The organism is Streptomyces aquilus, from assembly GCF_003955715.1.
GTDB classification, from domain to species: Bacteria; Actinomycetota; Actinomycetes; order Streptomycetales; family Streptomycetaceae; genus Streptomyces; species Streptomyces aquilus.
The window spans coordinates 6038123-6149191 of sequence record NZ_CP034463.1 but is presented as its reverse complement, the minus strand read 5'-3'; the positions used below and the strand labels follow the sequence as shown (position 1 = coordinate 6149191).

The 111069-nt window shown below is 70.3% G+C and carries 118 protein-coding genes (2 of these 118 only partly in view); 58 read left to right on the top strand and 60 right to left on the bottom strand.

What is annotated here, in order from left to right; genetic code table 11:
* The 11 genes from EJC51_RS28370 to EJC51_RS28320 all read left to right on the top strand — a co-directional run.
* A protein-coding gene (locus tag EJC51_RS28370; RefSeq protein WP_126273685.1) for a hypothetical protein crosses the window boundary here: on the top strand, positions 1-249 show its final stretch. 657 nt of this gene lie to the left of the window's left edge; 249 of the gene's 906 nt are visible here — the last part of the coding sequence; its start codon lies beyond the left edge, outside the window; its stop codon occupies positions 247-249.
* 46 nt (positions 250-295) lie between these two features.
* Entirely contained in the window at positions 296-1048 is a 753-nt protein-coding gene (locus tag EJC51_RS28365) for a hypothetical protein (protein WP_126273684.1), read from the top strand.
* Positions 1049-1142: 94 nt separating this feature from the next.
* Positions 1143-3239, top strand: a complete 2097-nt coding sequence (locus EJC51_RS28360; protein WP_126273683.1) for a hypothetical protein — start codon at positions 1143-1145, stop codon at positions 3237-3239.
* Entirely contained in the window at positions 3229-4497 is a 1269-nt protein-coding gene (locus EJC51_RS28355) for a hypothetical protein (RefSeq protein ID WP_126273682.1), read from the top strand. Before EJC51_RS28360 ends, EJC51_RS28355 begins: the two co-directional genes overlap by 11 nt.
* A 77-nt stretch (positions 4498-4574) precedes the next feature.
* Positions 4575-5246, top strand: coding sequence for a hypothetical protein (locus EJC51_RS28350; RefSeq protein ID WP_126273681.1), 672 nt, complete (start codon positions 4575-4577; stop codon positions 5244-5246).
* Between the two features lie 207 nt (positions 5247-5453).
* Positions 5454-6125 carry a hypothetical protein gene (locus tag EJC51_RS28345; protein ID WP_126273680.1) on the top strand — a complete coding sequence of 224 codons (672 nt, stop codon included), beginning with the start codon at positions 5454-5456 and terminating at the stop codon, positions 6123-6125.
* A complete protein-coding gene (locus EJC51_RS28340; RefSeq protein WP_425276810.1) occupies positions 6122-7207 on the top strand; it encodes a hypothetical protein in 1086 nt (361 codons plus the stop codon). Before EJC51_RS28345 ends, EJC51_RS28340 begins: the two co-directional genes overlap by 4 nt.
* Before the next feature lie 133 nt (positions 7208-7340).
* A complete protein-coding gene (locus EJC51_RS28335; protein WP_126273678.1) occupies positions 7341-7658 on the top strand; it encodes a hypothetical protein in 318 nt (105 codons plus the stop codon).
* A 131-nt stretch (positions 7659-7789) separates the two neighbouring features.
* Entirely contained in the window at positions 7790-9013 is a 1224-nt protein-coding gene (locus tag EJC51_RS28330) for a putative T7SS-secreted protein (RefSeq protein ID WP_244362888.1), read from the top strand.
* A gap of 135 nt (positions 9014-9148) precedes the next feature.
* Entirely contained in the window at positions 9149-9703 is a 555-nt protein-coding gene (locus EJC51_RS28325; RefSeq protein ID WP_126273676.1) for a hypothetical protein, read from the top strand.
* Between the two features lie 30 nt (positions 9704-9733).
* On the top strand, positions 9734-10402 hold the full coding sequence (locus EJC51_RS28320; protein ID WP_126273675.1) for a hypothetical protein: 669 nt from the start codon (positions 9734-9736) through the stop codon (positions 10400-10402).
* 39 nt (positions 10403-10441) lie between these two features.
* On the opposite strand, the gene EJC51_RS28315 is transcribed toward EJC51_RS28320, so the two are convergent.
* The 5 genes from EJC51_RS28315 to EJC51_RS28295 all read right to left on the bottom strand — a co-directional run bounded on the left by EJC51_RS28315 (position 10442) and on the right by EJC51_RS28295 (position 13953).
* Positions 10442-11035 (bottom strand): hypothetical protein, encoded by a 594-nt coding sequence (locus EJC51_RS28315; protein WP_126273674.1) that lies wholly within the window; start codon positions 11033-11035, stop codon positions 10442-10444.
* Positions 11028-11672 carry a hypothetical protein gene (locus tag EJC51_RS28310; RefSeq protein ID WP_244362886.1) on the bottom strand — a complete coding sequence of 215 codons (645 nt, stop codon included), beginning with the start codon at positions 11670-11672 and terminating at the stop codon, positions 11028-11030. The genes EJC51_RS28315 and EJC51_RS28310 overlap by 8 nt, the downstream gene beginning before the upstream one ends.
* Positions 11673-11765: 93 nt before the next feature.
* On the bottom strand, positions 11766-13283 hold the full coding sequence (locus EJC51_RS28305; protein ID WP_126273673.1) for a putative T7SS-secreted protein: 1518 nt from the start codon (positions 13281-13283) through the stop codon (positions 11766-11768).
* Entirely contained in the window at positions 13280-13603 is a 324-nt protein-coding gene (locus EJC51_RS28300) for a type VII secretion target (protein ID WP_126273672.1), read from the bottom strand. Before EJC51_RS28300 ends, EJC51_RS28305 begins: the two co-directional genes overlap by 4 nt.
* A gap of 83 nt (positions 13604-13686) precedes the next feature.
* Positions 13687-13953 (bottom strand): WXG100 family type VII secretion target, encoded by a 267-nt coding sequence (locus EJC51_RS28295; RefSeq protein WP_059193207.1) that lies wholly within the window; start codon positions 13951-13953, stop codon positions 13687-13689.
* 412 nt (positions 13954-14365) lie between these two features.
* Here EJC51_RS28295 and EJC51_RS28290 point away from each other — a divergent pair, with 412 nt between their 5' ends.
* Complete coding sequence (locus EJC51_RS28290) at positions 14366-18979, top strand: FtsK/SpoIIIE domain-containing protein (RefSeq protein ID WP_126273671.1); 4614 nt, start codon at positions 14366-14368, stop codon at positions 18977-18979.
* Positions 18980-19122: 143 nt separating this feature from the next.
* Here EJC51_RS28290 and EJC51_RS28285 read toward each other — a convergent pair whose 3' ends face one another.
* Together EJC51_RS28285 and EJC51_RS28280 are read right to left on the bottom strand one after the other, a co-directional pair.
* A complete protein-coding gene (locus EJC51_RS28285; protein ID WP_126273670.1) occupies positions 19123-20796 on the bottom strand; it encodes a serine/threonine-protein kinase in 1674 nt (557 codons plus the stop codon).
* A gap of 54 nt (positions 20797-20850) precedes the next feature.
* Positions 20851-21699, bottom strand: a complete 849-nt coding sequence (locus EJC51_RS28280) for a menaquinone biosynthetic enzyme MqnA/MqnD family protein (protein WP_126273669.1) — start codon at positions 21697-21699, stop codon at positions 20851-20853.
* Positions 21700-21985: 286 nt separating this feature from the next.
* Here EJC51_RS28280 and EJC51_RS28275 point away from each other — a divergent pair, with 286 nt between their 5' ends.
* Complete coding sequence (locus EJC51_RS28275; RefSeq protein ID WP_003992177.1) at positions 21986-22189, top strand: cold-shock protein; 204 nt, start codon at positions 21986-21988, stop codon at positions 22187-22189.
* 92 nt (positions 22190-22281) lie between these two features.
* On the opposite strand, the gene EJC51_RS28270 is transcribed toward EJC51_RS28275, so the two are convergent.
* Entirely contained in the window at positions 22282-22839 is a 558-nt protein-coding gene (locus EJC51_RS28270) for a helix-turn-helix domain-containing protein (protein ID WP_126273668.1), read from the bottom strand.
* Positions 22840-22908: 69 nt separating this feature from the next.
* Between EJC51_RS28270 and EJC51_RS28265 the strand changes: the two genes are divergently transcribed.
* Genes EJC51_RS28265 through EJC51_RS28255 form a run of 3 tightly spaced genes read left to right on the top strand, consistent with a single transcriptional unit; the run spans position 22909 to position 24645 of the window.
* Positions 22909-23622, top strand: coding sequence for an AzlC family ABC transporter permease (locus EJC51_RS28265; RefSeq protein WP_126273667.1), 714 nt, complete (start codon positions 22909-22911; stop codon positions 23620-23622).
* Positions 23619-23933 carry an AzlD domain-containing protein gene (locus EJC51_RS28260; protein ID WP_126273666.1) on the top strand — a complete coding sequence of 105 codons (315 nt, stop codon included), beginning with the start codon at positions 23619-23621 and terminating at the stop codon, positions 23931-23933. The genes EJC51_RS28265 and EJC51_RS28260 overlap by 4 nt, the downstream gene beginning before the upstream one ends.
* 49 nt (positions 23934-23982) lie before the next feature.
* On the top strand, positions 23983-24645 hold the full coding sequence (locus tag EJC51_RS28255) for a class I SAM-dependent methyltransferase (protein WP_126273665.1): 663 nt from the start codon (positions 23983-23985) through the stop codon (positions 24643-24645).
* Here EJC51_RS28255 and kstD read toward each other — a convergent pair.
* Both kstD and EJC51_RS28245 read right to left on the bottom strand, forming a co-directional pair.
* On the bottom strand, positions 24642-26399 hold the full coding sequence (kstD, locus tag EJC51_RS28250; protein WP_126273664.1) for a 3-oxosteroid 1-dehydrogenase: 1758 nt from the start codon (positions 26397-26399) through the stop codon (positions 24642-24644). The two genes, EJC51_RS28255 and kstD, sit on opposite strands and share 4 nt — an antisense overlap.
* A gap of 75 nt (positions 26400-26474) precedes the next feature.
* On the bottom strand, positions 26475-27029 hold the full coding sequence (locus EJC51_RS28245; protein ID WP_126273663.1) for a DUF6817 domain-containing protein: 555 nt from the start codon (positions 27027-27029) through the stop codon (positions 26475-26477).
* Positions 27030-27183: 154 nt separating this feature from the next.
* Between EJC51_RS28245 and EJC51_RS28240 the strand changes: the two genes are divergently transcribed.
* The gene (locus tag EJC51_RS28240) at positions 27184-28077 is read left to right on the top strand and encodes a LysR family transcriptional regulator (RefSeq protein ID WP_126273662.1); all 894 of its coding nucleotides are present in this window, start codon (positions 27184-27186) and stop codon (positions 28075-28077) included.
* Here the strand turns inward: EJC51_RS28240 and EJC51_RS28235 are convergent.
* Complete coding sequence (locus EJC51_RS28235; protein WP_126273661.1) at positions 28013-28495, bottom strand: ATP-binding protein; 483 nt, start codon at positions 28493-28495, stop codon at positions 28013-28015. The two genes, EJC51_RS28240 and EJC51_RS28235, sit on opposite strands and share 65 nt — an antisense overlap.
* Before the next feature lie 117 nt (positions 28496-28612).
* Here EJC51_RS28235 and EJC51_RS28230 point away from each other — a divergent pair, with 117 nt between their 5' ends.
* Both EJC51_RS28230 and EJC51_RS28225 read left to right on the top strand, forming a co-directional pair.
* The gene (locus EJC51_RS28230) at positions 28613-29467 is read left to right on the top strand and encodes a helix-turn-helix domain-containing protein (protein ID WP_208870746.1); all 855 of its coding nucleotides are present in this window, start codon (positions 28613-28615) and stop codon (positions 29465-29467) included.
* Positions 29464-29658, top strand: a complete 195-nt coding sequence (locus tag EJC51_RS28225) for a DUF397 domain-containing protein (RefSeq protein ID WP_126273659.1) — start codon at positions 29464-29466, stop codon at positions 29656-29658. Before EJC51_RS28230 ends, EJC51_RS28225 begins: the two co-directional genes overlap by 4 nt.
* On the opposite strand, the gene EJC51_RS28220 is transcribed toward EJC51_RS28225, so the two are convergent.
* On the bottom strand, positions 29629-33138 hold the full coding sequence (locus EJC51_RS28220; RefSeq protein ID WP_126273658.1) for a HEAT repeat domain-containing protein: 3510 nt from the start codon (positions 33136-33138) through the stop codon (positions 29629-29631). The genes EJC51_RS28225 and EJC51_RS28220 overlap by 30 nt on opposite strands.
* Before the next feature lie 101 nt (positions 33139-33239).
* On the opposite strand from EJC51_RS28220, the gene EJC51_RS28215 reads away from it, so the two are divergent.
* Positions 33240-33995, top strand: coding sequence for a PIG-L deacetylase family protein (locus tag EJC51_RS28215; protein ID WP_126273657.1), 756 nt, complete (start codon positions 33240-33242; stop codon positions 33993-33995).
* Positions 33996-34004: 9 nt separating this feature from the next.
* Here the strand turns inward: EJC51_RS28215 and EJC51_RS28210 are convergent, their stop codons facing one another.
* Together EJC51_RS28210 and EJC51_RS28205 are read right to left on the bottom strand one after the other, a co-directional pair.
* The gene (locus EJC51_RS28210; RefSeq protein ID WP_126273656.1) at positions 34005-35924 is read right to left on the bottom strand and encodes an AMP-dependent synthetase/ligase; all 1920 of its coding nucleotides are present in this window, start codon (positions 35922-35924) and stop codon (positions 34005-34007) included.
* 245 nt (positions 35925-36169) lie between these two features.
* Positions 36170-37450 carry an acetyl-CoA C-acetyltransferase gene (locus tag EJC51_RS28205; protein WP_126273655.1) on the bottom strand — a complete coding sequence of 427 codons (1281 nt, stop codon included), beginning with the start codon at positions 37448-37450 and terminating at the stop codon, positions 36170-36172.
* Between the two features lie 88 nt (positions 37451-37538).
* Between EJC51_RS28205 and EJC51_RS28200 the strand changes: the two genes are divergently transcribed.
* Both EJC51_RS28200 and EJC51_RS28195 read left to right on the top strand, forming a co-directional pair.
* Entirely contained in the window at positions 37539-38804 is a 1266-nt protein-coding gene (locus tag EJC51_RS28200; protein WP_126273654.1) for a 3-oxoacyl-ACP reductase, read from the top strand.
* Positions 38801-39679, top strand: a complete 879-nt coding sequence (locus EJC51_RS28195; protein ID WP_126273653.1) for a MaoC family dehydratase — start codon at positions 38801-38803, stop codon at positions 39677-39679. Before EJC51_RS28200 ends, EJC51_RS28195 begins: the two co-directional genes overlap by 4 nt.
* A 9-nt stretch (positions 39680-39688) precedes the next feature.
* On the opposite strand, the gene EJC51_RS28190 is transcribed toward EJC51_RS28195, so the two are convergent.
* Positions 39689-40042: a hypothetical protein gene (locus tag EJC51_RS28190; RefSeq protein ID WP_126273652.1), complete on the bottom strand. Its 354-nt coding sequence runs from the start codon at positions 40040-40042 to the stop codon at positions 39689-39691.
* A 69-nt stretch (positions 40043-40111) separates the two neighbouring features.
* Positions 40112-40756: a TetR/AcrR family transcriptional regulator gene (locus tag EJC51_RS28185; RefSeq protein ID WP_126273651.1), complete on the bottom strand. Its 645-nt coding sequence runs from the start codon at positions 40754-40756 to the stop codon at positions 40112-40114.
* A 193-nt stretch (positions 40757-40949) separates the two neighbouring features.
* Between EJC51_RS28185 and EJC51_RS28180 the strand changes: the two genes are divergently transcribed.
* The 3 genes from EJC51_RS28180 to EJC51_RS28170 all read left to right on the top strand — a co-directional run bounded on the left by EJC51_RS28180 (position 40950) and on the right by EJC51_RS28170 (position 42569).
* Complete coding sequence (locus EJC51_RS28180) at positions 40950-41540, top strand: RNA polymerase sigma factor (RefSeq protein WP_126273650.1); 591 nt, start codon at positions 40950-40952, stop codon at positions 41538-41540.
* Entirely contained in the window at positions 41540-42010 is a 471-nt protein-coding gene (locus tag EJC51_RS28175) for a hypothetical protein (RefSeq protein ID WP_126273649.1), read from the top strand. Before EJC51_RS28180 ends, EJC51_RS28175 begins: the two co-directional genes overlap by 1 nt.
* Before the next feature lie 118 nt (positions 42011-42128).
* On the top strand, positions 42129-42569 hold the full coding sequence (locus tag EJC51_RS28170) for a hypothetical protein (RefSeq protein ID WP_126273648.1): 441 nt from the start codon (positions 42129-42131) through the stop codon (positions 42567-42569).
* Between the two features lie 25 nt (positions 42570-42594).
* Here the strand turns inward: EJC51_RS28170 and EJC51_RS28165 are convergent, their stop codons facing one another.
* The 7 genes from EJC51_RS28165 to EJC51_RS28135 form a co-directional block, all read right to left on the bottom strand.
* Positions 42595-42903, bottom strand: a complete 309-nt coding sequence (locus tag EJC51_RS28165) for a DUF4229 domain-containing protein (RefSeq protein ID WP_126273647.1) — start codon at positions 42901-42903, stop codon at positions 42595-42597.
* A gap of 96 nt (positions 42904-42999) precedes the next feature.
* Positions 43000-43647 (bottom strand): UdgX family uracil-DNA binding protein, encoded by a 648-nt coding sequence (locus EJC51_RS28160; protein WP_126273646.1) that lies wholly within the window; start codon positions 43645-43647, stop codon positions 43000-43002.
* Positions 43648-43717: 70 nt separating this feature from the next.
* Positions 43718-44881 (bottom strand): aminofutalosine synthase MqnE, encoded by a 1164-nt coding sequence (mqnE, locus tag EJC51_RS28155; protein WP_126273645.1) that lies wholly within the window; start codon positions 44879-44881, stop codon positions 43718-43720.
* Positions 44882-44923: 42 nt separating this feature from the next.
* Positions 44924-45379, bottom strand: coding sequence for an Lrp/AsnC family transcriptional regulator (locus EJC51_RS28150; protein WP_079306730.1), 456 nt, complete (start codon positions 45377-45379; stop codon positions 44924-44926).
* Positions 45380-45458: 79 nt separating this feature from the next.
* Positions 45459-46115 (bottom strand): UbiX family flavin prenyltransferase, encoded by a 657-nt coding sequence (locus EJC51_RS28145; RefSeq protein WP_126273644.1) that lies wholly within the window; start codon positions 46113-46115, stop codon positions 45459-45461.
* Between the two features lie 52 nt (positions 46116-46167).
* The gene (gene mqnP, locus EJC51_RS28140; RefSeq protein ID WP_126273643.1) at positions 46168-47070 is read right to left on the bottom strand and encodes a menaquinone biosynthesis prenyltransferase MqnP; all 903 of its coding nucleotides are present in this window, start codon (positions 47068-47070) and stop codon (positions 46168-46170) included.
* Complete coding sequence (locus EJC51_RS28135) at positions 47067-48518, bottom strand: menaquinone biosynthesis decarboxylase (protein ID WP_126273642.1); 1452 nt, start codon at positions 48516-48518, stop codon at positions 47067-47069. The genes mqnP and EJC51_RS28135 overlap by 4 nt, the downstream gene beginning before the upstream one ends.
* A gap of 86 nt (positions 48519-48604) precedes the next feature.
* Here EJC51_RS28135 and EJC51_RS28130 point away from each other — a divergent pair, with 86 nt between their 5' ends.
* Both EJC51_RS28130 and EJC51_RS28125 read left to right on the top strand, forming a co-directional pair.
* Positions 48605-48919 (top strand): PLD nuclease N-terminal domain-containing protein, encoded by a 315-nt coding sequence (locus EJC51_RS28130; protein WP_126273641.1) that lies wholly within the window; start codon positions 48605-48607, stop codon positions 48917-48919.
* Between the two features lies 1 nt (position 48920).
* Complete coding sequence (locus EJC51_RS28125; protein ID WP_126273640.1) at positions 48921-49805, top strand: LysR family transcriptional regulator; 885 nt, start codon at positions 48921-48923, stop codon at positions 49803-49805.
* On the opposite strand, the gene EJC51_RS28120 is transcribed toward EJC51_RS28125, so the two are convergent.
* On the bottom strand, positions 49702-50664 hold the full coding sequence (locus tag EJC51_RS28120) for a DMT family transporter (RefSeq protein WP_126273639.1): 963 nt from the start codon (positions 50662-50664) through the stop codon (positions 49702-49704). The genes EJC51_RS28125 and EJC51_RS28120 overlap by 104 nt on opposite strands.
* Before the next feature lie 194 nt (positions 50665-50858).
* Here EJC51_RS28120 and EJC51_RS28115 point away from each other — a divergent pair, with 194 nt between their 5' ends.
* Positions 50859-52265 carry a purine-cytosine permease family protein gene (locus EJC51_RS28115; protein ID WP_126273638.1) on the top strand — a complete coding sequence of 469 codons (1407 nt, stop codon included), beginning with the start codon at positions 50859-50861 and terminating at the stop codon, positions 52263-52265.
* Here the strand turns inward: EJC51_RS28115 and EJC51_RS28110 are convergent.
* Both EJC51_RS28110 and EJC51_RS28105 read right to left on the bottom strand, forming a co-directional pair.
* Complete coding sequence (locus EJC51_RS28110; RefSeq protein WP_126273637.1) at positions 52247-52855, bottom strand: hypothetical protein; 609 nt, start codon at positions 52853-52855, stop codon at positions 52247-52249. The genes EJC51_RS28115 and EJC51_RS28110 overlap by 19 nt on opposite strands.
* A gap of 37 nt (positions 52856-52892) precedes the next feature.
* On the bottom strand, positions 52893-53210 hold the full coding sequence (locus EJC51_RS28105; RefSeq protein WP_126273636.1) for an ArsR/SmtB family transcription factor: 318 nt from the start codon (positions 53208-53210) through the stop codon (positions 52893-52895).
* Between the two features lie 109 nt (positions 53211-53319).
* On the opposite strand from EJC51_RS28105, the gene EJC51_RS28100 reads away from it, so the two are divergent.
* The 3 genes from EJC51_RS28100 (at position 53320) to EJC51_RS28090 (ending at position 56869) form a co-directional block, all read left to right on the top strand.
* Positions 53320-54291 (top strand): quinone oxidoreductase family protein, encoded by a 972-nt coding sequence (locus EJC51_RS28100; RefSeq protein ID WP_126273635.1) that lies wholly within the window; start codon positions 53320-53322, stop codon positions 54289-54291.
* Positions 54292-54374: 83 nt separating this feature from the next.
* Positions 54375-55829, top strand: a complete 1455-nt coding sequence (gene argG, locus EJC51_RS28095) for an argininosuccinate synthase (RefSeq protein WP_126273634.1) — start codon at positions 54375-54377, stop codon at positions 55827-55829.
* 131 nt (positions 55830-55960) lie between these two features.
* The gene (locus tag EJC51_RS28090; protein ID WP_126273633.1) at positions 55961-56869 is read left to right on the top strand and encodes a transglutaminase-like domain-containing protein; all 909 of its coding nucleotides are present in this window, start codon (positions 55961-55963) and stop codon (positions 56867-56869) included.
* Here the strand turns inward: EJC51_RS28090 and EJC51_RS28085 are convergent.
* Complete coding sequence (locus tag EJC51_RS28085; RefSeq protein WP_126273632.1) at positions 56827-58116, bottom strand: PucR family transcriptional regulator; 1290 nt, start codon at positions 58114-58116, stop codon at positions 56827-56829. The two genes, EJC51_RS28090 and EJC51_RS28085, sit on opposite strands and share 43 nt — an antisense overlap.
* A 118-nt stretch (positions 58117-58234) precedes the next feature.
* On the opposite strand from EJC51_RS28085, the gene EJC51_RS28080 reads away from it, so the two are divergent.
* Entirely contained in the window at positions 58235-58684 is a 450-nt protein-coding gene (locus EJC51_RS28080; RefSeq protein ID WP_126273631.1) for a nucleoside deaminase, read from the top strand.
* Positions 58677-59642 carry an isopenicillin N synthase family dioxygenase gene (locus EJC51_RS28075; protein WP_126273630.1) on the top strand — a complete coding sequence of 322 codons (966 nt, stop codon included), beginning with the start codon at positions 58677-58679 and terminating at the stop codon, positions 59640-59642. Before EJC51_RS28080 ends, EJC51_RS28075 begins: the two co-directional genes overlap by 8 nt.
* Positions 59643-59714: 72 nt before the next feature.
* Here EJC51_RS28075 and ccsB read toward each other — a convergent pair whose 3' ends face one another.
* The 7 genes from ccsB to hemL all read right to left on the bottom strand — a co-directional run bounded on the left by ccsB (position 59715) and on the right by hemL (position 67396).
* Positions 59715-60812: a c-type cytochrome biogenesis protein CcsB gene (gene ccsB, locus EJC51_RS28070; protein ID WP_126273629.1), complete on the bottom strand. Its 1098-nt coding sequence runs from the start codon at positions 60810-60812 to the stop codon at positions 59715-59717.
* Complete coding sequence (gene resB, locus EJC51_RS28065; RefSeq protein ID WP_126273628.1) at positions 60809-62518, bottom strand: cytochrome c biogenesis protein ResB; 1710 nt, start codon at positions 62516-62518, stop codon at positions 60809-60811. Before resB ends, ccsB begins: the two co-directional genes overlap by 4 nt.
* A gap of 3 nt (positions 62519-62521) precedes the next feature.
* Positions 62522-63244 (bottom strand): cytochrome c biogenesis CcdA family protein, encoded by a 723-nt coding sequence (locus tag EJC51_RS28060; protein ID WP_126277162.1) that lies wholly within the window; start codon positions 63242-63244, stop codon positions 62522-62524.
* Positions 63245-63314: 70 nt separating this feature from the next.
* Positions 63315-63947, bottom strand: a complete 633-nt coding sequence (locus tag EJC51_RS28055; protein ID WP_126273627.1) for a TlpA family protein disulfide reductase — start codon at positions 63945-63947, stop codon at positions 63315-63317.
* A 66-nt stretch (positions 63948-64013) separates the two neighbouring features.
* Entirely contained in the window at positions 64014-65285 is a 1272-nt protein-coding gene (locus EJC51_RS28050) for a polysaccharide deacetylase family protein (RefSeq protein ID WP_126273626.1), read from the bottom strand.
* 111 nt (positions 65286-65396) lie between these two features.
* On the bottom strand, positions 65397-66080 hold the full coding sequence (locus EJC51_RS28045; RefSeq protein ID WP_126273625.1) for a histidine phosphatase family protein: 684 nt from the start codon (positions 66078-66080) through the stop codon (positions 65397-65399).
* A complete protein-coding gene (gene hemL, locus EJC51_RS28040; RefSeq protein ID WP_126273624.1) occupies positions 66077-67396 on the bottom strand; it encodes a glutamate-1-semialdehyde 2,1-aminomutase in 1320 nt (439 codons plus the stop codon). The genes EJC51_RS28045 and hemL overlap by 4 nt, the downstream gene beginning before the upstream one ends.
* Positions 67397-67884: 488 nt before the next feature.
* Here hemL and EJC51_RS28035 point away from each other — a divergent pair, with 488 nt between their 5' ends.
* A complete protein-coding gene (locus tag EJC51_RS28035; RefSeq protein WP_003974483.1) occupies positions 67885-68322 on the top strand; it encodes a hypothetical protein in 438 nt (145 codons plus the stop codon).
* Between the two features lie 51 nt (positions 68323-68373).
* Here the strand turns inward: EJC51_RS28035 and EJC51_RS28030 are convergent, their stop codons facing one another.
* On the bottom strand, positions 68374-69738 hold the full coding sequence (locus EJC51_RS28030; protein ID WP_126273623.1) for an NAD(P)-binding domain-containing protein: 1365 nt from the start codon (positions 69736-69738) through the stop codon (positions 68374-68376).
* Positions 69739-69910: 172 nt separating this feature from the next.
* Here EJC51_RS28030 and EJC51_RS28025 point away from each other — a divergent pair, with 172 nt between their 5' ends.
* The gene (locus EJC51_RS28025) at positions 69911-70288 is read left to right on the top strand and encodes an ArsR/SmtB family transcription factor (RefSeq protein ID WP_126273622.1); all 378 of its coding nucleotides are present in this window, start codon (positions 69911-69913) and stop codon (positions 70286-70288) included.
* A 70-nt stretch (positions 70289-70358) separates the two neighbouring features.
* Here EJC51_RS28025 and EJC51_RS28020 read toward each other — a convergent pair whose 3' ends face one another.
* Complete coding sequence (locus EJC51_RS28020; protein ID WP_126273621.1) at positions 70359-71129, bottom strand: aquaporin; 771 nt, start codon at positions 71127-71129, stop codon at positions 70359-70361.
* 39 nt (positions 71130-71168) lie between these two features.
* Positions 71169-71477 carry an ArsR/SmtB family transcription factor gene (locus tag EJC51_RS28015; RefSeq protein ID WP_126273620.1) on the bottom strand — a complete coding sequence of 103 codons (309 nt, stop codon included), beginning with the start codon at positions 71475-71477 and terminating at the stop codon, positions 71169-71171.
* Positions 71478-71568: 91 nt separating this feature from the next.
* Here EJC51_RS28015 and EJC51_RS28010 point away from each other — a divergent pair, with 91 nt between their 5' ends.
* Together EJC51_RS28010 and EJC51_RS47850 are read left to right on the top strand one after the other, a co-directional pair.
* On the top strand, positions 71569-71982 hold the full coding sequence (locus tag EJC51_RS28010; protein ID WP_126273619.1) for an arsenate reductase ArsC: 414 nt from the start codon (positions 71569-71571) through the stop codon (positions 71980-71982).
* On the top strand, positions 71979-72119 hold the full coding sequence (locus EJC51_RS47850) for a hypothetical protein (protein WP_166682912.1): 141 nt from the start codon (positions 71979-71981) through the stop codon (positions 72117-72119). Before EJC51_RS28010 ends, EJC51_RS47850 begins: the two co-directional genes overlap by 4 nt.
* Positions 72120-72222: 103 nt before the next feature.
* Here EJC51_RS47850 and EJC51_RS28005 read toward each other — a convergent pair whose 3' ends face one another.
* Positions 72223-72699, bottom strand: coding sequence for an SRPBCC family protein (locus tag EJC51_RS28005; protein WP_126273618.1), 477 nt, complete (start codon positions 72697-72699; stop codon positions 72223-72225).
* A gap of 108 nt (positions 72700-72807) precedes the next feature.
* Here EJC51_RS28005 and EJC51_RS28000 point away from each other — a divergent pair, with 108 nt between their 5' ends.
* The 6 genes from EJC51_RS28000 (at position 72808) to EJC51_RS27975 (ending at position 77065) form a co-directional block, all read left to right on the top strand.
* The gene (locus EJC51_RS28000) at positions 72808-73161 is read left to right on the top strand and encodes a DUF3040 domain-containing protein (protein WP_244362884.1); all 354 of its coding nucleotides are present in this window, start codon (positions 72808-72810) and stop codon (positions 73159-73161) included.
* A gap of 127 nt (positions 73162-73288) precedes the next feature.
* Positions 73289-74821, top strand: coding sequence for an FAD-dependent oxidoreductase (locus tag EJC51_RS27995; protein ID WP_126273617.1), 1533 nt, complete (start codon positions 73289-73291; stop codon positions 74819-74821).
* An 88-nt stretch (positions 74822-74909) separates the two neighbouring features.
* On the top strand, positions 74910-75095 hold the full coding sequence (locus tag EJC51_RS27990; RefSeq protein WP_126273616.1) for a hypothetical protein: 186 nt from the start codon (positions 74910-74912) through the stop codon (positions 75093-75095).
* A 71-nt stretch (positions 75096-75166) separates the two neighbouring features.
* Entirely contained in the window at positions 75167-75853 is a 687-nt protein-coding gene (locus EJC51_RS27985) for a HemK2/MTQ2 family protein methyltransferase (protein ID WP_126273615.1), read from the top strand.
* The gene (locus EJC51_RS27980) at positions 75837-76070 is read left to right on the top strand and encodes a CDGSH iron-sulfur domain-containing protein (protein ID WP_126273614.1); all 234 of its coding nucleotides are present in this window, start codon (positions 75837-75839) and stop codon (positions 76068-76070) included. The genes EJC51_RS27985 and EJC51_RS27980 overlap by 17 nt, the downstream gene beginning before the upstream one ends.
* Entirely contained in the window at positions 76067-77065 is a 999-nt protein-coding gene (locus EJC51_RS27975; RefSeq protein ID WP_126273613.1) for an iron-containing redox enzyme family protein, read from the top strand. The genes EJC51_RS27980 and EJC51_RS27975 overlap by 4 nt, the downstream gene beginning before the upstream one ends.
* A 15-nt stretch (positions 77066-77080) precedes the next feature.
* Here the strand turns inward: EJC51_RS27975 and EJC51_RS27970 are convergent, their stop codons facing one another.
* The 12 genes from EJC51_RS27970 to EJC51_RS27915 all read right to left on the bottom strand — a co-directional run bounded on the left by EJC51_RS27970 (position 77081) and on the right by EJC51_RS27915 (position 87915).
* A complete protein-coding gene (locus EJC51_RS27970; protein WP_126273612.1) occupies positions 77081-77491 on the bottom strand; it encodes a nuclear transport factor 2 family protein in 411 nt (136 codons plus the stop codon).
* Positions 77492-77493: 2 nt separating this feature from the next.
* Positions 77494-78300: an MBL fold metallo-hydrolase gene (locus tag EJC51_RS27965; RefSeq protein WP_126273611.1), complete on the bottom strand. Its 807-nt coding sequence runs from the start codon at positions 78298-78300 to the stop codon at positions 77494-77496.
* Between the two features lie 169 nt (positions 78301-78469).
* Positions 78470-78964 (bottom strand): MarR family winged helix-turn-helix transcriptional regulator, encoded by a 495-nt coding sequence (locus EJC51_RS27960; RefSeq protein WP_126277160.1) that lies wholly within the window; start codon positions 78962-78964, stop codon positions 78470-78472.
* Between the two features lie 405 nt (positions 78965-79369).
* Positions 79370-80785 (bottom strand): HAMP domain-containing sensor histidine kinase, encoded by a 1416-nt coding sequence (locus tag EJC51_RS27955; protein WP_126273610.1) that lies wholly within the window; start codon positions 80783-80785, stop codon positions 79370-79372.
* Positions 80786-81559, bottom strand: coding sequence for a response regulator transcription factor (locus EJC51_RS27950; protein ID WP_126273609.1), 774 nt, complete (start codon positions 81557-81559; stop codon positions 80786-80788). It abuts the gene before it with no gap.
* A gap of 117 nt (positions 81560-81676) precedes the next feature.
* Complete coding sequence (locus tag EJC51_RS27945; RefSeq protein WP_126273608.1) at positions 81677-82324, bottom strand: CE1759 family FMN reductase; 648 nt, start codon at positions 82322-82324, stop codon at positions 81677-81679.
* Positions 82321-83412 (bottom strand): LLM class flavin-dependent oxidoreductase, encoded by a 1092-nt coding sequence (locus EJC51_RS27940; RefSeq protein ID WP_126273607.1) that lies wholly within the window; start codon positions 83410-83412, stop codon positions 82321-82323. The genes EJC51_RS27945 and EJC51_RS27940 overlap by 4 nt, the downstream gene beginning before the upstream one ends.
* 79 nt (positions 83413-83491) lie before the next feature.
* Entirely contained in the window at positions 83492-84211 is a 720-nt protein-coding gene (locus EJC51_RS27935; RefSeq protein WP_126273606.1) for a cupredoxin domain-containing protein, read from the bottom strand.
* A complete protein-coding gene (locus tag EJC51_RS27930) occupies positions 84199-84711 on the bottom strand; it encodes a hypothetical protein (protein ID WP_126273605.1) in 513 nt (170 codons plus the stop codon). Before EJC51_RS27930 ends, EJC51_RS27935 begins: the two co-directional genes overlap by 13 nt.
* Before the next feature lie 85 nt (positions 84712-84796).
* On the bottom strand, positions 84797-85840 hold the full coding sequence (locus tag EJC51_RS27925; RefSeq protein WP_126273604.1) for a cupredoxin domain-containing protein: 1044 nt from the start codon (positions 85838-85840) through the stop codon (positions 84797-84799).
* Positions 85841-85897: 57 nt separating this feature from the next.
* Entirely contained in the window at positions 85898-87229 is a 1332-nt protein-coding gene (locus EJC51_RS27920) for a copper resistance CopC/CopD family protein (RefSeq protein WP_244362882.1), read from the bottom strand.
* Entirely contained in the window at positions 87226-87915 is a 690-nt protein-coding gene (locus EJC51_RS27915; RefSeq protein WP_208870745.1) for a hypothetical protein, read from the bottom strand. Before EJC51_RS27915 ends, EJC51_RS27920 begins: the two co-directional genes overlap by 4 nt.
* A gap of 322 nt (positions 87916-88237) precedes the next feature.
* Here EJC51_RS27915 and EJC51_RS27910 point away from each other — a divergent pair, with 322 nt between their 5' ends.
* On the top strand, positions 88238-89662 hold the full coding sequence (locus EJC51_RS27910) for an MFS transporter (RefSeq protein ID WP_244362880.1): 1425 nt from the start codon (positions 88238-88240) through the stop codon (positions 89660-89662).
* Positions 89663-89766: 104 nt separating this feature from the next.
* On the opposite strand, the gene EJC51_RS27905 is transcribed toward EJC51_RS27910, so the two are convergent.
* The gene (locus EJC51_RS27905) at positions 89767-90660 is read right to left on the bottom strand and encodes an NADP-dependent oxidoreductase (RefSeq protein WP_126273603.1); all 894 of its coding nucleotides are present in this window, start codon (positions 90658-90660) and stop codon (positions 89767-89769) included.
* Positions 90661-90806: 146 nt separating this feature from the next.
* Here EJC51_RS27905 and EJC51_RS27900 point away from each other — a divergent pair, with 146 nt between their 5' ends.
* Positions 90807-91217, top strand: coding sequence for a winged helix-turn-helix transcriptional regulator (locus EJC51_RS27900; protein ID WP_126273602.1), 411 nt, complete (start codon positions 90807-90809; stop codon positions 91215-91217).
* Between the two features lie 7 nt (positions 91218-91224).
* Here EJC51_RS27900 and EJC51_RS27895 read toward each other — a convergent pair whose 3' ends face one another.
* Both EJC51_RS27895 and EJC51_RS27890 read right to left on the bottom strand, forming a co-directional pair.
* On the bottom strand, positions 91225-91710 hold the full coding sequence (locus EJC51_RS27895; protein WP_126273601.1) for a MarR family winged helix-turn-helix transcriptional regulator: 486 nt from the start codon (positions 91708-91710) through the stop codon (positions 91225-91227).
* 103 nt (positions 91711-91813) lie between these two features.
* Positions 91814-92320, bottom strand: a complete 507-nt coding sequence (locus EJC51_RS27890; RefSeq protein ID WP_126273600.1) for a hypothetical protein — start codon at positions 92318-92320, stop codon at positions 91814-91816.
* A 109-nt stretch (positions 92321-92429) separates the two neighbouring features.
* Between EJC51_RS27890 and EJC51_RS27885 the strand changes: the two genes are divergently transcribed.
* Positions 92430-92765 (top strand): YnfA family protein, encoded by a 336-nt coding sequence (locus EJC51_RS27885; RefSeq protein WP_059193106.1) that lies wholly within the window; start codon positions 92430-92432, stop codon positions 92763-92765.
* A gap of 13 nt (positions 92766-92778) precedes the next feature.
* On the opposite strand, the gene EJC51_RS27880 is transcribed toward EJC51_RS27885, so the two are convergent.
* Positions 92779-93213: an ester cyclase gene (locus tag EJC51_RS27880; RefSeq protein ID WP_126273599.1), complete on the bottom strand. Its 435-nt coding sequence runs from the start codon at positions 93211-93213 to the stop codon at positions 92779-92781.
* Between the two features lie 231 nt (positions 93214-93444).
* Between EJC51_RS27880 and EJC51_RS27875 the strand changes: the two genes are divergently transcribed.
* From EJC51_RS27875 to EJC51_RS27870, 3 genes are read left to right on the top strand one after another with little or no spacing between them, the layout of a single operon-like run.
* A complete protein-coding gene (locus tag EJC51_RS27875) occupies positions 93445-94209 on the top strand; it encodes an SDR family NAD(P)-dependent oxidoreductase (RefSeq protein ID WP_126273598.1) in 765 nt (254 codons plus the stop codon).
* Positions 94209-94358 carry a hypothetical protein gene (locus EJC51_RS47845; RefSeq protein ID WP_166682911.1) on the top strand — a complete coding sequence of 50 codons (150 nt, stop codon included), beginning with the start codon at positions 94209-94211 and terminating at the stop codon, positions 94356-94358. Before EJC51_RS27875 ends, EJC51_RS47845 begins: the two co-directional genes overlap by 1 nt.
* Positions 94359-94369: 11 nt before the next feature.
* Positions 94370-95626, top strand: a complete 1257-nt coding sequence (locus EJC51_RS27870) for a GNAT family N-acetyltransferase (protein WP_126273597.1) — start codon at positions 94370-94372, stop codon at positions 95624-95626.
* 49 nt (positions 95627-95675) lie between these two features.
* Here the strand turns inward: EJC51_RS27870 and EJC51_RS27865 are convergent, their stop codons facing one another.
* Positions 95676-96869: an RtcB family protein gene (locus EJC51_RS27865; protein WP_126273596.1), complete on the bottom strand. Its 1194-nt coding sequence runs from the start codon at positions 96867-96869 to the stop codon at positions 95676-95678.
* Between the two features lie 217 nt (positions 96870-97086).
* Between EJC51_RS27865 and EJC51_RS27860 the strand changes: the two genes are divergently transcribed.
* The 3 genes from EJC51_RS27860 (at position 97087) to EJC51_RS27850 (ending at position 100397) form a co-directional block, all read left to right on the top strand.
* Positions 97087-97920 carry a DUF3558 domain-containing protein gene (locus EJC51_RS27860; RefSeq protein WP_126273595.1) on the top strand — a complete coding sequence of 278 codons (834 nt, stop codon included), beginning with the start codon at positions 97087-97089 and terminating at the stop codon, positions 97918-97920.
* Positions 97921-98044: 124 nt separating this feature from the next.
* A complete protein-coding gene (locus EJC51_RS27855) occupies positions 98045-98926 on the top strand; it encodes a DUF3558 domain-containing protein (protein WP_166682910.1) in 882 nt (293 codons plus the stop codon).
* A gap of 130 nt (positions 98927-99056) precedes the next feature.
* Complete coding sequence (locus EJC51_RS27850; protein WP_126273593.1) at positions 99057-100397, top strand: DUF2637 domain-containing protein; 1341 nt, start codon at positions 99057-99059, stop codon at positions 100395-100397.
* A gap of 60 nt (positions 100398-100457) precedes the next feature.
* On the opposite strand, the gene lysS is transcribed toward EJC51_RS27850, so the two are convergent.
* A complete protein-coding gene (lysS, locus tag EJC51_RS27845) occupies positions 100458-102191 on the bottom strand; it encodes a lysine--tRNA ligase (RefSeq protein WP_126273592.1) in 1734 nt (577 codons plus the stop codon).
* A gap of 149 nt (positions 102192-102340) precedes the next feature.
* On the opposite strand from lysS, the gene EJC51_RS27840 reads away from it, so the two are divergent.
* Both EJC51_RS27840 and argS read left to right on the top strand, forming a co-directional pair.
* Entirely contained in the window at positions 102341-104674 is a 2334-nt protein-coding gene (locus EJC51_RS27840) for a PA14 domain-containing protein (RefSeq protein ID WP_126273591.1), read from the top strand.
* Between the two features lie 116 nt (positions 104675-104790).
* Positions 104791-106548 carry an arginine--tRNA ligase gene (gene argS / locus EJC51_RS27835; RefSeq protein ID WP_126273590.1) on the top strand — a complete coding sequence of 586 codons (1758 nt, stop codon included), beginning with the start codon at positions 104791-104793 and terminating at the stop codon, positions 106546-106548.
* Positions 106549-106639: 91 nt separating this feature from the next.
* On the opposite strand, the gene EJC51_RS27830 is transcribed toward argS, so the two are convergent.
* From EJC51_RS27830 to EJC51_RS27820, 3 genes are read right to left on the bottom strand one after another with little or no spacing between them, the layout of a single operon-like run.
* The gene (locus EJC51_RS27830) at positions 106640-106957 is read right to left on the bottom strand and encodes a type II toxin-antitoxin system PemK/MazF family toxin (RefSeq protein WP_126273589.1); all 318 of its coding nucleotides are present in this window, start codon (positions 106955-106957) and stop codon (positions 106640-106642) included.
* Positions 106945-107160 carry a hypothetical protein gene (locus tag EJC51_RS27825; protein WP_126273588.1) on the bottom strand — a complete coding sequence of 72 codons (216 nt, stop codon included), beginning with the start codon at positions 107158-107160 and terminating at the stop codon, positions 106945-106947. The genes EJC51_RS27830 and EJC51_RS27825 overlap by 13 nt, the downstream gene beginning before the upstream one ends.
* Before the next feature lie 20 nt (positions 107161-107180).
* Positions 107181-107597: an ATP-binding protein gene (locus EJC51_RS27820; protein ID WP_126273587.1), complete on the bottom strand. Its 417-nt coding sequence runs from the start codon at positions 107595-107597 to the stop codon at positions 107181-107183.
* A 113-nt stretch (positions 107598-107710) separates the two neighbouring features.
* Between EJC51_RS27820 and EJC51_RS27815 the strand changes: the two genes are divergently transcribed.
* From EJC51_RS27815 to EJC51_RS27805, 3 genes are read left to right on the top strand one after another with little or no spacing between them, the layout of a single operon-like run.
* Entirely contained in the window at positions 107711-108538 is an 828-nt protein-coding gene (locus EJC51_RS27815) for a helix-turn-helix domain-containing protein (RefSeq protein ID WP_126273586.1), read from the top strand.
* Entirely contained in the window at positions 108535-108717 is a 183-nt protein-coding gene (locus EJC51_RS27810; protein WP_126273585.1) for a DUF397 domain-containing protein, read from the top strand. Before EJC51_RS27815 ends, EJC51_RS27810 begins: the two co-directional genes overlap by 4 nt.
* The gene (locus tag EJC51_RS27805) at positions 108717-109466 is read left to right on the top strand and encodes a DUF4253 domain-containing protein (RefSeq protein ID WP_126273584.1); all 750 of its coding nucleotides are present in this window, start codon (positions 108717-108719) and stop codon (positions 109464-109466) included. Before EJC51_RS27810 ends, EJC51_RS27805 begins: the two co-directional genes overlap by 1 nt.
* 10 nt (positions 109467-109476) lie before the next feature.
* On the opposite strand, the gene EJC51_RS27800 is transcribed toward EJC51_RS27805, so the two are convergent.
* Positions 109477-110688: an aminotransferase-like domain-containing protein gene (locus EJC51_RS27800; protein ID WP_126273583.1), complete on the bottom strand. Its 1212-nt coding sequence runs from the start codon at positions 110686-110688 to the stop codon at positions 109477-109479.
* A gap of 214 nt (positions 110689-110902) precedes the next feature.
* Here EJC51_RS27800 and EJC51_RS27795 point away from each other — a divergent pair, with 214 nt between their 5' ends.
* Positions 110903-111069, top strand: partial view of a hypothetical protein gene (locus EJC51_RS27795; RefSeq protein WP_126273582.1) — the 5' portion only. It continues 79 nt past the right edge of the window; the window shows 167 of its 246 coding nt (coding positions 1-167); its start codon is at positions 110903-110905; its stop codon lies off the right edge, out of view.

Below are 111069 nucleotides of genomic sequence, written 5' to 3'. Positions count from 1 at the left end.
GCGGGCGCCATCGGCGCAGGGTGGGCCTGGTCGGAGACCGAGCCGATCGGCTACGGCGCCCTGGCCCTGATCCCGCTGGCGATCATCGTCTGGCTGGCCGGCAGCAGGCAGGGCGGCGAGAAGGCCCAGCTCCGGGCGGAGGCGACGGAGTACGTCAGGGCCATCGCGGCGGCGCAGGCGGCGGGGGCGCAGGTGCCCGAACTGTCGCCGCAGCTGAAGAAGTTGCTGCACGGAACGTACGCCCCTTAAGCACTCGTACGGACGTGATCACGTCGGAACCACCAAGGAGCCCCCCATGAAGCGAGCCACGCTCGCCCTTACCCTCCTGTCCGCCCTCTCCCTCACCACGCTGACGGCGTGCGGCGGAGATGACGGCTCGGACGCGACGACCGCCGGGAAGCCGAAGGCCACCACCTCGCAGGCGAAGGAGGCGAAGGAGGCAAAGGAGGCGAAGGAGGTGAGTCCGGCGGAGCGGTTGGCGAAGCTGATGGTCACGAAGGCCGAGGTCACGGGGTACAACGTGGAGAAGCCCGACCCCGAGTACGCCTTCGCCACGTCCCCGGACCAGGTCACCATCGACAAAACGGCCTGCGTACCGCTGGCGCTCGCGATGAACCAGCTCCCCCTCGGCGACGCGACAGCCGACCTCACACGCAACCTGACGAAGAACCTCAGCGAAGGGTCCACCTCGATCACGCTCGCCACCTACGCCACCGAAGGCAAGGCCGAAGCGGCCCTGACCGGCCTGGAGAAGGCCCTGGACGCGTGCGGCAAGGGCTTCACGGCCAAGGCGGGCAAGAACTCCAGCACCTACGACTCGGTCACCGCCGAGAAGCCCCGGACGGCAGGGGCACCAGGCTCGGTGGCCTTCGCCTCGACGATGACGTACAAGGGCGTCACCCACACCATGCACACGGAGGCCGTCCGCAACGGCGACACCCTCGCGGTCTACTTCGCCGTCAACGGCATGGCCATCTACCAGCACCAGCAGAGCGACACGAAGCTCCAGGCGGCGGTACTGACAGCGCAGAACGCCAAGTTGGGTTGACCAGGGGTACCAGTCCTTCGCTTTCGCACTAGCGAAGCACCACAGTAGAGTGCCGCCGCACACAACAGGCAGCGGTCACACGGGGGATGCGGTCTTGAAGACAACGGGGACGGTAACGGGGAAAGCAACAACACCGTACGCAGCAAACCGGCCGAGGCCGCGCCTCGGCCACCTGCTCCTCCTCTGCGCCCTGCTCCTCACCGCGTTCGCAACCGCCACCCCGGCACAAGCAGCGGACACCGCAGACACTGCAGACACTGCAGACACTGCGGACACTGCGGACACTGCGGACACTGCGGACACCCAGGCGGCCTATCTCGCGAAGCAACTCCGCACCAACCCGGTCTACGTCACCGACCAACTCCCCCGCGAGATCCCGAAGTCCACCACACCCGCCTTCACCAAACTCGCGAAGCGCACCGGCGTCCCGACCTACGTCCTCGTCCTCCCCATGGAGGCCGCCGACGGCGAGGCCCTCCTCGGCGCGGTCCACGACCGCCTCGGCGAGGACGGCCTGTACGTCCTGATCGACGACTCGTCGGTCACGGACGCCTCGGCGTACGGCGTGACCGCCCCCGCCGACGACGCGGTCACCACGGCCCAGTACGAACTCCCCTTCGACGCGGGCCCGTTGCGCAGCTTCGAGCGCTTCGTCGACGTCATCGCGGAGGGCGGCGAGAAGGCCGCCGCCCGCGCGGAGGCGGCGCGCGAGAAGTACGACTCCGACGGCGAACCGGCCGACCTGTACATCGGCCCGAGCGACCGCGACAACCAGTCGTTCCTCACGGGCATGGCGATCACGGGCGTGCCGCTGGCGATGCTGCTCCTGATTCCGTATGTACGACGCTGGTGGCGCCGCAGGCCGGGCGCGCCGGTCACGTTGAAGAAGCCCCAGCAGAGCAGACGTTGGACCCGCTGGATCCTCCCCGTCGCCGCCCTCGCCACCGCCGCCGCGATCACCGCGTCCGCCCCCCATGTCTTCGACCAGACGACGTCGAGCGCGTCCCCGCGCCCCCGGGCGATCGACCTCAACGCCCGTCTGGACCGGGTCGCCGAGGGCCTCGACCAGGACCCGATCTACCAGGACCCGGAGAGCCCGCGCGCGCTGGACAGGACCCAGCTAGCCCAACTCCACGCCCGTATCGAGAAGTTCCAGTCCTCGAAGGGCGGTGGCCCGGTCTTCATGGCTCTCGTCCCGCAGTTGTACGAGGACGAGTCCGAAAGCGACGAGGAGTACTTCGCGTACGCCGTCCACGACAAGCTGGGCAAGGACGGCCTGTACATCGTCGCCGACCCGCTCGACGGCTACATCAACGTCTTCAACTACGGCCTGGGCCTGGACTCCTACGGCCCCCTCAACGACCTCCCGGAGTCCGTCACCTACGGCGACGAGAAGTCGGACGCCGCCGACGACCACCTCCTCGGCGAGCGTCTCACCTCCGTGATGACCGCCCTCGACAAGACGGAGCGCACGGACGAGCCGACGACGCCGGGCGAGCCGTACCCGCTCACGGACCCGATCACCGAGGACGAGCTCCAGCCGCTCTTCTACGGCGACTTCTGGCCGGGCCTGTTCATCGGCGCCCTCATGGCGGGCGCGGTGCTCGGGCTGGTGGCGGCGGTGCTGGGCATCGTCCGCAAGTCGCTCCTGCGCCGCAACCCGGACCCGTTGCAGACCTCGACCCTGCCCACCGCGTCACCGGCCATGCCGACGCAGGCCTACCTGCGCGACACGGCACGCACCGAACTCCGGGCGATGGCCCGCGAGTTCGACACCGGCGAGACGGCCGACACCCGCGCCCGGAACCGCTACGACGCGACGATGCTCCTGGCGCCGGACGGCGACGCCGTGGACGACCTGCCCCCGGCCACCCTCACCGCGGTGATCATCCTGGCCCGAGCCACCCGCGCCGCCCTCGCCGGCGACGACAGCACCCTGTGCTGTGGCGTGAACCCCTTGCACGGCCCGGCTAAGACCAGCCGTCACGTCCGGACGTCCAGCGTGGAGACCCGCAGGCGGATGCTCCCGTTGTGCGAGGTCTGCCTCGACGACCCGCACAAGATCCCGGCCCGCCTGCTGAAGCTGCCACCCAACGGACGGCCGTACTACGAGGACGAGTTGCTGTCGGAGGCCCCCAAGGGCTTCACCAAGCTGGGCCGAAAGGTAAGGGAGGCGGCACATGTCCAGTAGGAGCGTGAGGCGTGCCTTGGCAGCCACCTTGCTCGTGGCGCTGCTCCCGGCCACCCCCGCCGCGGCAGCCGAGTCCCCCGGCGAACACATCGCGAACGCCCTGCGCAAGTCGCCCGTCTACGTGGCCGATGCGTACGAGGACGCCGTACCGCCTTCCAGACAGCGGCAGTTGAGCAGGCAGATCGCGGCAACCGGCCTCCCCATCAAGGTGGTCCTCACCCCCCTCACCAAGGGCGACGACTTCGACGGCGAAGCGAAGACCCTGGCCTCGGTCGTCCACGACCGCCTGGGCCTCCGCGAGTTCATCCTCATCACCACGGACGGCGACTTCACCGACTCCCTCAACGGCTACGAATGGCCGTCCGACACCCACCAGACGAGGGACGCCGTGGCAGCGGCCGGCTTCCTGGACGAGACGCGGGACGCGGGCTTGGCGGACCTGACGTCGAAGGCGGTGGAGCTGGTGGCGGAGGGGGACGGGACGCAGGTGTACGAGGAGGCGGTGCAGGACTTGGGAGGCTCGGCCGCCTCGCCCACCCCCGAACCAAGCCGGGAGGAGGGGACTCGGGCGACCTGGCCACTACCGGCAATCGTCGCGCTGACGCTGCTGACGCTGGGCGCCCTGCTCCTCGTACGAAGGCGTCGTAGGCCCCCCGGCCCCTCGCCCTCCCCCTTCGCGTACCCCCAGGCGGTCTTCGCGGCGGCCAGGGCAGCAGACGAGAGCGCCCTCCGCCGCCGGGCGGAGGCGGAGGTCATCGCACTCGGCGAATCGGCCCAGGCGGCGGCGCCCGCCGAAACACCGGCCCTGCAACAGGCGTTGGACGCCTACTCCGCCGCCGCCAAGGTCCTGGACTCCGCGCGCGGCCTGCCTGACCTGGCAGGAGTGCTGGCGCTGGTGGCGGAGGGCCGCGACGCCCTGAGCGCCACCGCTGCCCCACTCCCCCTCTGCTTCTTCAACCCCCTGCACGGCCGCGCGACCCGCCGCAGCACCTGGCGCCCCCTGGGCCGCCAAGACCGCGCCCAAGTGGCCACCTGCGCCGCCTGCACCGGGGCCCTGCGCCACCGCCGCGCCCCCGAAGTCCTCACCGACACCACGGCGGACGGCCGCGAGGTCCCGTACTTCGAGGTGCCGGCCGAGTCGAGCGTGTGGGCGGCGACGGGGTACGGATCGCTGGTACGGGACGGGGATTCGCTGTCGGGGAGGGTGACACGGGGCGACTTCACGCGGGTTCAAGGTGACCGCTTGGACCCGCGTTGATCTCGCCTGCCGTGACCCGAAGCCACTGGCCCCCCGACTGCCCTCCTCAGATTTCATGTCTCACAGAAGGTGCGTCCTTGAAGCCCCACCGTTTGCCCTTTGCCGCTGCGCTCGCCGTCACAGCGACCCTGCTCCTCACCGCCTGCGGCAACGGGGACAGCGGTTCCTCCACCCCCGCCCAGGCAGCGGAGACACCGAGGAAGTCGGCAACGCGGGCTGTTGATCCCTCTGAGCCCTCCAAGCCCTCTCAAGACAAGCCGGACGGCGTGGACATCACCCTCCCCGAGGACATCAACCTGGTCTTCGACTGGACCAAGCCGAAGGACAAGAACGAGGCGGCGGCGATGGACGGTGCCGCGAACTTCATCCGTTCCATCTTTCGGGGCGTCGACAAGGGCACTACTGGGGACGCGGCTGTCACCACATACGCCACCAGCGGCGGCCTGAAGTACGCGACCACGCAGATCAACGCCTATATCGACGGTGGCTGGACCGTCACCGGCACCCGGCGCCATTACGACGCCACCACACGCTCCACCTCGAACGGCGAGTCGGTGGAGGTGGCGTTCTGCTCGGACTCGACCAAGTTCTACGGCAAGGAGACCAAGACGGGGAAGGTCCTCAAGACCGAGCCCAGTATCAAGGACTTCAGCCACTTCGACGTCATCATGGTCAAGTACCCCACGGGTAGGGATCTCTGGCAGGCGGCCAAGGTGCATGTCGAGACGGAATCGGCGAGGTGCCGGTGACCGGAGACCGAAGGTCCGGACGCAGCTCACCGGCCGGTCCAGGGCTGTCGCCCGTTCGGGCACGATCAGGACACAGCTCACACCTACAGACGCCCCATATCGCCGGGATTGACCCCGTTCGCAGGGAACTTCGCTCTGGCGAAAGCGGGAACCTCACCGATAGCGTCAGACCTCTTGACTGCACTGATTTCTCACGGGGAGTTCACTGTGAAGCGCCGCACTTTGCCCGTTGCCGCCGCGCTGGTGGCGACGGCTTCACTGCTGTTGACGGCCTGCGGCAGCGGGGACGACGGCTCGAAGGGCAACAACAAGATCGCAGGCGCGGACCAGGGGTCAGAGACACCGAGCGCGTCGGCGTCGGCGTCCGGAGCGCCGGCGGAGGACAAGCCTGACGGCGTGGATGTGTCTCTGCCGAAGGACATGAACCTCGTCTTCGACTGGACCAAGCCGAAGAACAAGAACGAAGCGGCGGCGATGGCGGATGCGGCGAACTTCATGCGCGCCATCTACCACGGCGTCGACAAGCGCACGACCAAGGACGCCGCCTTGGTCACCTACTCCACAGGCAATGGACTGAAGTACGGGCAGACCCAGATCAAGGTCAGGCTCGACGGCGGCTGGACGGCAACGGGTACCCGGCGTCACTACCAAGCCACCACCCGATCCGCGTCGAACGGAAGCACCGTAGAGGTCGCGTTCTGCGTGGACTCGACCAAGTTCTACTCCAAAGAGGTCAAGACCGGGAAAGTCCTGAAGGGCGCGCCCAGCATCTCGGACTTCGACTACTTCAAGATCATCATGGTCAAGCTCCCCACCGGCGACGACCTGTGGCAGGCATCCCACGTGTACGTCGAGCCGAAGGCGGCGAAGTGCCAGTGAACAGGCCACGCCGTACGACCCTCAGCACCGGCGCGACAACCCTGACGTTGGCCTTGAGCCTCGTCGCCCTCGCGGCACCGGCCTACGCGGGAGAGACACCAGGCAACACCCAGGGCTCCGACACAGAGCAGTCGGCCGGCAGCGACAGCACCGGCATCCATGCCGCTGCAAAGATCCAGTACTCCGGCTCCGTCACCAAGGACGGCAGCACCGGCAATGTGACGTCCTCTGACGTCAACTGGACGCCCCCGCCGTGCTGGTACGCCCCCTACCTCGGCGCCAAAGCCTTCAAGGAGAAGATGTCCAAGTCGATCGAGGACGCCAAGAACACCCCGGGCATGGGCGGCACTTCTGGCACAGCGATCGGCGAGTTGCAGCGCCACTACGAGGACGAGTACGGCTGGACCGACACCCCCGGCTACAAGGACTACAACGTCGACAAGGACGGCAAGGGGATGTTCTGGGCCGGTGTCGAGAACCCCAACGAACCTGACCCACTCAAGCGAGGCTCCTGCAGCGACATCCCCTTCTGGGTCGACAACGGCGAGGCCCCGCCGCCTCAGTACGAAGAGGCGATCAAGCCGGAGATCCTCGCGGCCCTGGCGTACCAGCACATGACGCTCCCGGACACCAAGGTCACCCTCGCCCCCGCGGCCACCACCAAGGTGAACCTCCCGACCTGGGCCTGGCTCGACAAGGCCGTCTTCGACGAGGTCCAGGCGACGGCGGCCATCAACGTCCCCGGCTTCAACATCCAGGCGACGACAACGGCCAAGCCGGTGGCCCTGAAGCTGGAGCCGGGCACGGACGACGCCCAGACCTACCCGGCGTCCGGCGAGTGCACGATCAATGCCGACGGTTCGATCGGCGAGCCCTATGCAAAGGGCAAGTCGGACGAGACCCCGCCCTGCGGCCTCAAATACCTGCGCTCTTCGGGCGACGGAACGTACAAACTCCGCGCCACGATCACCTGGGACATCTCCTGGACCGGCACGGGCGGCGCCGGCGGCGACCTGCCCGACGGAACTTTCGGCAACGAACAGGCCGTGACCGTCCAGGAAATCCAGGCCGTCAACCGCTGAAACCCGACGAAAATCACGTCAACCTCGGGGCGCGCGGCAGCCCGGGGTCAGGCACCCCGACGGGATCAGAGGTCGAATAGATAGAGTCTCCACCTCACACAGGTGACTTTAACCAGGAAGAGAGCACCGACACATGGCTGAGCGGCTCGCTGTAGACGGTAGCGAACTCGCGCATTTCATGAAGCTCTTGAAAAAGTCAAGTGAATCCATGAAAGGTCTACGCAAAGCCTTGAGTGACGCAACTGTCACCGGTCTGGGCACCGATGATCTGGACTCGGCCTGTGAAGACTTCCAGGAGGACTGGAAGTACGGCACCGAGGAGATCGGCTCCCAGACCGAAGATCTCGCGAAGATCATCGGCCAGAACAAGAAGAGCTACGAAGAAGTCGACACTGCGTTGGAAAAGGCCTTGGAGAAGGCTAAGAGCGGCAAATCGGGGGCCACGAAATGACGGTAACTCCGGGCCTGGATCAGCCGGCTCTGGACCAGTCCCCCTATGCCAACTCGCCTGCCCGCCGGAACGGCGACCTCCCCCAAGGGCTCAAGTCCTCCCCGTCCATTCCAAATCCCGACTATCCTCACTTGGGCTTCAATCCCACACCGGGCGACACGGACACTGTCCGAAATTTGTACAAAAAGCTTTCCAGTTGCGCCAAGACGCTCGAAGACACTCACGAGATCGTCACCAAGCTCATGGACGGCAGCTACTGGAAGGGCGATGCCGCCGTCGCCTTCCGTGAACAGCTTGAGGACGGTCCTCTTCAACTCAATCTGAAGAACGCCGCGCACTCCATCCGTAAAGCCGCCCGGCAGCTGAACGGCTGGGAGACCGAACTTGACGACTTCCAACGCCGGGCCAAGAAGCTCGAACAGGAAGCCAAGGACGCGCAGGAGGCCGTAGACACGGCAAAGGGGCATGCGGAGAAGGCAAAGAACGACCCCGATCTAGACGGCAAAGGCAATCGTCACGATGAGGCCAAGAAGAGCCTCTCCAGTGCGAACACCGCCGTCGAGGAGGCCCAGGCCGAGCTCGACAAAATCATCGGAAAGGCGAAGGCTCTCGCCGGAGAGCATGAGGAGAAGGCCCGAAGCCGCGCAGGCAAGATCCGAGATGCTACGGAGAAGCTCGCGCCGCACGAACCCGGTTGGCTTGACGAACTGGGCGAGTGGTTCAGCGAGAATCTGCCTGACATCCTGAGTTTCACCGCCGGCGTCATCGGTCTGGTGGCTCTGTTCGTGGCCACGGGTGGTGTGGCCGCAGCCGTCCTGCTGCTCGCGGCGGCCGCGCTGAGCGCCTCCGCGCTCGCCATGCGCCTGTCCGACCCCGAGGTGCTGTCCTCCCTCAAGGACGGCTTCCTCCACGGTGAGCTTGACTCCGACTTCTGGGGCAACCTGGTCAGCGTCGGTGGAGACGTTCTGGGAGTCATCCCGGGCGTGGCTGCTGTGGGGTCGGGTGTCCGAGGAGCGATGAGCGCACTGCGCGCCAGCGAGGAGGCTGTCACCCTCGGGAAGGTTCTGACGACCCTGGGAAGCAAGACGATGAGCCAAGCCAAAGCCATCACCGGCCTCGGCAATCCAGCCTTGGACCTTGTGGTGCGGGGCGCTCGTGACTCTGCCAAAGCCGGAGAAATCGTCGAGATCACATCCGCTTCGCTCGGCGTCGTGACAGCCGGATACGGTCTTGTCTCCAGCGCGGTGGACTCACTGGACAACGACGGCGCTAAGGACGGCAGCACCGGCGTCGACGGTGTGCGGAGCATCCTGGACGGCGGCGCTCTGATCGACCTCGCGCAGCACGTGTTCTGACCCAGCGGACAAGAGAGAGCTCATATGAACCCCGCAGATCATTCCGTTGCATGGGAGCACCCGCCGACCCAGCGTGCCTGGTCCAAGCAACTGGCGGCCAACGTGTTCGCTCTCCTCGGTTGGATCACTCTGTGGGTGGCACTGCTGGCGATTCTGGTGGTGTTCCTGTCACCCGGATACACCCTTCTTTTCGTGCCATTCCTGATCTACAGCTTCTATCGGGCCTTCATCCAGCTCTTCGTCTTCCCTGTTCTCCTCCGCATCCAGCGCGTGCTGCGGGAGTACCCGTGGCGCCTGTACCGGGAGGCCAAGCACGGGCTCGCCGACCGTACCGACGTCGCCGGCAGGCAGTACGGATGGTTCGAATTTCCGAACCCTGCCCGCCCGGACGAAGAACTGCCGATGGTGTTCCCCCGGCACTGGGGAGTGGGCTGGTGGCACCGGCGCATGGCCCCGCGCGCGACAGCGGAGCTGAAGGCCCAGATCGGCGTTGTGTGGCTCTCAGGGGACCCCCGCTTCATCGGCGTGATCGCCGCCCCCACCGCTGACGGTTCGGCGCCACGCCGCTTCCGGTTCCTCAGCCAGCAGATCGACGCCGACGGAGGCCGTCGGTCCCTCGCCGGCTGGGGAGCAACGGCCGAGGACATCGAGCGCGGGCGCCGTGCGGGCGTCCGCCCGGCGGGCTCCTGATTCCCGACTCACTTCGCTTCCGGAAAGCCAATGGACACAACACCCCGCGTCATCGTCGACGACTCCGTCAATGCCCCCGACACCGGCATCTGGTTCGCAGTGCCGGGCGGTTTCACCGAGTTGCCGATCGACGTTCTGCTCGCTCCCCCCGTCTCCGCTGAAGCAGATCGGCTACGGGAAACACTCGGTCCGCTGGTGGCAGCCATTCCGGACGACCTCACCCGGCAGCAGTTCATGGCCCAGTTGGCGTCGGGCCAGCAACTCCTGCGCGCCCTGCGCGAGGTGGGAACGGTCCATTGCTCATTGGGGGTCCATCGCGACGATGTCGAGGGGGGAAACGGTGCCACTCTTCATTCCCTGTTCACCGTGTCCTGGCGAGACATCGCTTGGGCTCCACGGTCCGTGAGCGCGGCACGGGCGGTAGCGACAAGCGACGAGCACTCCCATATCGAGTATCTGGACCTGCCCAGCGGCCCCTCCTCGATGGGGGAGACGGTACGCGTACCGAGGACCGAGTCCGGTCTCCCGCCGACCCCTCTGCTCCAGATCTTCGCTTACCTCCCCCACCCGGACTGCAGGCGCATGGCAGTCCTGATGTTGAGTACGACAGCGGTGGAACGACGCGAGCAGTACCGAGAGATCCTGCGCCAGATCGCCGAACTCACGAGCTTCGAGTCGCCGTTGGCCGCCGACGCCTAGGACTCGTACCTGATCACGTCGTCCCACCCCAACTGGTCGTCAGAAATCCACTGTCAGCGTCCGAACGATACTGTCCGCGGCTTCCTCCAACTCCTCGGCGAGGCCAGGAACGGTCCACGACATGAGAAGCATGACGGCGCTCTCCGCGCCAGCGGGCAGGATTCCGTACGTGACGGTTTCCATCAGGATTCCCGCACCTCCGGCCGGTGGATCGTCGGCGGCGAAATTCTGCCGCAGCCGCACAGCCGGACCGATCGGCAGTTCTGTGTGCGAGATCTGAGGTGGACCGAAGTCGTGCGCGCTGAAGGTCTCGGCCAGCCAGTCGAGGGTGATCTTCGGCACCGTTTGGTCCGGGTGAATCAGGTCGACTTCCAGGATCGCGAGAGCGGTATCGAATCCATCGGGGTAGAAAGCGAAAGCATAAAAGGGCTCGCGGCTACGACTGTCTTCGGCCTTGGCCCGCAGGTCCTTGCGGAGCGTTCGTTTGTCCAGCTCGTAGCCCGCCGCTTTGCCGCGTTCACGCAACTCGTCCGCAGTGCTCTTGGCCCAGCCCTTCACGTCGTCCGCAGGCTCGAGCGGGAGAGGCACCCAGTCAGTGGGGCAGACGATGCCGCAGGCGGTGATGTCACTCATGAGCGCTACCACCTTCCGTCCACCTCAGCGAAGCGGCCACCGCATCGAAGAGCTCGACCATCGCGTCCGCGATCTGTACCAACGGGGTGGAGAAGGTCAGCAGCAGGTGCGCGCCCGTCGCCGGCACGGGCAGTTGGTAATCCAGTGTGACGGACGGGAGTGCTTCGTCGGGGGTTCCTGGAACACCGGGCGGAGCAGATCGATCCGGCTGCCCCATCATCCTTCGGGTTCGAACCGCCGTGCCTGCGGACAGCTCGACGACCGAGACGGCAACGTCACTGTCCGCGGAGAGGCGAGCCGCGATGCTCTCTGCGGTCAGCGCCTTGCCGCCGCTCGTGGGCGGCAGCAGTGTGATCAGGAGGGAGGCCGGGATGGTGAGCGGCCCCGCCTGCTGCAGGCTGAGGTACAGCTCCAGGCCTCCAGCATTGAACGCCGCGGTTGCCTGAGCCAAAAGCTCCTCGCGCAGCTGCCGCTTGATGTGCGGGGCGTTGTCCGTGCCCTCGAACTGGCGGTTGACCAGGGCACTGACCGAAGCCTCACGCTGCTCCGGGTCGATGTTTACGCGAAACCACCCCTCGGGCAGGAGGAGTCGGTAATCAGCGGGCGGTGCGATGCCGCTGTTTGTGGGCAAGGTCACAGTGGCTCCGTTGTCGTCGGCTCGATTCACATCTTGCCCCATGCATTCTCGAACGATCCGCCGCAGGACAAGCGACTGGTCAGCGCCACCTGCTCACCCGTCACTCGTCGTCGTGGCGTCCTTGATCCCGGTAGCCGACCAGACGCCGTCATCCAGCCCCTGAATCCCGACGCGGTCACCGACCCAGCCCGTGATCTCCCCCTTGTCGAGCGCATCCGTGGTCGACGCAATGGCAGTCGAGCCGGCCCAGATCCGAGTCTGAGTCTGGAACACATCGGTCGCTCCCTTGACCGTGCTGTCAGCCCGCAGCGCATCGGACATCCGATCGAGGCCCTTACCTGCGGCGGCAAGGTCGGGGTCAGTCAGTGGTTTGGCCCCTGCCCATGTATCGGCTTGGCCGAGTTTCCGGACATTGCTCCAGGTCAGATCCTTTGCGCCTTTGAGCCCATCTACTGAGTCCTTGAAAATCATCTTCGGATTAAAGGCGTCCGCTACTCGCTGAGCACCTGGGAACCAGCCCTTCGGCGCCTTGGCGATTGCTTCGGCGGCTGCCTTGCCGCGGTAGGCGCCACCGCTGAGCTCGTTGGCTTTCCTGGCTGCCCTGTTGACCGCTCTGTTGTACGCCGCTGTACCGGGTTTCGCCTTGACTCCCTGCATCAGAGCCTTCTTGGCTGCCGAACGGCCAAGGGCCTGAGCAGCTCCCGACGATGCCTTGGCTCCCGCAAGGGCGCCTCGGCCAATGCCGAGCGTGGCGATACCGACGATGTCGAGAGCGACATCGAACCAGCTTCCTTCACCAGCCAGCGCCATAAGGGTGTGGCCAACCAGAGACACCAGGGTCGCGATGAGTGCGATGGTGCCGAGAATTCCTGCTAGCGCCTGCCCGATGACTGGAATCCAGCCCACCAGTAGAGCCAGAGTGCCGCAAACGGTAGCGACCCAACCTGAAATGTCGAGGACAGTCTGTATCCAACCGGCGTTGTCGTGGACCCAGTCCTTGAACTTGTCCCACGTGCCGTCTTTCAAACCATCGTGGTCGATGGCGAACCGGATGGAGTCACGCGCCCTTTGGGCTGCGGCATCTCGCACATCCTTCGCCGCTTCCAGATCCTTCTTGGCGCGCTCCAGCGCCGTAGTCGCCGCCTCCTGACGCTTCTCCAGCCTCTTCCGCTGAGGATCGTCGTCTGCCGTGTCCTTTGGCAGCTTTTCGATGGCACTTCCGCTCGACTGATGCTCGTCGTGGGCTGCCTGTGCATCACGAAGCGCCTTGTCGGCCATTGTCTGAGCGCGATGGAGTTCCGAGGCGTACTCGACGAAGCAGCCGCCGTCGACCACCTTCTCACCGAGGGCGTCCGCGGCGGCGTCATAGCGCTTGAGCGCCTTCCGCAGCTTGCCCTCGGCTTCCTCTGCCTCATCGCGGAACGCGTCTGCCGTCTTGCCCTTCCAGGAATCGACAGACGAGAGGGCCTTGATCTCGTCCGCCTGCTTCCTGATGGTCTCAGCGGTCTTCCGTAACGCTCGGCCGAGGCTGGCGATCTCTTCCGGATCACCCGGAACAGGGTCCGACGACTCGCCGATAACCGCCCATTCGTCTGCCCGAGGCCGTGTCACTGGCCCCCTCCCTTGGCAGCCGACTTCTTGGCATCCGTGCCACGGAGAGCCTCGGCAAGAGCGTGATCGATGTCCTCGTAGGCCTTGGCCGCGGTCGTCAGAAGCTTCGCCAGCTTCTCCAACTCGTCCATCAGGCGCTCTCGGTGAATCTTCCAGTTGTCACCGAAGTCGTCGAAGACGTCGACGAGGCCCTGGTCTCCCAGCGTGGGCACGCCCAGCCCTTCTGCCGGGTTCGCGTTGCCCTTGAACTCCCGGTGAATTTTCGAGATGGACGTCGCGCTGTCCTTGATACGCGCGAGATCGGCTGTCTGATCCGACACGAACCCCCCTGCGAAGTCACACGACCAACGGTGACGCGATGCCCGTAGGGGACGTCGCGCCACCGCGTCACTGTCGAAGCAGCCTACTTACGAGCCGACTTGGCCAGCTCCTCATCGATCTGCTCGAACTTGTCCGCCGCGGTCGTCAGGTAGTCCCCCATACCGTCCAGACCATCCAGCGTGTCCTTCGTCCCGCGGACGAACTCGTCGAAGTTCTCGTCGAAGGCCTTGGACGAGCTCTTCGTCACGTAGCCGGACTGGACGAGGTTGTTGATGTACTTCTTGAGCCCGTCGAGCTTCTCCTGGAGCTTTTCCTTCTCCTTCACGACATGCTTCGCAGCGTCGCGCATGTCCTGATAAGTGACATCAAGGTCCTTGGCCATGTGGCCGCTCCCATCAAAACGCCGCAGGGCCAACCCCCGTGGCTCCCTGTTTGCAGAGCGATCGGCAGCCAGGCCGCCCGGAGAGACCCGTAGGCAGCCGGTGTGATCGTCCGCTCTTGGTGCAGCAGCTTACGGGTGGGGCCCGAGGTGACACATCCCCGGATGTGAACAAGACGTCGTGAAGACGTCACGAACTCGTGCACACCGCCGTTGCCATCGGGAAGTTGCGGGAAGTTGTCGGAGGTTATCCACAGCACCGCACGCACCCTCGCCTCCCCGCTCCCCACTTGTCACACCCACCCGATATCGTCGATCCCTGCCGTGGCCTGCGTTGCAGAAGCAGCCATGGGGGCCACAGTGGCCGTGGGGAGGACATAGCGTGCGCCTGACTCTGACCGTCGTCGACCCGTTCGGCGGCGGCACCGCCGATGTCGTGCTCGATGCCGATCCCGAGTCCGCCGTGGGGGACATCGCGGCTGAGCTGGCCAAACAGGTCGGGGTCCACGGAGGCGCTCAGGTCATTCCGCTCGGGCTTCAGCAGCACCACATCCCCGCCAACAACGCCCCCCTCCTCTACGTCGACGGCTACGGCGTCGATCCCTCCGCCACCGTCGTCAACTCCCCTCTCCGTGACGGCGCGGTCGTCTCCCTCCAGGACCCTGCCGGGTGCCTGCCCGGCGAACCCACCGGTCTCGTCGAGCTCCGTGTCGTCGGCGGACCCGTCGCCGGGTTCGTGCACCGGCTCGGGGTCGGGCGGTACGACATCGGCAGCGGGCCGGCCTCGTACATCCGTATCGACGACCCCGAACTCGACGCCCGCGCCCTCACCTTGTCCGTCACCACCGACGGCACCTGCCAAGTCGCCGTCCACACCAAGGCCGAGAGCGACGACGGGACCGACCGGAAGCCCGCACCCGTCACCCTTGACGGCGAACCCATCGAGGAAGAAGACGGCGGCAAGACCGACTGGCCCCTCGGCGGGCAGATCGCCGTCGGCAACACCCTGCTGGAGCTGGCCCGTTACTCGCCGCCCAACGCCGCCCTCAAGTGGTCCGACGACGGCATCGGTCTCGACTACAACCGGCCCCCGAGGCTCCGGCCACCGGACCGGCAGACCAAGTTCCGGCTGCCGTCGCCTCCCCGCGAGTACGAAGCCCGGCCGCTTCCCTGGCTGATGGCGCTCACGCCCCTCGTCGGCGCCATCGTCTCCGTGCTGATCTTCCAGCGCTGGTACTACCTGATCATGGCGGCCCTCAGCCCCCTCCTCCTCTTCGCCAACTACTTCAACGACAAGAAGCACGGCCGCAAGTCCCACGCCAAGCAGGTCAAGGAATACGAAGAACAAAAACAAAAAGTCGAGAAGGACGCCCAGGACGCCCTCGTCGCCGAGCGGACCGACCGGCGGCACGCCATTCCCGACCCCGCCACCGTCCTCTCCCTCGGCACCGGGCCCCGCACCCGCCTCTGGGAGCGGCGGCGGACGGACCGTGATCATCTCCTCATTCGCGTCGGCACCGGGCAGATGGACTCCGAGGTCGTCCTCGACGATCCCGAGCAGCTCGACCACAAGCGGCAGGTCACCTGGAAGATCGAGGACGCTCCCGTCGCGCTCTCCCTCCGGTCGCTCGGGGTCATCGGCATGGCCGGTCCGGGCGACTCCGCGCGTGCCATGGGGCGTTGGGCCGTCGCGCAGACCGCTGCCCTGCACAGCCCGATGGACGTGCAGTTCTACATCCTCAGTGAGAACACCGCGCAGGACAGCTGGGACTGGACCCGCTGGCTGCCGCACGCCAAGCCCGGCTCCGGGCAGGACGTCAACGTCCTGATCGGCACCGACGCCGAGACCGTCGGCGCCCGTATCGGCGAGCTGACCCAGATCCTCGACGCCCGCAAGAAGGCCGCCGAGCAGAACAAGGGGCAGGGCGTCGGGTTCAGCGACCCGGACATCGTCGTCGTATGGGACGGGTCGCGGCGGCTGCGCTCCCTTCCCGGTGTCGTCCGGATTCTGCGCGAAGGGCCCGCCGTCTCCCTCTACGCCCTCTGCCTCGACGCCGAGGAGCGGTTCCTGCCGGGTGAGTGCCAGGCGTACGTCGTCGCCGAGCCGCCCGCGCAGGAGTACGACTACCTTCAGCAGGCCCAGGCGCAGCAGCAGGTCGCCGGCGGCGGCCTCCCCGCCTTCCCCTCCTTCCAGGCCTGGCATCAGAACACCACCGAGGACCCCGGACAGAACGCCGCCCCCGACAAGCTGCGGCTGCGCGTCGAGGAGGCCGGGGCCGAGCGGATCAAGGACGTGCGGCCCGACTTCGTGTCGCCGGCGTGGTGTCTGCGGCTCGCCCGCGCGCTGTCGCCGTTGCGGGACATCAGCGGGGAGACCGAGGACTCCGCCCTTCCCTCCGCCTCGCGGCTCCTCGACGTGCTCCAACTGGAACCGCCGACCAGCGATGCCATCGTGGCCCGTTGGCGGATGGGCGGGCAGTCGACGATGGCCGTGATCGGTGAGTCGTACGACGGGCCCTTCGGCATCGACATCCGCAGGGACGGTCCGCACGGTCTGATCGCCGGTACCACCGGTTCCGGTAAGTCCGAGCTGCTCCAGACCATCGTGGCCGCGCTCGCCGTCGCGAACACGCCCGAGAACATGACGTTCGTCCTTGTCGACTACAAGGGTGGCGCGGCGTTCAAGGACTGTGTCCATCTGCCGCACACCGTCGGCATGGTGACCGACCTCGACGCCCATCTCGTCGAGCGGGCCCTGGAGTCCCTCGGCGCGGAGCTGCACCGGCGCGAGCACATCCTCGCCGCCGCCGACGCCAAGGACATCGAGGACTATCAGGATCTGGTCCGGCGCGATCCGTCCCACGCGCCCGTGCCCCGACTCCTCATCGTCATCGACGAGTTCGCGTCCATGGTCCGTGACCTGCCCGACTTCGTCACGGGACTGGTGAACATCGCCCAGCGAGGGCGTTCCCTCGGTATTCACCTCCTCCTCGCCACGCAGCGGCCCTCCGGTGTCGTGTCCCCCGAGATCCGCGCCAACACCAACCTCCGTATCGCGCTGCGCGTGACCGACGGCGGTGAGTCGTCGGACGTCATCGACTCCCCCGAGGCCGGGCACATCAGCAAGAGCACGCCGGGTCGGGCGTACGTCCGGCTCGGGCATGCCTCGCTGGTGCCGTTCCAGTCGGGGCGGGTGGGTGGCCGGCGGCCGGGTGCCGCCGATCCCGCCGTGCTCATGCCGTGGGTGGGGCCGCTGGCCTGGGAGGACCTGGGGCGGGCCGCGCTGGTCAAGCCCAAGGCCGAGTCGCGTGAGGACGAGGAGATCACCGACCTCAAGGTCCTCGTCGACACCATCCGGGACGCCAACCGCTCGCTCGGCATCCCGCCGCAGCACAGTCCGTGGCTGCCGGCGCTCGACGAGCAGCTGCTGCTCGACGACATCCAGGTGCCCGCGTTCGCCGGCGGGCCGGGCAAGCTGGCGCCCGCACCGTACGGCGTCGAGGACCTGCCCGCGCAGCAGGCCCGCCGCCCGGTCGTGGTCGACTTCGCCTCCTTCGGGCATCTGATGATCGGCGGTGCGCCGCGCAGCGGTCGTTCGCAGGTGCTGCGCACGCTCGCGGGCTCGATCGCGCGGACGCACTCCGTGGCCGACGTGCACATGTACGGCATCGACTGCGGCAACGGCGCGCTCAACGCGCTGACCCGGCTGCCGCACGTCGGCGCGGTCGTCGGCCGTAACCAGACCGAGCGGGTCGTGCGGCTCGTCAACCGGCTCAAGGCGGAGATGGACCGCCGCCAGAACCTCCTGGCCGACAAGGGGTTCGCGGACATCGGCGAGCAGCGGGCCTCGGTCGCCGGGGACGAGCGGCTGCCGCACATCGTGGTGCTCCTGGACCGGTGGGAGGGCTGGGTGCCCACGCTCGGCGAGGTCGACCACGGCTCGCTGACGGACGAGTTGCAGACGATGATGCGCGAGGGTGCCTCGGTCGGCATCCACCTCGTCCTCACCGGTGACCGCACGCTGCTGGTCGGCCGGATCGCGACGCTCACCGAGGACAAGTACGGCCTGCGGCTCGCCGACCGCAGCGACTTCTCGGCGCTCGGCATCCCGGCCCGCAAGGTGCCGGAGGAGATTCCGCCGGGCCGTGGTTTCCGCAACGAGTTCGGTACGGAGACGCAGTTCGCGCTGCTCTCCGAGGACACCACCGGTCAGGGCCAGGCGGCGGCACTGGCGGCGATCGGCGAGGCGGCCGCCGCGCGTGACGCGGCCGTCCCCCGCACGCACCGCCCCTTCCGCGTCGACAGCCTGCCGAGCCGGGTCTCCTTCCCGGAGGCCTGGGAGATGCGCGACCCGGACGCGTCCCGCGCCCGGCTGTGGGGTCTGGTGGGCATCGGCGGCGACGAGATCGTGGGCTTCGGCCCGGACCTGTCGCAGGGTGTGCCGACGTTCGTGGTCGCGGGCCCGGCCAAGTCCGGTCGCTCGACGGTCCTGATGAACTTCGCGCAGTCGTACCTGACGCAGGGCGTACGCCTGGTCATCGCGGCCCCGCGCCAGTCCCCGCTCCGTCAACTGGACGGCACGGACGGTGTGTTGAAGGTCTTCACCGGTGACGACATCGACGAGGACGAGTTCGAGGAGCTCTTGGACGAGGCGAGCCCGGAGGAGCCGATCGTCGTCCTCGTCGACGACGGCGAGATCCTCGAGGACTGCGACGCCGCGAGCCAGTTCAAGAAGCTCGTCTCACGCGGCGCCGAGCGCGGTCTCGCCATGGTCATCGCCGGTGACGAGGAGGACGTCTGCTCGGGCTTCTCCGGCTGGCAGGTCGACGCCAAGAAGGCCCGCCGCGGCATCCTCCTCTCCCCCCAGGAGACCTCCTCCGGCGACCTCATCGGCGTCCGCCTCAACCGCGGCCTGGTCGGCGGCCAGATCACCCCGGGCAAGGGCATGCTGCATCTCGGCGACGGGGAGCTGCGGACGGTGGTGGTTCCCGGCTGAGCGGAGGCTCCGCGAGGCCGAAGCGACGGAAGGCGGCGGGGCGGCACTGCCGGTAGGACACGACGCCGGCACGCCGTTGGTGACGTACGGCATCAAGGGCTCGGCGAGCCCCGTGAAGTCACCCGGCTCCGCCGCGCCCGCCGCTACTTGACCTTCGACAACCGCGCCTCCGGATTCCCCTCCGCCTCGCTCTCCGAGGCGAACTTCAGGTCGTCGCCGACCGGGGTCAACCGGACCGTGTGGGCGGCGGGGTTGCAGCCCTCGTGGTTGGTCCGTGCGCCGACGGACGTCGCGATGAGCTGCGTCTTCGTGACCTGCTTCAGGGTCAGTACGTCGTTGCAGACGCCGCCGAGGATGTCGGTCTGCTTGAGCTTGCCCAGTTGCCCGCCCACGGCCACCTCCTTGACGGTCAGCCGGAAGGTGCCCATCGGGATGCCGGAGCCGGTGGCCTGGCCTTCCCAGGTGCCGAGGTAGCGATCGGGGACCACCCCGGGGGCCGCGTCGTCCGCTCCGGTGCTGTCGGTCGGCGCCGAACTCGCCGTCGGCTGCGGCGAGTACGCGTCGGAACTCCCCGCGCTGGTGTCCTTGTCGTCCTTGGGCAGCAGGTCGAACAGGAACACCGACCCCACCGTCACCGCCGCCAACGCCCCGGCGACCGCGAGCGCCACGGTGCAGCTGAGCCGTCGGCCGCGCCCGTCCGCGCCCGGGGCGCTGGTGGCCGCCACGGAAACGGACAGCTTCCCGGGAGGAGTGTCAGCGATGCCGGGCGGCGCCGGGACGGCGTCACGCGGCTCGGGCACCGAAACGGCGGGCGCCGCCACCGGCATCACCGGCGGCGGCCCGAACTCCCCCACCGCCAGTGGCACCGCGGGCCCTCCGACCGAGGGACTGCTGAACCCCACAACCCCCGAAGCCTCCCCCGCCGCCTCCAGATTCAGCAGCTGTACGGCACTCCGGCTCACCCTCTCGACCAGCGCCCCCGGCAGCCACCCGCCCGCGACCAGCCGCGCCGCTCCCTCGGGGGCGAGCCGCCGGGACACCTCAGCCGGAGTCGGCCGTTCCCCGGGCGACTTGGCCAGACAAGCCGCCACCAGTCCCCGCAACTCTCCGTCGAGCGAACCGAGTTCGGGCTCCTCGTGGACGACCTTGTAGAGCAGGGCGGCCGAGGAGTCCCCGGGGAACGGTGACGCCCCGTTCGCCGCGTACGCCAGCACCGCCCCGAGCGAGAAGACGTCCGACGCCCCCGAGACGCCCTTGCCGAGGATCTGCTCGGGGGCCATGTATCCGGGCGAGCCGATGGAGACGCCGGTCGAGGTCAGCGAGGCCGTGCCGTCCGTGGCGCGCGCGATGCCGAAGTCGATGAGCAGCGGGCCGTCCAGGGTCAGGAGCACGTTGGACGGCTTGACGTCCCGGTGGACCAGGCCCAGTTCGTGTACGGCCGCCAGCGCCTCGGCGAGCCCCGCCCCCAGCACCCGTACCGAAGGCGCGGGCAGCGGACCGTCGTCGGTCACCGCCGCTGTCAGTGACGGGCCCGCAGCGTAGGCCGTGGCCACCCATGGCACGGCCGCGTCCGGGTCGGCGTCCAGTACGGGCGCCGTCCAGGCGCCGCCCACCCGCCGCGCCGCCTCGACCTCGCGCCGGAAGCGGGCGCGGAACTCCTCGTCGAGCGCGAAGTGCGGGTGCACGATCTTGACGGCGACCGTCCGGCCCCCGGCGCTGCGCCCCAGATAGACCCGGCCCATGCCGCCGGAGCCGAGCCGGCCGAGCAGCCGGTAGGGCCCGACGGCGGTCGGCTCGTCGACTCCGAGTGGCTGCATCACGCCCACCCTCCCCCGTGAGGCCGTCGCGACCCCGTAAGACTCAGATGCAGATTACGGCTGAAGCAGTTCCACCTTCACGTCCGCCGGGAATCCCGTCGTCGGCCCCACCCGGCGGGCGAACTCCGCGACCGCCTCCAGCTGCGGGCCGCCGAAGCGGAAGTCGAGGGTGGTGAAGTACCGCTCCAGGACCCGCTCGTCGAAGGCCTCCCAGCGGGCGGCCTGTTCGGCGACCTTGCCGACCTCGTCGAGGGAGAGGTTCCGGGAGGCGAGGAAGGCCTCGTGGACCCGGCGGGTGATGACGGGCTCGCGCTCCAGGTAGTCCCGGCGGGCGGCCCACACGGCGAAGACGAACGGCAGTCCCGTCCACTCCTTCCACAGCGAGCCGAGGTCGTGGACCTCCAGGCCGTACTTCGGTCCGTCGAGCAGGTTGGCCCGCAGCGCCGCGTCGCCGATGAGCACGGCGGCCTCCGCCTCCTGCATCATCAGGCTGAGGTCGGGCGGGCACGTGTAGTAGTCGGGCTGGACGCCGTACCGCTCGGACAGCAGGAGCTGGGCGAGGCGGACGGACGTGCGGGAGGTCGAGCCGAGGGCCACGCGGGCGCCGTCGAGCTCGTCCAGCGGGACCTGCGAGACGATCACGCAGGACATCACCGGGCCGTCGCACCCGACAGCGATGTCGGGGAAGGCGACCAGGTCGTCGGCGTTGCGCAGGAACTCGACGAGGGTGATGGGACCGATGTCGAGATCACCCTGCACCAGCTTCTCGCTGAGCTTCTCCGGGGTGTCCTTCGTGAGCTCGAAGTCGAGGAGCGTGCCTGTTCTCGCCAGCCCCCAGTACAGGGGCAGACAGTTCAGGAACTGGATGTGGCCGACGCGCGGCCGGGTGCGGTAATTGTCCACATCGTGAGGCTAGACCCTGGGGCCTGACGTACGATGGCCACCCCCGCCGTCAACCCGACACGAGCGAGATCAAACATCCGGGTGACGTGATCTTGGCCTCTATTGCTTTCGGCTGCCCACATGCTAGGCTCGCCGCAAGTTGCAGTTTGGTTTCCCTTGCAGTACAGAGCCTGCGGAGCATGTAACCGCGGGCTCTAGTCGTTTTCAGAAGTATGCAGTTGTGCAGCACTGTTTTCACAATCGCAGGTTCTGGAGCAGGGCAACCCTTTGGGCCCAAGGAGGGCTTATGGCTACCGGAACCGTGAAGTGGTTCAACGCCGAAAAGGGCTTTGGCTTCATTGCCCAGGAGGGCGGCGGCCCGGACGTCTTCGTCCACTACTCCGCCATCAACGCGAGCGGCTTCCGTTCGCTGGAGGAGAACCAGCAGGTCTCCTTCGACGTGACCCAGGGCCCGAAGGGCCCGCAGGCGGAGAACGTCACCCCCGTCTGAGACTTTTCGAGTCTCTGATCCGGACCTGAGAGCAGTACCCAAGGAGCCCCGCGCCGCAAGGCGACGGGGCTCCTGCCTTTCCCCCTACGCGGTCACATGTGCTGCATGACCAGCACGAACGTCGTCCCGGGAGCGAGCGCCTCGTACGAGTGCGGCACATCCCCGCGATACGTCATGTAGTCCCCGGCCGCCAGCTCCACCGTCTCCGCCGCCGGGCCGGCCTTGAGCCTGCCCGTGCTCACGATCAGATGCTCCACGCTCCCCGGAATGTGCGGCTCCGACTCCCGTACGGCCCCCGGTTCGGCCCGCAGGTGGTAGATGTCCCGCCGCGCCCCGGGCGGGCTGGCGGACAGCAGCGTGGCCGCGTACTCGGCCTTCTCGGACGCCACCGTCGGGCCCTGCCCGGCCCTGATGACCTGCACGGAGGGCACCGGCGGCTCCACCAGCGCGCTGAACGGCACGCCCAGCGCCACCCCCAGCGCCCACAGTGTCTCGACGCTCGGGTTCCCGCCGCCGGCCTCCAGCTGGGACAGCGTGGACTTCGCGATCCCGGCCCGCTTGGCCAGCTCCGAGAGCGACAGCCCGGTGCGCGCACGCTCGCGCCGCAGCGAAGCGGCGATCCACTCCAGCGGAAGACGGCTCTCGCTCATGTTCGTTCGCTCCATCGGTACGACTGTTCGCCTTGACGAACACAACACTTCTTGTTCATTGTAGAGAACATGCGTACGGCAGAGCGAACACCCAGGACACCCAGGACACCCAGGACACCCAGGACACCCCGTCTGGAGTTGGTACGGGACGCCTCCCTGGTCTGGCTGGCCAGCGGGGTCGTCGGCGTCTCCTTCGGCGCGATCGCCGTCGCCGGAGGCCTGCCGGTCTGGGTCCCGGTGGTGATGTCCCTGGTCGTCTACGCGGGCTCCGCGCAGTTCAGCGCGGTCGGCGTCCTGCTGGCCGGCGGCGGGCCACTCGCCGCCGCGGCCACCGGCCTGCTCCTGAACACCCGAACGGCCGCCTACAGCCTGGCCGTCGCGGAGACCCTCGGCCGAGGCCGCTGGGCCCGGCTCCTGGGAGCCCACCTCGTCACCGACGAGACGGTCGCCTTCGCCCTGGCCCAGCCCGATCCGGTACGACGCCGTACGGCGTTCTGGGTCTCCGGGCTCGGCCTGTTCGCCGTCTGGAACACCGGCGTCCTGATCGGCGCCCTCGCCGGAGACGCCATCGGCGACACGGCCCGCTACGGCCTGGACGCGGCCTTCCCGGCGGTTCTGGTGGCGCTGGTCCTTCCGGCGCTACGACAGGACGCTCCCGTACGACGATCGGCCCTGCTCGGCGCGTGCCTGGCCCTCGCCCTCACGCCGGTCGCCCCGGCGGGCGTGCCGGTGCTGCTGGCGCTGGCCGGTCTCCTGGCCTTCGGAAAGGGGCGCACGGCATGAGCCCGACGGTGGCCATGATCCTGGCGCTGGCCGTGGGAACGTACGCCTTCCGGCTGGTCGGTCCCGCGCTGCACGGCCGTGTCGAACTCCCCGCCCGTGTCCAGGAGTTGCTGTCGGCGGGCGCGATCGTCCTGCTGACCGCGCTGCTCGCGACCGGGGCGCTGACGGAGGGCGGCGGCTTCGCGGGGTGGGCGCGGCCGACCGGGGTGCTGGTCGGGGCGGTGCTGGCGTGGCGCAGGGCGCCGTTCGTGGTCGTGGTGCTCGGGGCGGCGGGGACGGCGGCGGTGCTGCGGGCGCTGGGGGTGGCGTAGGTCCCGGAACGGAGGGCAGTGTCAGTGGAGGCTTGTAGGGTCGCGCGCCATGACCGACGCCGATTTTCTGAACCCTGACTTCGTGACCAGTACCCGGGTGTTCTACGACGCCATTGCCGAGGACTACGACGAGCGCTTCCGTGACGCGTTGGCGGAGATGCCGCTGGAGCGGGCGATGATCGGGGTGTTCGCCGAACTCGTGGGGCGCGGCGGCGCGGTGGCCGATCTCGGCTGCGGGCCAGGACGGGTCACCGGCCTCCTGGCCTCCCTCGGGCTCGATGTGTTCGGGCTCGACCTCTCGTCGTCGATGCTTCGGATCGCGCGGCGGGAGAACCCGGATCTGCTCTTCGTGCAGGGGTCCATGCTGAAGCTGGACATGGCGGACGAATCGCTCGCGGGCGCGGTCTCCTGGTACTCCTCCATCCACACCCCTGTGGACGAACTCCCCTCGCTCTTCCGTGAGTTCCTGCGGGTCCTGACCCCGGGCGGGCATCTGCTCATGGGCTTCCAGGTCGGCGACGAACCCAAGCGCCACGAACGGCCGTGGGGCCACGATGTCACCCTCGACTTCCAGCGCCGGCAGCCCGACCGGATCGCCGGACTGCTGACGGCCGCCGGATTCGAGATCGTGTCGCAGACGGTGCGGGCGGCACAGAGCGAGGACCAGGTGCCGCAGGCGTTCCTGATCGCACGGAAACCGAGCACCGACTAGAGAGTCCCGGCGATGTCCTTGGCGGCGATGTATCCGAACGTCATCGCCGGTCCGATCGTCGAGCCCGCGCCCGCGTAACTGTGGCCCATGACGGCGGCGCTGGCGTTCCCGGCGGCGTACAGGCCGGGGATCGCCGTGCCGTCGTCGCGCAGGACGCGGGCGCGGGCGTCGGTGACGAGGCCGCCCTTGGTGCCGAGGTCGCCGGGGACGATGCGCAGGGCGTAGTACGGGGGGAGCCAGAGGGGGGCGAGGCAGGAGTTGGGGAGGACCGAGGGGTCCGTGTAGTAGTGGTCGTAGGCGCTGTCGCCGCGGTGGAAGTCGGGGTCCTTGCCTTGCAGGGCAAGGGAGTTGAAGCGGGAGACCGTGGAGCGGAGGGCTGCGGGCGCGACGCCGATCGCGGTGGCGAGGGCGTCGACGGTCCAGGCCTTGTGGGCGGCCCCCGAGCTGTACCAGTCGTCGGGGAGGACGAACGTCGGGCTGACGTCCTTGAAGAGGTACCGGTTGCGGTAGTTCTGGTCGAAGATCAGCCAGGCCGGGATGTCGGGGTCGGTCGGATTGCGGTCGTACATGACGTGCACGACGTCGCTGTAGGGGGCGGCCTCGTTCACGAACCGTCCGCCGGCCGCGTTGACCATCAGCCCGCCCGGGAGCGTGCGTTCGGCGAGGCAGAAGTAGGGCTGGTCGGGGAGCGGGATCGCGGGCCCCCACCAGGCGTCGTCCATCAGGGCGAGGGCGCCGCCGACGCGCTGCCCCGCCCGGATTCCGTCCCCGGTGTTCTCCTTCGCGCCCACGGTCCAGTCGGTCCCGATGGGCTGCCGCTGGTACTGCGTGCGCATGGCGAGGTTGTGCTCGAAGCCGCCGGAGCCGACGACGACGGCACGCCGGGCGCGGTAGAGACCGGCGGGGGTGACGGCACCGCTGACGGTCCCGCTCTCGACGAGGAGGTCGGTGAGAGGGGTGTTGAGCCGGACGGGCACCCCGGCGTCCATCAGCCCTTTCCTCAGCCCGCCCGCGAGGGACTGCCCCATGGTCAGCGGCGCCTGCCCGAGGGTGAGGGCCTTGGTCCCCCGCGCCAGACACTCGGTGGCGACGGCGAGGCCCTTGACGCTGACGGCGGCGAGGGTGAGCCACTTGTAGTCGGCGGAGAACACCACCATGCCGGTCGGGACCGCCATGTACGACGGGTTCAGATGGGCGAGTTCGGCGCCGAGGATGTGGCCGTCGAGGTAGTCGGGCTCGATGGAACGCCCGTTGGGGAGGCCGCCCGGCAGCTCGGGGTAGTAGTCGCTGTACCCCTCCATCCACCGGAAGCGCAACGGGCTGTTGGCCATGACGAAGGAGATCATGGCGGGGCCGTGGGCGAGGAAGGCCTGTTGCCGGGCGACGGGGACGTCGGGGCCGACGACGGCGGCGAGATAGGCGGCGGCCTTCGCCGGGGTGTCCGGGACTCCGGCGGCAAGCAACACCGGGTTGTTGGGAATCCAGATCCCGGCACCGGAACGGGCGGCGGACCCGCCGAAGGTGGGCGCCTTCTCCAGCACGACGACACTCAGCCCCTGCTTGGCGGCGGTGAGCGCGGCGGTCATCCCGGCCGCGCCGGAGCCGATGACGACCACGTCGTAGGTGCCGAGGAGGGGGAGGTCGGCGGCCCGGGCGGTCTGCGGGGCGACGGTGGCGACGGCGAGCCCGGCGGCCACGGAGGTGCCGAGTACCTGTCTGCGCGTCGGTCTTGCGGCGTCCGGGCTGCCTGTCATGGGTCCGTCCCCCTGTCTGATACTCCGTCAGATTCCGTGCCGGAAAGGGGAATGTGGCGCGGGGATGTTGTGAAGTCAAGGGCCGGGGAGGAGGGCCGTGCAGTCCTCCCATGCCGGTCGGCTCAGCAGCGGGCGGAAGCGGGTGAAGAGCGCGAGGAGGGCGGGGCCGTGGCGGTCGCGGAAGCCCGGGTCCTCGGCGGCGAGGTCGAGTTCGTTGGCGGCGGTGAGCTCGGCGAAGTCCCGGCGCAGGGCCGGGGCGGGGGTGTGGGTGCGGCCGGAGAAGCGGTCGCGGAACGGGGCGGTGGGGGTGGTGAGGGTCGGGTAGGTCGCAGCGCGGTCGCAGCTCGCGTAGAGGTGGACGATCGCCTCCGCCTCTACGCCGATCGCTTCCCCGAGTTCGGGGCGCCGGTCGAGCGGGAGCAGGGGGTGGGGGAAGCCGTCGGTGCCGTAGAAGGCGTGGCAGAGGCCGGCGAGCTGGAGGGCGGGGCGGGCGTTCCAGGTGACGAGGCGGGCGCGTACCCGGTGGAGGTGGGTGAGGAGGGTGCCGCCCGGGTGGGGTGCGCGCTCGGCACCCAACTCCCTTAGGAGAGCGTCTGCTTGGGCGAAGGGATCGAACGGGTCGAACGCCATGAGGGCTCCCTTCATGTGGGGTGGGTCGGCACCCGCTCCGTCCCGGGTGGAGCGGGTTGCCGCCCGTTGGGCCCTGAGGAGATCGCCGTACGGGCGGAGAGTGCAGTCAATCCTTGGGATTTATGGGAGGAACCCAAGTGCTAGCTTGGGGCGCATGACCCTCGATGACCTGCGGGTGTTCGTGGCGGTGTGCCGGGCCGGGAGCCTGAGCGCGGTGGCGCGAGAGCTCGGGTGCACGCAGTCCGCGGTGAGCCAGCATGTGAAGCGGCTGGAACGGGAGACCGGCGTCGCGCTGGTGGAACGGCAGCCCCGGGGCGTCGTGCCGACGCAGGCGGGCCGGGTGCTGGAGGCGGCGGCGTCCGAGGGGATCTCCGGACTCGATCTCGCCGTACGACAGTTGCGGGATCTGGTCGACGGGGCGAGCGGGTACGTGCGGGTGGCGACCGGCGCGACGACGGTACGGCACTTCATGGGGGACGCGGTGGTGGAGTTCCGGCGCCGCCATCCACGCGTGAACCTGGAGTTCCGGACGGTGAGTTCGGGCCGCGGCAGCTTCGACGCGCTCGCGGACGGTTCACTCGACCTGGCGTGGATCACGCTCGGCCGACCGGTACGGGGGATCGAGCAGCGGGCGGTGGCGGAGCTGCCGTGGGTGCTGGCGGTACGGGCCGACGATCCGCTGGCGGAGCGGGAGCGGTTGGGGATCGCCGAGCTGGCGGACGTACGGCTGATCCGACTGCCGCCCAACTCGGCGTCGGCCGCGCAACTGGAGGCCGCGGCCGCCGAGTTGGGCCTGCCCCTCACCTACGACACCAACGTGGCCGACTGGGACACCGCCTTGCTGCTCGCCGAGTTGGGGGTGGGTCGGGCGGTCGTACCGGAGCTGTCCGGGCTGGCGGCGACGGGCGACGATCTTCGGCTGATCCCGGTGCCGGAGCTGCGGCCGTTGCCGGTGGGGTGGGCGGTACGGCGGTGGGAGGCGCTCAGTCCGCCGGCGCGGGCGTTCGCGGACACGGTGGAGAGGTTCCGGCGGACGCCCGGGCGTTAGCGGGCGGTGGCGCCGACTGCGGTTCCTTGAGGGGGATTTCGGCCCATACCGTCTTGCCGACGGACCGCTCCGTGACGCCCCACGCCTGTGCGAGCAGCGATACGAGGATGAGGCCGCGGCCGTTGTCGGCGTCCGGGTCGGTGACGTAACGGAGTCGGCGGTCATGGCGGGCGTCGCTCACCTCGACACGGACCGTGTCCTCGGGCGTGAGTCTCAGCCGGAGTTCGAAGTCGCGGCCGGGGACTCTGCCGTGGGTGACGGCGTTGGCGGCGAGCTCGGCGACGACCTGCTGGGCGGTGTGGCTGACCTCGCTGTCGTAGGGGTGGCCCCAGGTGTCCAGCTGGTGCGCGGTGAGACGCCGGGCGAGGCGGGCACCGCGGGGCGTCGCGCTGAGGCGGGTGGAGATTTCGGTGTTCACGTGACTGAGCGTGGTGGGTTGTCTTTACGCTGGCCAGGTGCGACTCGGCGACGGTGGGTAGTTGTACGGGTGCGGTGGGTTGGGTGTACGAGTTGTCGGGTGGGAGGGGTGGGGTTGGTGAGTGAGCGGCGGCCTGAGACGCCTGCGGAGGCGGACGGGACGACTGGGTTGTTCGCCGCGCTGGGCAAGCTGTTGAAGTTCCTGCGCGAGCGGAAAGGGCTGACGCAGAAGGAGTTCGGGGAGCTGGTGGGGTACGGGCCGGACGCGATCTCGGCGATGGAGCGCGGGGTGCGGACGCTGCGGCCCGAGGTGCTCATCAAAGCGGATGAAGTGCTCGATGCCGGTGGGTTGTTGCTGGAGGTGATTCCGGAGGTCGAGTCGGCAATGACGAAGGCTCGGACTCGGCATCCGGAGTGGTATCGGAACTATGCCGGGTTGGAGGCGGAGGCGGTTGAGCTGCACTTCTACGCGAACCACGGTGTGCCGGGCCTCTTGCAGACCGACGACTACGCCCGGGCGGTGTTCACGAGGCGGCGGCCGTTCCTGGACGAGGAGACGATCGAGAGGCGGGTCGCGGACCGGCTCTCAAGGCAGCAGGTCTTCGAGCGGCGGCCGGCGCCGATCGTGAGTTACGTCCTCGAAGAGATCGTGCTGGACCGGCCGATCGGTGGGCGGCGCGTGCACGCGGATCAGCTGCGGCGCCTGCTGAGCGTGGGGCAGATGCAGAACCTCGAAATCCAGGTGATGCCGACCCAGGTGGAGGAACACCCCAACATGGACGGCGCGTTCAACCTACTGACACCCCGGGGGCACGGGCAGGTGGCGTACACGGAGGTCCAGGGGTATCCCCGGTTGATCACTGACTCGGAAGAAGTCCGCAGGATCGTGGACCGCTATGGGATCATGCGGGCCATGGCACTCTCCCCCTCGGAGTCCCGGAAGTTGATCGAGCAGAAGCTGGAGGAGCTATGAACAACGAGCAGCTCACCTGGTTCAAGTCCAGCTACAGCGGCGGCGAGGGCGGCGAATGCCTGGAGGTCGCCGTCAGCCCCGGCACCGTCCACCTCCGCGACTCCAAGCACCCCACCGGCCCTCGCCTCACCCTCTCCCCCACCACCTGGTCGGCGTTCCTCTCAGGGGAGTTGATCGGCGAGCGGCGCTAGCGCCCCCGCCGCCGCCAGCATGCGCGCGGCCTCCGTGCGTACGTCTTCGTCCTCGTCCGCCTCGGCCCGCTCCCGCAGCAGCGGAACCGTGGCCGGGTGGGCGGGCCAGCCGAAGGCCAGGGACTGGAGGGCGGCGATGCGCGGCCAGGGATGAGGGTCGGCGAGGGCCCGGTCCCGTAGGAGCGCGGCGCCGTTCTCCTGCGTCTCGTGCACCGCCCACCATTGCAGGACGTCGGCTCGGATCCTGGGTTCGGGATCGTCCACGGCCCGCGCCCGGAGGATCTCGCGGGTCGTGTCGTCGTCTCCCACGGTCGTGACCAACAGCGCCAGGGCCACTCCCCGCACCGAGGGGTGGGGGTCTTCAGTCACGCGGTCGCGGATCAGGGCGCGGATGTCGACGTCGCCTCGGTAGTACCTCGTCGCCCGCAGCGCGTCCGCCCGGATTCCCTCTTCCGGATCGTTCATCAGCCGCTCGAAGGTCAGCTCCCAGGTGGCTGCCTCGTAGCTCCAATGTCCGCACAGTTCGGTCAGCGCGGATTCCCGCACTTCCGGCTCGGGGTCGTCGAGAAGATGCCCGCGGACGAGCTGCCAGGTCTCCTCTCTGTCCCGCCCCAGCTCCACGAGCCCGCTGAGCGCCGAGTCCCGAACCTCACTCCCGGCATCCTCGGCAAGGCGCTCGCGCAGGAACTCCCAGGTACCGGGGTGGGAGCCCGTCGTCTGCGCCATCACCGTGCATGCCGCCGACCGGACCTGTGGGTGCGGGTCATCGAGCGCCCTCTGACGAAGGAAATCCCAGGTGTCGGCGTCGTCGCGGCCGAGCGTGCGCAAGCCGTACAGGGCGTTCATCCGGACGAACCAGTCGTCGTCCTGGACGGCGGCTCCGCGAGCGAACTCCCAGTCGCCCCGTTCCTCGACCAGCAGCCTCACGGCGGCGTTTCGGACCATGTCGCTCGAATCGTCGGTCGCCCGGCCGCGTACCAGCGTCTCGATGTCCTCGTCGTCGAGCAGGCTCTCCAGACCGTCGACCGCACGCCACCGGACCACGTCCTCGGAATCCACGACCGCCAGCCGGCACAGCAGCGCTCTGACCGCGAGGTCCTGAATCCGGTACTCGGCGAGCAGACCCACCGCCTCAGCGCGCATCTCCGCGTCGCCCTCGGAGCCGGCGAACTCAAGGACGGACTCCCACAGGGCCTCGGCGTCGTCCCTCATCGACAGTGCGAAGGCACGCACGACCAGTGAAGGATCCTCGGTGGACCGGTTCCTGACGAGGTCGCCGACCTCGACACCGTCAAGCCCGGACAGAAGCTTCAGCGCAGCTCTGCGCACGTACTCGTTGGGTTCGGCCACCGCCCCCTCCTGGAGCAGGCCGCGGACACCCCGCTCCGCACCCCAGCGCGCCGCCAACATCTCCAGCAAGGCCCTGCGGGCTGATGTCACATCGGCAAGCACCGCCATCACCTGCGGCACCTGCGGTGCCTGGTAGAGGGCGGCCGCGATCCTCCCTGGCTGTGGCATGTCCCTGAACTGGCCGCGCAGATGGAACCAGCGCAGGAGTCTGGGCCTGCCGCTCCAGTGCGGCGGGAACGTCCTGAGCGCGGAGGCGATGTCCTCGTCCCCGGTGAGCAGGCCGTATCGCGAATCAGCCCCTTCCAAGCCCCCAATGATCGCGTCCACCACGGCCCTGCTCTGCGCCGCCAACGCCCCGATCCTGCGCACCTCGGCCAGGGCTCGCACCGCCAGGGCCAGCAGCTCACCCCTCCAGAGCGCACCGACCCGCCGCCGATGCAACTCCAGCAACCGATCGACCGCCGCCCCCGCCTCCCGCTCCCCCAACTGTCCGACCACCAGCAGCAACACCTCATGCCACGCCGGATCCTCCGCGTGCCCCGCGAAGATCTCCTCGATGAACTGCTCCGGCGTCCACTCCCGCTCCCGCGTGTAGCGGTGGTCGATGTCCACGGCCGCCAGGTACTCCAGGAAGGCCCGGTGGACGAAGCCGTACACCCCGCCCCCGTAGTGGCTGAGGATGAAGTTCCGGTCCCTGAACTGCCGCACCATCACCCGCGCCGCCGACACCGCCTGCGCCAGCGGGAGTTCGTACTGTTCCCTCAAGTAGTCCCGGAACGTCTCCAGCAGGACGTCCTGGTGGATGTGGTTGCCCGCGATGCCGCCCTCGCCCTCCTGCATCCGCCGCGCGACCAGGCGCAGCAACTCGTGCCGGTCCTCGTCGCCCAGGTAGGACAGGGCTTCGACGTCGTCCGGTGCGCGCAGGTGCTTGGCGTGCTGGTCCCAGTGGGCCACCAGGACGGCGACGGCGTGCCGGTAGACGCCCAGGCGGTCCCGAGGCAGTTCGCGGCGTCGGCCGACGATGGCGAGGATCGTCAACAGGAGGGGGTTACCGGCGAGTTCGGCGACCGGACGTGAGTGGCCCACGGCATCAGTCAGCCGTCGGCACAGGCGGGCGGCGCGCTCCTCGTCGTGGGGGTAGGAGCTGGCGTACCACTGGCGGGCGAAGCACTCGATCTGCCGGGTGCTCAGGTCCTGGACCATGTGGTGGGAGAACCCGGCGTGTTCCAGCACGCCTCGCCGGTAGCCGATGACGCGCGAGGTCACGATCACGCGGACGCCGCCGGTACCGCCGTAGCGGCCCGCGAAGTCCGCGATGCGGTGGCTGACCTGTTCCCGGGCGGCGGGGTCGAAGAGTTCGTCGAGGCCGTCGAAGACGACCACGGCTCGCCCCTCCGTCAGGAGCCGGTCCACGACCGCCGGGGGCGGGGCCATGCCCTTCGTGCCGTGCAGGTAGGTGAGGAAGTCCTCGAAGGTCCGCTCCCGCCACTCGCCCACCGCGTACTCGCGGAGTTCCATGACGAGGGGTATCCGGCCGGTGAGCGGTGCCAGCGAATCCCCCGTCGCGGGCGCCTCCCGCGTGAGGGTGAGCGCGAGGTGCCGGGCGAGCGTCGACTTGCCCGCGCCGGGGTCGCCGAGCAGGACGAGACGGCTCTCGGCGGGGTCGGCGAGCACGTCCAGGGCGTCGCGCGCGGGCCGTTCCGCGTACGCCTGCCGGGCGCGGTCCAGGGTGTCCCGCTCCAGGGCGGCGGGCAGGTGGGACGGCCACTCCCCCGCGTCCATCAACCGCTGCCGGATGTCCCGCGGCAGCTCCACCGGCGGCGGATCGGCGCGCAGGGTGGGCGCCACGAACACCTCGTCCAGCCCGACGGGCGGATGCTCCCCCTCCTCGGTGGGGATCAGCACCTCCAGGTCGAGCCGCCCGTAGGTCTCGCGGACGCGGCCCGCGTAGCGCCGTAGCGCCTCGTCGATCTCCGTGTCCGTGAGGTCCGCCGGCCCCGGTGCCTGCTGCACGTACTGCTTCTCGACGATCGTCAGGCTGTTGCCGTCACCGCTCACCGCGGCGGTGACGTCACCGCCGACCCCGATCGACCGCGCCCCACCCGCCGTGACCTGCTCCCCGTCGCGCATGGCAGGACGGTAGCGGGCGGACGGCTGGGAGAAAGGCCTCAACGGTCAAAAGGCGAACAAATCTCGACGACCGCAGGAAGTCGTCGCTACCCTCCACTCCCATGTCCCTCCCCAGCCTTCTCGGCGTCTTCGCCCACCCCGACGACGAATCCCTGTCGGCCGGTGGCGTCCTCGCCCAGCACGCCGCCTCCGGCGCACGGACCGCCGTGGTCACCGCGACGTGGGCCGAAGGCACGCCTCGGGACGGGGAGTTGGCGGAGGCCCTCCGCGTCCTCGGCGCCGGGAAACCACGCCTGCTGGGATACGCCGACGCGCACGTACCGCATTCCGCGCCCGACCAGCCTCGCCTCTGCGACGCGCCCCTCGACGACGTCGTACGCGAACTCGTCGGGCACATACGGGAGTTCCGGCCCGACGTCGTCATCACGCACGACGCCCACGGCGGGCTCACCGGGCACCCCGACCACGTCCACACCCACCGTGTGACCGTCCTCGCGGTCCAGGCGGCCAACTGGCGGCACCTCTACCCCGAGGCGGGCGACCCCTGGCAACCCCGGGATCTCTACCTCGCCACCCACCCCGACTCCGCCGCCCGTGAGCTGGGCGGGCAGCTCATGCGGCCGGGGCTGGCCTCCTACAGCGTCCCCGACGAGTGGATCGGTGCCGCCGTCGACGTAAGCCCCTGGCTCGGCACGAAGCTGCGCGCCATCGCCGCCCACCACACCGAGGTCGCACGCGGCGCCCTGCCCGGGCGGCTCGCCGCTTATCCGTTCGCCGAGCGGGCCCGGCTGCTGTCCACCGAGTGGTTCATCCGCCACGGCGACCCGAGCCCGGCGTCGCCCCGATCGTCGTTGTGAGCCCCGCCCTCAGCGCTCGTACAGCCCCTCGATCTCCCGCGCGAACTCCTGCATCACCGTCTCCCGGCGCAGCTTCATCGACGGCGTCAGGTGCCCTTCCGCCTCCGTGAAGTCCCGTGGCAGGACCTCGAAGCGGCGGATGGATTCCGGACGCGAGACGAGCTTGTTCGCCTCGTCCACCGCGCGTTGGATGATCGCGTGCAACTCGGCGTCGCCCGCGAGGAGTTCGGCGGGGACCGGATGCTTGCCGTTCATCTGGCGCCAGTGGGTGATGCCGTCCATGTCGAGGGTGATCAACGCGGCCACGTACGGGCGGCGGTCGCCCACCACCATGCACTGGGAGATCAGCGGGTGCTGGCGCAGCCAGTTCTCCAGGGGGGCGGGGGCCACCGTCTTGCCGCCCGCCGTGATCAGGAGTTCCTTCTTCCTGCCGGTGATCGTCAGGTACCCCTCGTCGTCCAGGCTGCCGATGTCGCCCGTCGCGAACCAGCCGTCCACCGACGCCGGGGTCACTCCGCCCGCGTTGGGGTCCCAGTAGCCGCGGAACACCGGGCCGCCGGCCAGCAGGATCTCGCCGTCCGCCGCGATGCGGACCTTCATGCCGGGCAGTGGCCAACCCACCGTGCCCAGACGCGGCTTCAGCGGTGGGGTCACCGTCGCCGCGCCCGTCGTCTCCGTCAGGCCGTACCCCTCGTAGATCTCCATGCCCGCCCCGGCGAAGAACGCCGCGATGTTGCGGCCGAGCGGTGAGCCGCCGGAGATGATGTGGCGGACGCGGCCGCCCATGGCGTTGCGGATGCGGCGGTAGACCAGGGGGTCGTAGAAGGTACGGGCCGCCTTCAGCGCCGTACTCGGGCCGGTGCCCGTGCCCGCCGCCCTCTCCTCGATCGCCTCGCCGTAGCGGATCGCCACGTTCGCCGCGCGGTCGAAGGCCGAGGCCCGGCCGCCGGCCTCCGCCTTGGCGCGCGCGTTGTTGAAGACCTTCTCCAGCATGTAGGGGATGGCGAGGAGGAAGGTCGGGCGGAAACTCGACAGGTCCGCCAGCAGGTCGTCGGACTTCAGGCTCGGTGCGTGGCCCAGGCGGACCCTTGCGCGGACGCACGCCACCGCCACCATGCGGCCGAAGACATGGGACATGGGCAGGAAGAGGAGCGTCGCCAGTTCCTCGTCCGAGCGGGACTTGAAGACCGGGTGGAGGATCTCGATCGCGTTGTCGACCTCGGAGAGGAAGTTGCCGTGCGAGATCGCGCAGCCCTTGGGGCGGCCGGTGGTACCGGAGGTGTAGACGACCGTCGCGAGGGTGTCGGGGACCAGCATGCCGCGTCGTACGTCGACTTCGGCGTCGGGGACGTGCGTGCCGAGCTCGGCCAGACGGTCGACGTGGCCCTTCTCGATGACCCACAGGTGGCGCAGGTCCGGCAGGCGGTTCAACTCCGGGCCGAGGGCGGAGGCTTGGGCGACGGTCTCGGTCACCAGGGCCACCGCGCCCGAGTCCTGGAGGATCCAGCGGGTCTGGAAGACCGAGGAGGTGGGGTAGATGGGGACCGTGACCAGACCGGCCGCCCACGCGGCGAAGTCGAGGAGGGTCCACTCGTAGATCGTGCGGGCCATGACGGCGATCCGGTCGCCGGGGACGAGACCCTCCGAGATGAGGCCCTTCGCCAGCGCGAGCACCTGCGCGGCGAAGTCGGCCGACGTCACGTCCGCCCAGCCCCCGTCCGGCGTACGGCGGCTGAGGACCCGGTCGGCCGGGCCCGCCTCCGCGTTCTCGAACGGCAGGTCGGCGAGGGAGCCGTGGGTCACCGGCGGCACGACCGGCGGGACGGACACCTCGCGGACCTCGCCGTCCAGCCGACGTATCTCCGGTGCCACGAGCACGGGCGCGCCGTCGTAGTCGGTGGCAGCGGCGTAGGGCAGGGACGACGACATGGGCAGCTCCTGGGGCACGCAGCTCAAAACCGCTCTGCTGCATAGGTACGCACCGGGCGTACCCGGACGTTCACCGGCGAGTGCGACTTGTGGGGTTACCGGCAGTCAGGTCTGGGGGACCCGGCGATCTTAGGAGGCCTACGTGGCGGGCTTGTGAGGGTTCGGGGAGGCTCCCGGGCCGGGTCTGTGCAACATCTGGCGCAAAGTGAGCCTTTGTCAGTTGTGTGTGAACCAATGTCAGGCGGCTACGGCCGCTCCAGCACCGCCGTCACCCCCTGCCCGCCCGCCGCACACACCGAGATCAGCCCGCGCCCCGAACCCCCTTGCTCCGCAAGGAGTTTGGCCAGCGTCGCCACGATCCGGGCGCCGGTCGCCGCGAAGGGATGCCCGGTGGCGAGGGACGAGCCGGTCACGTTCAGGCGGGCGCGGTCCACGGGGGCCAGCCCCGCCTTCTCCCACGCCGACAGCGTCGCCAGCACCTGGGACGCGAACGCCTCGTGCACCTCGACCAGGTCGAAGTCGGCCATCCCGAGCCCGGCCCGCTCCAGCATGCGCGGCACGGCCCGCGCCGGGGCCATCAGCAGACCGTCCTCGGCGGGGTCCCCGGCGACGAAGTCCACGGCCGCCGTCTCGTACGCCGTCAGATACGCCAGCGGTTCCAGTCCGCGCTGTGCCGCCCACTCCTCCGAGGCGAGCAGGACGACCGCGGCACCGTCGGTGAGCGGGGTCGAATTCCCGGCCGTCATCGTCGGGTTGGCGGCGTCCAGGCCGAACACCGGCTTCAGGGACGCCAGTTTCTCCACCGTCGACCCCGGCCGCAGGTTCTGGTCCCGGTCCAGGCCGCGGAACGGCACCACCAGGTCCGCGAAGAAGCCTCGCTCGTACGCCGCCGCCAGCCGTTGGTGGCTCGTCGCCGCCAGCTCGTCCTGGGCCTCGCGCGTCACGCCCCACGCGCGGGCGGTGACCGCCGCGTGCTCGCCCATCGACAGGCCCGTGCGGGGCTCGGCGTTGCGCGGGATGTCGGGGACGAGGTGGCCGGGGCGGACCCCGGCGAGGGCCTTGAGCCGGCCGCCGAGGGACTTCGCCCTGCGGGCCGCCAGCAGGAGGCGCCGCAGCTCGTCGTTGACGCCGAGCGGCGCGTCGCTCGCGGTGTCCGCGCCGCCCGCGATCGCGGACTCGGTCTGGCCGAGGGCGATCTTGTTGGCGGCGGCGATGACGGCCTGGAGACCGGTGCCGCAGGCCTGCTGGATGTCGTACGCCGGGGTCGTCGGCGCCAGCTTCGAGCCGAGGACCGTCTCGCGGGCCAGGTTGAAGTCACGGGCGTGCTTGAGGACGGCACCGGCGACGAACTCGCCGACCGCGCCCGGCCGTTCCAGCCCGAACCGGCCCACCAGGCCGTCCACGACCGCCGTCAGCATCTCCTGGTTGGAGGCGGTGGCGTAGGGGCCGTCGGAGCGGGCGAAGGGGACGCGGCTGCCGCCGATGATCGCGACCCGGCGTGTCTCGGGTGCCCGAAGAAGGCTCATCTCGACCTGCTCCTCCTGCGTGACATAGGATTACCTCCGGTAACCTTACTCCAGAGTCAGCAAGAGAGCACCGAGTGGGGAGACGGCCATGGCCGACCGCTATCTGCGCTTCACCGGCACCGCGCCGGGCCGTTTCCTGACCCGCGGACTGGGCCTGCCGCAACCGGCGGAACTCCACCGCTGGTCACCCGAGCACCCGGCCCTCAAGGGCGAGGTCCTCCACCTCACCGCCGGCAAACCGGCCCCCGAGCCCGCCGCGCCCCCGGCCGCCGTCGTCCTCGACGCCACCCACGTCCGGGACGTCGAAGGCCTCGCCGACGTCCACGCAGCCCTGCACCCCGTCGTCCGGTCGGTCGCGACCAGCGGCCGGATCGTCGTCCTCGGCGCACCCCTCGACCCCGCCGACCACCACCAGGCCGCCGCCCAGCAGGCCCTGGAGGGCTTCACGCGCTCGCTCGGCAAGGAGATCGGCCGGGGCAGGACGGTCAATCTCGTACGGCTCACCGACCGCGCCGCCGCCGAGTCCACCCTGCGCTTCCTGCTCTCCCCCAAGTCCGCCTATGTCAGCGGCCAGGTGATCGAGGTGGCCGAGGGAACCGGGCCCGCCGACCTCGACTGGGAGCGGCCCCTGGCCGGGCGCACCGCCCTGGTGACGGGCGCCGCACGCGGGATCGGCGCGGCCGTCGCCGAGACGCTCGCCAGGGACGGCGCCCGGGTCGTCGTCCTCGACGTCCCCCCGGCCGAGGCGGACGCCCGGCGGCTCGCCGAACGCCTCGGCGGCGAGGCCCTCGCCCTCGACATCACGGCCGCCGACGCGGGCGAACGCATCGCGGCGGCGCTGCCCGACGGCCTCGACGTCCTGGTCCACAACGCGGGCATCACCCGTGACCGCCGACTGGTCAACATGCCCGCGGAGCGCTGGAGTCCGGTGCTGGAGGTGAACCTGGCGAGCGTGCTGCGCACGACCGACGCGCTGCTGGCGACGGGGACGCTCGGGGAAGGCGGCCGGATCGTCGCCACGGCCTCCATCGCGGGGCTCGCCGGGAACGCGGGGCAGACCAACTACGGCGCCAGCAAGGCGGGCGTGGTCGGACTGGTGCGCTCCCTGGCGCCGCGCGCGCTCGCCGAGCACGGGGTGACGGTCAACGCCGTGGCCCCCGGCTTCATCGAGACGAAGATGACGGCCGCGGTGCCGCTCCTCATCCGGGAGGCGGGGCGCCGGATGAACTCCCTCGCGCAGGGCGGCCTTCCGGTCGACGTGGCCGAGACGACGGCATGGCTCGCGCACCCGGCCTCGGGTGCGGTGAACGGGCAGGTCGTACGGGTCTGCGGCCAGAGCCTGCTGGGGGCATGATGACGGACGTCGTCCTGCGCCGCTCCCCCGCCCTCGCGCCCTTCCTGGCCCGGGGCGCGCTGCTGTCCCCCTTCAAGCGGCCCCGCCCGGACGCCGGCTTCCCCCGCACCCGGCTCGTGCTGCCCGGCCTGCGCGTCGACCTGGCGCGGCTCGCGGCCTACGAGCGGGTGTGCGGGTTCGCCACCGGCGACGACGCGCTGCCGGTGACGTATCCGCATGTGCTCGGCTTCCCGCTGGCGATGCGGCTGATGAGCGCCCGGGACTTCCCGCTGCCGCTGCTCGGTCTCGTCCACACGTCGATCGGGATCACCCAGCACCGGCCGCTGCCCGCCACCGGGGTGTACGAACTGAGCGTGTACGTCGCCGAGTTGGCCCCGCACCGGCGCGGCACGGAGGCGAGGGTCGTCACCGAGGTGCGGGTCGGCTCGGACGTCGTACCGGACGTCGTATCGGGCGTCGTATCCGACGTCCTATGGGAGTCGAGCAGCACGTACCTGGCACGGCACCGCACGTCATCCGGGCCGGCGGCCGAGCGCGCCGAGCAGACCCCCCTCCCGCCGCTCGCCGAGTGGCGGCTGGCCGGGGACATCGGCCGCCGGTACGCCACCGCGTCCGGCGACCGCAACCCCATCCACCTCCACCCGCTCACCGCCCGCCTCTTCGGCTTCCCGCGGGCCATCGCGCACGGCATGTGGACGGTGGCCCGCTGCCTCGCCGCGCACGGCACCCCGCAAGTGGGCGTGGTGCGGGCGGAGTTCAGGGCGCCGGTGCTGCTGCCGGGGACGGTGACGTACGGGTCGGAGGGCGACCGCTTCGAACTGCGGGGCGGGGATCGCCTGCACGTGGCCGGCACGGTGAACGGCTCCCCGGCCTGAACGCCCGTCTCAGCGGCGGACGTTGACCCCACCGATGAGCCCCCAGGCATCGATCCGCACGGTCGGCCCACCGGGGGCGCCGGGGCCCTCGTCCCGCACCCCGCCCAGCCGGATTCCCCTGACCTCCACCCGCACATCCGGCCCCACCCGAAGGCTCACGCCCCCGATCAGGCTCAGCTTGGTGATGCGCAGTTCGGCGCCGTCCGGGATGTCGACGTCCGTGAGGTCGATGTCGGCGCCGCCAATGAGGGAGGCGGTGAGGGTGCGCTCGTGGAGGGTGGCACCGTCGAGGCGGTGACCGCCGATGAGGCTCACCTTGATGTCGGTCCTGCTCGGCCGCTGTTCCCCGCTCGTCTTCGTCATGGGACGACCGTACGGCCGGAGGATCTCCCTCCCCCAGTGTCCGCCGTCCGCCTTACCGCATGACAGGTGTCATGCCGCCGGCGGAGCCCACGGCCGCCCCTCCATCAGGTTTCCCAGCCCGGCCCAGGCGAAGTTCATGAGCGTGGCCGCGGCCTGCCGTGCCGTGACACCGGGCGTGGCGTTGGCCCACGCGGCGAGCGACTCGGCGGCCCCCACCAGCGCCTCGGCGAGCCCGGCGACCTCCCGCTCGGCCAGATCGGGGTCCCGGTGCGCCTCCCGCGCCGCGACGACGATCAGCTGCGTCACGAACGCGACGATCTCCTCCCGCATCGCCGCGACCTCACCGGCGAACGCCTCACCATGGATACGGGCCTGGAGATGCAGCACGGACCAGCCGTCGGGGTTCTGGGCGGTGTGCGTGAAGAACGCCAGCAGCCCGTCCCAGAGTTGCCGGTCGGCGGGCTGGTCGGTGCGGACGCCCACCCTGATGGCCGCGGTGAGCGCCGCGGCCTCGCGGCGGATGCAGGCGGTGAAGAGGTCTTCCTTCGAGTTCAGGTACAGGTACACCAACGGCTTGGAGACACCGGCCAGTTCAGCGATCTCGTCCATCGACGCGGCCATGTACCCACGCTGCCCGAAGGTCCGCACGGCGGCGTCCAGCATTTGCTGCTCACGCACCGCCCGCGGCATCCGCTTGCTCTTCACGGCACCCATGGGGCAAGCCTACGGGCGGATTTCACAGAAACTTCCCGCCGCGGCGGCGGACTCCCGCATCGGCGTCGTATAACCCAGTGAGCACACTGTGCGCCCGGACTTCCGTCCGGTGGACCGGGTCAGCCGGTCCTACTGCCAGGACCCCGATCGAAGGGGTAGGCATGCTCCAGGTCTGCTCTCTTCCCAGCAAGTTATGTACCCCAACGAGCAGTTCGGTTCTGCTGAAGATCGGAGAGGTCCGGTGAGTCCGGACGACACCGAGCGGACTTTCACCGAGTTCGTCAGGTCGTACAGCACCAGGCTGTACGCGATCGCCTACCGCCGCTGCGGCAACAGGCAACTCGCGGACGACATACTTCAGACCGCCTTCGTCAGAGTGTGGAAGGCGTGGCCGAACTTGATGCACCTGATGGATCAGGAAGCGGTTCCTCTCGGATACGTGCACACCGCGATCCGCAACCTTGTGGTGGATCACCACCGTGCGGCCGAACGCCGCCCGGAGTCACCATGGGAGGACGAGAGGGACGGCCAGTCACCGGCTGCGTGCGATGTCGCGGAAGAAGCCGTCTTCCGCGCCATGGGAAACGAGCTGTGGGCTGCCGTGGCGACGCTGGACGAGACCCAGCAGGGCCTGATCGATCTCATCTACGTCGGACAGTCGTCGACCGCCGCCGCGGGCCGTGCACTCGGGCTCACGGAGACGACCGCCCGCAGATATCACGAAGCCGCGTTGTCCCGCCTCCGCGAGATGATCGGCTGTGACACCGAGGAGGACCAGGTTTGATGGACGCCGAGAAGCGTCTGCGCCTGGCCGCCGAATCCCTGAACAGGGAAGCCCTGGGGTTCGATGCCGAAGCCTTCACGCACCGCGTGCTGCGAAGGCTCGGCATCAAACCCTCCGACGAGGGCTGCGCTGGGGATTCCGCGCTCCGGACCGGTCACACACCAGTGGCCGGCCCGGAGAAGGGCGGAAGGCGCAGAAAGAGTGACGCGGACGAGTCGCGTCACACGGAGTTCTTCGAACTGGAGCTGGAAGAACTCCGGAGCAACACCACTCTGCACACGGACCCGCGAGTGCTTCGCCGCATTGCCGAGCTGACCGAGCTCCTTCTCGGGGGAGGAGAAGCTCGGCCCTGGTGGAACCAGGCCGCGCAAGCGGGAGATCGACTCGCGGTTCTCACCGTCGAAGAGTGGACGAGGGATCAGGCGGAGGGAAGGCAGACCCGCCGCCAGTTGGATCACGGCTCCTCCTGAGAGGAAGTCGTACACCGGCACACGCTGTGCGTGAGCCATGAGGGGCGCGGTCCCGGTCCGGGGGTAGCGGGACCGCGCCCATCGTTCACCCACCCATGCCGAAGGGAGTGAAACCTCTGTGTTCGTGGGCCTGTTGAGCGCCGCCGTCGCCATCACCCTCACCGCCGTCGGCTGGGAACTGACCCGCCGGCTGCGCCGCCGCGACCAGGAACGCGCCGATCTCACCGAGGTCGACCGCCTGCTACGCCGCCTCGGCGTACGGATCCGGCTCCTCGACGACCAGGACGATGTCCTCACCACCATCTCCGAGGACTGCCAGACCCTGCGCTCCTTGAAGTACGAACTGAGCGGCGTCGACCTGCCGGCGCTGCCGGAGGTGGGCACGGTCCTCGCGACCGTCGTGGACCGTCTGGACGCCTTCCTCGGTACGGCTCTGCGGCCCCACCCCGCCGGCACCGGCACCCTCACGCAGGCGAGGCAGCAAGGGCGGGCAGCTCAGGAAGTCCTGTCGGCCGTCCGCGACGCCCAGGACGTAGTGGGTCGACTCCGCGTCCGCTGAAGAGAACCGTGAGCGCCGAAGAGACTCAGGAGGCCTGCGCCTGGCCGCCCTGCGCCCGTGCCGCGTCGTCCGCGATGTCCTCCTGGTTGCGGTTGGCCTCCAGGTTGGACTTCATGCGGTCGACGCGCTCGGCGACCTGGATGGAGGCGCGGTCGCGCTCCTTGCGCAGGACGACGAAGCTGATCGGGGCCGAGATCACCAGGGAGAGCAGGACGACCCACATGCCGTTGGAGTCACCGAGGCCGCGCGGGGCGACGCCGGAGTAGACGAGGCCCCAGACGACCACGAGGCAGCCCACGAAGATCCCGAGGCGCATCAGTGTGTAGCGGAGCATCTCAATCCACTCTTCCGTTCCGACTGAAAGTCCCCCTGAACGTTCTCAAAGGGCACCTTCCAGTGAAGCACGCCCGCTCCCCGATCTTGCAGGGGGTCAGCCCAGGGCCTGGGCCGCCACCTTCAGATCGGAGACGAGGCCCTGGTACGCGGCCTCCCGGTCGTCCGACCTCAGTACGGCGGACGGATGCACCGTCGGCACCAGCCGCTCGGCCCGGCCGTGGATCTCCGCCTCCAGCACGGTCCCCCGCACCCGCGTCACCCGGAACGAGGACCCGAGCAACGCCTTCCCGGCGGTGGCCCCGAGCACCACGATCAACTCCGGCTCCACGACGGCCAGTTCCGCCGCCAGCCACGGCCCGCAGGCCGTCATCTCGCGCAGACTCGGCGCCTTGTGAATACGCCGCTTACGAGGCTCGGCCCGGGTGAACTTGAAGTGCTTCACGGCGTTGGTGACGTAGGCGTCCGCCGGATCGATCCCGGCTTCGGCGAGCGCCCGGTCGAGAAGCTTCCCGGCGGGGCCGACGAAGGGTTTCCGCTGCCGGTCCTCCTGGTCACCCGGCTGCTCGCCGACGAGCATGACGCGGGCCCCGGCCTTCCCGTCCCCGAACACGGTCTGAGTGGCGTCCCGGTGCAGCGGGCAACCGCGACAGCCGGCAGCGGCGCGACGGAGCGCGGCCAGACCACCCCGGTCAGGCACGAAGGGCTCTGCGGTGTAGGAATCCTCGGGCGCCTTTGTGATCATGCGCCCCGAGTACCCACCCAAGGGGCGCGGGGAACTGCGCGACAAGCCCCCACGCACCCGCGGCCGAAAGTCACACCCTCATCGGCTGAGGCGACTCCCGACGCCCCGCGTCCGGCCCCTCGTACTCCCGGATCACCTCGTACCGCGTGTTCCGCTCCACCGGCCGGAACCCGGCATCCCGGATCAGATCCAGCAGATCGTCCCGCGTCAGCTTGTTCGGCGTGCCGAAATTGTCCGCGTCGTGGGTGATCTTGTACTCGACGACCGACCCGTCCATGTCATCCGCACCGTGCAGCAACGCCAGCTGCGCGGTCTGCACACCGTGCATGACCCAGAAGACCTTGACGTGCGGGACGTTGTCGAAGAGCAGACGGGAGACGGCGAAGGTCTTCAGGGCCTCCGCACCGGTCGCCATCTGCGTCCGCGCCTGGAGGCGGTTCCTGACCTTGCCGTCCTTCACGTCCACGAAGTCGTGCTGGTAGCGCAGCGGGATGAAGACCTGGAAGCCGCCGGTCTCGTCCTGGAGTTCGCGCAGGCGCAGGACGTGGTCGACGCGGTGCCGCGGCTCCTCGATGTGGCCGTACAGCATGGTGCACGGGGTCTTCAGCCCCTTCTCGTGCGCCAGCCGGTGGATGCGGGACCAGTCCTCCCAGTGGGTCTTGTGGTCCACGATGTGCCGGCGGACCTCCCAGTCGAAGATCTCCGCGCCACCGCCGGTGAGGGACTCCAGACCCGCGTCGATCAGCTCGTCCAGGATCTCGCTCGCGCTCAGCCCGCTGATCGTCTCGAAGTGGTGGATCTCCGTGGCCGTGAAGGCCTTCAGGGACACGTCCGGCAGCGCGGCCTTCAGCTCGCGCAGCGACCGCGGGTAGTAGCGCCACGGCAGGTTCGGGTGCAGTCCGTTGACGATGTGCAGCTCGGTGAGGTTCTCGCCCTCCATCGCCTTCGCGAGCTTCACCGCCTCCTCGATGCGCATCGTGTACGCGTCCTTCTCCCCCGGCTTGCGCTGGAAGGAGCAGTAGGCGCAGGAGGCGGTGCACACGTTGGTCATGTTGAGGTGCCGGTTGACGTTGAAGTGGACCACGTCACCGTTCTTGCGCGTGCGCACCTCGTGCGCGAGACCGCCGAGCCAGGCCAGGTCGTCCGACTCGTAGAGCGCGATGCCGTCCTCGCGGGTCAGGCGCACACCCGCCCGTACCTTCTCCTCCAGCTCGCGCTTGAGCCCGACGTCCATGCGTACACCTCTCTCAGACCGACTGGGGATAAAACCGTACGCCTACGCCTCTTCCGGCAGCTCTCCGACCCGGTTCTCCCACTTCGTGGAGAGCACGATGGTGGTACGGGTCCGGGAGACGCCCTTGGTCCCGCTGAGCCGCCGGATGATCTTCTCCAGGCCGTCGACGTCGCTGGCCCGCACCTTGAGCATGAACGAGTCGTCGCCGGCGATGAACCAGCAGTCCTCGATCTCCGGGAGGTCCTTCATCCGGCGGGCCACGTCCTCGTGGTCGGCGGCGTCGGAGAGGGAGATGCCGATGAGGGCGGTGACACCGAGGCCGAGGGAGGCGGCGTCGACGGTGGCGCGGTAACCGGTGATGACACCGGCCGCCTCCAGCCGGTTGATGCGGTCGGTGACGCTGGGTCCCGACAGACCGACGAGGCGGCCCAGCTCCGCGTAGGAGGCCCGGCCGTTCTCCCTCAGGGCCTGGATGAGCTGCCTGTCCACCGCGTCCATGCGATCGAAGCCTTCCGCTGAAGAGGATCCCGAAAGTTCCCGAAGTGATGAGAGGTACTGCGACTTGCTCAGATGGCGCCTACGTCGTGGGGGTTCCGGACCCGCCGCCGAGTTCGCCCTTCCACCGCCGGTACAGCCGGTGCTCGACCCCCGCCGCGTCGAGGACCCGTCCGGCGACGAAGTCGACGAGGTCCTGGATGTGGGTGGCGCCGGCGTAGAAGGCGGGTGAGGCGGGCACGACGGTGGCGCCGAGGTCGTCGAGGGTGACGAGGTGCCGCAGCGTCTGGCCGTTCAAGGGGGTCTCCCGTACGGCGACGACGAGCTTGCGGCGTTCCTTGAGGGTCACGCTCGCGGCGCGCTGGAGCAGGTCCTTGGAGAGCCCGAGGGCGACTCCGGCGACGCAGGCGGTGGAGGCGGGCACGATCAGCATGCCCTTGACGGGATACGACCCCGAGGACGGCCCCGCGGCGAGGTCACCGGCGTTCCAGTACCGCACGCGCGCGATGTCGGCGTCGAAGCTCCCCGGCTTGCCGTCGGCCCCCCTGGCCAGCCATTCCCGCAGGTCGTCCTGCCAGTGCGCGTCCCGGAAGGCGATCTGCGTCTCGTCGAGCAGCGTCAGCCGCGAGGCCCTGCTGACGACCAGGTCGACGCTCTCCCCCGCCTCCAGCAGCGCCCGCAGCACCGCCGCCGCGTACGGCGTCCCGGAAGCTCCGGACACCCCCACGATCCAAGGCACGCGCTGCGTTTCTCCTGCGTTCACATCTTGAGCGTACCGGTGGACCGGATCCTCAGACGGTCAGGCCCCGCACCAGCAGGTCCAGCAGCGCGCACACGAACAGGGCGATCCCGATGAACCCGTTGACGCTGAAGAACGCCCTGTTCAGGCGGGACAGGTCGTGCGGGCGGACGATGTTGTGCTCGTAGACGAAGGCCGCCGCGACGATCATCAGGCCCACCCAGAAGAACCCGCCCGCGTCCGTCGCCACCGCGTACCAGACCAGCAACCCCATGGTCAGGGCGTGGCACACCCGCGCCCCCCAGATGGCCGCGGGGATGCCGAAGCGGGCCGGGACCGACATGACGCCGATCTCGCGGTCGGTCTCGACGTCCTGGCAGGCGTAGATCAGGTCGAAGCCGCCGATCCAGATGCCGACGGCGAGGCCGAGGAGCACCGCGTCCCAGGACCACTCGCCGGTGATGGCGAGCCAGCCGCCGACCGGGCCCATGGCCTGGGCGAGACCGAGGATGGCCTGCGGGAAGTTCGTGAACCGCTTGCCGTAGGGGTAGACCACCATCGGGATGACGGCGACCGGGGCGAGGGCCAGGCACAGGGGGTTCAGGAGTGCCGCCGAGCCCAGGAAGATCACGACCGCGACGAGCGCGCCCGTCCACGCGTGCTTGACCGACATCGCGCCGGTCACCAGCTCGCGGTGGGCCGTGCGGGGATTACGGGCATCGATCTCGCGGTCGATGATCCGGTTGACGGCCATGGCGAAGGTGCGCAGGCCGACCATGCAGATGGTGACGAGCAGCAGCCTGCCCCAGTGGATGTTCTTGTCCCACTCGAACATCGCGGTGAGCGCCGCGATGTAGGCGAAGGGCAGCGCGAACACCGAGTGCTCGATCATGACCAGGCGCAGGAACGCCTTCGTCCGTCCCGGCTGGGGGATCGCGGCAGACGCGGAACTCACAGGCCGTACTCCTTCCAGCGGCGGTCGACCTTCGCCGCCGTCTCAGGGTCGGACACCACCATGTCCGGCCAGCCGCCGTCGCGGGTGTAGCCCTCCTCGGGCCACTTCCGCGTCGCGTCGATCCCCGCCTTGCCGCCCCAGAACTGCTGGTAGGAGGCGTGGTCGAGGTGGTCGACCGGTCCTTCGACGATCGACAGGTCGCGCGCGTAGTCGGTGTTGCCGAGGGCCCGCCACGCGACCTCGTGGAGGTCGTGGACGTCGCAGTCCGAGTCGACGACCACGATCAGCTTCGTCAGGGACATCATGTGGGCGCCCCACACAGCGTGCATCACCTTTTGGGCGTGCTTGGGGTACTTCTTGTCGATCGAGATGATCGCGCAGTTGTGGAATCCGCCCGCTTCGGGCAGGTGGTAGTCCACGATGTCCGGCACGATGATCTTCAGCAGGGGGAGGAAGAAGCGCTCGGTCGCACGACCCAGCGGACCGTCCTCCGTCGGGGGGCGGCCTACGACGATCGACTGAAGCAGCGGCCGCTTCCGCATGGTCACGCAGTCGATCTTCAGCGCCGGGAACGGCTCCTGCGGGGTGTAGAACCCGGTGTGGTCGCCGAAGGGGCCCTCGGGCAGCATCTCGCCCGGCTCCAGCCAGCCCTCGATGACGACCTCGGCCTGCGCCGGCACCTGGAGCGGCACGGTCTTGCAGTCGACCATCTCGATCCGCTTGCCGGCGATGAACCCGGCGAACAGGTACTCGTCGATGTCACCGGGGAGCGGCGCGGTGGACGCGTAGGTCACGGCCGGCGGGCAGCCGAAGGCGATCGCGACCGGGAGGCGTTCACCCCGGCGGGCCGCCACCTGGTAGTGGTTCCGGCTGTCCTTGTGGATCTGCCAGTGCATGCCGATCGTGCGCTTGTCGTGGCGCTGGAGGCGGTACAGACCGAGGTTGCGGATGCCGGATTCCGGGTCCTTGGTGTGGGTCAGGCCCAGGTTGAAGAAGGAGCCGCCGTCCTGCGGCCAGGTGAACAGCGCCGGGAGCTGGTCGAGGTCGACGTCGTCGCCGGTGAGGACGACCTCCTGGACCGGCGCCTCTTTCACCTTCTTCGGCGGTACGTGCGCCATCGCGCCGAGCTTGCCGAAGGCCTCCCGCACGCCCACGAAGCCGTGCGGCAGTTCGGGGCGCAGCAGCCCGCCGATCTTGTCGGAGATGTCCTCGTACGACTTCAGGCCCAGCGACTTCAGCAGCCGCCGGTCGGTTCCGAAGACGTTCATCGCGAGGGGCATCGAGGAGCCCTTCACGTTCTCGAAGAGGAGCGCGGGGCCGCCTGCCTTGTTGACCCGGTCGACGATCTCCCCGACCTCCAGATACGGGTCGACCTCGGCCTTGACGCGCTTGAGGTCGCCCTCGCGTTCCAGGGCCCTGAGCAGCGAGCGAAGATCGTCGTAAGCCATGCGTCCCAGTATCCGGTACGGGCTACCCTGGCCCTGTACCTGGGGGCTGTGATCGCGGCCCCGACGACCGTCCCGTGGGAGGGCCCATGCTCCGGGTGCTGATGTTCCTCGTGCCGCTGGCGCTGAGCATCTACGCGTTCATCGACTGCATCAGCACGCAGGACGAGGACATCCGCCACATGCCCAAGCCGCTGTGGGCGATCCTCGTGCTGCTGTTCCCGATGGTCGGCTCGATCTCCTGGATGATCGCGGGCAAGAAGCGGAGCCTGGCCGCCGAGGGCTGGGCCGGTGCCCGGGCCGGGCAGTCGCAGCGCTGGGTCGCGCCCGACGACAACCCCGAGTTCCTGAAGTCCCTCGACGAGGACGACGACCGCGACCGGAAGAAGCGGGACGAGCCCTGACGTGGAGCTGCGGCTGCTGGTCACCTTCGAGAAGGTCGCCGGGGTGCTCAGCTTCACCCGGGCGGCGGCCGAGCTGAACTACGCCCAGTCCAGCGTCACCAGCCAGATCCGCGCCCTGGAGGACTCGCTCGGCGTGGAGTTGTTCGACCGGCTCGGCAGCCGCATCCGGCTCACGGAGGCCGGGGAGCGGCTGCTGCCGTACGCCCGCCAGATCATCGAGCTGAGCGAGGAGGCGCGGGCGGCCGTCATCGACGCCGAGGAGCCCTCCGGCACGCTCGCCGTCGGCACCATGGAGTCGCTGACCTCGTACCGGCTGCCGCCGCTCCTCGAACTGTTCCACCACCGCTATCCGAAGGTACGGCTGTCGCTGCGCACGACCCTGGGTGACGAGACCCGGCAGGCGCTGCGGCAGGGCACCTACGACGTGGGCTTCCTGATGGAGGCGGAGACCGCGCACCCCGGGCTGGAGAGCGAGGTGCTGGCGGTGGAGCCGCTGGCGCTGGTGGCGGCGCCGGAACACGCGCTCAAGGGACGGGAGTTGGCGACCGCCGACCTCCTGGGCCAGCCGCTGCTGGCCACCGAACCGGGCTGCGCCTACCGGGACTTGTTCGAGCGGGAGCTCAACTCCGTCGGCGGGCCGGTCGTCTTCATGGAGTTCGGCACGATCGAGGCCACCAAACGCGCGGCGGCGGCCGGTCTCGGCATCGCGCTGCTGCCGGAGATCACGGTCGCCGCCGAACTCGCGGAGGGCTCTCTCGTACGACTGGACTGGGAGCCGCCGTTCACGCTCCGGACGCAGCTCGCGTGGCGGTCCGGGAAGCGGCTTCCGGCGCATGTGCGGCTGTTCGCGGAGCAGGCGCGGAAGCTGGTGTCCGAGCAAGGGTGACCTTGAGGCTCGCCAGCACGATCAGCGGGACGCCCAGCGCCTGGACGAGGCCGATGTGGTGGCCGTACACCGCCCAGTCCATGCCCATCGCGACGGCCGGGTAGACGAAGGCCAGGACGGCGATCTTCGACAGCGGGAGCTGGGCGTAGGCGGCGTACATCAGGACGTACATCAGGCCGGTGTGGATGAAGCCGAGCCCGGCCAGCCAGCCCCAGTCGCCCGCGCTCGTGCCGCTCATCGCGCCGAAGTCGGCGAAGGGCAGCAGCAGCGGGATGCCGACGACGACCTGGACGAGGGCGATGAGGTGCGGGCGGACGCCGGTGATGCGCTTGGTGACGAGGGTGGACAGGCCGTACAGGAGCGCCGCGAGAAGGGCCTGGCCGACGCCCGTCAGGTAGCTGCCGCCGCCGGTGAAGTCGGCCGGGGTCACGCCCGAGACGAGGATCAGGCCCGCGAAGGCCAGGGCGATCCAGCCGGCCTTGGCGGCGGTGAGGCGCTCGCGGAAGAGGAGGGCGCCGAGCAGGACCACGTAGAACGGCTGGGTGTGGTAGACGACCGTGGCGACCGAGATCGAGGTGTTCTCGTACGACTCGAAGAGGAACACCCAGTTGAAGACGATGAACACGCCGCCCAGGACGGCGAGTCCGAGGGTGCGCGGGGTGAAGCCGTGGTCGCGGAGCCAGCCGCGGGCCACCACGTACGCGCCGAGCGCGAGGGCGCCGAAGACCACGCGGAAGAAGACCACGTTGAAGGGGGAGGCGCCCGACTCGACGACGAAGACGCCGAGGGTGCCGGAGAGGATCATGGCGGTCGTGAGTTGGGCGATGCCCTTGCTGTCGCCCTTGCTGTCGGAGGTCATGTCCCTGACGGTAGGAGCGGGCATCGGTGCAGGTCCACGCGCCAGCGAGGGGTCCTGCCGATGGCCCCATCGGCTCCGCCGATGCATGCAGGTCGTACACCGGCCGATGCGTGCAGGTTGTACGCCGGTGAGGGTTCCGAAGCGGACAATGCGCCCCTGTCGGGCGGGCCGCCGGAGCCGGACACTTACCTCGCATGACGACTGCTCCCGCCGACTCCTCCGGCACCCTCACCCCCGCATACGGTGACAAGGTCATCGCCGTCGAGACGGCGGGCTCCGAGCCCATCCCGGACGCCGAGCGCCATGGCTCGCCGCTCCAACTGCTGTGGACCTGGGCCTCCCCGAACATCGAGTTCGCGACCGTCTTCATCGGTGTGATCTCGGTGCTGTTCTTCGGCCTGAGCTTCTGGGAGGCGACCGCGGCCATCGTCCTCGGCACCGCCGTCGGCGCGATCACCCAGGGCTTCCTCTCCCTGGACGGTCCGCGCTTCGGCGTCCCGCAGATGGTGATCGGCCGGTTCTCCTTCGGCTACTTCGGCAACATCCTGCCGTCCGCGGCCAACGGCCTGATCGCGGGCGTGGGCTGGTTCGCGGTGAACAGCGTGAGCGCGGCCTTCGCCCTGAACACGCTGACCGGGCTGCGTCCGCTGCCTTCCCTGCTGCTCGTGGTCGTGGCCGAGATCGTGATCGGCTTCATCGGCCACAACTTCGTCCACACCTTCGAGAAGTACGCGTTCCCCGCACTCGCCGTGATCTTCCTTCTCGCCGGTGTGTGGACCTTCAAGGACGCGGACCTCGGCGGCGGCGGCACGGGCGGCGGCATCGGCGGGTTCCTGCTCGCGTTCAGCGCGGCCTGGGGCTACGCGGCCGGCTGGAACCCGTACGCGTCGGACTACTCGCGCTACCTGCCGCGCTCCGCGGACAAGCTGAAGACGATCGTCTACCCGGCGGTCGGCCTGTTCGTGTCCGTCGCCCTCGTGGCGGTCATCGGCGCGGCCTCGGCGACCATCGTGGCACCGAAGGACGCCACCCCGACGGCGGCCTTCACCGGTCATCTCCCGGGCTGGCTGGGTGACTTGGTGCTCATCGCCATCATCCTCGGCGCCATCTCGGCGAACGCCCTCAACATCTACTCGGGCGCGATCTCCATCGCCTCCTTCGGCCTGAAGCTCCCGACGTGGCTGAGCCGTAGCGTGCTGGTCGTGGTGTCCGGTGTGGCCGGTACGGCGGCGGCGTGGGCCTCGCTCGACGACGCGGGGTCGGCGTACGAGGCGTTCCTGCTGGTGATCGCGTACTGGGTGGCACCGTGGCTGGGTGTCGTCCTGGTGGAGCGGTGGCTCCAGTCCCGTACGGCCACGGACGAGGAGCTGACGGCCCGCCTGAGCGACCGTTCTCTCACCAACTGGCCGGGACTGGCGGCCCTGTTGATCGGCGTCGCGGTGTCCGTGCCGCTCTTCTCCAACCAGGAGAAGTACGTGGGATGGGTGCCGGAGAAGTGGCCGTCGTTCGGGGACATCACCTGCCTGGTCGGGTTCGTGGTGAGCGCGGGGCTGTACGCGGTGCTGCGGCGCGCGAAGGCGCCTCAGCGCTCGGCCGCGTAGGCCTGGTCGACGTACTCCACCTCGATGTACCGGGGGCCGAACTCCTTCTCGACGAGGGGTTCGGCCTTCTTCGGGTCGTCGACGCCGACCCGCACGAACCCGCGCTCGTCGACCCCGACTTCACGCAGCTGGAACGTGCCGTCCCAGCGGGTCATGTCCTCGCTGATCCGTTCGGCGAGGGCGTCGAGGGTCCGGCGATCGACGTCGGCGGGGTGCAGCCGCAGCTTCACGCCCTCCTCGGCGGCGTCGCAGGCGGCCGTGTCGAAGTCGTAGGAGGGGATGCGCCAGACGTCGGCGGCGTCCGCGTCCTCGTCGACGCCCATGCCGGTGTAGACGTCGGCGTATCTGCCGGCGGCGAGCTTGTCGATGCGGGCGAGGGTGCGGTTGAGGGGGCTGTCGTCGGGGGCGTCGCCGTCCGCGGGGCTCGTCCGGGTGCCGACGCACCAGTCCTCGGCCGGGGGCGACGGGGAGATGCTCGCGGCGACGTCCACGTCCGCGTGCCCGGTCTCCGACGCGTCCACGTACAGGGCCGCCCCCACCACCACACCGGCGGTGGCCACGGCCGCCATGATCCAGCTGCGGTTCCTCATGTGACTGTGACGCGGGAGCGGGCGCGGAGGTTCGCCCTCAGTCGCCCCGCAGCACCAGGTCCAGCAGCCCCGGGAACCGGGCGTCGAACTCCTCCCGCCGCAGCCGGTTGACCCGCCGGGGTCCCTCGTCGCGCTGCTCCACGAGCCCGGCCGCGCGCAGCACCGTGAAGTGATGGCTCTTGGCCGCCTTGCCCACGGGCACGTCGAAGGTGCCGCAGCTGCGCGACCAGTCCTCGGAGGCGGCCAACTCCCGCACCAGCTGGGCCCGTACGGGATCGGCGAGGGCGGCGAGCGCGGTGAGCACCGGGACGTCGTCGGGGTGGGTGTGCTCGGGGGCGGCACGGTGACTCGCCATGGTGTCCTCCCGTTCGTGACCACTTGCCGAGTGTTCGATGAAAACCATACAGTGGCGAGTGTTCGCTTCTCATTGAACAGTCTGAGCGGTCCAGAACGGGGTGTGCGGCATGCGCGCGATCGAGTTCCAGGAGTACGGCGGTCCCGAGGTCCTCAAGGTCGTCGAGGCGGAGGCGCCCGAGCCCGGCCCCGGGCAGGTGAGCGTCGACGTGGCGTACGCCGGGATCAACTTCGCCGACCTCAAGGCACGGGAGACGGGGTACCGGGTGCCGCGGCTGCCGTTCGTGCCCGGCCTGGAGGTCTCCGGGCGGGTCCGGGCGCTGGGCGAGGGGGTCACCGGCCTGACCGTCGGCCAGGAGGTCACCGCGCTGACCGAGGGCGGCGCCTACGCGGACGTGGCCGTGGCGGACGCGACGACCGTCTTCCCGGTCCCGGCCGGCGTCGGCCTGCGCACGGCCGCGACCTTGCCGACGGTGCTGCCGACGGCGTACGCGCTGGTCCACTCCGTGGGCCGGCTCCAGCCCGGCGAGACCGTGCTGGTACAGGGCGCGGCGGGCGGTGTCGGCACGGTGCTCGGGCAGCTGGCGAAGGCCGCGGGCGGCACGGTGTACGGCGTGGTGTCGAGCGCCGCGAAGGCCGACTACGCGCGGGAGTACGGGTACGACGAGGTCTTCGTCGGCGACTTCGAGAAGCCGGTGCGGGCGGCGACGGACGGCCGCGGGGTCGACCTCGTCCTGGACCCGGTCGGCGGCGACACCCTGCGCGCCGGCCTCGCCTCGCTCGCCGTCTTCGGGCGCCTGGTCTCCTTCGGCAACGCGAGCGGGGCGAAGGCGTGGAGCGTGGGGCAGCCCGAGCTGTATCCGCACGGCGTCACGGTCGGCGGCTTCTCCATCCTCACCCTGGCCCAGACCGCCCCGGCCGAACTCCGGGCACTGGCCGAGCGGGCGTTCGCGAAGGTCGTCGACGGGACGGTCAGCCTGCCGGTCACGGCCGAGTTCGGCCTGGCGGAGGCGGCGGAGGCCCACCGGCTGATGGGGACGCGGACGAGCACGGGGAAGCTGCTGCTGAGGGTCGGCGGCTGAGCGGGCGGGGCGACGGGGAGGGTGACGGGGACCACTCCAGCACGGGGTTTGCATGACCATGCATCGCCATGCATAATCTTCCTATGTCCAAGGTCCTCACCTCCCTCCCCGTCGGCGAGCGCGTCGGCATCGCCTTCTCGGGCGGCCTCGACACCTCCGTCGCGGTCGCGTGGATGCGCGACAAGGGCAGCGTCCCCTGCACCTACACCGCCGACATCGGCCAGTACGACGAGCCCGACATCGCCTCGGTGCCCGGCCGTGCCAAGACCTACGGCGCCGAGATCGCGCGCCTGGTCGACTGCCGTGCGGCGCTGGTCGAGGAGGGCCTGGCGGCGCTGACGTGCGGCGCGTTCCACATCCGTTCCGGTGGGCGCGCGTACTTCAACACCACGCCGCTGGGCCGTGCCGTCACCGGCACGCTGCTGGTGCGGGCGATGCTGGAGGACGACGTCCAGATCTGGGGCGACGGCTCGACCTTCAAGGGCAACGACATCGAGCGGTTCTACCGCTACGGCCTGCTCGCCAACCCGCACCTGCGCATCTACAAGCCCTGGCTGGACGCGGACTTCGTCACCGAGCTCGGTGGCCGCAAGGAGATGTCGGAGTGGCTGGTCGCCCACGGCCTGCCCTACCGGGACTCGACCGAGAAGGCGTACTCCACCGACGCCAACATCTGGGGCGCCACGCACGAGGCGAAGACCCTGGAGCACCTGAACACCGGTCTTGAGACGGTCGACCCGATCATGGGCGTCAAGTTCTGGGACCCGTCGGTCGAGATCGCCACCGAGGACGTGACGATCGGCTTCGAGCAGGGCCGGCCGGTCACGATCAACGGCAAGGAGTTCGCCACGGCGGTCGACCTCGTCATGGAGGCCAACGCCATCGGCGGCCGCCACGGCCTGGGCATGTCCGACCAGATCGAGAACCGGATCATCGAGGCCAAGAGCCGCGGCATCTACGAGGCCCCGGGCATGGCCCTCCTGCACGCCGCGTACGAGCGTCTCGTCAACGCCGTCCACAACGAGGACACCCTCGCCCAGTACCACATCGAGGGCCGTCGGCTCGGCCGCCTGATGTACGAGGGCCGCTGGCTGGACCCGCAGGCGCTGATGATCCGCGAGTCGCTCCAGCGCTGGGTCGGCGCCGCGATCACCGGCGAGGTCACCCTCCGGCTGCGGCGCGGCGAGGACTACTCGATCCTCGACACCACCGGCCCGGCGTTCTCGTACCACCCGGACAAGCTCTCCATGGAGCGCACCGAGGACTCGGCCTTCGGCCCCGTCGACCGCATCGGCCAGCTGACCATGCGCAACCTCGACATCGCCGACTCCCGCGCCAAGCTGGAGCAGTACGTCGGCCTCGGCCTGATCGGCACCGGCAGCCCCACCATCGGCGCCTCCCAGGCCGCCGCGACCGGCCTCATCGGCACCATGCCGGAGCTCCCCGAGGGCGGCGCCGAGGCCATCGCCTCCCGCGGCGAGGTCTCCGAGGACGAGGCCCTGCTGGACCGCGCGGCGATGGAGTCCGGCACGGACTGACGCACAGCGCTCGAAGGCCTTGAAGGCCTCGAAGGCCTTGAAGGCGTGAAGGCGTGAAGGCCGGTCTCCGAAAGGGGGCCGGCCTTCACGGCGTCTGGACATTTTGTGCCGAATTTTGGCACTGTCCGGTCATGCCTGAGACCCAGGAGGCGCTCGCCTTCTACGCCACCCAGAGCACGTTCTCCGACCCGGGCGAACTGAGCGCCCTGTACACGGACTTACCGGCCGACCCGGCCCGACTCTCCCGCATCTCCCGCGACCTGCTGATCCACCGCGGCGAGGACGCCATGTTCGGCCACCGCCACCCGACCGACCGGCTCCACAACGACGCCGAGACCCGCTACGTCGACGACATCCTGCGGATTCTCGCCGACCGCGACCCGGCCCCGCTCGCCGAACGCCGCGCCCCCGCCGACCGTTTCGTGGGCACCTGCCGGGACTTCGCCCTCCTCCACACCTCCTTCCTGCGCCACCACGGCATCCCGGCCCGCACCCGCTCAGGGTTCGCCGACTACTTCCGCAGCGACGGCTTCCACGTCGACCACGTCGTCACCGAGTACTGGGACGAGGACCGCGGCGCCTGGCTCCTCGCCGATCCCCAACTCGCCGACCCCGCCCACCACCCCGTCGACTTCGACCCGACGGACATCCCGCGCGACCGCTTCCTCGTCGCCGGCGAGGCCTGGCGGCGGATCCGTGAACAGGGCGCCGACGAGCGGCGGTTCGGCCTCCACCCGCCCGCGGAGGGACCCTTCCACGGCGAGCGCTTCGTCGCCGGCAACATCCGTCTGGACCTCGCCGCGCTCAACAAGGTCGAGACCCTGCTGTGGGACGTGTGGGGCGAGGACGAGGGCGAGCCCGGCACCCCGCTGCCGCAGGAGTCGCGGGTGTTCTACGACCGTGTCGCCCCCGTCGTCAGCGGTACCGTCTCGTTCGCCGCCGCCCGTGCGCTGTTCGCCGCGGACGACGTCCTGCGCACCCCGCCGACGGTGACCTGCTACGCCCCCTTCAACGGCCCGAGCGCCGTCACCCTGCGCTGAACCACGGCCACCGGCCGCTCCCCCGCCCGCCCCCGGACCACCCGGTGCGCACACGCCGCCGCCAGCAACTCGCCCAGCAGATCCGGGTCGCCGACCTCCAGCCCCAGCAACGACTCGATCCGCTCCAGACGTTGGTAGAGGGACTGCCGGCCGATGTGCAGCAGGGCCGCGGTGCGGGTCGGGGAGCAGCCGTTGCGGAGGTGGACCTCCAACGTCCGTACCAGGTCGCTGGCATGGACCGCCTCCCACTCCAGGAGCGGGCCCAGGGCGGCCTGGACCATCCCCGCGAGGCGTTCCCGGTTGGCGTCCACACCGCCCCGGGTCAGCTCCCGCTCCAGGGCCAGGGCCCTCGACGATGTGACCGAGGGGCCGTCGGGGGCGGATGGTTCGGCGGGCGGCACGGTCAGGGCCAGCTCCAGCGTCGTACGGGCCGCCCGCAGCGTGTCGCTCCAGCGCAGCCAGCCGCCGCCCGCGGCGACCGCGTGCCCCACGGCGACCGTGGACCCGGGTTCGGCGACGGCCCGGAAGGCGTCCTGGACGGCCCGCACCGGGTCGCCGGACCGGGTGCCGGGCAGCGCGAGCAGCGCCAGGACGTCCGCCGGGAACACCGCGCGCAACACCCCGGCCCCGCCGAGCTGCCGTACCGCCCGGTCCACCACCGCCGTCTCCCGGGCCCCGTGCACCGACACCCCGAGCAGCCGGGCGCCGGGGCCGGGGTGGAAGCCCGCGAGGGCCGCCCGTGCCTCGACCTCGGGCTGGTTCAGCGCCGCCCGGTCGGCGAGGTCGGCGAGCAGGGCGGCCGTGTGGTCGTCGCCCCAGGGCCGGACGACCGTGCGCCCCGACAGTCCACGGGCCACGATGGCCCGGTTGGCGGCCTCCGTGATCCGGACGAAGGGCACCACCCGGCGCAGGGCGAGCAGCGGCAGGCCCAGGCGGCGGGCCTCGTCGGTGACCTCGGCGGGCATGGCGGGCAGCGACCGTCCGACCTCCACCGCGAGCCCGGCCGCGCCCCGCGCCGCGACCTCCCGGACGTACCGGCGGCGCACCTCCTCGTCGGCGTCCATGAGCCCGAAGCCGTTGGTGAGCAGCAGCTCGCCGCCGTCGAGGAAGTTGGCGCCCTCGTAGACCTCGCTGGAGTGCACCCAGCGCACCGGCCGGTCGAGCCCCCCGGCGCCCGCGAGCAGCTCGGGTTCGGTGGCGCGGACGGGGTCGAGGGCGAGGATCTCGCGGAGCGTGAGTGCGGGCATGCGCGCCTCCCGACAGTGGTCCGGCTGTGGGCCGCCCGACAGTTCGTCCGGCCGCGGGCTGCCCGGAGAGTACTTTCCGCACGTTGCCCTCGTGTTTCGGCCACAGCAGAGTGGACGTATGGATCAGGTTCAGGCACATACCTGGCTGGCGACCGCCGTCGCCGAGGCCCGCGCCGGTCTCGCCGAGGGCGGCATCCCGATCGGCGCCGCGCTCTACGGCGCCGACGGCACCCTCCTCGGCCGGGGCCACAACCGGCGCGTCCAGGACGACGACCCGTCGACGCACGCGGAGACGGCGGCGTTCCGCGCGGCGGGCAGACAGCGCACCTACCGGGGCACGACGATGGTCACGACCCTCTCTCCCTGCTGGTACTGCTCCGGCCTGGTCCGGCAGTTCGGCATCTCGCGGGTGGTGGTCGGCGAGGCGGCCACCTTCCACGGCGGACACGACTGGCTGGCCGAGCACGGCGTGGAGATCGTGCTCCTGGACGACCCCGAGTGCATCGCGATGATGCGCGACTTCATCGACAAGAACCCGGCTCTCTGGAACGAGGACATCGGTGTCTGACCCCCGTATCCCCACGATCGACCTCGGGCCCTGGCTCGACGGTGACCCCGAGACCCGCGCCGGAATCGCCCGCACGGTGGACGAGGCCCTCCAGACGGCCGGCTTCCTGCTGGTCACCGGCCATGGCGTCGACCCGGCCCTGCGGGCGGCCATCCGCGAGGCCGCGCGTACCTTCTTCCGGCTGCCCGCCGACGTCAAGCAGGCGTACGAGGCGAAGGTCGGCGGCCGCGGCTGGCTCGGCCCCGGAGCGGAGGCCAACGGTTACTCCGAGGGCACCGAGACCCCGCCGGACCTCAAGGAGTCCCTCACCTTCGCGACCCACGAGCCCTTCGAGGACCCGGTCGTCAACGCGGAGTGGTACGCGCCGAACGTCTGGCCCGAGGAGGTGCCCGAGCTGCGGACGCTGTGCGAGGAGTACCTGGGGAAGATGGCCGACCTGGAGAAGGCGCTGCTCGAACTGCTCGGCGAGGCCCTCGGCCTGGAACCGGACTTCTTCTCCCGGCACATGGACCACCCGACCTACGGCTTCAACATCAACTGGTACCCGGGGACCGAGGTCGTCGGCGAGCCGGAACCCGGCCAGTTCCGCATCGGCCCGCACACCGACTTCGGCACGGTGACGATCCTCGACCGGCAGGCGGGGAAGGGCGGGTTGCAGGTCTGGACGGACGCCGGGGGCTGGGAGGACGCGCCCTTCGACCCGGCCGCCTTCACCATCAACATCGGTGACCTGATGGCCCGCTGGACGGGCGACCGCTGGCGCTCCGGCCGGCACCGCGTCCTCCCGCCGCCCGCGGACGCGCCCGCCGAGGAGCTCATGTCCCTGGTCTACTTCGGCGAGTGCACCCCGGGCACCCGGGTGGAGTCGGTCCCGGCACCGATCGGACGGGTGGCGTACGAGCCGGTGGACTCGCATGTGTATCTGCGGGCCCAGCTGGACTCGATCACGGTCGACTGAGCACCCGGTCCCCGCACCGAGGGCCGGTCCCTATGACCTGAGTCACGGGAACCGGCCCTCGGCTCAAGCGCGTTACACGCCCGCGTACGAGTGCTTGCCGGAGACGAAGATGTTCACCCCGTAGTAGTTGAACAGCCAGCAGCCGAAGGCGAGCAGGGCCAGGTAGGCGGCCTTGCGGCCCTTCCAGCCGGCCGTGGCGCGGGCGTGCAGGTAACAGGCGTAGGCGACCCAGGTGATGAAGGCCCAGGTCTCCTTGGGGTCCCAGCCCCAGTAGCGGCCCCACGCGTCACCGGCCCAGATGGCGCCCGCGATGATCGTGAACGTCCACAGCGGGAAGACCGCCGCGTTGACGCGGTAGGAGAACTTGTCGAGCGAGGACGAGGCGGGCAGGCGCTCCAGGAACGACGTGGCGAACTTGCCGGGCTTGCCACCGGCCGCGAGCTTGCTCTCGTAGGAGTCCTTGAACAGGTACAGGATCGTGGTGACCGCGCCCACGTAGAAGACCGCGCCGCACAGGATCGCCGTGGAGACGTGGATGTACAGCCAGTACGAGTGCAGAGCGGGAACCAACTGGTCGCTGGCGGTGTACAAGACGGTGACGGCGATACCGAGATCGAGGAGGACCGAGGTGATGAGGAACAGGCCCATCCAGCGCACGTTCTTCTTCAGCGCCAGCAGCGAGAGGTACACGCCGACGGCCACCGTGGAGAAGGTGATGTTGAACTCGTACATGTTGCCCCAGGGCGCCCGCTCCACCGAGGCCGCGCGGGCGATGACCCCGCCGAGCTCGATGAGGAACGCGAGCACCGTGAGGGACACGGCGATACGCCCGTAGAGGTCACCCTGCTCGTCCCCACCGTGCGCCCCGGGCCCGTCCGGCACGTCCCGCTGCCCGGCGGCCGCCCGGACGACGACCTTCGGCCGCTCCAGTACGGCGGTGGAGCCGCCCTTCTTCACCGTGACCGCCGGTGCCGTGCGCTCCGCCGGGTCGGCCGTCAGCGCGGCGGCCGTGCGACCGATCTTGCTGCGGCTGCCGAAGATCCATTCGGTGATGTAGGCGAAGAAGGCCAGCGTGTAGACGGCCATCGCGGAGTAGATCAGCGTGTTGCTGAGGTTCGCGAGATGTTCGTTGGTGGCGGCGGCCAGATCCGTCGCGGCGGCGAGAGTCACTTCTCGAGCCTTTCGGCAGGTACGACTTGGGGGTCGGGGGTGTCGGTGGAGTCTTCGTCCGGTTCGGGGGCCCCGGGGGCCTGGTCGTAGAGGGTTTCGGCGAGTGCCCCGAGTTCCTCGGGCACCTTCGCGGACTCGCTGCGGCCGAGGCCGGCCATCTCCACGACCGTGATGCCGTCGTCGCCCTTGACCGCCCGCACCCACACGCGGCGGCGCTGGATGAACAGGGAGCCGGCGAGGCCGAAGATCGCGGCGATGGAACCGGCCAGTGCCCAGCCGCTGCCGGGCTGGCGGGTGACCTGGAAGTTGGCCCACTCCTCGGTGGACTCGTAGGTGATCGAGCCGGCACCGTTCGGGAGCTTCATGGTCTGGCCTGGCCGCAGGTTCTCCCGCTGCTGGCCCTTGCCGTCCTTGAACGCCTTCAGGTGCGTCTTGTCGAGCTGGTAGACGCTCTGCGGGACACCGGAGTCGACGCCGAGGTCGCCGTAGTACCCGGCCAGGTTCAGCACCGGGTTGCCCAGTGCGGGGAAGGTGGAGGACACCTCGTTGCCCGGGGTGTAGGTGGGCAGGAAGAAGGCCTCGAAGCCCAGCTGCTGCCGCGCGCCCTTGGGGTCGCGGTAGCCGTCCATGACCTTGACGACACCGGAGGAGGTGATGTTGGCGTCCAGCGGCAGCAGCGGCACGGCGTCGTGGTAGACGACGTTGCCCTTGCCGTCGCGGACCGTGATGACGGGCGCGTAGCCGTGGGCGGTCAGATAGACCTTCGAGTCACCGATCTCCAGCGGCTCGTTGACCTTGATGATCGTCTTCTTGCTCTTGCCGTACGCGCCCACGCTGTAGGTGACGTCGGCCTGGAAGGTGCGCGCGGTGCCGCGGTTGGGGCCGGACTTCTCGTAGGTGCCCTGGAAGTCCTTCAGGTTGAAGCTGAACGGGTCCAGGTCGTCCGCGGTGAAGAGGCTGCCGGACTTGAAGTCGTCGTACTGGGTGAGGGTGTTGGAGAACCCGCCGCCCTCGACGATCAGCTTGTTGCCCTCCATCTTGAACAGCTGACCCCAGGCGAAGGCGATCAGCATCACGATGAGGGCGATGTGGAAGGCGAGGTTGCCGACCTCACGCAGATAGCCCTTCTCGGCGGCGACGGCGTCACCGGCGAGGTGGGCGCGGAAGCGGCGCTTCTTGAGGAGGGCGAGGGCGGCCTCGCGGACCTGCTCGGGCTCGGTCTCGGTGCGCCAGGTGGTGTAGGCGGGCAGCCGGGTCAGGCGCTTGGGCGCGCCCGGCGGGCGGCCGCGGAGCTGGCCGACGAACTGCCAGGTGCGCGGGATGATGCAGCCGATGAGGGAGACGAACAGCAGGATGTAGATCGCGGAGAACCACACCGAGCTGTAGACGTGGAAGAGGCCGAGCTTGTCGTAGAGGTCGCCGAGCGTCGGGTTGGCCTTGCGGAAGTCGGCGACCTTCGTCTCGTCGGTCCCGGACTGCGGGATCAGCGAGCCGGGGATCGCGCCGAGCGACAGCAGCAGGAGCAGCAGCAGCGCGACCCGCATGGAGGTCAGCTGCCGCCAGAACCAGCGGGCCCAGCCGAGGACGCCCAGGGAGGGCATGTTCAGGGTGTCCTCGGGGGCGGTGGACAGCTGGGAGCCGGCGGCGCCGAGGTCCTCGTCACCGGCGGGCGGGGTCCGGGTCGCGTCGGGTGTCGTCTTGCTCATCGATCAGATCCCCACAGTGAAGCCGTTGGACCAGGCCTGCATCTCCTGCACGATGCTGTCCCACGCGCCGGTCAGCAGCAGGACACCGGTCAGGATCATCATCGTGCCGCCGATGCGCATCACCCAGACGTAGTGCTGCTTGACCCAGGCGAAGGCGCCGAGCGCCTTGCGGAAGGCTACGGCAGCGAGCACGAAGGGAACACCGAGGCCGAGGCAGTAGGCGACGGTCAGTATGGCGCCGCGCAGGGCGCTGCCGTCCTGCATGGCGAGCGTCTGCACCGAGGACAGGGTCGGTCCGATGCAGGGCGTCCAGCCGATGCCGAACAGGGCGCCGAGGAGGGGGGCGCCGGCGAGTCCGGTGGCGGGCCTGGTGTGGAAGCGGAACTCGCGCTGGGTGAGCCAGGGCATCATGCCCATGAAGAACACACCCATGAGGATCATGAGGACGCCCAGCACCTTGGACAGGACGTCCCGCTCCTCCTGGAGGGTCTGTCCGAAGTAGCCGAACAGCGCCCCGCCGGAGACGAACACGACGGTGAAGCCGAGGACGAACAGGGAGGCACCGGCGGCCATCCGTCCGCGCCGGGCCTCGGCGAGATCGGTGCCGCTGACGCCGGTGACGTAGGACAGGTAGCCGGGGACCAGCGGCAGGACGCAGGGGGAGAAGAAGGAGACGAGCCCGCCGAGCAGGGCGATCGGCAGGGCGAGCAGCAGGGCGCCGCTCATCACGGTGTCGTTCTGCCCCACCCCGGCGGCGAGCGTGGTCACTCCGGTGACGGTGACGGCTGCGCTCACGTCACTTCTCCGCGAGGACGGGCTTGATCATGCCGAGCAGGGTGTCCTCGCTCAGCGCCTGGAGCGCGCGGGCGGCGATCTTGCCGTCGCGGTCGATGACGAGCGTGGAGGGGATCAGCTGCGGGTTGAGCGTGCCCTTCTTGAACCGGAGCATCTGCTTGCCGGTCGGGTCGAAGAGGCTCGGGTAGGTGATCCCGAACTCCTTCTCGAAGGACTTCGCGAGGGTGGTGCTGGCGTCGCGGGTGTTGAGGCCGACGAACTCGACGCCCTGGCCCTTGACCTTCTCGTAGACGCTCTGGAGGTTCTTGGCCTCGGCCCGGCAGGGCGAGCACCAGGAGCCCCAGACGTTGACGACGAGGATCTTGCCCTTGTAGTCGGCGGTGGACAGCTGCTTGCCGTCGATGGTCTCGCCGGACAGCACGGGCGCCGCGCTCCGCTTGCCCTCGGCGACGGTGTCGACGCCGTTGTTGCCGGTCACGAAGTTGGTGTCGCCGCCACCCCCCGACACTCCGCCGGAGCTGCACGCGGTGAGGGTCAGCGCGGCGGCCGCGGCTGTCGCGGTCAGCAGGACGGCGCGACGGCGGGTGCGCTCGGTGCGGTTCGGGCGCTGGAAAGCGCTGCTGGCGGCACTCATGTGAAAAGTTTCGCATGCCCGTTCTGGGGATCTTGCGCACCCCCCTTGCGGGCGGAAACCCGCATATCAGGCGGCGTTTACAGAGCTCTTCTCCATGTCCTTCAGGTACGAAGCCCAGCCCCCGGCGGGCGCCTGCCCCACATCCAGCCCGCGCAGCTTCTCCAGCACCTCGGGCTTCTGCACGTCCATCCAGTCGACGAACTGCCGGAAGGAGACGAGGCGTACGTCCTCGCCCTTCTCCTTCTCCGCGGCGATGTGCTTCAGCGCCTGCTCGACGGCGTCCATGTAGATGCCGCCGTTCCAGTGCTCGAAGTGGTTGCCGATGAAGAACGGGGCGCGGTTCGTCTCGTATGCCCGCTTGAAGCCGGATATGTACGCCTCGGCGGACTGCTTGCGCCAGGCCGGGTAGTGGTAGCTGGGCGCGTTGGTGGAGTTGATCGACTGGTTGGCGAGCATGTTGTAGTCCATCGAGAGGACCTCGAAGCTGCGCCCGGGGAACGGGATCTGCTGGAGCGGCAGATCCCACAGCCCGCCCTTCTTCTGCGGCCACACCTGCCGTCCGCCGGGCGAGGAGGCGTCGTAGCGCCAGCCGAGTTCCTTCGCGGTGGGCAGCAGGTTGTCCTGCCCGAGGAGGCACGGCGTACGGCCCCCGACGAGTTCCTTGTCGTAGTCGAAGGGAAGCGCCGGCAGATCGGTCCACCCGGTGTTGGTGCGCCACTCCTTCACGAAGGCCTTCGCCTGGTCGATCTCGCTGCGCCACTGCTTCGGCGTCCAGTTGCCGACGCTGCCGTAGCCGCCGCAGAAGTGGCCGTTGAAGTGGGTGCCGATCTCGTGCCCTTCGAGCCAGGCGCGGCGGACGTTGGTGAGGGTGGCCTTGACGTGCTCGTCGGTGAGGTAGCCGATGTCGGAGGCGCCGACGGGGTTGTTGGGCGGGTCGTAGAGCCGCTTCTTCGACTCGGGCAGCAGATACAGCCCCGAGAGGAAGAAGGTCATGTGCGCGCCGTGTTCCTTGGCGAGGTCGAGGAAGCGCGGGAAGAGGCCGTTGCCGACCTCCCCCGCCCCGTCCCAGGAGAAGACGACGAACTGCGGCGGGGTCTGCCCCGGCTCCAGCGGCTCGGGCTTGGCGGGCTGGCCGGGCTGCTTGCCGGTGTACGAGGTGGAGCCGTCGCCGATGGGACGCGCCTGGTGGGCCGGCTTGCTCGGTTTGCCGCCGGGGGTGGAACCCGATGCCGGACTCGGCCCGTCAGACGACGTGAGAGTGCCGCACCCCGCAAGCCCGACAGCGGCGGCACCCCCGACGCCGAGTCCGATGGCTCCCCTGCGGGTGAGAGTGCGCATGGCATCTCCGTTCGTCACGTTCTCTGGTGGTCACCCATTCAGAGGACGGGACGAACGGAGACGTTCCGTCTGTTATTTCGCGATTGCGTAACAGACGCCCCCAGGTGGAACTCAGGCCCCGAAGGCCTTGTCCTTGCCCTTGACCGGCTTGGCGCCCGCTCGCAGATGCGCGGGGACCAGGTCGATCGCGGGCTCGCTGTACCCCACGGACACGATCTTGTCGCCCTGGTACGTGAAGGTCGTCAGGGACGCGAGCGTGCACTGCCGCTTGCGCGGGTCGTGCCACAGCCGGCGCCGCTCGACGTACGACCGCACGATCCAGATCGGCAGCTGATGGCTGACCAGCACCGCCTCGTGCCCGCGCGCCGCGTCCTTGGCGGCGTCCAGCGCCCCCATCATCCGGACGACCTGGTCGACGTACGGCTCGCCCCACGACGGCTTGAAGGGGTTGACGAGGTGCTTCCAGTTGTCGGGGTTCTTCAGCGCGCCGTCGCCGACGCCGAAGGTCTTGCCCTGGAAGACGTTGTCGGCCTCGATGAGCCGCGCGTCGGTCGCGAGGTCGAGGCCGTGCGCCTTGGCGATCGGCGTCGCGGTCTCCTGCGCCCGCTCCAGCGGGGACGCGCAGACGTACGTCACGTCCCGCGAGGACAGGTGCTCGGCGACCCGGTCGGCCATCTGCCGGCCCAGCTCGGAGAGGTGGTAGCCGGCGAGGCGGCCGTAGAGGACGCCGTCCGGGTTGGCGACCTCGCCGTGCCGCATGACGTGGACGACGGTGATGTCGGTGTTGCTCGTCATGCTGCCGTGGCCTCCGCTGCCGCACGGGCCGCCGCCGGAAGGGCGTCGGCGATCTTCTGAACCGCCTGCTCGTCGTGGGCGGTCGACACGAACCACGACTCGAAGGAGGAGGGCGGAAGGTAGACGCCCTGCGCCAGCATCGAGTGGAAGAACGCGGTGAAGCGGAACGACTCCTGCTTCTTGGCGTCCTCGTAGTCGCGCACCTCACGGTCGGTGAAGAAGACGGAGAACATGTTGGAGGCGGTCTGCAACCGGTGCGCGACGCCCTCCTTGGCGAGCGCCTCGGTGACGAGCGACTGGATCTGCGTGGACACGGCGTTGACCTTGTCGTACGCCGCCTCGTCGAGCAGTCGCAGCTGGGCGAGACCGGCGGCGGTGGCGACCGGGTTCCCGGAGAGGGTGCCGGCCTGGTAGACGGGCCCGGCGGGGGCGAGGTGGGCCATGACGTCGGCGCGGCCTCCGAAGGCGGCGGCGGGGAAGCCACCGCCCATGACCTTGCCGAAGGTCATGAGGTCGGGCCGGACACCGTCGATGCCGAACCAGCCGGCGCGGCTCGTCCGGAAGCCGGTCATGACCTCGTCGGAGATGAAGAGGGCGCCGTTCTTGGCGCAGGCGTCCTTGAGTCCCTGGTTGAAGCCGGGCCGCGGCGGGACGACGCCCATGTTGCCGGGCGAGGCCTCGGTGATGACGCAGGCGATCTCGCCGGGGTGCCGGTGGAAGGCCTCCTGGACGGCTTCGAGGTCGTTGTACGGCAGCACGATGGTGTCACCGGCCTGGGCACCGGTGACGCCGGGGGTGTCGGGCAGCGCGAACGTGGCCACCCCGCTGCCGGCGGCGGCGAGGAGCGAGTCCACGTGACCGTGGTAGCACCCGGCGAACTTGATGACCTTGGTGCGCCGGGTGAACCCGCGGGCGAGGCGGATGGCGGACATGGTCGCCTCGGTCCCACTCGACACGAGCCGCACCTGCTCAAGCGGCTCGATGCGGTCGACCATCTCCTCGGCGAGCGCGACCTCGCCCTCACCGGGCGTGCCGAACGACGTACCGCGCGAGACGGCGTCCTGCACGGCGGCGATCACGTCGGGGTGGGAGTGCCCGAGGATCATCGGCCCCCAGGAGCAGACGAGGTCGACGTACTCGCGTCCGTCGGCGTCGGTCAGCCAGGCACCCTTGCCGGACACCATGAACCGGGGCGTGCCGCCGACGGCGCGGAAGGCGCGCACCGGGGAGTTCACGCCGCCTGGCGTGACGGCGGCCGCACGGTCGAACAGGGCCTGTGAGGCAGGCGCATCGTATGAATAGGGCGTTTCGCTCATGACCTGCGACTTCTCCGACCTCTCGGACTCCGGTTTGCCGACGTTCCTCATCAGGGTAGGCCAGCTCACCCGGCCGACCGTGGGCTGAGGTGTGGTGGTATCTGCGAAACTGGGACCTGATACACACAGCTCGTACGGCCCGTGGTGTTCGACGGACCGCGAAGATCCTTGTGAGGATCCTGCGGACAGGTGTTTCAACGCACGTTTCGGCGGGCGGCCGTGGGGGAGGTCACTGACACGATGATCGGGTTGCGCGGCGGGGGCCACGCGTCCTAGAAAAGCAGTCGGGTGGAGATATGCATCGCGGTGGCGGACTGGGCGAGGGGACTGATGACCTGGGTCCTCGACGTGCCCGGCGGGGAAGGCACCGACGCGACGCGGAGGAAGCCGCGGAAGCGGCACGCGTACCGAGTGAGACAGAGCAGGACGAGCGACGTATCGAACGTCGGATCGACCGGCTGAGGGCGGGGAGCAGGAATGGTGGTCGGGTGGGGGTGACGTACAAGTACTTCGGTGCGCCCGACGGCGCGACCGCGGCCCGCGTCCCGATCTCGATGCGCCCCGAGGAACTCGGCGGCGACGAGCTCGGCATGAACGGCATGTTCACCAAGATCAAGCCGGAGACGATGGCCGCCATGGTCCTCACCGGCATAGAAGGCGTCCCGCTGCACAAGGTGCCCCCGCTGGAACTGGTCGTCCTGCACCCCGACTACGCCGTGGTCAAGCTCCCCATGACGGTCGTCGACCCGCTGCGCGGCATCGGCGAGGAAGCGGTGGGCGCGGCGGCGTTCATCTGGTCGACGGTGCCGGACCGGGGCGGCCCGCGGGACGCGTTCAACGTGTACCAGCTGCTGCACGAGTGGCAGGACTTCAGCCACCGCCTGCACGAGGCGGGGCATCAGCCTTACTGCTTGGTGTGGCCCTGAGCTGGGGTTCCATCAGTAGCGGGCGGGGTCTTCGGGCCTCGCCCTTTTTGGTCAGCAGCCACCGGACGCGCTTGGGGCGCCGATGCCGATCTGCAGGGTGGCCGGGGCCGCGCAGCAGCCTCCGCCTCCGCCGCTCTGGGCGGCGTCGGGGTCGTCGTACAGGCCGGCTCCGCCGCACACCCCGGTCTCGGGCAGGGTCAGTTCGACGCGCTCGGCCGCCTCACGGTCGCCTGCGAGGGCGGCCGCGAGGGAGCGGACCTGCTCGTAGCCGGTCATGGCGAGGAACGTGGGGGCGCGGCCGTAGGACTTCATGCCGACCAGGTAGACGCCCTTCTCCGGGTGGGAGAGCTCGTTGACCCCGTGCGGGTAGACCGTGCCGCAGGAGTGGACGTTCGGGTCGATGAGCGGGGCCAGCGCGGTCGGAGCCTGAAGGCGCTCGTCGAGGCCCAGGCGGACCTCGGAGAGGAAGGACAGGTCGGGGCGGAAGCCGGTGAGCACGATGATCTCGTCGACGGCGTCAAGGCGGCGACCGCCCTCCGCGACGAGGACGAGCCGGTCGCCGCCGGGTTCCACGGCCTGCGTCCGGAAGCCGGTGACCGCGTCGGCATGGCCGGCCTCGACGGCGGCCTTGGCGCGCAGGCCCAGGGCTCCGCGGGCGGGGAGCTGGTCGGCTTCGCCGCCGCCGAAGGTGCTCGCGCCGATGCCGCGACGCAGGATCCAGGTCGCGTGCGTGCCCGGCTCGTCCTCGGCCAGGTCGGCGAGGTAGGCCAGGGCGGTGAAGGCGGAGGCGCCGGAGCCGATGACGGCGGTGCGCTTGCCCGCGTACCGGGCGCGGACCGCCGGGTCCTTCAGGTCGGGGACGCGGTAGGAGACGTGTTCGGCGACCGTCTTCTCGCCGAGGGCGGGCAGGCCGTCGGCGCCCATGGGGCTGGGGATGGTCCAGGTGCCGGAGGCGTCGATGACGGCGCGGGCGGTGATCCGCTCCTCGTGGCCGTCGGCCGTCTGGACGTGCACGGTGAAGGGCTGTTCGTCGCGGTCGGCGTCGACGATGCGGTCGCGGCCGGCGCGGGCGACGCCGGTCACCGTGGCGCCGTAGCGGACCTTGTCGCCCAGGACGTCGGCGAGCGGCTGAAGGTAGTGCGCGGCCCAGTCGCCGCCGGTCGGGTAGGCGGCGCCGTCGGGGCGGACCCAGCCGGTGGGGGCGAGGAGCTTCTCGGCGGCGGGGTCGGTGACCTCGGCCCACGTCGAGAACAGCCGGACGTGCGCCCAGTCGCGTACGGCGGTGCCCGCGGAGGGGCCGGCCTCCAGGACCAGCGGTGCGAGGCCGCGTTCGACGAGGTGGGCGGCGGCGGCCAGGCCGATGGGGCCGGCTCCGATGACCACGACGGGCAGTTGGTCGGTGGTGGGCTCGTTCACGAGGTTCCCCTTTTGTTTCGACGTCTGTCGATGTCCGGCGCGCTCCAGAATGGCACCTGTATCGACAAGCGTCAACATAGACATTCGCCGAATCAGGGAGGGGCGGAGCGTGATGTCCGGTGCCGGTGCCAGCCCCCGGCCCGACTGGTTCGACGTATGTCAACATAGATGCATGTCGAATACGAAGGTGCTGCCGCTGCTTGAGCCCGAGGCATCCGGGGCCGTGGCGCCGTGCTGCCCGCCGCTGACCGAGCGCCCGTTCACCGCGGACGAGGCGGAAACCGCCGCGCGGATGTTCAAGGCGCTGGGCGATCCGGTTCGGCTGCGGCTGTTCTCAGCGGTGGCCTCGCACGAGGGCGGCGAGGCATGCGTGTGCGACATCTCCGATGTCGGGGTCTCCCAGCCGACCGTCTCCCACCACCTGAAGAAGCTCAAGGAGGCCGGCCTGCTCACCTCCGAGCGGCGCGGCACATGGGTCTACTACCGGGTCGAGCCGTCCGTGCTGGCGGCCATGGGGAAGCTGCTCACCATGACGCCGGCCGCCGCCTGACCACCCGTACGGTTCACGTCGGACAGGTCGGGCCGGCCGCCGCCGATCACCGCCACCTGGGACGTCCGCGTCACTCGGCGGTGTCCCGCCCGGGCAGGAAGACGAGCGCCACCAGTGCCAGGCCGACCACGCCGCCGATCAGCTGCATGCCGATGAAGCCCACGAGCGAGCCGGGCGCGATACCCGCGAACGTGTCGCTGAAGGTACGGCCGATGGTCACCGCCGGGTTCGCGAACGACGTCGACGACGTGAACCAGTACGCGGCACCGATGTAGGAGGCGACGGCCACCGGGGCGTAGCGCAGCTGATCGGTGCGGGCCAGGCCGAAGATCAGCAGGACCAGGCCGGCGGTGGCGACGACCTCGCCCAGCAGCAGGTGCCCGGCGGACCGGTCGTGCGTGGACCACTCCACCAAGGGCTCGCCGAACATCGCGTCCGCCAGGACCGCGCCCGCGATGGCCCCCGCGATCTGCGCGGGGACGTAGACGGCCGCCTCGCGGATCGTCACCCCGGGGCCGCCGCGCCTGCCGGTCCACCATTCGGCCAGGGTGACCACGGGGTTGAAGTGCGCGCCGGAGACCGGGCCGAGCAGGAGGATCAGGACCCCGAGACCGAAGACGGTGGCCAGGGAGTTGGCCAGCAACTGCACCCCGACATCCTTGGTCAGCTCGGTGGCCTGGATGCCGGAGCCGATGACCACCGCCACGAGGGCCGCGGTGCCGACGAGTTCGGCGGCGGCCCGGGCCGCCAGCGGCCTGCGGGGAGGGGTGGCGCCCGGCGCGGGCTGCGGCTCGGCGGCGGGTATGTCCGACGCGGCGGCCGACTCGTGCGTGGCGGTCAACAGGACTCCTTGGTGCGGTCGCCGGACGGCGGCGAGGGATCAGGGGCAGGACCGCTTGTTGTCGGCGGCGCCACGAGCGGACTCCGCCAGGTCGGCGAACTGGCTCGCGAGGGAGGCGACGACGTCCGCGCGCAGCTTGTAGTAGGTGAACCGGCCGCACGGCTCCGTCTCCACGACCCCGGCCTCGCGCAGCACTCTCAGGTGGTTGGAGAGGTTGGTCTGCTTGGCACCGGTCTCCTCCACGAGGTGGGTGGTGCACAGCGTCTCCTTGGCGAGGAGGGTCACGATCCGGAGCCTCAGCGGGTCGGCCAGGACCCGGATCAGATCAGTGTCGACTGACGTCAGCATGCGCTGATACTGTCACATCAGTGGTGACTGACACCACCGGGTGCTGATGTCATGCGCGCCTGATGTCGTCATGAGACAAGAGAGACCTCTGATGTCCGACAAGCCCTCCGTGCTCTTCGTCTGTGTCCACAACGCCGGCCGTTCCCAGATGGCCGCCGCGTGGCTGACCCACCTGGCCGGGGACCGCGTCAAGGTCCGCTCCGCCGGCTCCGCCCCGGGCACAGGCGTCAACCCGGCCGCCGTCGAGGCGATGGCCGAGGTCGGCATCGACATCTCCGCCGAGGTCCCGAAGATGCTGACCGTCGACGCGGTCAAGGAGTCCGACGTCTGCATCACCATGGGCTGCGGCGACACCTGCCCCGTCTTCCCCGGCAAGCGGTACCTGGACTGGCAGCTGGCGGACCCGGCGGGGCAGGGCGTCGAGGCCGTCCGCCCGATCCGGGACGAGATCAAGGTGCTCGTCGAGGGTCTGATCAAGGAGATCGCGCCGGAGCCCCGGGCATGAGCGCGAGTGCAGCCGGCACGACGACCGAGGTGGAGGACTTCCCCGGCTTCCGCCACGGCGTCACCCCCGGCGGCACCGCCACCGACATGATCGACGAGTGCGCGATCGTCCCCGTCGACGGCGGCGCCGGCGCATGACGAGGGGCGGCCCTGACTCCGGGCCGCCCCCTCACCGGCACACATCTGAACGGCGGCAGTACTGCGATCACCGCCGCTGCGTGCGGGTCGATTCAGCGCCTGATCACAGCGGCGACATGCCCGGGTCCTCGGGGCGGATCCGGCCGCGCCAGCCGCCGCTCTCGGCGCCGCTCTCGACGTAGTCCTTGAAGCGGCGCAGGTCTCCGGAGACCCGGCGGTCGATCAGGCCGAGCGCGTCCGCGCCCCGTTCGGCCATGCCGGTGGGCTCGACGTCCATGGTCAGCTCCACCTTGGTGTGCATGTCGTCCACCCGCTCGAAGCGGACCGAGCCGCGCTGCGAGGTGTCGCCGCCGACGGTGCGCCAGGTGATCCGGTCGTCGGGCAGCTGGTCGACGATCTCCGTGTCGAACTCGCGCCGGACGCCGCCGATGCTGGTGGTCCAGTGGTTGTGCCGGTCGTCGAGCTGAGTGACCTCGTCGACGCCCTCCATGAACTTCGGGAACTCCTCGAACTGGGTCCACTGGTTGTACGCCCGGTGCAGCGGCACCTCCACCTCGACCGCCTTCTTGACCGTGCTCATGAGTTCCTCCCTGTTCCTCGGGTTCCGTACGTGCACGGCGTCGAGTACCCGGGAGGCGTCGCCTCACCCCGAAGGGGAACCCGGCCGACGACGAAAGAGGTGCCGATCGTGAACGACCGCAGTGACCCCGACGACATCGTGCTCTCCCCGCACGAACGCCTCGCCCTGCGCCGCATGGAGGCGGAACTGAGCGCCGACCGACGCCTCACCCGCCGTATGCGTCACCACATGAACCGCCGGCTGCGCCGCCCCGTCTCCCGCCGCTGGCTGCCGCTGTCGACGGCCGCACTGTTCAGCGCCTCGGTGTTCCTCGTCGTCATGGGCGTCCGCACCTCGGACCCCGCCGTCCTGTGGTGCTTCACCGTGCTGTGGCCCCTCACCCTGCTCCAGGGATTCCGGCTGCTGTGCCGCGCCGGCGGGGAAGGGCCCCGCCGAGCGGAGCGCGGCACACCGTGGCGGTGAACTCGGCGTCAGGACCGGGCGGTTCGCGGCGTACGGCACGACCGCGCACCGGCGACGTTCCACGGCCCCGGCATCTCCGGCTGCCGCGGCACCGCGATCAGCGACAACCACGAGACAGGAGGCGGCCATGAACGCCGACGCAGGACTCCGGGGGTCGTACTGGCTCGAGACCGCCCCGCCCGGCACCCCCGCGCCCCCGCCCACCGGCGACATCACCGTCGACGTCGCCGTGATCGGCGGTGGCATGGCCGGGCTGAGCACGGCCTGGGAGCTGGTCCGGGAGGGCCGCGAGGTGGCCGTGCTGGAGGCCGGCCGGCTCGCCGCCGGGGTGACCGGCCGCACCACGGCCAAGCTGAGCGCCCTGCACACCCTCGTCTACGACCGGCTGCGCCGCACGCGCGGAGCGGAGGGGGCGCGGCTGTACGCCCGTTCGCAGACGGAGGCGATCCGGCACGCCGCGGAGATCGTGGCGGAGCTGGGCGTCGACTGCGACTGGGAGGAGGCGGCCGCGTTCACGTACGCCGAGGACGCGGACGGCGTCGCGGAACTGCGGGCCGAGGCGGAAGCGGCGCGCGAGGCGGGCCTGGCGGCCTCCTTCGTCACCGACACCGAGCTGCCGTTCCCGGTGGCGGGCGCGGTCAAGGTGGTACGGCAGGCCCAGTTCCACCCCCGCAAGTACCTGCTGGCGCTCGCCGACGACCTGCGCAGGCGCGGCGGCACGGTGTACGAGGACACACGGGTCGTCGCCCTGACCGAGGGCGAGCCGTGCGTCCTGACGACCGACGCCGGGGTGAAGGTGCGGGCCAACGACGTGGTCGTCGCCACCCACTACCCCGTCTTCGACCGGGCCCTGCTCTTCACCCGGCTCTCCCCCCGCCGTGAGCTGGTCGTGGCCGGGACCGTCGACGCGAGCCGCGCCCCGCGCGACATGTACATCACGCCGGAGCGGAACACCCGCTCGGTGCGCAGCGCGCCCTACGGCGACGACGACGGCGTACGGCTGCTGATCGTCACCGGCGAGCACTTCACCCCCGGCACCGCGGACGTCGACAAGCGCTTCGCGCGGCTCGCGGAGTGGGCCGGCGACCGCTTCCGCGGGCTGACCCTCACCCACCGCTGGGCGACCCAGGACAACGACTCCACCGACTCCGTGCCCCTCGTCGGGCCGCTCCACCCCGGCAGCGGGCACACCTATGTGGCCACCGGCTTCGGCGGCTGGGGACTGAGCGGCGGCATCATGGCGGGCCGCCTGATCACCGACCTGATGGCCGGCCGCGAGGTCGCGTGGGCCGGCCTGTACGACCCGCGCCGCCTCGGCTCCGTCGTCCGCGAGGGGGTGTCCTTCCTCAAGCACCAGACGCAGGTCGCCCGGCACTTCGTCGGCGACCGGCTGCCGCCCCTGTCGGGCCCGGCGCCGGAGGACCTCGCGCCGGGCGACGGCGCGGTGATGCGGGTGGGCGGCCACCGGTGTGCCGTGCACCGCGACGAGAGCGGACGGCTCCAGGCGGTCTCGGCGAACTGCACCCACCTCGGCTGCGTCGTGGCCTTCAACCGCGCCGAGCAGGCCTGGGAATGCCCGTGCCACGGCTCCCGGTTCGCCCCCGACGGCAGCATCCTCCAGGGGCCCGCGGTACGCCCGCTGGAGCGGCGCGACCTCTGAGGACGGCTCTGAGGACAACCGTTTCCCCACGGCCCGACAGGGAACTCGGCCGACTGCTCATCGAGACGCAGAGAGAAGTTGAACCGCCGTGACCACGCCCACCGTCCAGAACGACCCGACCACCGTCCTCCGTGTGGCGAGGACGGGCTGGCGAAAGGCTCGCACCGTACGCGACAAGGGCGTACGCACCTGCCTCTCCCCCGTCGACGACGGCACCCCTCCGTCCGCCACGGGCACCGGCGGCGAGGACAACATCGTCCGCGGCGACGACTGACCGGAGACCGACCGAGGCCTCCGACCCCACACCCCCCCATCAGCCGCATCTCACCCCCCACCAGGACCCTCATGCCCCTCACCACCGTCGGCTGCCCCACCCCCGCCGACCCGCGCCGCTGCTGGGTCCCCCCGGGCGTGTACGCGCCGCAGGCCGACACCCGGCTCCTGGGGCGGGCCCTGCACCGGGAACCGATCACGGACCGGACGCACGTGCTGGACCTCGGCACCGGCAGCGGGGCGCTCGCGGTCGAGGCGGCCCGGCTCGGCGGCCGGGTCACCGCGGTCGACATCTCCTGGCGGGCGGTCGCGACCACGTGGCTCAACGCCCTGCTGAACGGCCAGAGTCTGCGCGTCCGCCACGGCGACCTCGCCTCCGCGGTCCCCGGCCGCCGCTTCGACCTGGTGCTCGCCAACCCGCCCTATGTCCCCGCCCCCGGCGCGGCCCCGCCCCGCGGCCCCGCCCGCGCCTGGGACGCCGGCCCGGACGGCCGCCTGCTGATCGACAGGGTCTGCGACTCCGCACCGGAGGTTCTGCACCCCACCGGCGCCCTGCTCCTCGTCCACTCCCATCTCTGCGGCGTCGACGCCACCCTGGCCCGCCTCACCGAGGCCGGTCTGCGCGCGGAGGTCGTCGACCGCACCCGGCTGCCGTTCGGCCCGGTGCTGCGCTCCCGGCTCGACTGGCTGCGCGACCGGGGCCTGGCGAACGGCGACACGACGGAGGAACTGGTGGTGATCCGTGGCCGCCCCCGCTGACCGCCCGCGCCGCGTCCGCGTCCAGCGCGACGGGCCCCTGCTGATCGAGGGACCGGTCGAAGTGGTCGACGAACACGGCGAGGTGACGGTCTCCGACCGTTTCGAGGTCGCGGTCTGCACCTGCCGCCGCAGCCGCCTGTACCCGTGGTGCGACACCAGCCACCGCCGCCGCGAGCGCCCCACCGGCACGGCGGCCGACGAAGGCCACCGCACATGACCAGCGCCTCCCGGCACCGGCCCGCACCGCTCCCCACGCCCCGCGGCCCGCTCTCCGCCGCGGTACGCGCCGCCCTCCTGGGCGCGCCCGCCCCGCGGAACGTCCCGGAGGACTCCCCCGCCTACGGCGACGACCTCCAGCTCGCCCTCTACACCCTCTACGAACTGCACTACCGCGGCTTCCGCGACGTCCCCGACACCCTGGAGTGGGACAGCGCCCTGCTCGCCTGCCGCGCCACCCTCGAAGACCGCTTCCTGACGGCCCTGCGCGAGGACGTGCCGACCACCGGCACGACCGCCGGCGCCGCCCTCGACGAGCTCCAGGTCGAACCGACCGCCGACCCCGACGGCACGAGCGTGTCGTTCTTCCTGCGCGACGAGGGCACCTTCGACCAGCTGCGCGAGTACGCGGCCCTGCGCTCGCTCTACCACCTCAAGGAGGCCGACCCGCACGCCTGGGTCATCCCCCGGCTGCACGGGCGGGCCAAGGCGGGGATGGTCGCGGTGGAGTTCGACGAGTTCGGCGCGGGCCGCCCGGACGAGATCCACGCGGAGCTGTTCGCCGACCTGATGACGGACCTGAAGCTGGAGACGGCGTACGGCCACTACCTCGACGCGGCCCCGGCCGAGGCGCTCGCCACCGTCAACCTGATGAGCCTGTTCGGCCTGCACCGGGCGCTGCGCGGCGCGCTGGTCGGCCACTTCGCGTCCGTGGAGGTGACCTCGTCCCCCGGCTCCCGCCGCCTCGCCGAGGCGCTGCGCCGGGTGGGGGCGGGCCCGGCGGCCGTACGGTTCTACGCCGAGCACGTCGAGGCCGACGCCGTGCACGAGCAGGTCGTACGACGGGACGTCGTCGCCGGTCTCCTGGAGAGCGAGCCGGAGCTGGAGGCCGACGTGGTGTTCGGCGTCCGCGCGACGACGTACCTGGAGGAACGCCTGGCCGCCAGGCTGCTGGGAGCCTGGCGGCAGGGGGCGACGGCACTGCGCGGCCCCTGACGGACCGCTGCCGGATCAGTCGGTCATCGCGTCCCGGACGAGCGCCGTGTCGACGAACTGCTCGAAGCGGACGATGAGTCCGCCGCGGACGACGAAGGCGTGGGCGACACGGACGTCGATCGGCTTGCCGGTGGCCTTGTTGACGGCGCTGTAGCGGGCGAGGACGACGACGTTCTCGCCGTCGACGACGTAGGTGTCGTCGTGGGCGGTCCAGCCGTCCCAGTCCTGGCCGAGCTTCTCCATCACGTTGGCGGTGACGCCCTCGGGGGTGCGGTAGGTGCCGGCCAGCGGGAAGCCGGCCATCTCGGTCCACTCCACGTCGGGGGCGAGGGTGGCGCGCAGCGCTTCGAGGTCACCGGCGGCGGAGGCCAGGTACTGGCGGCGGACCACGTCGGCCGGCGCGGTGGAGGTGGCGACATCACTCATGGTCAGCCCCACTTCATCTCGCCCTTGGCGACCTTCGCGCCGATCTGCGCGGCGATCAGCATGCCGTGGTCGGGGTAGCGGGCGACGAGGGCCTCGGTGAGGGCGGCGCCGTCGGCGGCCTTGCCGAGCTCCTCCTCGAAGGCGACCAGGTAGTCACGCGTCGCGGCGATGGCGGAGGCGTCGGCGGCGGTGCCGGGCAGCCGGTGGCCGGGGACGACGAGCTCGGGCTCCAGGGCGGCCATGTCGTCGAGGAGCTTGATCCAGGCGGCGCGGGACTCGGGGGTGGCGGTGTCGGCGACCCAGACGTGCTCCTGCTGGAAGAGCAGGACGCCGCCGAGCAGGGCGCGGTGCTCGGCCTGCCACAGGTAGTGGCGGTCGGACAGCTCGGGCACACCGCCCCTGAGCTCGAACCGGTGGCCTTCCAGGGTGAGGTCGCCGGTCAGCGGCTCCAGGTCGACCAGACGGGTGGGGAGGTTGGGGCCGAGCGCGGCCCAGGCCTTGAGCTTGCCCTCGTAGGAGTGCTGGATGTGCTCGATGACGATCGGCGTGGCGACGAACCTCGCCTCGGGGAAGGCGTCGGCGACGACCTCGGCGCCGAAGTAGAAGTCGGGGTCGCCGTGGGAGACGAACACGGTGGTGAGCGTCTTGCCGGAGTCGAGGATCTCGGCGACGAGGCGATGACCGTCGGCGCGGGTGAAGGCGGCGTCCACCAGCAGCGCCTCGTTCTCACCGGTGACGAGAGTGGCGGTCTTGTTCCTGCTGCCGGCCGGGAAGTCGAGGTCGAGGACCTCGAAGGAGAGCGTGCTCATCGGGAGCTCCTTGCGGGGAGGGGGCAGTGGAGGCGGACGGACGCGAGCAGTTCATCTGACAGAACAGTAACTGACCCGTCAGATATTTCTCGGAAAGGACACCCGGCAATGTGACAGCCGTCACACCCAACCCTCGACAAGTCAGTGCCCCAGCGCCACCCGCAGCCCGTCAGGGCAGCCGCGGCAGCACGTCCCGCGCCGAGTGGCTCAGGATGCGCAGGTCCTCGGCGAACCGGTCGCGGTCCTCGGGCGGCAGCGGCGCCAGGAAGTAGCGCCGGATGTTCTCCACGTGCGCCCGGGAGGCCCGTACCGCCGTCTGCTCCCCCAGCTCGGTCAGCCGGACCAGCCGCCCCCGCCGGTCACCGGGGTCCTCGGCGCGCTCGACGAGCCCGGCCGCCTCCATCCGGTCGACCAGCCGGGTGGCACCCCCGGTCGTCAGTACCTGCTCCTGGGCGACGGCCCGCATGGACAGCCCGGCCCCCTCGGCCCGCCCGAGGATGAGCAGCACCTCGAACATCAGGTGGCTGATCCCGCACTCCTCCTCCAGGGCCCGGCCCAGGATGTACTCCAGCCGGTTGGCCGCCCCCTGGAGCCGCCCGAAGGCCAGCACCAGCGGATTGTCGGCGGCCTCCTTGGCCGAAGAGATCTCCGCCCGCTCGTCCACGTCCCCGCCGCCCTTTCCGTCCGCCGTGCGCAGTCCCCCGATCATGCCGTGCAGGCCGACCGGCCCGCCCACCGGGACCGCGCCCCCTACGCGGGGCCGACGTCCCCCTCCTCCCAGGCGGGGCCGTAGGCACACGGAAAGCCGCCCGGACGGCGAGGCGCACCCCCGCGGACGGCCAGCCGCGTACGGCGGGAAGGGGACGTGTCGGGGGGTGTCCGCCCGCAGCGGTTGGCGCGTCAACACGGGCGCCCTGTCATAGCTGCCCGATTCCGCGCCGTTCCGAGGACGGACACCCCCCGGCGCGGCCCCGACCCACAACGAACCACCCGCGCAAAGGCGAACCCCCACCCAGCGGCACCGGCCCACACCGCACCCCACCGCACCCCACCCCACCCCACCCGCAGCTCAGACCCCGCCCCCCACGCTGAACCCCATGACCATCCCGCCCCCCTCCCGCCGAACGGCGAACGGCGCACCCCCATGCGCCAGCGCAACCTCCCGCACGATCGACAGCCCCAGCCCAGACCCCGGCAACGACCGAGCATCCGCGGCCCGATAGAACCGGTCGAACACCCGCACAAGATCCTCGTCCCCGATCCCGGGCCCCCGATCGAGCACCTCCACCCGCACCACCCCCGCCCGCGCGGGCCCAGCCACCCGAATCTCGACCGGCCCCCGCCCCTCCCGGTCGAACTTCACCGCGTTCTCCACGAGGTTGGACACCGCACGGGTCAACATCCCCGGCCGCCCATCGGTGGACGTGACCCCGCTCGCCCGCACGAGGATCTCCCGCCCGGTACGCCGCCGGGCCACCCCCGCCACGTCCTCCGCGATGTCGGCGAGATCCACCCGCTGCGGCGGCTCGGTGTCGGACTGCCCGGCGGCCAGCTCGACCAACTCGTTGACCAGGTCGGTGAGTTCCCGCGCCTCCTGACCGAGGTCGGCGACCAGCTCCTCCCGAGTCTCCGGAGGGAACTCGTCGATCCGCCGCAGCAGCGAGATATTGGTCCGCAACGAGGTCAACGGCGTCCGCAGCTCATGCCCCGCGTCCTGCACCAGCCGCCGCTGGTCCTCCTCCGACTGCGCGAGCCGCCCGAGCATCCGGTCGAAGGCCCGCCCGAGCCGCCCCACCTCGTCATAGCCGGTGACGGGCACCTGCACACCGAGCCGCCGCGTACGGGCGACGTCCTCCGCGGCGGCGGTGAGGACAACGAGCCGCCGAGTGATCCGCCGAGCCAGCCACCACCCGAACAGCCCGGCCCCGACGACGACGGCCGCCATGAGGATGAGCGTCCGCTGCTGAAGAGCCTGCAACAGATCCTCGGTGTCACTGAACTCCTGGGCGACCTGCACCGCCCCGCGCCCACCGCCGAGCGCCACGGTCGCCACGCGGTACACGTCGCTGCCGACGTCGACGTCCTTGTGCTCGGTCAGCTCCCCGGCCGCCGAGGCCCGCGCGACGATCCGGTCCGCCTGCCGCACGGGCAGCCCAGGGCTACCGGGGTCGACAACGGACCCGTCCGCCCCCAGCACCTGTACGTCCGTACGGGCCGGCCGCACCAGATCGTGCCCCGGCGCCGACGAGGAGAAGTCCTCCGGCGACATCCGGTGCTGCCGCACCTCGTCGCGCAGATCCTGCACGACCTCGTCGAAGACGGACTGCTGGTCGACCCGCACCAGCCGGGCGGCCGCGCTGTAGGAGAGGATGCCGACGACGACGGTGACGGCGGCGGTGACCGCCGCGAAGGAGACGGCGAACGTGGTCCCGAGGGACACCAGCCCGGGCCGCCGCCGACGCAGCAGCCGCGCGAGGCGTCCCACTCAGTCCTCCCGCAGCACGTACCCCACGCCGCGCACGGTGTGGATCAGCTGCGGCGCCCCCGGCTCATCCAGCTTGCGCCGCAGGTAGCCGACGTAGACGGCGAGGTTCTTCGAGCCGGGCCCGAAGTCGTAGCCCCAGATCCGGTCGTAGATCGTCGAGTGGTCGAGCACGATCCCGGCGTTGCGGACGAGCAGCTCCAGCAGCTCGAACTCGGTACGGGTCAGCTCCAGCTCCCGCCCGTCCCGCCAGGCCCGCCGCGCCTGCGGGTCCATGCGCAGCCCGGCGGCTTCCAGATACCGCTCGGCCACGACCTTCTGCGCGAGGTCACCGCTCCCGGAAACCCCACCGTCGGCCGCACCCGAACCGGCACCCGTGCCGACGCCCCCGCCGGCACCCCCGGCTCCGCCTCCGGTCCGCCGCAACAGCGCCCGCAACCGGGCGAAGACCTCTTCGACGTCGAACGGCTTCAGTACGTAGTCGTCGGCGCCCGCGTCCAGCCCGGCGATCCGGTCCTGGGTCTCCACGAGCGCCGTCAGCATCAGGATCGGCGTCCGGTCGCCCTCGGCACGCAGCACCCGGCACACCTGGAGCCCGTCGATGCCGGGCATCATCACGTCGAGGACGAGCACGTCAGGCGGGGTGCGGTGGGCCTGCGCGAGTGCCTCGACCCCGTCGGCGACCGCGGTGACCCGGTAGCCCTCCAGGGTCAGGGCACGCTCCAGCGCATGACGGATGGCGCGGTCGTCTTCGGCGAGCAGCACGGTCTGAGGCACGCCTCCATAGTGCCAAGGCATCCGCCGGTTCAGCCGGGTGAGCGACCCGACGATCAGCCTTTTTACCCGCCTCTCACCGTCACAGAGACAACCGCACCCCGTACCCCTACCGTCCTCTCACCGCTTGGGCGCCAGCGCGGCCAGCTGCTCGGCGAAGGGCACGACCTCGAACCCACCGTCACCCCCGCCCCGCGCGGCCGGCAGATCCACCGCCGCACCCGACGCACCCACCGCGCTCACCACCGGCCTCCCCGACAAACCCGCCATCAGCGCACCCAGCTCCCCCGCGGCCCGCTCGATCCGCCCCTCAAGCCCCTCCGCACCCCAGTCCTCGGAGGCGGCGTAGACCGCGGTCGGCACGACCACGGCCCGCAGGTAGGCGAACAGCGGCCGCAGCGCGTGCTCCAGCACGAGCGAGTGCCGCGCGCTGCCCCCGGTCGCGGCGACGAGCACCGGCTTCCCGACCAGCGCGTCCTTGTCGAGGACGTCGAAGAACGACTTGAACAGCCCGCTGTACGAGGCGGAGAACACCGGCGTGACGGCGATCAGCCCGTCGGCCCCGGCCACCGCCTCCTGCGCGGCGGCCAGTGCCTTGCCGGGGAACCCGTTGGTGAAGAAGTGCGCGATCTCCACGGCGAGCTCACGCAACTCGACGACCTGGACATCCACCGCGGCCGTTCGCCCCACGGCGGCGGCCAGCCGGTCGGCGAGCAACCGCGTGGAGGAGGGCACGCTCAGCCCCGCCGAGACGACGACAAGCTTCATGACGACACAGTCTCCTTCTTCGCAGCGGCCAGCAGCGACGCGTGGGTGGGCGCCTCCGGCACATCATCCGGGCGGCCCTTGGCGAATTCCTCGCGCAGCACCGGAACGACCTCCTCGCCGAGGATGTCGAGCTGTTCGAGGACGGTCTTCAGCGGCAGCCCGGCGTGGTCCAGCAGGAACAGCTGGCGCTGGTAGTCGCCGGCGTACTCGCGGAAGGTCAGCGTCTTCTCGATGACCTCCTGCGGCGAGCCCACGGTCAGCGGCGTCTGGTCGGTGAAGTCCTCCAGGGACGGCCCGTGCCCGTACACCGGCGCGTTGTCGAAGTACGGCCGGAACTCCCGCACCGCGTCCTGCGACCTGGCCCGCATGAACACCTGCCCGCCGAGGCCGACGACGGCCTGCTCGGGGGTGCCGTGGCCGTAGTGCGCGTACCGCGTCCGGTACAGCTCGATCATCCGCTTGGTGTGGTCGGCCGGCCAGAAGATGTTGTTGTGGAAGAAGCCGTCGCCGTAGAAGGCGGCCTGCTCGGCGATCTCGGGCGAGCGGATGGACCCGTGCCAGACGAACGGCGGTACGTCGTCCAGCGGCCGCGGGGTCGAGGTGAACCCCTGGAGCGGCGTACGGAACTTCCCCTCCCAGTCGACGACGTCCTCGCGCCACAGCCGGCGCAGCAGGGCGTAGTTCTCGATGGCGAGGTTGATGCCCTGCCGGATGTCCTGCCCGAACCAGGGGTAGACCGGCCCGGTGTTCCCGCGCCCCATCATCAGGTCGACGCGCCCGTCGGCCAGGTGCTGGAGCATCGCGAAGTCCTCGGCGATCTTCACGGGGTCGTTGGTGGTGATGAGGGTCGTGGAGGTGGACAGCACGAGCCGCTCGGTCTGGGCGGCGATGTAGCCGAGCATGGTGGTCGGCGAGGACGGCACGAACGGCGGGTTGTGGTGCTCGCCGGTCGCGAAGACGTCGAGTCCGACCTCCTCGGCCTTCAGCGCGATGGCGACCATGGCCTTGATGCGCTCGCGCTCGGTCGGCGTCCGGCCCGTGGTGGGGTCCGGAGTGACGTCACCGACGCTGAAGATCCCGAACTGCATGGCCGATCATCCTCCAAGTTGTTGACCGTTCAACCATACCCCTGAACGACCACCACGCCCCGGCTATTCCTCCTCTTCCTCAGCCGCGCTCCCCCTCTCCCTCTCCCCGGGTGGCCGCGCGCGAGCCGACCAGCAGCAGACACAGGACCGCGACACCCGCGACCGCACCGGTCAGGAGCAGCAGCGGGTCCAGGGGCCGGCCCGTGGAGGCCGCCGTGGCCTGCGCATCGATCGAGGCCGGTGACGTGGCCGCGGAGGCGCTGGGGGACGCGGCGGACGGGGCGTTGACCTCGGCCGAGGAGGACTTCTCTGCGTGGCCGTGCTCGGCGTGGCTCTTGTGCGGGGACGGCTCCGCCGAGCCGGCCGGCCGACTGGTGCGGGCCTGCGCCGGGGCGGAGGTCGTCGGGTGCTGGTGCTCGTGCTGGTGCTGGGTCGGCGCGGGCGCCGCGGCCGGCTTCACCACCAGCTGGGCGGTCATGTCCGGGTGGACCGTGCAGACGTAGCCGTAGGTCCCCGCGGTGGTGAAGGTGTGGCTCCAGCTGCCGCCCTTGTTCAGCATCGGGGAGTGGACCGAGGCGGGCCCGGAGGTGGTCTTCACGTCGTGCGGGGCCTGGTCCTGGTTGGTCCAGGTGACGGTGTCCCCGGCCGTGACGGTCAGCGAGCGGGGGCTGAACGCGTAGCCGGACATGAGGACCTGGTGGGTGGTGGCGGCGTGGGCCGGGGCGGCGGGCAGCACGGTGCCGGACGCGGCCACGAGGAAGGCGGCGAGCAGGGTGCGCGGGACGGTCAGGCGGGGCATGTGAACTCCGCGGCGACGAGCAGCCGGATGCGGTCTGCGGGGCGGATGCGGGGCAGGGTGAGGCCGGTCCTGCGGCGCGGCGGCCGGTACGGCAGCCGCAGCGTACCGAGGACCAGCAGCCGGTCGGCGGTGCGCTCGACGACCCGGAAGCCGAACACCACCTCCGCCGGTCCGGTCAGGGCGAGTTCGCCGGGGACGTGCAGCCGGGTGGCCTCGTCGGTGGGCGTGAGGCTGGTACTGACGAAGGTGAGCGTCCTGCCGCCGAGCAGCCGGCCGGCCAGCTCCAGGCTCAGCACGCAGTCGTCGGAGTCGGGCGCCACGGTCAGGGTCGCGTCCAGGGCGGTGAGCCGGCGGCGCAGGGTCGTCAACGGGCCCAGTCGCGCGGTCAGTTCGACGATGCAGCGGTCCGGTGCGGCCCCGTAGGTACCGGGGTCGGGCAGCCAGTCGGGCCCCGGCCGGGGCGGCGGCAGCGTGGCTGTGGGCAGAGTCTCGGTGGTCATCTCGGCACCTCGTGGGAAGAATCAGGAGAGCGGCGGGCCGGCCGACTGCGACTCGGCCGGCCCGTCGCGTCCTGCCGTGGGGACGTCAGCAGGAGTTGGTGACGTAGTCCTCGGTCGGCGCGAGCAGATGCTCGGCCCAGACGGTGTGCATCTTGACGTAGGAGTCCACGTTGAGCAGGTCCGCGACCTGCTGCCCCAGCGACTCCTCCAGGTGCGCCGAGTTGATGTGCTGCAACAGCACGCTCAGGGTGTCGTCCGAGACACTGCCGACGCCGTTCACCGCGGGCGTGAGGATCGACTCCAGCCAGACGGTGTGCATCTTGATGTAGCTGTCCAGTTCGAGCGCGTCCTTCACCTGCTGCCCCGGGGACTCCTCCAGGTGCGCCGAGTTGATGTGCCGCAGGATCGGCAGCAGCACCTGCTGGACGCTGACGCACTGCTCGTCGCCACCGTCACCCCCGCCGCTGCCCCCGCTGCTCGAACCCCCGGTGGAACCACCGGTGGAACCGCCGGTCGACCCCCCGGTGGAGCCACCCGTGCCGCCACCCGTCGACCCGCCGGTCGAACCCCCCGAGCTGCCGCCCGTCGAACCGCCCGTGCTGCCGCCCGTCGCCCCGCCGGTCGACCCGCCGGAGGAGCCCGAGTCGTCGTCGGCGACCACGGTGATCGAGGCCGTCATGTCCGGGTGGACCGCGCAGTAGTAGTCGTAGGTACCGGCCTTGGTGAAGGTGTACGACCAGCTGTCGCCCTTCTGCAGGTTCCCGGAGTCGAACTTGGCCGGGCCACTGGTGGTGGTGACCGTGTGCGGAGCGGTGTCCTCGTTGACCCACTTCACGGTGTCGCCGACCTTCACGGTCAGCTTCGGCTGGGCGTACTTGTAGTCCTTGATCTCGATGGTGTGGTCGGCCGCGGCGGCCTCGCCGGCCGAGTGGTCCATGTCCGCCATCGGTTCGGCCGCCGCGGCGGGTGCCGCCTGCTGCGGGGCCGCGGCCCCGGCGGACGCCTGCAACAGGCCGAGCCCGGCGACGGCCGCGAGGCCCGCGCCCAGACCGGTGGCCAGCAGCACGCGGTTGCCCACCCGGGACCGCCGCTGGTGCGACGCGGGTGCGGTGGTTTCCTCTGTGTGCATGGTGGTGCGTCTCCCTTGTGAGATCCCCGATGCGGGGAGGGGTGGGACAGGTGCCGGTCAGCGGCCGGGAGCGGACGTGACCAGCAGACTCGTCGCGGCGAGGACGACGAGGACGAGCCCCGTCTCGGCCGCGACCGAGTGGACGAAGGGCCGTACGGTGGCGCGGTCGCCGCGCAGCAGTACGGCGATGTCGAGCCGCGTCCGCACCCAGCCGCGGCTGAGCTGCGCGAACGACGACACCAGGAGCAGTACGGCCGTCTTGACCAGCAGCAGCCGCCCGTACCCGGTGTCGACCAGGGCGTCGAACGACCCGACGACCTGCCAGGTGAGCACCACCCCGGCCGCCACGATCGCCGCGACCGAGAGCCCGGCCAGGGTGGAGTAGCCCGGGACCACGGCCGACAGTTCCTCGGGCCGGCGCCGGGGCAGCACCCCGAGCAGCAGCAGGGTCAGCCCGCCGAGCCAGATCGAGACACCGAGCAGATGGACCAGGTCGGCCACCGCGCCCCAACCGGGGTGGTCCCCCTCGGCGTTGTGGCCGGTCATGCCGGTCGTACGGAGCAGTCCGAGCGCCACCGCCAGGGCGCCGACCCGCCAGCCGGGCGAGCGGGCGGCCCGGGCGCCGCCCTGGAGGACGGCGGCCAGCACGACGGCCGCGAGCACCCACATCAGCACCCGGCAGGCGGCGACGACACCGACCTCGGTGGCCGACAGGTCCGCGTAGGTGGAGCGTCGGAACACATCGGCGAACGTGCCCATCGCCCCGTACGCGCTCTGCAACCCCGGCGTGAGCAGGCTCGCCGCGAGACCCGCGGCCCAGGCGAGGGTGAGGATGCGGCGGGTACGCCGGTCGGTGGCGCCCTGCGGCCACAGCAGCGCGAGGAAGGCCAGGCCGCCGACGTAGAGGGCGAGGGCGAGGTAGCCGACCCAGCGGGCGGTGATCCAGGCCGTGTGCACGGTCCCGTTCGGCTGCGGTACCGCCGGCGCGGCGGTGTCGGCCGGGGCGGTGTCGGCCGGGGCCTTCGCGGTGAGCGGGAAGGAGAGCGTGCCGGAGGTGGAGTGCCCGTCCTCCATGTCAAGTACCTGCCAAACCAAAGTGAGTCGGTCCTGGCCGGTGCTCTTGGGGACGGTGACCCGGACGGCATCGCCGCCACTCCCGCCCCGGGACACCGCGAGCCGCTTGCCCGCCACCTCGATGCGGACGTCGCCCGGTTCGACGGGCTCACTGAAGACCAGCTCCACGGTGGCCGGAGTGCGGGTGAGCCGGGCGCCGTCCTTCGGGGTGGACGACTCCAGCTCCGTATGGGCCGAGGCGGCCGGCGCGGCGAGGAGCAGCATCGCGAGGGCGGCCAGGAGACCGCCGAGGAGGGACGCGGTGCGGCGGCTCACGGGAGCAGCTCCGGCAGCAGCGAGGGCGAGGCCGCGACACCGACGCAGGGCGCGTCCGCCGCCGAGGAGGACGAGAGCGAGGAGGACGAGAGCGAGGAGGACGAGAGCGATGAAGCCGAGGGCGAGAGCGAGGGTGAAGGGGAGGGCGACGGGCTTGCCGAAGCCGGGGCGAGCAGACCGTTGAGCAGGCCGGTCACCGGGGTCACCACGCCGTTCAACAGCGGCTGCACGAGCCGGACTTCACCCTCCTCGCAGCCGCCGGAGGTGCTGGGTGACGGGGTCGGCGCGGGAGAGGGCGATCCGGGCCCACCGGTCCCCGTACCCGTACCCGTGCCAGTACCGGTGCCACCCGTGCCGTGATCGTGCCCCCCGCCCCCACCGCCACCCGCGTCCGACGGGACACCGGCCACGGGAATCCCGCCGCTTTCCCCGGCCCAGTAACCGCCCGCCGAACCGGCGCCGGCATTTCCGGCGGAAGCGTCGGACGGGCCGGTCTCGGAGCGGGAAGTGGGCTCGCGGGCGGGGGCTTCCGAGGCCGGCGGCGCCGCGGTGTCGACGGTCGGCGGTGTGGACACGCCGATACCCGAGGCGTATCCGAGTATGACGACGACGGCCGCGACAAGCGTGCCCGCGACTATTTCGTCCCGATGGTCTCCTGGCCAGGATGCCCTGGCGAAGAAGGACATGGTCCCTCCTGACGCTGTGCGTGAACAACGGAGACCAGGAGTGCACTGCCGGGACGATTCCCTTCCGCTACACGTCAGTTAATCGGTCGTTTCGTTGCCTCATTTCCCCCTGGGGGTGGTCTGTGAGAACGGACCTTGCCGCCCCAATGCGCGCATTGCATTTCGTGAAGGAAAAGAAGGGCCCGTGAATTCGAACGGGCGCGGCATTTCATTCTTCACCGAATATCCGTCAACGCATATGCCCGACCCCCCACGCCTCCCCAGCACCCCGTCGAGCGGATCCCGGTTGACACCGACCGGACCGCCCCCCATATTTAGCTGCGTGACACAGACACTGCACAACGCAAACACCAAGCGGGACGACCTCCCCGCCCGCACCCGCTGGGCGATCCTGGCCGTGATCCTCGCGGCCGACATCCTCGACCTCCTCGACGCGACCATCACCAACATCGCCGCCCCGACCATCACCGCCGACCTCGGCGGCGGCCCGGCCCTGGTCCAGTGGCTGGGCGCCGCCTACGCACTCGCCCTCGGCGTGCTACTCGTCCCCGGCGGACGCCTGGGCGACAGGTACGGCCGCCGCAAGCTGTTCCTGATCGGCCTCGCCGGTTTCATCGCCGCCTCCCTGGCCTGCGGCCTCGCCCCCACGCCGGCCACCCTGGTGGCCGCCCGCCTGCTCCAGGGCGCCTTCGGGGCCCTCGTCATCCCGCAGGGCTTCGGCATCCTCGGCGCCACCTGGCCCCGCGACCAGATCGGCAGGGCCTTCGCCCTGTTCGGCCCCGCGATGGGACTCTCCGCCGTCGGCGGCCCGGTCCTGGCCGGCTTCCTCATCGACGCCGACATCGCGGGCCTCGGCTGGCGCCCCATGTTCCTGATCAACCTGCTCCTGGGCGGCGCCGCCCTGCTCGCCGCCGCCCGCCTGCTCCCCCGGGACACCGGCGACAGCGCCGTCTCCGTCGACGTCCCCGGCTCCGCCCTCCTCGCCGGCGCGATGCTCGGCGTCCTGGGCGGCCTGATCGACGGCTCGGGTGGGGGTACCTCCTCCGGGGGAGCCTGGACCGCCCGCCCCCTGACCCTTCTGCTCCTCGGCCTCGTCGCGTTCGCCGCCTTCTGCCACCGCCAGCGCACCGCGGCCCACCCGCTCATCGAGCCGTCTCTCCTGCGCAACCGCGGCTTCGCGGCGGGCCTCGCCCTCGGCGTCGCCGCCTTCGCCGCGACGTCGGGCCTCCTCTACGTCATCTCCCTCTTCCTCCAGCGGGACCTCGGCCGCACCCCCGCCGACACCGCGCTGGGCCTGATCCCGCTGACCCTCGGCATAGTGATCGCCTCGATCGCCTGCCACGGCCTGCTCCACACCTACGGCCGCCGCCTCGCCGTAACCGGCCTGCTGATCCTCCTGGCAGGCTGCGTCTGGCTGACCCTCGTCATCCACAACTCGGGGACCCACACCACCAGTTGGTCCCTGACCCCACCCCTCGTGATCCTCGGCGTGGGCATGGGCACCTGCTTCGGCACGATCTACGACCTCACGATCGGCGACATCGCCCCGTCCGAGGCGGGAAGCGCGAGCGGTTCCCTGAACGCGGTCCAACAACTGGCGAACGCGCTGGGGGCGGCGGCGGTGACGACGGTGTACTTCCACAGCGACGGCACGATGAGCTTGTTGGTGGTGGCAGCGGGGTTGGCGACATGCCTGCCTCTGGCAGCCCTATTGCCGAGCAAGCCCCAGGAAGAAGGGCTCCACTGACGCCCCTGAGGGGCGCGGGGCTGTGTCGATGTGCGGCTCCGCCGCGCGGGCGCGACCAGCCACAATCCACCCGCACCCGCCACACAACCAACCACCCCGAGCTCCTAGGCACCCGGCACCAGCACGACCCGCCCCCGAACCCCACCCCTCGCCAGCACCGCATGCCCCTTCGGCGCGTCCTCCAGCGAGAAGGTCTCGGCAACCCGCAGGCTCAGCACCCCGGAATCCACCAGCCCGGCCAGTTCCGCAAGCCGCCCTCCATCGGCCTGAACCTCGACAGCCGTAGCCCGAACCCCCCGAACCCCCTCAGGAGCGGCCTGCGGAATCACCCCCACATACGCCCCACCATCCCGCACCCACTCAAGCGCCGGCGCCCCGAGAACGGCCGCATCCAGCACCGCATCAAACGCCCCCGCCCGCCCCTCCACCACAAATTCGGCCGCCCCCAGCGACCGCACCAGCTCCTCGTCCCCGGCCCGGGCCAGCCCGGTCACCACAACCCCCCGCTGAGCAGCGAGCTGCACGGCGAACCCCCCAACCGCCCCCGCAGCGCCGGTCACCAGCAACGAAGACCCCTCCGAGAGCGCCAGCAGATCCAGCGCCTGCGCGGCCGTCAGCCCGTTCAACGGCAAGGTCGCCGCCTCCACCACGTCCACCGTCCGAGGCGCGAGCGCCACCGCGTCCGTGGGCACGACGACGTACTCCGCATGGGTCCCGAGCGGCTTCACCATCCCGTAGTCGAGGGCGACCACCTCGTCCCCCACACTCCAGGCACTGGCCACCCCCACCGCGTCCACGGTCCCGGCGACATCCCAGCCCAGCCCGATCCGCTTCCCCGCACCCCCGAAGACGCCCTGCCGTACGCCGGCGTCGACGGGGTTCACCGTGGCCGCCGCCACCTTGATCCGCACCTCGCGGGCGCCCGGCTCGGGCACCTCCGCCTCCACGACCTCGACGACCTCGGGCCCACCGAAAGTGTTCACGACCGCAGCACGCATGACTGCCAACTCCCTTGAGTAAACCGGCTGTTGACGGCCCCCGAAGACCTCGGCGACCGCGTTCCCGCTACCGGCAACCCTAGGAAGAGCTACTATCTCCTGGTAAGTAGTTACCTGAGAGTGCGTATGTCCCCCAGAGGTGAGCCATGGCGACCATGACGGCGGCCCAGCGACGCGAGCAGGCCCGCATCGAGTACGACGCGTTCATCAAGGGCTGCCCCACCAACCAGCTCCTGGACCGCCTCAGCGACAAGTGGGTCAGCCTGGTCGTCTCCGCCCTCGCCGGCGGCACCATGCGCTACAGCGACCTCGGCCGCAAGCTCGCCGGAGTGAGCCCCAAGATGCTCACGCAGACCCTGCGTTCACTGGAACGCGACGGCATCCTGGCCCGCACGGTCACCCCGTCCGTCCCGGTCCGCGTCGACTACGAACTCACCCCGCTCGGCCACAGCCTGGCCCTGCTCCTGACGGCCGTGAAGGACTGGGCGGAGACCCACATCGACGAGGTCCACGAGGCCCGCGAGCGCTACGACACCCAGGACGAGCAGGTCGCCTAGGACCGGCCTAGAAGTCCCCGGCCCGAAGCCGGGCGACCTGCGCCGCACTGAACTCCGTCGTCCGCTTCATGTGGTCGACGATCAGCGCGAGTTCCCCGGCATCGAGGTCGTCGAAGAGCGCGACCCAACCGCCCCCCAGCCGGTCCCACACCCGCCCGAACTCGACGATCTTCTCCGGCACGGTGGTCACCAGCACCCGCCGCCGGTCGACCACGTCCCGCTCCCGCACCACGTACCCGGCCCGCTCCAGCCGGTCCACGAGCCGCGTCGCGGACCCGGTGGTCAGCCCCGTCAGCTCGGCGATCCGTCCCGTCGTCACCGGACCGCCCTCCAGGGTGAGCAGGTTCAGACACTGCAAGTCGGTGGGGTGCAGGCCGAGATGGTCGGCGACGGCCTGGTTGAAGAGGGCGTACGAGGCCATGTACCGACGGGAGACGGCCGACAACTCGTCGAGCACCCGCTCCCGCTCCGGCTCCCGAGCCGCTTCGCCCATACCGCCCGCACCTCCATCATCTGCGCCGTGCAGCAATCGTACGACGCACAGAACCGGCGCCCGGCGTCCCGCGCGCGGGGCGGCCGTCGCCGGGCGCCCGGTGTCAGAAGTAGTACGAGTCGCCGGTGTCCAGCACCAGCACCCGCTGCCGGTCGTTCGCCCGGTTCCGGTCCACCACCCCGCCGCTCCACACCGTGTCCATCTCCAGCAGCACCTCCGACGGCTCCCCCCGCAACCGCACCCGCAGGTCGACCTGCTCCCCCAGCCCGTCCGCGTCCAGCGCCCCCACCCGGCACAGCACCACCCGCGCGCCCGACCGCGCACACCCGTCCGGCAGCGCCTGCCGGTTGACGAGCGGCTCCGACCAGCGCAGCCGTACCGTCGCGTCCGGGACCGCCGAGGGCCCGTGGTTGCGCGGTGTGAACCGTACGTCGACCCAGCCGGCCGCCATGCTCGCGGCCCCGTGATAGGCGAGATCGGCCTCGGGGGCGTGAACGCCCCACCTGCCGTAAGGCCCGTCCGCGGGCTCCGCGGCCTCCGCGACCGGAGCCACCCCGCAGACCGCCGCCGCCCCGACCGCCACGCACGCACCCAGCACCCGAACCCGCATACCGCCCACTCCTCAGAGGAGACTCCACCGTGGTCGTACGGATGTATCCCACGCGGAGCGGCGGACAGGCGCCGTCCATCAGGTGAAGCCGGTGTGCCACCCTTCCGGCATGCACGTCCTGCGCTCCGCCGTCCTCTTCGTCGTCGCCGCCCTGTTCGAGATCGGCGGCGCCTGGCTGGTGTGGCAGGGCGTGCGCGAGCACCGCGGCTGGCTCTGGATCGGCGGCGGCGTCCTCGCCCTCGGCGCCTACGGCTTCGTCGCCACGCTCCAGCCGGACGCCCACTTCGGCCGGATCCTCGCCGCGTACGGCGGTGTCTTCGTCGCCGGTTCGATCCTGTGGGGCATGGCCGCGGACGGCTACCGTCCCGACCGCTGGGACGTCACGGGCGCGCTGATCTGCCTCGCGGGCATGGCGGTCATCATGTACGCGCCCCGAGGGCAGTGAGCCTTCCCGGTCGTCAGGGCGTGTCGTCGGGCAGCAGCCCCAGCTGTCCCAGGAACTCCATCTCGTCGAAGTAGAGCCGGTACTCCGTGATCCGGCCGTCCTTCACGGTGGCGAGGTCCACCCCGCGGATGCCGACCTCCTTGCCCGTGGCGGGCAGGGTGCCGCCGTCCGGCAGATGCAGCGGGCCGGTGTTGTGCCCGCGGTAGACGCCCTCGTCGATGGCGGTGTCGCCGATCTCGTAGGAATGCAGCGTCTCGAACCTGCCGTCGGGGACCGACTCCGTCATCTGCCGCCAGTACTCCACGATGTTGTCGCGCCCGTGGATCTCCCCCTCGTCGGGGGTGTAGGCGACGGCGTCCTCCGCATACAGCTCGGCGAGGACCTTCAGGTCCGGGTGCGTGGTCACCGCGTCGGTGAACCGGTCCATGACCTCACGCGCTTCTCCCATGATCCACCTCCGTCTTCCAGCGGACTCCAGGGGATCACCCCCCTCATCGTCTCACCAGGCCCGCGATACGGACCGCCCGGAGGAGATCGCGGGCCCCCGCCTATCCTGAGGAAGACCACAGGAAGACCACCGAAGACCACCGAAGACCACCGAAAGCCGCCGCGGGCCATCCCAAAGCCCCCGAAGGCCCCCTGATCGTCCCTTGATCGCCGACCCGAGGAGCTCCCGCCCATGCCCAGCGCAGCGTCCCGCATCGCCGTCGTCACCGGTGCGAGCAGCGGAATCGGCGCCGCCACGGCCCGCGGGCTGGCCGCCGCCGGCTACCGCGTCGTCCTCACCGCCCGCCGCAAGGACCGTATCGAGGCGCTCGCGGAGGAGATCAACGCGGCGGGCCACCAGGCCACGGCGTACCAGCTGGACGTCACCGACCGGGCCGCGGTCGACGAGTTCGCCACCGCCTTCAAGACGATCGGCGTCCTGGTCAACAACGCGGGCGGCGCGCTCGGCGCCGACCCGGTCGCGACCGGCGACCCGGCCGACTGGCGCACGATGTACGAGACGAACGTCATCGGCACCCTCAACCTCACCCAGGCCCTGCTCCCCAAGCTGGTCGCGAGCGGCGACGGCACGGTGGTCGTCGTCTCCTCCACCGCGGGCCACGGGACGTACGAGGGCGGCGGTGGTTACGTGGCCGCCAAGCACGGCGCCCACGTCCTCGCCGAGACCCTCCGCCTGGAGATCGTCGGCCAGCCGGTCCGGGTGATCGAGATCGCGCCCGGCATGGTGAAGACGGACGAGTTCGCGCTCACCCGCTTCGGCGGCGACGAGGAGAAGGCCGCCAAGGTCTACCAGGGCGTCGCCGAGCCCCTGACGGCCGACGACGTGGCGGACACGATCACCTGGGCGGTCACCCGCCCCGCCCACGTCAACGTCGACCTCCTGGTCCTGCGCCCGCGCGCCCAGGCGTCGAACACGAAGGTGCACAGGGAGCTGTGATGGCCGAGGCCGACGACGACGCGGAGCAGCGCCGGCTGGCACTGGAGAAGAAGCGCGAACGCATCGTCTGGTACTACCTCGGCTACTTCCTCTTCGGCATCCACATCGTCGCGTTCGTGATGATCTACGCGGTCATGCACGCGAAGTAGGGTTCCGGGCCGTGGACAGACACATCTCATTCGACGGCCTGCACAACTTCCGTGACCTGGGCGGCTATACGACGGCCGACGGCCACCGCGTCCGCCCGGGCCGCCTCTACCGCGCGGACTCCCTGGGCAAGTTGACGACCGGCACCACCGACTGGGACCACTTCCTGTCCCTCGGCATCGGAACGGTGATCGACCTGCGTCATGACTGGGAGATCGAGACAAGGGGCCGCGTCCCGGCCGATCCGTCCTTCGACTGGATCAACCTCAGCATCGAGCACCGTCCGTACGACCAGCCGTCGTTGGGCCCCGAGGTCGACCCCGGCCCCTATCTCGCCGAGCGCTACATGGAGGTGGCGGAGGACGGCGCGAAGGAGATCCGCAGGGCCCTGGAACTGATCGCGGAAGCGGACGCCCCGGTGGCCTTCCACTGCGCCTCGGGCAAGGACCGCACCGGCGAGATCGCGGCCCTGGTCCTCGCCCTCCTCGGCGTGGACGAGCCCACGATCATCGAGGACTACAGCCTCACGGAACTGGCGGCCCCGGCCCTCCTGGCCGACTGGAAGGCCCGCAACAACGGCCAGTCCCCCACCTGGCTGGGTTTCGGCAGGGCCCCGGAGTCGGTGATGCGCCTGTTCCTGAAGTCCCTCAAGTCCCGCTACGGCTCGGTAGAGGGCTACGTCACCCAGACCCTCGGCATGGACGCGGACGCCCTGTCGGCGAGACTCCGCGCGAACCTCCTGGAGCCGCCGCCCACCACCTCGCGGCCCCTGACGTACCGCAAGGCAACCCCGGCGGACGCCCAGTCCCTGGTCCGTCTCCGCGACTCGGTGGCCCTGTGGATGCTGGCCCGCGGAATCGACCAGTGGAAGCCGTCGGAAAAGGACGAGGCGCACTTCATCCACCGCATGGCGGAGGGCGAGGTATGGCTGGCGTACACCGGCGGCCACCTGACCGGCGCCTACGAACTCTGGTGGGCCGACGAGGCGGCCTGGGGCCCCCGCCCGGCCGACGCCGGCTACGTCCACCGCCTGATGACCGTCCCCCACCTGTCCCCACCCGGCACGGGCCGAGCCCTCCTGACCCACGCGGAGTCCCGCATCACAGCGGCCGCCCTCCCCTACGCCCGCCTGGACTGCCTGTCCACCAACCCCCGCCTGCGCACGTACTACGAGAAGGCGGGCTACACGGTCGCAGGCGAACAGCCCGCGAAGAAGGACGGCTCGGGCAGCCCGTACGCGGTGACCCTGCTGGAGAAGCGCCTGCCGTGAACGGGGAGCGCACGAGGAAGGCCCCGGCCGGAGCCGGGGCCTTCCCGCGTCAGCCCTTCACGCAGACGACCTGCTTCAGCTTCGCCACGACCTCGACAAGGTCCCGCTGCTGGTCGATGACCTGCTCGATCGGCTTGTAGGCGCCCGGGATCTCGTCCACGACACCGGAGTCCTTACGGCACTCCACGCCCCGTGTCTGCTCCTCCAGGTCCTTGGTCGAGAAGCGCCGCTTGGCCGCGTTGCGGCTCATGCGCCGACCGGCGCCGTGGGACGCCGAGTTGAAGGACAGCGGGTTTCCGAGGCCCTTCACGATGTACGAACCCGTGCCCATCGACCCCGGGATGATCCCGAACTCGCCGGAACCGGCCCGGATCGCGCCCTTGCGGGTCACGAGCAGGTCCATCCCGTCGTAGCGCTCCTCGGCCACGTAGTTGTGGTGCGCGCTGATCTCCGGCTCGAAGGTCGGCTTCGCCTTCTTGAACTCCTTGCGGATCACGTCCTTGAGGAGTGCCATCATGATCGTGCGGTTGTACTTGGCGTACTCCTGCGCCCAGAACAGGTCGTTGCGGTACGCCGCCATCTGCGGGGTGTCCGCCACGAAGACGGCGAGGTCGCGGTCGATCAGGCCCTGGTTGTGCGGGAGCTTCTGGGCGATGCCGATGTGGTGCTCGGCCAGTTCCTTGCCGATGTTCCGGGAACCGGAGTGGAGCATCAGCCAGACAGAACCGGTCGTATCCGTGCAGACCTCGACAAAGTGGTTCCCGGATCCAAGCGTTCCCATCTGCTTCCCGGCCCGCTCCTCCCGGAACTTCACCGCCTCCGCAACCCCGTCGAACCGCCCCCAGAAGTCGTCCCACCCCGCGGTGGGCAGCGCATGGAACCGCCCCGGATCGACGGGATCGTCATGCATCCCCCGCCCCACCGGAATAGCCTGCTCGATCTTCGACCGCAGCCGCGACAGATCCCCCGGCAGGTCATTCGCGGTCAGCGACGTCTTCACCGCCGACATCCCGCAGCCGATGTCGACACCGACCGCGGCCGGGCACACCGCTCCCCGCATCGCGATGACCGACCCGACCGTCGCGCCCTTCCCGTAGTGGACGTCGGGCATGACCGCCAGGCCCTTGATCCAGGGCAGGGTGGCGACGTTGCGCAGCTGCTGGAGCGCGCCCTCCTCCACCGAGGCGGGGTCGGTCCACATACGGATGGGAACCTTCGCGCCCCGCATTTCCACGTACGACATATCGTCCTCATTCCCCCGGAATCACAAACAAAGGCTTAAATCGCAAAACCTGCGCCAGGGTCAACGAAAGGGACAACGGACCGGCGTCCACGGCTGTGCGTGCGATACACATGGTGCGCAGGGGGCACCCCCGCCCGGCAAGCGAATAACCAGCGGCGATCAGCCGTAACGATCAGCAGCGATCAGTAGCGATCAGCACCATCGAGAGGAGCCGACCGTGCAGCGGAAGGCGTACGTACCCGGCGTCGCGGCCCTCCTCGTGGCGCTGCTCGCCGCCGGCTGCACCAGCGGCTCGGACACGGGCGGCACCGAGGACAACTCCAACCCGGGCGACGCCGGCACCGCCTCCCCCGTCGCCGAGCCCGGCCGCTACCGCACGCTCCCCGAACCCTGCGGGGCGGTCAGCCAGGACACCCTCGACACGCTCCTGCCCGGCATCCAGCAGCTCACGGACGAGGACCAGCGGGAGAAGGCGTACGAGGGCACCCCGACGACCACCTTCGACATCGACCGCAAGGTCGGCTGCCAGTGGAAGGTGGAGTCGGCCGATGCCACCGACCACCTCCTCGTCGACCTGGAGCGGGTCGTGTCCTACGACAACTCCGTCAGCGACGACAACCAGGCGCAGGCGCTGTTCGCCCAGGCGCAGACGGCCGCGCATCTCCCGGAGCCGTCCGAGTCGGCGACGTCGGACGTGAGTTCCTCGCCGACCCCGGGCGACGCCGCGTCGGCCTCGGCCACCGCCTCCTCTTCCCCTTCCTCCTCCTCTTCCTCCTCCGCCTCGCCCTCCGACGGGTCCACGCCCGCCGATCTCCAGCCCCGCGTTCTCGACGATCTGGGCGAAGAGGCGTTCCTGAACGACGTGGTGAGCAGTTCGGGTTCGACGGCCCGGCAGCGCACGGTGACTGTGGCGTTCCGCACGTCCAACGTGATCGTGACGGTCGAGTACGAGGAGCAGCCGACGACCATCGGCACCACCCCGGACAGCAAGGAAATGCAGGACAGGGCAAGGAATCTGGCCGCCGAGCTGGCGGAGGCGCTGGCGGGCTGATGCCCGTCGGTGACGTTCCGCAATGCCCGTGAAGCAGAACCGCACAGCTGTCCCACCGCGTACCGTGGCCCCTCGGACCCGATCCGACCGCAGGAGCACGAGCAGCGTCATGAGTGAAGGAACCATGCAGCGAGCAGCACAGAGCGACCAGCGTGACCCGCGAACGAAGCGCGCCCACCGGGTGCTTCTCGGCGCAGCCGCCGTCCCCCTGATGCTGGTGGCCACAGCCTGTTCCTCGGACTCCGGCTCGTCCTCGGACGACAACGCCGCCGGCGCCGGCCAGAGCACCGAGAGCTCCGCGTCGGTCAGCCCGTCGCCGACCGTGCAGGCGGCGGCGTACAAGTCGCTTCCGGATGCGTGCGACACCCTGTCGAAGGGCACGCTCGGCGATCTGGTCCCGAAGGCGTCGAAGTCCGGCAAGCAGGGCAAGTCGGACGACGTGGCGACGCGCGGCAGTTGCTCGTGGTCGAGCCTGGACAACAACGGCGTCAAGGGCTCCCAGTTCCGCTGGCTGAACGTCTCCCTGCTCCGCTTCGACTCCGACGTCACGCGCGGCGAGGGCGACAAGCTGGCGCAGGAGTACTACGCCAAGCAGGTCCAGGACGCGCAGTCGGTGGAGGGCGCGAAGAACGCGAAGACGGAGCCGGTGACGGGTACGGGCGACCAGGCGACGCTGGTCCGTTACGACCTGAAGAAGAAGGAAGGCTCCTTCAAGCAGCAGACGCTGGTCACCCGCGTCGAGAACGTCGTCGTCACCCTCGACTACAACGGCGCGGGCCTGGCCGGCGAGAAGACGCCGAGCGCCGACACCCTCGCGAAGCTGGTGAAGTCGGCGGCGAAGGAGGCGGTGGCGTCGGTGACGAAGGCGAACACGGGCGGCGGCGGCAGCGGCAGCACCGGTGAGACCAGCCCCTCCCCGTCCGCGTCGAAATCGGCGTCGAAGTCGGCGTCGAAGCCGGCCTCTCCCTCCGCGTCTCCGTCCAAGTCGACCGCGAAGAAGAGCTGACAAAGCCCTGATACGGGGCTGACGAGCCCTACCGGCCACCCGTGCGCCGCACACATGTGCCACTCTGTTGCGCGCAACAACACGCAAGGGGAGGGGAGTACGGGTGGCCGCGCCTATGCAGCTGACTCGGATGCACCGCGTTCTCATCGGCGTGGTCGTGTTCGGCGCAGTGATCATCGCCGGCATCGGCTTCGCGGGTTCGTACGCCGCAGTCCGCGAACTCGCCATCAAAAAGGGCTTCGGGAACTTCAGTTACGTCTTCCCGATCGGCATCGACGCGGGCATCTGTGTCCTGCTGGCCCTGGATCTGCTCCTGACCTGGATCCGCATTCCCTTCCCGCTGCTGCGCCAGACGGCGTGGCTGCTGACGGCGGCCACGATCGCCTTCAACGGCGCCGCGGCCTGGCCGGACCCGCTGGGTGTGGGCATGCACGCGGTGATCCCGGTCCTGTTCGTGGTCGCGGTCGAGGCGGCCCGCCACGCGATCGGCCGGATCGCGGACATCACGGCGGACAAGCACATGGAGGGCGTCCGCCTGACGCGCTGGCTGCTCTCCCCGATCCCCACGTTCCTGCTGTGGCGCCGGATGAAGCTGTGGGAGCTGCGCTCCTACGAACAGGTCATCAAGCTCGAACAGGACCGCCTGGTCTACCAGGCCCGGCTCCACTCCCGCTTCGGCCGCGCCTGGCGCCGCAAGGCCCCGGTGGAGTCCCTGATGCCGCTGCGCCTGGCCCGTTACGGCGTCCCCCTGGCGGAGACGGCCCCGGCGGGCCTGGCGGCGGCGGGCATCGAGCCGGTGCTGCTGCCTCCGGCCCCGCAGGTGGAGATGGAGCGCGCCCCGGCGCCGCCGGCGATGCCCGCGGTGGCGGGTGCGGCGGCGCCCGTGCGGGAGCAGCTTCCCGCCCCCGAGGCGCAGGAGCACCCGGCCGAGCCGGTCGACCCCACCGTGGCCGAGCAGCAGAGCCCGTGGCTCCAGGCGAGGGACCCGCACACCGTCACGTACCAGGGCGGCTACGACCCGACGTACGACCCGGACGCGGCGTACTGGCAGCAGTACGCGGAGGAACAGCAGCAGTTCGAGGACCAGCAGCAGTTCGAGGACCGGCAGCGGTTCGAGGGCCAGCAGGGATTCGAGGGTCAGCAGCAGTTCGACGAGCAGCAGCAGCTGTTCGAGGAGCAGCAGGCGCCCGTCCAGGAGCCGTCCATGGAGGACACGGGCAGCTTCCCCATCCCGTCCGGTCCGGGCCGTACCCGGGAGATGGGCGCGGGCGGTGGCACGGAGCTGACCGAGGACGACTACTACATGGTCTTCAAGAAGGCCATAGACGGCAGCTATCCGACCTCTGGCCAGTTCAGGGGCGACGTGGAGGCCACGTACGGCACCACGCTCCCGCAGCGTGAGGCGGAGCGGATGGTCAACCGCTTCACCAACCGCCACACGGCGGAGCTCCAGGAAGACCACATCGCGTAGCGAACAACGAAGGAACAACGAAGAAGGGGCCCTCACCAGAGGGCCCCTTCTCGTCACCGCCTACTCGCCGAGCAGGCTCCGCACCCGCTCCTGGCCGACCGCCAGCAGCAGCGTGGGCAGCCGCGGGCCGGTGTCGCGCCCGACCAGCAGCTGGTACAGCAGCGCGAAGAACGTCCGCTGGGCCGTCTTGATCTCCGGCGGCAGCTCCTTGGGCGTGGCGTCGGCGGAGAAGCCGGCCTGCACCTTCGGCACCCCGTACACAAGGTGCGTCAGCCCGTCCAGCGACCAGTTCGCCTCAAGCCCGTCCAGCAGCAGCCGCAGGGACTCCCGGGACGCCTCGTCGAGGGACTTCAGCAGCTCGGCGTCCGGCTCCTCGCGCACGATGGTCCGCTGGTCGGCGGGGACGTGCGTGTTGATCCAGGCCTCGGCCTTGTCGTACCGGGGACGGGCCTCGTCCAGGGACGTCAGCGGGTCCGTCGGGTCCAGCTCGCTCAGGATCCGCAGCGCCTGGTCCTCGTGCCCGGCGGTGATGTCGGCGACGGAGGCGAGGGTCCGGTACGGCAGCGGACGCGCGGTCCGCGGCAGCTCGCCGCCCGCCGTGCGCACCGCACGCGAGTGCGCGGCGACGTCGGCCGGAAGCGCGGACCCGTCCGCGACCTTGGCGTCCAGCTTGTCCCACTCGTCGTAGAGCCGCTGGATCTCCTGGTCGAAGGCGATCTTGAAGGACTGGTTGGGACGACGGCGGGCATACAGCCAGCGCAGGATCTGCGGCTCCATGATCTGGAGCGCGTCACCGGGGGTCGGGACCCCGCCCCGCGACGACGACATCTTCGCCATCCCGGAGATCCCCACGAACGCGTACATCGGCCCGATGGGCTGCTTGCCCCCGAAGATCCCGACGATCTGCCCACCGACCTGGAAGCTCGACCCCGGAGACGAGTGGTCGACGCCGCTCGGCTCGAAGACGACCCCCTCGTACGCCCACCGCATCGGCCAGTCGACCTTCCAGACCAGCTTGCCGCGGTTGAACTCGTTGAGCCGCACGGTCTCGGCGAAGCCGCACTCGTTGCAGGTGTACGACAGTTCGGTGGTGTCGTCGTCGTACGAGGTGACCGTCGTCAGGTCCTTCTCGCAGTTGCCGCAGAACGGCTTGTACGGGAAGTAGCCGGCCGACCCGGCGGACCCGTCGTCCTCACCGGCCGCGCCGGACCCCTCGGCGGCCTCCAGCTCGGCCTCGTCGAGCGGCTTCTGCTGCTGCTTCTTGGCCGGGGCCTTCTTCGTCCGGTACTGGGCGAGGATGGCGTCGATGTCGGCGCGGTGCTTCATGGCGTGCAGGATCTGCTCGCGGTAGGTGCCCGCGGTGTACTGCGCGGTCTGGCTGATGCCGTCGAACTCCACACCCAGCTCGGCGAGCGCGGCGACCATGGCGGCCTTGAAGTGCTCGGCCCAGTTCGGGTACGACGAACCGGCGGGCGCCGGGACCGAGGTCAGCGGCTTGCCGATGTGCTCGGCCCAGGACTCGTCGACCCCGGCGATACCGGCCGGCACCTTGCGGTACCGGTCGTAGTCGTCCCAGGAGATCAGGTGCCGCACCTGGTACCCGCGGCGGCGGATCTCGTCGGCGACGAGGTGCGGGGTCATGACCTCGCGCAGGTTGCCGAGGTGGATGGGCCCGGACGGGGAGAGCCCGGACGCGACGACGACCGGTTTGCCCGGGGCCCGACGCTCCGACTCCTCGATGACCTCATCCGCGAAACGGGAGACCCAGTCGGTGGTCTCGGTGCTCTGAGCCACGGGGCACGTCCTTCTTTCCAGTTTGTTCTCGTACGCCGCTGTGGACGCCGTGGGGATACGTCGGAGCCATTGTCACCCGTGTCGGTCCCAGTCGGAAAACGTTTAGGTCCGCCGTACAACCCCGAGGGCCCGGCGGCGGTCCTCTTGTCGTGATCACAGAAAGAATCCGGGCCGGGCTGCGCGTGGGGGCGGCCGGACTCGCGGTGACGCTGGCGTCGACCTGCGTCCTCCTCGTGGCGCCCGCCGCCGAGGCTGCCGTGACCTGCGGCGACACCACATTCAAGCGGACGTTCTACACGAACACCTCGTTCTCCGGCACGCCGAAGAAGACGGACTGCGACACCACGATCGACCAGTCCTGGACAGGCGCTCCGCTCTCCGGGATGGCCACGAACAACTTCGGGGTGCGCTGGTCGCTCACCCGTGACTTCGGTTCGGGCGGCTGTTTCGAGTACCGCCTGTCCGGCACGGACGGCCTGCGGCTGTACGTGGACGGCGTGCGGAAGGTGAACAAGTGGAAGAACACCGGTGACAGCTCCGGCAACAGTGTCCCGGGCACGTTCTGCATCGGCTCGGGCAAGCACACCGTGCGCGTCGACCATGCGAACTGGACGGGTCTGTCCCGGGTGAAGTTCACCTGGCCCGCCTCGTCCGACAGCAAGCCGCCGCTGGCCCCGACCGGCATCACCACCACCTACGACGCGGCGACCGGCAAGGCGAAGGCCGGCTGGCGGAAGAACCGGGAACTGGACATCGCCCGCTACGAGGTCCTGGTGAAGACCCCGGCGGGCGGAGTCTCCCAATGGACGACGACCGGCACCACCGCCTCCTACACGCCCGCGAAGGACGGCCAGAAGTACCGATTCTGTATCCAGGCCGTCGACAAGTGGACGAACTACGGCGCCACCGCCTGCGGCCCCTACGTCACCACTCCGGACAAGACGGCACCGCCGGTCCCGGACGTGCGCGCCTCCGACATCTCGGTGTCGGTGTCCGACGGCGGCGAGGCCTCCGACGGCCCGAGGCCTCGCGTCAACGTCTGGCTGGGCCAGGTGCGCCCGGCCGACGGCCCTCTGTTCACCCTGTGGCGCGCCACAGCCGCGGCGGGCCCGTTCACCAAGGTCGCCGTCATGGACCTGCGACAGACGCCGGGTGAGCAGTACCTGTACGACGAGACGGCCGCCGAGAAGCAGACGTACTACTACGCGGCGTCGGCCACCGACACCGCCGGCAACACCTCGGCACGCACCGCTCCGGTCGCGGTGACCATGCCGGATGTGGCGGCGCCGGGCGCGGTGACCGGCCTCGCGGCCGTGGCGGACACCCAGAAGGTGGCGTTGAACTGGACCGCGCCGACGGACGACGCCGTGCGCTGGCAGGTCTACGGCGCGGACGGCAGCGCGCAGCCGGTTCTCCTCGGCACCGCCACGAGCGCCTCGTACGACGACATGACGGCGAAGCCGGGCGTCACCCGCACCTACACGGTGTACGCGGTCGACGCGGCCGGCAACCGCTCCGGCGCCGTGAAGATCACTTCCCGGCGGCAGGTGGCGCCCGCCCTGCCCGTATATCTGCGTCCGGACGCGAACGGCCGGCCCGAGCTGCGGATCCGGGTCGCCGCCGACAACGACCACAGCGGGGGCTTCCGGGTCTACTCCGGCAGCAGTGCCGCCACGGTCCGTACGACCTTGCGCGCCTGCGCGCCCGAGGAGGTCTACCGCGATGCCGCGTGGGTCGAGTACCGCTGTCTGCTCACCGACTTCGGCAGCTCGTCGGACCGCTATGTCACCGCGCTCGCGGTGGCCGCGAACGGCGTGACCTCCAGCACCTACAAGGCCATGCTCTACGAGGACACCGTCGCGCCGCCGCTGCCGACCGGGTTCGCCGCCACCTCCGAGCCGTGGGGCACGGCCCTGCGGTGGGACACCTCCACCGCCGCCGACGTGCGGGCCCACTGGCTGCGCGTGGGCACCCCGAAGACGGTCGACGGGGTGCGCACCTGCGCGTCCGGCACCTCGCACACGCTGGCGGCGGGCGCCACGTCCTTCCAGGACACCGAGGGCCTGCCGGACGGCGAGGAGCGCTGCTTCGAGCTGCGGACGGTGGACGGCGCGAACAACTACACCGACGGCGTCACCGTCTACACGACCGAGCAGGACACCCGGCCGTCCGAGGCGACCGCGCCGGGCTCCCCGGTGACCGGCCTGGACGCCGCGGAGAACGCCGGTGCCGCCGTGCTGAACTGGGACACGCTCGACGGCGCGACCGGCTACCGCGTCTACCGCTGGGACCGCTCCACGGGCTCGTACGAGCGGATCGCGGAGGGAGCGCTGGAGAACCCGTACACGGACTCCTACCGTCATTACCGCGACGAGGACGCCCCGGCGGGCACCGCCGCCTACTACCGCGTGACGGCCGTGTACGCGGACGGCACCGAGTCCGCTCCAGCGCTCGCGGCCGTGGCCCTGGCGCCCACGGGCTGACGTACCGACGTGCCGGCCTTGAGGGGCGGGCGGGAATCCGTGCGACCGCCCGCCCGCCCCCGTGGGAGACTGGTGTCGTTTTCTGCACCCCTACGAGTGGAACGGCACCCACACCCATGGCCTCGGTCACGTCCCTCACCGCCAACGTCAACGCACACCTCGCGTCCGCCCTCTCGGCCACCCTGCCGGAGGCGACCGACGCGGACCCGCTGCTGCGACGTAGCGACCGGGCCGACTACCAGGCCAACGGCATCCTGGCGCTCGCCAAGAAGGCCAAGGCCAACCCCCGGGAGCTGGCGACGCAGGTGGTCGAGAAGATCACCGCCCCCGGCCTGTTCAAGGACGTCGAGGTCTCCGGCCCCGGCTTCCTGAACATCACGGTCACCGACAAGGCGATCATCGACACCCTGGCCGCTCGCGCCGCCGACGGCGACCGTCTCGGCGTCCCCCTCAAGGACCAGCCCGGCATCTCGGTCATCGACTACGCCCAGCCGAACGTGGCGAAGGAGATGCACGTCGGCCACCTGCGGTCGGCCGTGATCGGCGACGCCCTGCGCGGCATGCTCGACTTCACCGGCGAGCGGACGATCGGCCGGCACCACATCGGCGACTGGGGCACCCAGTTCGGCATGCTCATCCAGTACTTGATCGAGAACCCGGACGAACTGTCCGCGGAGACCGACACGGACGGCGAGCAGGCCATGTCGAACCTGAACCGGGTCTACAAGGCGTCCCGCGCGGTCTTCGACGCGGACGAGGCCTTCAAGGAGCGGGCCAGGAAGCGGGTCGTCGCCCTCCAGTCCGGCGACAAGGAGACGCTCGACCTGTGGCAGCGGTTCGTGGACGAGTCGAAGGTCTACTTCTACTCCGTCTTCGAGAAGCTCGACATGGAGATCCGGGACGACGAGATCGTCGGCGAGTCGGCGTACAACGACGGCATGCCGGAGACCGCCCGCCTCCTGGAGGAGATGGGCGTGGCCGTCCGCTCCGAGGGCGCGCTCGTCGTGTTCTTCGACGAGATCCGCGGCAAGGACGACAAGCCGGTCCCGCTGATCGTGCAGAAGGCGGACGGCGGCTTCGGCTACGCGGCCTCCGACCTGACCGCGATCCGCAACCGCGTCCAGGACCTGCACGCCACGTCCCTGATCTACGTCGTGGACGTACGTCAGTCCCTCCACTTCAAGATGGTCTTCGAGGCGGCCCGCCGGGCAGGCTGGCTGACCGACGAGGTCACCGCGCACAACATGGGCTACGGCACGGTGCTGGGCGCGGACGGCAAGCCGTTCAAGACGCGTGAGGGCGAGACGGTACGGCTGGAGGACCTGCTGGACGAGGCGGTGCAGCGGGCCGCCGAGGTCGTCCGGGAGAAGGCGCAGGATCTCACGGAGGACGAGATCCAGGAGCGGGCCGCCCAGGTCGGCATCGGTGCCGTGAAGTACGCGGACCTGTCGACGTCGGCGAACCGTGACTACAAGTTCGACCTGGACCAGATGGTGTCGCTGAACGGCGACACCAGCGTGTACTTGCAATACGCGTACGCCCGTATCAAGTCGATCCTGCGCAAGGCGGAGGGCGCCGAACCGGCCGCCCACCCGAAGCTGGAACTGCACGCGGCGGAGCGGGCGTTGGGCCTGCACCTGGACGCGTTCGGCGACACGGTCTTCGAGGCAGCGGCGGAGTACGCCCCGCACAAGCTGGCGGCGTACCTGTACCAGCTGGCGTCGCTGTACACGTCGTTCTACGACAAGTGCCCGGTGCTGAAGGCGGACACGGAGGAGCAGAAGGAGAACCGCCTCTTCCTCTGCGACTTGACCGCCCGCACCCTCCACCAGGGCATGGCCCTCCTGGGCATCCGCACCCCCGAGCGCCTCTAGCGGCAAGCCGACGAACAGCAGGCCCGCCCTCTCCCACGTGGAGAGGACGGGCCTTTGTCGTGGTGGTGGTCAGATCTGGCTTGCGCGCAGATCAGAGGCTGAGCACCGCCCTCAACGCGATGTCGACACGCTCCATCTGCTCGGCGGGGACATCACCGTGATACTTGCCCTGCTCGAAGCGGGCCAGCCGGAAGTTGTACAGGTCGGGGACCAGCACCACACCGCGAATCGGCACCGTGACACGGACGGTGACCAGCGACTCCCGCCGCTCCCCGGACAGGTCGAGCAGCGCGCACAGCACCGCGCCGGGATGGAGCTCGGCGACGTGATCGTTCTGGACGATGACGACCGTACGATCCCGCCCCACCGTGGGGACGGTCCACACCTGGCCACGTTTCAGTTGTCGCACAGGTCGTCCTCCGCGGCGCTGTAGAGGTCATCCAGATCGTCGCCGAGACGAGCGCTGTCCTCGGCGTACATCGTCATCGCGTCACGGATCAGCTGATCCCTTATGGCTCGGGCCACGAAGGCGGACAGATTGCCGTCCGCAGCCTCACGCGCGGCTTCGAGGAGTTCGTCCGGCACAGTCACCGTGAGCTTACTGGTCGCCATACCATTGGTTATACCAGGCATCAGGCACCCCCGGCAGGGCCGACGAACTCGCACCACACCACCTTGCCGGGGTCCCGCTGTCCCACCCCCCACTTGTCGGCGAGCGCGGCGACAAGAAACAACCCCCGCCCGCCCTCGTCGACAGCACAGTCCCGCACACACGGCTCCCCGCCCCCGCTGTCGTGCACCTCGACCCGCAGCACGTCTCCGTCGTACCGCACCCGCAGCAGGAACCCCCGCCCCGGCGGCGCCCCGTGCAGCAGGGCGTTGGTCGCGAGCTCGCTCACGCACAGCGACACGTCCTCGCCCCGCTCCCAGCCGCCGAGCCCCCAGTAGAACAGTGCCCACTGGACCAACCTCCTGGCAGCGGGCACGGATCGGCGGTCCCGGGCGTAGAACTGATCGCGCTGATAGGGGAGTTGGCTTTCCTCGTTCACGGGACGAATGTCGCGCAGAGTCACTACGGTGGATCACCGAGTGAACCCGTACAGATTTTTTGTACGGGCTCCTACCCGGTGACGTACGTGTGCCCTGGGGGATGGAGACCAGCATGAGCGCGAAGAAGCCGCCGCGGCCGAAGAATCTGACCTCGATGAAGATGCTGGGCAAACAACTCGGCGCGGCGCGCCGGGCAATGGGCCACACCCAGGTCGCCCTGGCCCAGCTGGCGCAGGTCGACGAGGAGACGGTCGCGTCGATCGAACAGGGCAGAAGGGCGCTGAAACCGGACCTGGCGGCGCTGTTGGACGAGGTCCTCCAGACGAAGGGGATGCTGTCGGCCGGGGTGGCGAACCTGCCGGAGATCGACCAGTTCCCGATGTGGGCGGAGCTGTATATGGAGCATGAGCGGGAGGCGATCGCGCTGTCCCTCTATGCCAACCAGGTGTTGCCCGGCCTGCTTCAGACCCGGGCGTACGCGGAGACAGTCCTGCGGGAGCGTGTTCCGGCGTACGCCGAGGAGGAGATCGAGCCGAGGGCGGCGGCCCGTATGGAACGGCAGGAGATCCTGCACCGCAAGAATCCCCCGACCCTCAGCTTCGTCATCTGGGAACCGGTGCTGCACCTGGCGATCGGCGGACCTAAAGTCCGAGCCGAGCAACTCCGCCATCTACGGGAGTGCGCTGAACTCCCATGCGTGTCACTCCAGTTCCTCCCGACGGCCAGCCCTTCTCACGCCGGACTGGCCGGCCCCTTCATCCTCCTGGAGACCTCGGACCACCAGCACCTGGCTTATATCGAAGGCCAACGTGGCAGCCAGTGGGTCTCCGACGCAGATGAGGTGTCCAGGCTCGCGCGCAAGTATGCGATGCTGCGAGCACAGGCCCTGTCCCCCTTGGAGTCGAGGGGCCTGCTGGACCGTCTGCTAGGAGAGCAATGAGCACCGAGGCACTTCAGTGGTTCAAGTCGACCTACAGCAGCGACGAGGGCGGCGAATGCCTCGAAGTCGCCACCACCCCCCACACCATCCACATCCGCGACTCCAAGAACCCGGCAGAAACGGGCCCCACCCTCCAGGTGACCCCCTCCGCCTGGGCGGCCTTCCTCGCAACCGCCTGATGGCAAGCCTCCCCAACCCGCTCCCCGCCCTGGCCGGCCTCGAACTCGGGCTGCCCTCAGGCACGTTGCTCGGCACCACGCTGTGGCTCGCGGACGCCCCCGCGCACCCCGGTGACTGGACGACGTACCAGCAAGCGCCGCGTACCGTCGGCCTCCTCCCCGTCCTCATCGACGTGGGCGCGGGTCACGGCGGGCCGGGGGAATGGGAGTTGGCGCCCGGGGAGATGTCGTATCCCGGGGATCACGACGCCGAGGAGATCCTGTCGGACTTCTGGGAGGAGTGCTGCGCGGGCGAGGCAGGCGACTGGCCGGGCCTCGCGGCGCCGACCGCCGCGCAGGCTGACGCCGACGCCGTGGCCGCCGATGTCGTCGACTCCCTCCTGCGCGGCGGAGGCCCCCTCAAGGACCCCTGCCTCGCCCTGGTCCCCACCCGTCGCAGCGCGGACATCCCGACCGCGATCGGCTGGACGGGCCCGACGAACTACGCCGACGACACCGCCTTGCTCAGTGCGGTGCTCCGCTCCTGGGAGGACCGCTTCGGCGCACGCGTCGTGGCGCTCGGCTTCGACCAACTCATCGTGTCCGTCGCCGCCCCGCCCACGACCCTCGACGAAGCCCTGGCCGTGGCCGCCGAGCACTTCGCCTTCTGCCCGGACAACATCTGGCAGGGCCCCACCGGCACCACCCTCCAGACCTACGCGGAACGCCAGTTGCTCAACCGGCCCGCATGGCACTTCTGGTGGGACTGACCTCAGAGCCTCAGCCCTTCAGCCCCTCCCCCAACCGCCGCAGCCCCTCCGCGATCCGCTCCGGCGTCTCGGTGACGAAGCACAGCCGCAGGGTGGCCCGGTCGGGGGTGCCGGCGTAGAAGGGCGTACCCGGCACATAGGCGACGTCATGGCGCACGACCTCGGGCAACAGCGCCGTCGTGTCGTACGCCGAAGGCAACCGCACCCACAGGAACATCCCGCCCTCCGGCCGTTGCCAGCTCGCCCCCTCCGGCAGCACCTCGGAGAGCCCCGCGAGCATCGCGTCCCGCCGCTCGCCGTAGACGGCCGCGACCCGCGCCACGTGGGCGTCGAGGTCCCGGTCCGCCAAGTACCGTGCGGCGGCGAGCTGGTTGACGGTCGGGGTGTGCAGGTCGGCGGCCTGCTTGGCGACCACACAAGCGCGCCGCACCGCCGCGGGCGCACGCAGCCAGCCGAGCCGCAGCCCCGGGGCCATGACCTTGGAGAAGGAGCCGAGGAGCACGGTCCGGTCGGCGGCCTCCTCGCGCGCGGCGATCCACGGCACCCGCTCCCCCTCGAACCGCAGCTCGCCGTACGGGTCGTCCTCGACGATCCACAGCCCGTGCCGCGCGGCCACGGACGCGACCTCGGCCCGCCGCTCCGCGGAGACGGTACGGCCGGTGGGGTTCTGGAAGGTGGGCACGGTGTAGAGCAGCTTGGGCCGTTCCCGTACGACGAGTTCGGCGAGCGCCTCCGGGTCCGGGCCGTCGGCGTCCCCGGGCACGCCGAGGACCCGCGCCCCGGCGAAGCCGAACACCTGAAGTGCCGCCAGATAGCAGGGCTCTTCGACCAGGACCGTGTCACCGGGTTCGACGAGTGCGGTCGCGAGCAGGGACAGGGCCTGCTGGGAGCCGGTGGTGATCAGGACGTCGTCGGCGGTCGTGGGCAACCCGCGCACGGACATCCGCGCGGCGAGCGCGGCCCGTAGCGTCGGCTCGCCCTCGGTGGTGGAGTACTGGAGCGCTTGCGCGGGCGCCTCTTCCAGTACGGCCCGGAAGGCCGCCGCGACGCCTTCCGCGTCGAAGAGTTCGGGCGCCGGGAGCCCGCCCGCGAAGTTGATGACCTCGGGCCGCGCGGTGACGGCGAGGATGTCCCGTACCGGAGAACCACCGATCGACCGGGCCCGCGCGGCGAGCGGGGGCACGGGGGCGAAGACGTCTGCGGGCGCGCTCGTAAGGGTCATGCGGAGCACCCTAGACAATTACCTGCCCTCTACAAGTAGCTTTCCACGATCCGGTCCCGCGTCCCGGAACGCCCGTCTGGGACGCCCCGAACGCGCAGGTCAGCAGCCGTCCCGCCGTGCTCGCGTCCCGAATCCCCAGGCCGGCCCTGGCGTCCGCCGATCACCACCGCGCAGGCTGGACCCGCCGAACTCCCCCACCTGAGAGGCCCGTGCCATGCCCAGGTCCGCACCCACCGCCCGCCCCGCCCGGCTGTTCGCCGCGCTGACGGTCGTAGTCGCCGTGTTCACGCTCACGGCGTGCGAGGACGGCGAGGGCCTGCGCGACGAGGGCCCGTCGTCCTCGACCTCGACCTCGACTTCGACCTCGACTTCGACCTCGAC

Bases quoted from the DNA above. Each gene is read 5' to 3' on its own strand.
- EJC51_RS28365 (WP_126273684.1), top strand. From the start codon at position 296: ATGAAGCGAGCCACGCTCGCCCTTACCCTCCTGTCCGCCCTCTCCCTC.
- EJC51_RS28180 (WP_126273650.1), top strand. From the start codon at position 40,950: ATGTACCCCAACGAGCAGTTCGGTTCTGCTGAAGATCGGAGAGGTCCG.
- hemL (WP_126273624.1), bottom strand. From the start codon at position 67,396: ATGAGCGAAACGCCCTATTCATACGATGCGCCTGCCTCACAGGCCCTG.
- EJC51_RS28025 (WP_126273622.1), top strand. From the start codon at position 69,911: ATGTCGAATACGAAGGTGCTGCCGCTGCTTGAGCCCGAGGCATCCGGG.
- EJC51_RS28335 (WP_126273678.1), top strand. From the start codon at position 7,341: ATGGCTGAGCGGCTCGCTGTAGACGGTAGCGAACTCGCGCATTTCATG.
- EJC51_RS28060 (WP_126277162.1), bottom strand. From the start codon at position 63,244: ATGAGCGGCGCCCTGCTGCTCGCCCTGCCGATCGCCCTGCTCGGCGGG.
- EJC51_RS27875 (WP_126273598.1), top strand. From the start codon at position 93,445: ATGCCCAGCGCAGCGTCCCGCATCGCCGTCGTCACCGGTGCGAGCAGC.
- EJC51_RS27965 (WP_126273611.1), bottom strand. From the start codon at position 78,300: ATGAGCACGCTCTCCTTCGAGGTCCTCGACCTCGACTTCCCGGCCGGC.
- EJC51_RS28260 (WP_126273666.1), top strand. From the start codon at position 23,619: ATGAGCCCGACGGTGGCCATGATCCTGGCGCTGGCCGTGGGAACGTAC.
- EJC51_RS27900 (WP_126273602.1), top strand. From the start codon at position 90,807: ATGGCGACCATGACGGCGGCCCAGCGACGCGAGCAGGCCCGCATCGAG.
- EJC51_RS47845 (WP_166682911.1), top strand. From the start codon at position 94,209: ATGGCCGAGGCCGACGACGACGCGGAGCAGCGCCGGCTGGCACTGGAG.
- EJC51_RS28220 (WP_126273658.1), bottom strand. From the start codon at position 33,138: ATGCGCGACGGGGAGCAGGTCACGGCGGGTGGGGCGCGGTCGATCGGG.
- EJC51_RS28175 (WP_126273649.1), top strand. From the start codon at position 41,540: ATGGACGCCGAGAAGCGTCTGCGCCTGGCCGCCGAATCCCTGAACAGG.
- EJC51_RS28090 (WP_126273633.1), top strand. From the start codon at position 55,961: ATGCCTGAGACCCAGGAGGCGCTCGCCTTCTACGCCACCCAGAGCACG.
- EJC51_RS28225 (WP_126273659.1), top strand. From the start codon at position 29,464: ATGAACAACGAGCAGCTCACCTGGTTCAAGTCCAGCTACAGCGGCGGC.
- EJC51_RS28100 (WP_126273635.1), top strand. From the start codon at position 53,320: ATGCGCGCGATCGAGTTCCAGGAGTACGGCGGTCCCGAGGTCCTCAAG.
- EJC51_RS28130 (WP_126273641.1), top strand. From the start codon at position 48,605: ATGCTCCGGGTGCTGATGTTCCTCGTGCCGCTGGCGCTGAGCATCTAC.
- EJC51_RS28165 (WP_126273647.1), bottom strand. From the start codon at position 42,903: ATGCTCCGCTACACACTGATGCGCCTCGGGATCTTCGTGGGCTGCCTC.
- EJC51_RS28295 (WP_059193207.1), bottom strand. From the start codon at position 13,953: ATGCGCGACGCTGCGAAGCATGTCGTGAAGGAGAAGGAAAAGCTCCAG.
- EJC51_RS28275 (WP_003992177.1), top strand. From the start codon at position 21,986: ATGGCTACCGGAACCGTGAAGTGGTTCAACGCCGAAAAGGGCTTTGGC.
- EJC51_RS28005 (WP_126273618.1), bottom strand. From the start codon at position 72,699: ATGAGCACGGTCAAGAAGGCGGTCGAGGTGGAGGTGCCGCTGCACCGG.
- EJC51_RS27885 (WP_059193106.1), top strand. From the start codon at position 92,430: ATGCACGTCCTGCGCTCCGCCGTCCTCTTCGTCGTCGCCGCCCTGTTC.
- EJC51_RS27825 (WP_126273588.1), bottom strand. From the start codon at position 107,160: ATGGCGACCAGTAAGCTCACGGTGACTGTGCCGGACGAACTCCTCGAA.
- EJC51_RS28010 (WP_126273619.1), top strand. From the start codon at position 71,569: ATGTCCGACAAGCCCTCCGTGCTCTTCGTCTGTGTCCACAACGCCGGC.
- EJC51_RS27970 (WP_126273612.1), bottom strand. From the start codon at position 77,491: ATGAGTGATGTCGCCACCTCCACCGCGCCGGCCGACGTGGTCCGCCGC.
- EJC51_RS27810 (WP_126273585.1), top strand. From the start codon at position 108,535: ATGAGCACCGAGGCACTTCAGTGGTTCAAGTCGACCTACAGCAGCGAC.
- EJC51_RS28205 (WP_126273655.1), bottom strand. From the start codon at position 37,450: ATGAGCCTTCTTCGGGCACCCGAGACACGCCGGGTCGCGATCATCGGC.
- EJC51_RS28355 (WP_126273682.1), top strand. From the start codon at position 3,229: ATGTCCAGTAGGAGCGTGAGGCGTGCCTTGGCAGCCACCTTGCTCGTG.
- EJC51_RS27865 (WP_126273596.1), bottom strand. From the start codon at position 96,869: ATGTCGTACGTGGAAATGCGGGGCGCGAAGGTTCCCATCCGTATGTGG.
- EJC51_RS28015 (WP_126273620.1), bottom strand. From the start codon at position 71,477: ATGCTGACGTCAGTCGACACTGATCTGATCCGGGTCCTGGCCGACCCG.
- EJC51_RS28115 (WP_126273638.1), top strand. From the start codon at position 50,859: ATGACGACTGCTCCCGCCGACTCCTCCGGCACCCTCACCCCCGCATAC.
- EJC51_RS28285 (WP_126273670.1), bottom strand. From the start codon at position 20,796: ATGCAGCCACTCGGAGTCGACGAGCCGACCGCCGTCGGGCCCTACCGG.
- kstD (WP_126273664.1), bottom strand. From the start codon at position 26,399: ATGACAGGCAGCCCGGACGCCGCAAGACCGACGCGCAGACAGGTACTC.
- EJC51_RS28320 (WP_126273675.1), top strand. From the start codon at position 9,734: ATGGACACAACACCCCGCGTCATCGTCGACGACTCCGTCAATGCCCCC.
- EJC51_RS27890 (WP_126273600.1), bottom strand. From the start codon at position 92,320: ATGCGGGTTCGGGTGCTGGGTGCGTGCGTGGCGGTCGGGGCGGCGGCG.
- EJC51_RS28055 (WP_126273627.1), bottom strand. From the start codon at position 63,947: ATGAGTGCCGCCAGCAGCGCTTTCCAGCGCCCGAACCGCACCGAGCGC.
- EJC51_RS27905 (WP_126273603.1), bottom strand. From the start codon at position 90,660: ATGCGTGCTGCGGTCGTGAACACTTTCGGTGGGCCCGAGGTCGTCGAG.
- resB (WP_126273628.1), bottom strand. From the start codon at position 62,518: ATGAGCAAGACGACACCCGACGCGACCCGGACCCCGCCCGCCGGTGAC.
- EJC51_RS27985 (WP_126273615.1), top strand. From the start codon at position 75,167: ATGCCCCTCACCACCGTCGGCTGCCCCACCCCCGCCGACCCGCGCCGC.
- EJC51_RS27800 (WP_126273583.1), bottom strand. From the start codon at position 110,688: ATGACCCTTACGAGCGCGCCCGCAGACGTCTTCGCCCCCGTGCCCCCG.
- EJC51_RS28185 (WP_126273651.1), bottom strand. From the start codon at position 40,756: ATGGGTGCCGTGAAGAGCAAGCGGATGCCGCGGGCGGTGCGTGAGCAG.
- EJC51_RS28215 (WP_126273657.1), top strand. From the start codon at position 33,240: ATGTCCCTCCCCAGCCTTCTCGGCGTCTTCGCCCACCCCGACGACGAA.
- EJC51_RS47850 (WP_166682912.1), top strand. From the start codon at position 71,979: ATGAGCGCGAGTGCAGCCGGCACGACGACCGAGGTGGAGGACTTCCCC.
- EJC51_RS28210 (WP_126273656.1), bottom strand. From the start codon at position 35,924: ATGTCGTCGTCCCTGCCCTACGCCGCTGCCACCGACTACGACGGCGCG.
- EJC51_RS27930 (WP_126273605.1), bottom strand. From the start codon at position 84,711: ATGACCACCGAGACTCTGCCCACAGCCACGCTGCCGCCGCCCCGGCCG.
- EJC51_RS28150 (WP_079306730.1), bottom strand. From the start codon at position 45,379: ATGGACGCGGTGGACAGGCAGCTCATCCAGGCCCTGAGGGAGAACGGC.
- mqnE (WP_126273645.1), bottom strand. From the start codon at position 44,881: ATGGACGTCGGGCTCAAGCGCGAGCTGGAGGAGAAGGTACGGGCGGGT.
- EJC51_RS28195 (WP_126273653.1), top strand. From the start codon at position 38,801: ATGATGACGGACGTCGTCCTGCGCCGCTCCCCCGCCCTCGCGCCCTTC.
- EJC51_RS27815 (WP_126273586.1), top strand. From the start codon at position 107,711: ATGAGCGCGAAGAAGCCGCCGCGGCCGAAGAATCTGACCTCGATGAAG.
- EJC51_RS28265 (WP_126273667.1), top strand. From the start codon at position 22,909: ATGCGTACGGCAGAGCGAACACCCAGGACACCCAGGACACCCAGGACA.
- EJC51_RS28160 (WP_126273646.1), bottom strand. From the start codon at position 43,647: ATGATCACAAAGGCGCCCGAGGATTCCTACACCGCAGAGCCCTTCGTG.
- EJC51_RS28120 (WP_126273639.1), bottom strand. From the start codon at position 50,664: ATGACCTCCGACAGCAAGGGCGACAGCAAGGGCATCGCCCAACTCACG.
- EJC51_RS27940 (WP_126273607.1), bottom strand. From the start codon at position 83,412: ATGCAGTTCGGGATCTTCAGCGTCGGTGACGTCACTCCGGACCCCACC.
- EJC51_RS27855 (WP_166682910.1), top strand. From the start codon at position 98,045: ATGCAGCGAGCAGCACAGAGCGACCAGCGTGACCCGCGAACGAAGCGC.
- EJC51_RS28245 (WP_126273663.1), bottom strand. From the start codon at position 27,029: ATGGCGTTCGACCCGTTCGATCCCTTCGCCCAAGCAGACGCTCTCCTA.
- argS (WP_126273590.1), top strand. From the start codon at position 104,791: ATGGCCTCGGTCACGTCCCTCACCGCCAACGTCAACGCACACCTCGCG.
- argG (WP_126273634.1), top strand. From the start codon at position 54,375: ATGTCCAAGGTCCTCACCTCCCTCCCCGTCGGCGAGCGCGTCGGCATC.
- EJC51_RS28240 (WP_126273662.1), top strand. From the start codon at position 27,184: ATGACCCTCGATGACCTGCGGGTGTTCGTGGCGGTGTGCCGGGCCGGG.
- EJC51_RS28135 (WP_126273642.1), bottom strand. From the start codon at position 48,518: ATGGCTTACGACGATCTTCGCTCGCTGCTCAGGGCCCTGGAACGCGAG.
- EJC51_RS27975 (WP_126273613.1), top strand. From the start codon at position 76,067: ATGACCAGCGCCTCCCGGCACCGGCCCGCACCGCTCCCCACGCCCCGC.
- EJC51_RS28105 (WP_126273636.1), bottom strand. From the start codon at position 53,210: ATGGCGAGTCACCGTGCCGCCCCCGAGCACACCCACCCCGACGACGTC.
- EJC51_RS28255 (WP_126273665.1), top strand. From the start codon at position 23,983: ATGACCGACGCCGATTTTCTGAACCCTGACTTCGTGACCAGTACCCGG.
- EJC51_RS27935 (WP_126273606.1), bottom strand. From the start codon at position 84,211: ATGCCCCGCCTGACCGTCCCGCGCACCCTGCTCGCCGCCTTCCTCGTG.
- EJC51_RS28315 (WP_126273674.1), bottom strand. From the start codon at position 11,035: ATGAGTGACATCACCGCCTGCGGCATCGTCTGCCCCACTGACTGGGTG.
- EJC51_RS27995 (WP_126273617.1), top strand. From the start codon at position 73,289: ATGAACGCCGACGCAGGACTCCGGGGGTCGTACTGGCTCGAGACCGCC.
- EJC51_RS27925 (WP_126273604.1), bottom strand. From the start codon at position 85,840: ATGCACACAGAGGAAACCACCGCACCCGCGTCGCACCAGCGGCGGTCC.
- EJC51_RS27895 (WP_126273601.1), bottom strand. From the start codon at position 91,710: ATGGGCGAAGCGGCTCGGGAGCCGGAGCGGGAGCGGGTGCTCGACGAG.
- EJC51_RS28050 (WP_126273626.1), bottom strand. From the start codon at position 65,285: ATGCGCACTCTCACCCGCAGGGGAGCCATCGGACTCGGCGTCGGGGGT.
- EJC51_RS28080 (WP_126273631.1), top strand. From the start codon at position 58,235: ATGGATCAGGTTCAGGCACATACCTGGCTGGCGACCGCCGTCGCCGAG.
- EJC51_RS27805 (WP_126273584.1), top strand. From the start codon at position 108,717: ATGGCAAGCCTCCCCAACCCGCTCCCCGCCCTGGCCGGCCTCGAACTC.
- EJC51_RS27945 (WP_126273608.1), bottom strand. From the start codon at position 82,324: ATGAAGCTTGTCGTCGTCTCGGCGGGGCTGAGCGTGCCCTCCTCCACG.
- EJC51_RS28045 (WP_126273625.1), bottom strand. From the start codon at position 66,080: ATGACGAGCAACACCGACATCACCGTCGTCCACGTCATGCGGCACGGC.
- EJC51_RS28200 (WP_126273654.1), top strand. From the start codon at position 37,539: ATGGCCGACCGCTATCTGCGCTTCACCGGCACCGCGCCGGGCCGTTTC.
- EJC51_RS28270 (WP_126273668.1), bottom strand. From the start codon at position 22,839: ATGAGCGAGAGCCGTCTTCCGCTGGAGTGGATCGCCGCTTCGCTGCGG.
- EJC51_RS27850 (WP_126273593.1), top strand. From the start codon at position 99,057: ATGCACCGCGTTCTCATCGGCGTGGTCGTGTTCGGCGCAGTGATCATC.
- EJC51_RS28110 (WP_126273637.1), bottom strand. From the start codon at position 52,855: ATGAGGAACCGCAGCTGGATCATGGCGGCCGTGGCCACCGCCGGTGTG.
- EJC51_RS27915 (WP_208870745.1), bottom strand. From the start codon at position 87,915: ATGTCCTTCTTCGCCAGGGCATCCTGGCCAGGAGACCATCGGGACGAA.
- EJC51_RS28190 (WP_126273652.1), bottom strand. From the start codon at position 40,042: ATGACGAAGACGAGCGGGGAACAGCGGCCGAGCAGGACCGACATCAAG.
- EJC51_RS28085 (WP_126273632.1), bottom strand. From the start codon at position 58,116: ATGCCCGCACTCACGCTCCGCGAGATCCTCGCCCTCGACCCCGTCCGC.
- EJC51_RS27880 (WP_126273599.1), bottom strand. From the start codon at position 93,213: ATGGGAGAAGCGCGTGAGGTCATGGACCGGTTCACCGACGCGGTGACC.